Below are 115343 nucleotides of genomic sequence, written 5' to 3' on the forward strand. Positions count from 1 at the left end.
GAACTCGGTGCCGACGACGCCGCCCTCGCTGATGCCGGAGTCGACGCGTACGGACACCCCCTCGGGGGTGCGCAGGGCGAGGATCCGGCCGCCGGTGGGCAGGAAGCCGCGCGCCGGGTCCTCGGCGTACAGGCGGGCCTCGACCGCGTGGCCCTGGAGGCGCACGTCGTCCTGCGTGAGCGGGAGCGGCTGGCCGGCGGCGGCGCGGAGCTGCAGCTCGACCAGGTCGAGCCCGGTCACCATCTCGGTGACGGGGTGTTCGACCTGGAGGCGGGTGTTCATCTCCATGAAGTGGTAGTCGCCGGTGGTGCCGTCGACGATGAACTCGACGGTGCCGGCGCCGGTGTAGGAGACGGCGCGGGCGGCCTCGACGGCGGCGGCGCCCATGCGGGCGCGCAGGCCGGGGCCGACGAAGGGGGACGGCGACTCCTCGATGATCTTCTGGTGGCGCCGTTGCAGGCTGCACTCGCGCTCGCCGAGGTGGACGACGCCGCCGTGGGCGTCGGCGAAGACCTGGATCTCGATGTGGCGCGGGTTGGCCACGTACCGCTCGATGAGCAGCGTGCCGTCGCCGAAGGCGGCGGTGGCCGTGCGGCGGGCCGACTCCAGGGCGTCGGGCAGCTCGGCGGCCGAGCGGACCAGGACCATGCCCTTGCCGCCGCCGCCGGCCGACGGCTTGATGAGCGCCGGGAAGTGCGGCCAGTCCAGGAGGGAGTCGTGCGGCTCCGCGGCGCCGGGGACGACGGGGACTCCGGCGGCCGACACGGTGGCCTTGGCGCGGATCTTGTCGCCCATCGCCTCGATGGCCTCCGGCGGCGGGCCGACGAAGACGATCCCGGCCGAGGCGCACAGGCGGGCGAAGGCGGCGTTCTCGGCGAGGAAGCCGTAGCCGGGGTGGACGGCCTCGGCGCCGGTGGCGCGGGCGACCTCCACGATCGCCTCCATGTCCAGATATTTCGGGACCTGGTGGGCTATGTCGGCGGCGTGGACGTGCGGGGCGTCCCGGTCCGAGGCGGTGTGCACCGCGACGGAGCCGATGCCGAGCTTCCGGAGGGTGCGGATGATCCGTAGCGCGATCTCCCCCCGGTTCGCGACGAGCACGCGAGAGAACAGCGAGTCAGCCATGATCACATCCGGTAGACGCCGTAGCCGATGGGGTCGAGCGGCGCGTTGGCCGCCGCGGAGAGCGCCAGCCCGAGCACGGTGCGGGTGTCGACCGGGTCGATCACCCCGTCGTCCCACAGCCTGGCGGTGGAGTAGTAGGGGTTGCCCTGGTGCTCGTACTGGGCCCGGATCGTGTCGGCGTCGGCGTCGCCCACGGTGGTGAGCACGTTCGCGGCCTGCTCGCCGCCCATGACGGAGATGCGCGCGTTGGGCCACATCCACAGGAACCGGGGCGAGTAGGCGCGCCCGGCCATCGCGTAGTTGCCCGCCCCGAACGACCCGCCGATCACCACGGTGAACTTCGGCACCCGCGCGCACGACACGGCCGTGACCATCTTGGCGCCGTGCTTGGCGATGCCGCCCGCCTCGTACGCCTTGCCGACCATGAAGCCGCTGATGTTCTGCAGGAACACCAGCGGGATGCGCCGCTGGTCGCACAGCTCGATGAAGTGCGCGCCCTTCATCGCCGACTCGCTGAACAGGATGCCGTTGTTGGCGATGATCCCGACCGGGTGCCCGTGCAGATGGGCGAACCCGGTGACGAGCGTGGTGCCGTACTCGGCCTTGAACTCCAGGAAGCGCGACCCGTCGACCAGCCGCGCGATGACCTCGCGCACGTCGTACGGCTGCCGCGTGTCGGCGGGGATCAGCCCGTACAGGTCGCGCGGGTCGTGGCGCGGCGGCTCGGGGGCGACGGTGTCCCAGGGCCGCTCGGCGCGCGGGCCGAGCGTGGCGACGATGTCGCGGACGATGGCCAGCGCGTGCGCGTCGTCCTCGGCGAGGTGGTCGGTGACGCCGCTGACGCGCGCGTGCAGGTCGCCGCCGCCCAGTTCCTCGGCGCTGACCTCCTCGCCGGTGGCGGCCTTCACCAGCGGCGGGCCGCCGAGGAAGATCGTGCCCTGGCCGCGCACGATCACCGCCTCGTCGCTCATCGCCGGCACGTACGCGCCGCCGGCGGTGCAGGAGCCGAGCACGGCGGCGATCTGCGGGATGCCGCGCGCCGACATCGTGGCCTGGTTGTAGAAGATGCGGCCGAAGTGCTCGCGGTCGGGGAACACCTCGTCCTGCTTGGGCAGGAAGGCGCCGCCGGAGTCGACGAGGTAGAGGCACGGCAGCCGGTTGTGCAGCGCCACCTCCTGGGCCCGCAGGTGCTTCTTGACGGTCAGTGGGTAGTAGGTGCCGCCCTTGACCGTGGCGTCGTTGGCCACGATCACGCACTCGCGGCCGGAGACGCGGCCGACGCCGGTGATGATCCCGGCGGCGGGCGCCTGGTCGTCGTAGAGGCCGTTGGCCGCCAGCGGCGACAGCTCCAGGAAGCGCGATCCGGGGTCGAGCAGGCCGTCGACGCGGTCGCGCGGCAGCAGCTTGCCGCGCGAGACGTGACGCTGCCGCGATCGCTCGGGGCCGCCCAGCGCGGCGGCGGCGAGGCGCTCGCGCAGCTCGGCCGCGAGCCGCTCGTTGCGCTCGGCGTTGCTCTTGTACGCCTCGGCCCCCGGGGCGGCGGCCGACTTGAGCACCGGCCAGTCGCTCATGTGTCCCCTCTCGTCATGGCCGCGATGTTAGTCACCATTAACGTAATCGTCTAGCATGTGAGACGTGACGACTGCTCCGACCCCTACCCGCAATCGGGGAAACAGGCGCGCGGAAATCCTCCGGGCCGCCGCAGAGCTGTTCGCGGCACGCGGGTTCCACGGCGTGCCGATCGAGGACATCGGCGCCGCGGTGGGCGTCTCGGGCCCGGCGCTCTACCGGCACTTCGCGGGCAAGGAGGCGCTGCTGGCGGAGATGCTGCTCGACGTCAGCTCCCGGCTGCGCGAGTCGGCGGCGGCCGTTGTCACCTCCTCGACCGGCCCGGCCGAGACGCTCGACGCGCTGCTGCACGTGCAGATCACCTTCGCCATCGAGCAGCCGGCGCTGATCACGGTGCACGACAGGGAGCTGGGCAACGTGCCCGAGCGGGAGCGGCGGCAGATCAGGCGGCTGCAGCGGCTGTACGTGGAGGAGTGGGTGACGGTGCTGGCCGAGCTGCACCCGGCCTGCCCGGCCGCCCGGCTGCGCGCCGCCACGCACGCGGTGTTCGGCCTGCTCAACTCCACGCCGCACAGCGCCGGGGAGCTGCCGGGCGAGGCCATGCGCCCGCTGCTGCACGCCATGGCCGGGGCGGCACTGGAGGCCGCTGTTAACGCTCGTTAACACTCTGGACAAAGGACGAGGCCCGGGACCACAGCGGTCCCGGGCCTCGCGCGTGCCGGTCAGGCGGGCCGGACGGTCAGCGCTTCACGCGGACGTAGTCCGAACCGCTGGTGTCACCGTAGGTGTCGTCGTCGCCCTGGTAGACGAACTTCCAGCGGCCCGACTTCCAGGCCTTGACCTTGGTGTAGATCTTGCCGCTGCTGTTGGACCAGGTGGACTTGACGTAGGAGTACTTCGCGGACCCGGAGGGCTTGAAGTACAGCCGCACCTTGCCCTTGTAGCCGTCCCAGTCGCCCTCGTCGTCGACCTGCAGCTTGGCCCGGAACCTCAGGTGCTTGCCGCGCTTGACCGGCTCCGGGTAGGCGTTGAAGGAGATGACGCGGGTGTCGGCCTTGACCGCCGGCGGCGGGGTGGGCTCGACGACGCGGACCCAGTCGGTGCCGCTGACCGAGCCGTCGACGCCGCGGGCGCCGTCGAACTCGGCGCGCCACCAGCCGGAGTCGTACGCGGTGGCCCGTGCCCAGAAGCGGCCGTCCCTGTCGGTCACGTCGCTGGTGACGCGCCGCCAGTGGCTGGAGCCGTGCTCCTTGAACATGATGGACACGCGCTCGCCCGGCAGGTCGCGCCAGCCCTCCACCTGGAGGGTGCCGGTGAAGCTGAGCCGGTCACCGCGGGTGACGGGCTCGTGGTAGGCGTTGAAGCCGGTGATGCGGCTGTCCCGGTCGCGCCACCGCACGGAGACGCGGTCGGTGTCGCTGACGGAGGACCTGGCCTCGGCGTTGCCGCCGAACTCCGCCCGCCACCAGCCGGTCGCCCCGGCCCGGACGTGGGCGGAGAACCAGCCGCTGCGGCGGGTGGTGGCGGTGGTGACGTGCCGGTAGGCGTCGGTGCCGCGGGCGCGGAAGGTGATGGTGACCTTCTGCCCGCCGTACGCCTTGCCCTCGGCCTCGAGCTTGCCCGAGACCCTGAGCCGGTCACCCTTCTCGACCAGGTCGGGGTCGGCGTCGAACTCCACCACCTTGGTGTCGAGCGCCTTCTTCACCTGGAAGGTGCCCTTGGCGGAGGCGTCGCCGGCGATGGCGAGGAAGTTCCAGACGCCGGCGTTGGCGGCGGTGAACTCCTTGGTGGCCGTCCACCTGGTCTCCTGGCCGTGGGGCGACGGCTTGACCTCGACGGGCGTGAAGACGCCCGCGTCACCGGGGGCCTTGAGCTGGAACTCGGCCTTTCCTGCGCCCTTGGTGGTGAACGTGAACGTCGCCTTGACGGGCTTGTCGAAGATCACCACCGGGGACGGGCTGACGTCGACCCGGGAGATGGTCTCCGCCGTGGTTTCGGCCACCGCCGACGCCGTCGGGGTCAGGGCCAGAGCCCCGGCGCCGACCGCGAGCGCGACGGCGGCCACGCGGGTGCGTTGTAACATTCGGGTTCCTTTCTGGATACCCCAGGGGTTTCAACGCGGCATTGAGGGTGCCACGTGCTTCTACCAGTAGACGAGGATCGGACGCCCCAAGTTCAGAATTCTGACAAGCTGTTATAGAAAGGGGTCAATCGGACCGGTCCAGCACCTGTCCACGCCGACTGGCAGACGGACGCCACGCGGACAGACATAATCGGCTTTGTGGCGCGCGACACTGTTGAGACTCATTTCATCCAGGCGGTTACGGCTCTTGAGGGCGGCGCGGCGCGAGATCCCGCCGACCCCGTCCGCGACGGCACCACGCTCACCGGCGCGGAGTGCCGCAGGCTCTACAAGCGGCAGGTCGACAGCCGACTGCTCGACATCGCGGCCCGCTGGCTGCGCGAGCAGGACGAGGGCTTCTACACGATCGGCTCGGCCGGTCACGAGGGCAACGCGGCCGTCGCCGCGGCCCTGCGGCCCGGCGACCCCGCCCTGCTCCACTACCGCTCCGGCGCCTTCTACCTGACCCGGTCGGAGCAGGCCGGGCGGCTGCCCGAGCAGGGCATCCGCGACGTGCTGCTGGGCCTGACCGCCTCGGCCGACGAGCCGATCGCGGGCGGGCGGCACAAGGTGTTCGGCCACCCCGACCTGGCGGTCATCCCCCAGACGTCCACCATCGCCAGCCACCTGCCCCGGGCCGTCGGCGTGGCGTTCGCCATCGAGCGGGCCCGCGCGCTCGGCGCCCCCTCGGCGTGGCCGGACGACGCGATCACCGTGTGCAGCTTCGGCGACGCCTCGGCCAACCACGCCTCGGCGCTGACGGCGTTCAACACCGCCGCCTACGCCACCTTCCAGGGGCAGCCGCTGCCGATCCTGTTCGTGTGCGAGGACAACGGCATCGGCATCAGCGTCCGCACCCCCAAGGGCTGGGTGGAGGCCGCCGCCCGGCGCCCCGGCATCACGTACTTCGCCGCCGACGGCTGCGACCTCGCGCAGGCGTACGACGTGGCGCGGCAGGCGGCCGAGCACGTGCGCACCCACCGCTCCCCCGCGTTCCTGCACCTGTCCACCGTGCGGCTGATGGGGCACGCGGGCTCCGACGTCGAGCTGGCCTACCGCACGCAGCGGGACATCCGCGCCGACCTGGAACGCGACCCGCTGGTGGCCACGGCCAGGCTGCTCGTCGAGGCCGGCCAGGCCACCCCCGAGGAGCTGCTGTCGCGCTACGAGCTGTCGCGCGAGCACGTGCTGCGGATCGCGCTGGAGACCACCCGCACCCCGCGGCTCGGCTCCGCCCGCGACATCATGGCGCCGATCGCCCCCCGCCAGGCCGACCTGATCGCGAAGATCAGCCCGGTGGCGGCGGAGGCGTCGATCCGGGAGAAGGCGTTCGCCGGGACGCTGCCGGAGTCCGAGGGCGGCGTGACGCTCTGCCAGGCGATCAACCGCACGCTCGCCGACGCGCTGGCCGTCTACCCGGAGATGATGGTCTTCGGCGAGGACGTGGCCAAGAAGGGCGGCGTCTACGGCGTCACCCGGGGGCTGCAGAAGCGCTTCGGCCACACCCGGGTGTTCGACACGCACCTGGACGAGCAGGCCGTGCTCGGGCTGGCGCTCGGCGCCGGGGTGTCGAAGCTGCTGCCGGTGCCGGAGATCCAGTACCTGGCCTACCTGCACAACGCCATCGACCAGATCCGGGGCGAGGCGGCCACGCTGTCGTTCTTCTCCCAGGGCGCCTTCCCGAACCCGCTCGTGGTGCGGGTGGCCGGCTACGCCTACCAGAAGGGGTTCGGCGGCCACTTCCACAACGACAACGCCGTGGGCGCGCTGCGCGACATCCCGGGGCTCGTCATCGCCTCCCCGTCACGGCCCGACGACGCCGCCTCGATGCTGCGCACCTGCCTGGCGGCGGCCCGTACCCAGGGATCGGTCTGCGTCTTCCTGGAGCCGATCGCGCTCTACCACACCAAGGACCTGTTCGACGAGGGCGACGGCGGCTGGCTCGCCCCGTACGCGCCGCCGTCGCGCTGGGCGGAGACGCACGTGCCGATCGGCCGGGCCCGCTCCTACGGCGAGGGGCGCGACCTGACGATCGTCACGTTCGGCAACGGGCTGCGGATGAGCCTGCGGGCGGCGGTGCGGCTCACCCAGGAGGGGTTCAGCTGCCGGGTGCTCGACCTGCGCTGGCTGGCCCCGCTGCCGGTGGAGGACCTGCTGCGGGCGGCGGAGCTGACGGGCAAGGTGCTCATCGCCGACGAGACCCGGCACACCGGCGGCGTGTCGGAGGGCATCGTGGCCGAGCTGCTCGACGCCGGCTTCGAGGGCAAGATCGCCCGCGTGACCTCGTCCGACAGCTTCATCCCGCTCGGCGACGCGGCCCGGCACGTCCTGCTGTCGGAGGAGGAGATCGAACAGGCGGCCCGCAAACTCCTCAGCTGATCATTGCGCCGGCCGCTCTCCTGTGACCTGCGGGTATAGCAGAATGACTCAGCGTGATCGCCCGCTCGCTGTCGCGCGCCCCCGGGTATCGGTGGGTGGTGCTCCTGCTGTGCTGGGCGTCGTTCACCATGACGTCGCTCGACCGGTCCGCGTGGGGGCCGGCGGCGGTGGCGGTGGGCGAGGGGCTGGGGGTGTCGCTGGCCGGGCTGGGCGTCTTCGCGACCGCCTACTACGCCGGTTACGTGATCTCCAACGTGGCGGGCGGGGCGCTGACCGACCGGGTGGGGGCGCGGGCCGTGCTGTCGGGGTCGCTGCTCGTGGCCGGCGGGGGCATGCTGGCGTTCGGGTCGAGCCCGTCGGCGGGCGCGGGGATCGCGCTCCAGGGGCTGATCGGGCTGTTCGCCGGGGCCGACTACTCGGCGGGGCTGAAGCTCGTCGCGACCTGGTTCCCCGGCCGCGAGCGCGGGACGGCCGTGGGCGTGTACCTGACGGCGACCTCGCTCGGCACGGTGATCGCCAACGCGGTGGTGCCGCGCCTGATCGGGGCGTACGACTGGCAGTTCTCCTACCGGCTGTTCGGGATCGTCTCGATGGCGGTGGCGGTGGCGTGCGCGCTGTTCCTGCGCGACGGGGCGGCGGGACAAGCGGGGCGGGCGGTGCGGCCGGACCCTCGGCCGCTGCTGGCCGACCGTGACCTGCTGCTGCTCGGGCTGGCCGGGTTCGGCGCGCTGTGGGGCACGTACGGGTTCGTCACCTGGTCCAACACGCTCATGATCAAGGGCAGCGGGGTCGACCCGGTCACGGCGGGCACCGTGGTCGTGATGTTCGCGGTCGTGGCCGTGGTGTGCAAGCCGCTCGTCGGGCTGGCCACCGACCTCATGGGCAAGGGGCGCAGGCGGCCGGCCATCGGCGTGCTGCTGTACTTCGTGGTCGCGCTGCTGGTGTTCGGGCAGTTGCGCACGCCGGTGGAGTTCCTGGTGGCGGCGCCTTTCCTGGGGCTGGGCGCCTACCTCTACAGCCCGCTCCTGGTGGCGATGGTCCCCGACCTGGCGGGCGTCCGGCTGGCGGGCACGGCGGCCGGGGCCGCGAACGCGCTGTGGCAGCTCGGCAGCGTCACCGTGCCGGTGGTGATCGGCGCGGTGTTCCAGGCCACCGGCTCGTTCGGCGCGGCGTTCGCGGCCCTGGCGGCGGGACCGCTGGCGGGCGCGGTCCTGCTCTGCTTCGTCCGCGACCGCGACCCGGTTCCCTAGCGTCACCCCACCGGCGGCCGCGCGGGCCGCCGGCTCGCCGGGTCAGCCGAGGCGGCGCGCGGTGTTGACCTGCTCGCCGAGGCCGGCGATGCGGGTCACGAGCTTGCTGCCGTCGCCCAGGTAGCGCGGCGGCCTGCGGGCGTGGCCCACGCCGCCGGGCGTGCCGGTCGCGATCACGTCGCCCGGCCGCAGCGTGACGATCCCCGAGATGTACGCGATCAGCTCGGCAGGCGGGAACACCAGGTCGGCGGTGTCGGCCTGCTGCACCACCTCCCCGTCGACCTCGCACTGCATGGCCAGCCCGCCCTCCGCCAGCTCGCCCTCCAGCTCGTCCGGCGTGACCAGGTAGGGGCCGAAGGGCGTGGTGGCCTCGAACGTCTTGCCCTGCAGCCACTGCGCCGTGCGGTTCTGGTAGTCGCGCACGCTCACGTCGTTGAACACCGCGTAGCCGGCGATCGCGGCCCCGGCCTGCTCGGGCGTGGCGTGGCGGACGTCCGCGCCGATGACGACGGCGAGCTCGGCCTCCCAGTCGACCGCGTCGGAGACGGCCGGCAGCTCGATGTCGTCGTACGGGCCGATCAGCGCGTCGGCGAACTTGGCGAACAGCGTCGGATACGCGGGCAGCTCGCGGCCCATCTCCAGGATGTGCGCGCGGTAGTTCAGCCCGACACAGATGATCTTGCCGGGGTGCGGCACGACGGGCGCCAGGTCGGCGGTGGTCAGCGGGTGACGGGCGCCGTCGGCGGCCGACGCCCGCTCGCGCCAGTCGTGGTGCGCGAGCAGCGCGCCGACGTCGGGCGAGCCGACCTCGACGGCGAGATCGCCGTCGATCCGCACGGCTGCGGTACGACGCGGCAGGCGCAGGGTGGCGAGCTTCACGCAGGTTCCCTCCCGATCGTGGGGCAGTCCCTCGAACGGGCCCAACGCTAGGGCCCGGATTCCGGGTCCCGCACTAGCATTCTGGTATGAAGAACAGGCCCGCCTACCCGCTGGGCTCTGTCGACAACGTGCTGCTGATCCTGCACATGCTGCGCGACCAGGGGCGGCTCAAGGTCAGCGACGTGGCCAGGGAGCTGGGCATCGCCCGCTCCACCGCGCACCGCCTGCTGGCCATGCTGGTCTATCGCGACTTCGCCGTCCAGGACGAGCATCACACCTATCTGCCGGGGCCCTTCCTCACCTCCCGGCAGGCGCACCGCGGCGACTCGGCGCTGCGCCAGCTGCGCGCCCTGGTGCGGCCCGCGATGGAGGCGCTGTGCGCGCGGACGCAGGAGACGGTGAACCTCATGGTCAGGATCGGCACGGAGGCGCGTTTCCTCGACAGCGTGGAGTCGTCGCAGATCCTGCACGTGGGCGACAGGAGGGGGACGATCCTGCCCGCCCGGGGCGCGTCCGGCGGCAAGGCCCTGCTGGCCACGCTGCCCCGCGACGACGTCCTCGGCCTCTACCCGGACCTGCCGGGGCCCGAGCGCGCCGCCCTGCTGCGGGAGCTCGACGAGATCAGGGCGCGCGGCTACGCGCTCAACGTCGAGGGCACCGAGCAGGGCGTGTCGGCGATCGGCGCGGTCCTGCGCAACGGCAACGGGACGGCGGTGGCGGCGCTGTCGATCTCGGTGCCGACCACGCGGTTCGCCGCCGACCGGGTGCCGGCGTTCGCGGCCGAGCTGGCGGGCACGGTGGCCGAGGCCCAGCGCGCGCTCACGGCCTTCCCCGACTGATCAGCCGCGACGCCGCCGCGGTGCTCACAGCCAGTCGCGCTTCTTGAAGATCACGTAGAGGGTCACGCAGCTCGCGACCATGAGCGCCATCGCGAACGGGTAGCCGAACGCCCAGTGCGTCTCCGGCATGACGTCGAAGTTCATCCCGTAGACGCCGCCCACCACCGTCGGGGCGAACAGGATGGCCGCCCAGGCGGAGATCTTCTTGACCTCCTCGCCCTGCTGGATGCTGACCTGGGTCATCCTGGCCATCTCCTCGTTCTGCGCCTGGCTCACCAGGGTGGAGTTGACCAGCAGGATGTTCTGGAGCTGCTGCTTGAACGAGCCGAGGCGCTCGTTGACGGTGATGGCGTGGTCGCTCACGTCGCCCAGGTAGCTGCGCAGTTCGTCGTCGAGGCCGTACTTGTCGGCCCCGGCGATGAGGCCGTCGATGATCCGCGACAGCGGCGCGGTGGCCCGCTGGAACTCGATGACCTCGCCGGACAGCTCGTAGACGCGGCGTGAGACGGCCGGGTCGCCGCCGAAGACCTGCGCCTCGATCTCTTCGATGTCGGTCTGCAGCCCGGCCACCACGGGGGCGTAGCCGTCGACGACCGCGTCGAGGATGGCGTACAGCACGGCCTGGGGGCCCTGCCGGAGCAGGTCGGGGTCGGACTCCATGCGCTTGCGCACGGCCTGGAGGTCGGGCGCCTCGGCGTGCCGTACGGTGATCACCACGTTGGAGCCGACGAAGACGTGCAGCTCGCCGAACGCGACCTCCTCGACGTCGTCGAGGTAGCGGGCGGCGCGCAGCACCACGAACAGGGTGTCGCCGTAGCGGTCGGCCTTGGGCCGCTGGGAGCCGACGATGGCGTCCTCCAGCGCCAGCTCGTGCAGCTCGAACTCCTCGGCGAGCTTGACCAGCTCCCACTCCTTGGGGCGGTACAGGCCGATCCAGGCCATGTCGCCGGGGTTCGCCTTGAGGTGGGCGAACGCGTCGGCGAGCGAGGCCGGGCAGGCGACGATCCGCCCGTCGCGGTAGATCGTGTTGTTGATGACCGTGGGCTGGTAGGGCGGCTCCTCCCCGGCTCGCGGGTCCATGGAGTGCTCGGGCGCCTCCTCGCGGCCCCCGCCGCGTCTGAACCCCTTCACCTTCGCCATGCCACCTCCTAGGTCTGCAGGTTGTCGAGCTCCTGCTGGGCCCGGTCCCTGATGGTCTTGCGCCACATCGGGGTCCAGCCGAACAGCAGGCCGTGCGGCCGCCCCAGCGCCATCCTGGACCAGCGCTTGAAGTCGAACTCGTCATGATGCCGGACGATCAGGTCGTCCTCGAACCGGAACAGCGCGTCGATCTCGTTGACCACCAGCCGCCCGGTGCGGTGGAAGGTGTAGCGGGCGGTCCAGTGGGCGCTGCCGGAGAACTCGTCGGCCCGCACGTCACGGTAGGTGGACGCCAAGCCGTCGCGCACGCCGAGCTGCAGGCGCCACATCGCCATCACGCGCTCGCGGCCCTCCACCTCCTGGAAGATCGGGTCACCGAAGCTCACGTCCGGGTGGTAGCACCGCCGCATGGCCGCGTAGTCGGCGCGGCCCAGAGCCTCGTAGAAAGCGCTGATCAGCGCCACGTGCGGATCGTTCACCCTGATATCAGATCATGGCCAGGCCGTTGCTCCAGCACACGGCTCTCAGCCAGTCGTCGCCCAGGTCGAGCCGGTCGAGGGCCTGGAGCTGGTGGGCGTACGGATGGGGGATGGTCGGGAAATCACTGCCGAGGACAATCTTCCCAGCGATTCCGAAATCACGCAGGGCCGGGAGAAGTCTTCGAGGAAACGGCATGCCCGACTCCGCGAAGTCCGTCAGCGCCATCGTGGTGTCCAGCGCCACCCGCTCGTAGCGCCCGGCCAGCTCGAAGAACGCCTCGTAGTCCGGCATGCCGAGGTGCGCGATCACCACCCGCAGCCGGGGATGGCGGCGCAGCACGTCGCCGATCGGCCCCGCGCCGAGGTGGCCGCCGGGCACCGGGACGGCGCTGGCGTGCACGACCACCGGCGCTCCGGCCTCGGCCAGCAGCCCCCAGATCGCCTCCAGCTCGGGGGCGCGCGGGTCGAAGCCGCCGACCTGGAGGTGCACCTTGAAGATCCGCGCCCCCTCCTCCAGCGCGCGCCGCACGTACGCCTCGGCCTCCGGCTCGGGATAGAAGGTCGCGGACGGGACGCAGCCGGGCCACCCGCTCGGCCACCGGCCAGGCGTACGTGATCCGCCAGCCGTCCCCCATCAGCGGGCCGCCGTGGGTGAAGTGGTGCCACACCCGGCGCTCCATCCGCTCGGGCAGGAAGTGCACGTGCAGGTCCACCAGGCCGGGCAGGCCGAGCGCCCGCCACCACCCCGGAACCGCAGAATCATGTTCTGTGAGCACAGTCGTGACCATACATGGATAGGGTTTTTCCTCGATGGACAAGCTCTGGGCTCAGCTGATCCAGGTCCAGGACGCCCCCGATCCGTGGATCGTGGCCGTCTCCGGGCTGGCGGCACTCGCGATCGTCACCTTCACCGCGCCCTGGCGCCTGTCCCGGGGGCTGATCACCATCGCCCACGAGGGCGGGCACGCCGTGATGGCGCTGCTCACCCGGCGCAAGCTGGAGGGCATCCGGCTCCACTCCGACACCTCCGGCGTGACGCTGACCAGGGGGCGGCCCACCGGGCCCGGCATGGTGCTCACCGCGCTGGCCGGCTACCTCGCGCCGTCGCTGCTCGGGCTGACCGCCGCCTGGCTGACCGAGCAGGGCCGCATCACGTTGCTCGTCTGGGGGATGCTCGCGTTCCTGGTGTGCATGCTGCTGCTCGTCCGCAACCTGTACGGGGCGCTCATCCTGCTGGTGACGGGCGGGGCGGTGTTCGCGCTGGTCATGTACGCGCCGGCCGGGGTGCAGCAGGGCGTGGCGCTGGGGGTGTCGTGGTTCCTGCTGTTCGGCGGGGTGCGGCCGATCGTGGAGCTGCAGCGCAAGCGGCGCAGGCGGCAGGCGCGCGACTCCGACGCCGACCAGCTCGCGCGGCTGACGTTCCTGCCCGGCGGGTTCTACGTGTTCTTCTTCCTCCTGGTGGCGGGGGCGTCGGTGGTGGCCGGCGGCTACTTGATGAATCCACTCTGACGTCCCGAAATTTCACACTAAACTCTCCCGTGACAGGGGGGAAGTTGTGCTGCCAGTCGAGGACGCGCCCGGTTACCGGGTACTCGATCAGGCCGGCCAGGGCGGGTTCGCCGTCGTCTACCGCGCCTACCAGGAGCGCCTCGACCGGGTCGTGGCGCTGAAGGTGCTGTCGGTCGACCGCGTCGACCAGCGCACGATGCGCCGCTTCCAGCGCGAGCTCCAGCTCACCGGCCGCCTCACCGGCCATCCCAACGTGGTGACGGTCTTCGACACCGGCGTGACCCGCTCCGGCAAGCCGTACATCGCCATGGACTTCTTCGAGAACGGCTCGCTGCGCGACAAGCTCCGCAACGAGGGCCCGTTCCCGGTGGCCGAGGTGCTGCGCACCGGCGTCAAGCTCGCCGGCGCGCTCGCCGCCGTGCACGAGGCGGGCGTCCTGCACGGCGACATCAAACCGCAGAACATCCTCATCTCCCGCTACGGGGAGCCGGCCGTGGCCGACTTCGGCGTGGCCCGGGTCGTCGACTCGGCGGAGATCTCCGCGACCTCGCAGGCGTTCACGCCGCTGCACGCCGCGCCCGAGGTGCTGACCGGGCAGCCGCACTCGGTGTCCACCGACGTCTACTCGCTCGGCTCGACCCTCTACCACCTGCTGGCCGGGCAGCCCGCCTTCCACAGCCCGACCGACCCGTCGATCGCGCCGCTGATGTACCGGGTGCTGAGCGCGGAGCCGCCGCCGATCGACCGGCCCGACGTGCCGCCCGTGGTGACGCGGACGGTGCTGCGCGCGATGGCCAAGCAGCCGGAGCTGCGTTACGGGTCGGCGCGCGAGTTCGGGCAGCGGCTGCGGCAGGTGCAGGCGGAGCTCGGGCTGCCGGTGACGGACCTCCTCGGCGAGCCCGCCGCCCCCCAGCCCGCCGCCCCTCAGCCTGCGGTCCCTCAGGTCGCCGCCCCTCAGGCCGTCGTCCCGCAGCCCACCGTCCCGCAGCCCGCGTCGTACGGTCCGCCGCCCGGTGCGGGTCCGGGGGCGCCGGGCGCAACCGGGAGCGGGGCCGGGGGCGCGACGGCGTGGCAGCACTCGGCGGCCCCGCGCGTCACCCGTCCCGCCGGGTACGAGCCCCCTCCCCCGCAGCGGACCTCGCGGCTGGGCGTCAAGGTGGCGGTGACCGCGAGCGTCACGGCGGTGGCCGTGGCGGGCACGGTCCTGGCCGTGTGGCTCTCCCTGCAACGCGCCGACCCTCCGGCCACGCTGCCCAAGGCCGGGTCCGGCACGTCAGAGCCCAAGTCACAGTCGCAGGCTCCCACGATCGACCGGCGCAGTGTCGCCGCGCTGGCCCCCCGCCAGGTGAAGGTCACCTCCGACCGGGGCGCGCTGGTCGAGCTGTCGTGGGCGCTGACCGCCAAGGCCCGCCGCTACCCGGTGGTGGTGCAGCGTTCGCCGGTGGAGAAGGGCGGCCAGCCGCTCACCCCGGTGGAGGCGGGCGCCACCTCGGCCCGCATCGGCGGCCTCGACCCGGACCGGGGCTACTGCTTCGTGGTCGGCGTCCCGCTGGACATCGCGGAGAGCAGCACGGTCGCCTGGTCCAAGCCCGCCTGCATCAGGGGCGCCCGCCCGGCGAGCTAACCCGCCGCGCTCAGGAAGCGGCGGACGTCGGCGATCTCCGCATCGAGGGAGCCCGGGTCGAGCGAGCGCGAGTCGACGAGGCCGGCGAACGGGGTGACCGTGACGGCTGCGGCCTTGCGCGTCCAGGTGCCCGCGATCCGGCCGCCGGCGATGACGACGGGGCGCAGGAGGCCGCCGCCGGGGAAGACCGCGCGGGCGTGCTCGGGCGCGAGGATCGGGTCGCGGCTCTTCCAGCCCAGCAGATACTCGTCGAAGGCGGGCGCGAGGCGTACCACCGGCTCTTGCGGGGCGGGGGCGGCGGGCGCGGGGGCGCGCCAGGCGGCGCGGGCGGCGCCGAGGGGCAGGCCCGACCAGGCGGCCAGGTCTTCGGGCCCGGCCGGGTGGTGGGCGCGGCGGTAGCGCAGGCCCAGTTCGGCGAGGGCGCGGTCGCGGTCCGGCTCGGGGGTGACGGGCGCGCCGAGCCAGTCGGCGGCGTGCACGTACGTGGGCTTGCCGCCGCGCGGCGGGCCGAGGACGGCGAGGCCGTGGTGGGCGGCGAGCGCGACCAGGTGGACGATGCCCTGGCCGCTCGCCCGGCCCGCCAGGCGTTCGGCGAGGTCGGCCTTGGTGAGCGGGCCCTGACCGGCGAGCGCGCGGTCGATCAGCGGGAGGAGGTCGTCGCCGGTGACGCCTTCCTGGGCCAGGCGGCGCCGCGCGGCGGTGTCGTTGCGGGTGAGCGCGTGGACCCAGGGCAGGTCGTCGCGGTGGACGAAGTGGAGGGTGCCGCGCGGCCCCCACGTCCTGACGATCTCCCGGGAGTGCCAGGCGGCCTCGACGTCCGCGCGGGTGAGGGTCGCCGAGCGGGCGCGGAAGGCCAGCAGGGCGGAGACGATGTCCTGGGCCTGCACGGCGAGCAGGCGCCGGACGACGTCGCCTGCCCCGAGTCCCGGCGGGCGGTGCAGGAGCTGGGCTTCCACGCTGCGCATGCCGGTCATCGTAGGAGGAGCCGGTCACGGAGGCGGGCGGTGAGGGGGGTGCTGGCGCGTACGGCCAGGCGTACGGCGTCGCTGCGCCGCCAGGCCTCGTCGGCGGCGGCGGACCCGACGTCCTCGGGGGCGTAGCGGGCGAAGTTGGTGATGTCGGCCAGCGGCCGGAGGTCGGGGCTGACGGCGCCGGAGCGGGCCACGACCTCCTCGGCGGTCAGCGTACGCGCGTCGCGCAGCCCCAGGTCGTCGCAGGTCTGCCGCCACGCGCCGAGCACCCGCTGGCCCGGCGCGGGGGCGTTGCGGCGGGCGCGCCTGCGCCACCACGGCCGCGCCGCCGCCACCCCGAGGTACGCCACCAGCAGCGCGGCGAGGACCGCCGGGGCGATCAGCCAGAGCGGGAGGCCGCCTTCGGACGCGTCGCCGGTTCCCGTACGGGTCGGGCGTGACTGCTTGGGCTTGCTGGTGCCGCCCTGGGTGAACTCGCCCGCGAGCTTCTCGCTCTCCTGGATGGCGGACGACACCACGTCGTGGTCGTCCTTGGAGCCGCTCCGGCCGGGTGTGGGGTAGAAGGGCCGCCAGCCGAGCTTGTCGAACTTGATCTCCGCCCACGCCATCACATGTCCCGATTTAACATGATAAACGCCGTCAGGACCGGCCTCGCCGGGACGGAAGCCCACCACCACCCGCGACGGCAGCCCGAGCGTCCTGGCCATGAGCGCGAACGCCGACGCGAACTGCTCCGACGTCCCCCGGTGCGTCGTCTCCAGGAAGAACTCCAGCCCCTTGAGCGAGTGCCCCGGCGGCGCGGTGACGTCGTACCCGGCGTTGGCCCGCAGGTAGCTCTGCAGCCGGTACGCCTGCTTGATCGGCGCGTCCGCGCCCTTGGTCGCCTCCTGCGCCAGCTCCGCGAACAGCTTGCGCTGCGGCCCCGCGGGAAAGGCGGTCAGCGACGCGTCGGCGACGGGCGCGGCGTCGAGCAGGTCCTGCCTGGACGGCTTGGCCACCCGCGAGGTCACCTGGTAGGCGAACCCCTTGCCCGGCTTCACCTCGGCGATCAGCGCGCCGCTGCCGGGGTCGACGGCCAGCCCGCGCACCCCGGTGACCTCGACCGGCCGCTCGGCCGCGGGCAGCCAGGTGCCCGGCAGCCCGCTGAACGTGACGCTCTGCCGTACGGTCTCCGCCGGGCCGTCCCACTCGCCCTCGGGCACCCGGCCGCCGGTCGGCTGGAAGCGGGCGGCGGACGTCCACCGGACGCCGTCGTAGCGGTCGAGCACGGCCAGCCGCCAGTTGAGCGGTTTGTCGGCCTTGACGGTGAACAGGTCGCGGTCGGGCATCTGTAGCCACGCCGACACGCGGTCGAGCGGGCTGACGCTGTCGACGCGGCGGGGCGGCGGCAGCTCGGCGTTCTCGCGCGGGTTGTACGGCTCGGCGGCGATGGGCAGCAGCGGCCCGGCGACCAGGGCGAGCGCGGCCAGCGCGGCCCCGGCGGGCACGCCCGCGAGCAGCCAGAACGCCGGGCGTCCCGCCCTGACCAGCGCGAGGGCGACGACGAGGACGAGGAGGGCACCGGCCACCGGCAGGTTGGAGCCTTCGCCGTCCACGCCCAGCAGCAGCGCGACCCCGTACACGACGAGGGCCGGAAGGGCGGCGGCCAGGCGGGTGCGGGTGCGGTTGAGCACCTCGGCGCCGATGACGGCGGCGGCCCAGACGAGCGTGTGCGCCAGCACGAGCAGGCGCGGCTCCGGCGGGGCGGGCAGCAGCGTGGTGAGCAGCCCCTGCCAGGCGTTGGCCACGTCCGCGAACACCCCGGGGGCCGGGCCGCCGTAGAGCGGGATCGTCCCGGCGAACCACAGCACCACGTCGAGCAGCAGCGCCAGCCAGAGCGGCCGGGCCCGGGTGAGCGCCGCGACCAGCGCGGGAGCGACGGCGGCGGGCACGATCGCGAGGATCAGCCCGGCGCCGGCGAACACCCGGTGGAACCCCCACCCGGCGGTCCCGGCGAGGGCGGCGACGAGCGCGAGACCGGCGAGCCGGTGCCAGGTCGTCGGGGTCATCGCGGTCGCCGGGGTCATCTGGCCCCCCACAGCAGCGGCAGCGCGTCGAGCTCGGCCAGCGGGATCACGGTGACGCCGGGCGCGCTGACGGCTCCCGCGCCCACGTACACGCAGATGACGCGGTCGAAGCGGCGGCGGACGCCGGCGACGCGGCCCGCCTCGGCGGGGTCGGCGGTGACGAGGACGAGCGAGCCGCCGCCGCGCGCCAGCCGCATCGCCTCCGTGACGCCCGTCGTGCCGGGGCCGACCAGGGCGAGCCGGTCGAGCAGCAGCTCGCCGTCGGACTTGGTCTCGGCCACCGGCCCGTCGCCGGTGACGACCCGGACGGGGAACCCCGCCCCGGCCGCCGCGACGGCCGCCGAGGCCGCGGCGTCGACGGCGAGCTCGGTGAGGTCGCGGGTGTCGAGGACGACCGTGGTCGTGGGCAGGCTGGCGTCGATGAGCTGGCGGACCATGAGCGTGCCGGTGCGGGCGCTGGAGCGCCAGTGGACGTGCCGCAGGTCGTCGCCGACGACGTACTCGCGCAGCGTGTGGAAGGTGACGGTGCCGCTGGGCGCGTTGTCGCTGGCCGGGCCCTCCAGGTGGTGCGCCCTGCCGGACGGCGGCACCGTGAGGGCGGCCGTGCGCGGGCGGACCAGGAGCCTCGCGGCCTCGCCGTACTCCCTGACGCGGCACGTGAGCCCCAGCGGGTCGGCCCGCACGAGCGTCAGCGGGCCGATCGGGATGTCGCCGCGCACCTGCGTGGGCAGCGGGTACGAGACGGTCCTGGCGCCGCCCCTGGGCAGCCGGGGCAGGTCCACGGCGTGCTCGGACGCGCCGATCCGGTCGTGGGCGCGCAGCCCGCTCAGGCCCCGCCCGCCGAGGTTGCGCACGTGCAGGACGGCGACGGCGGCCTCGCCGCGCGGGGCCTTCAGCGGCGTCACCTCGCGCCGCACCTCCAGCCTGGGCCTGGGCGCGGTCCAGGCGAGCGCGGCGGCCAGCGCGAGCAGGCCGCCGGTGGCGAGCACGACGGGCTCCGGGTAGCCGAGCGCGAACCCGGCCGCGTACAGCGCGGCCGAGCCGGCGAGCGTCCCCCAGCCGAGCGGCGTCAGCACTAGGCCGCCTGGGGCACGGGCATCCCGGCGAGCAGCTCGCCGAGCACCCCGGCGGCCGTGACCTCGCGCAGCTCGGCCTCGGGCGTGCGGATCAGCCGGTGGGCCAGCACGGGCACGGCCAGCGCCTTGACGTCCTCGGGCACCACGTAGTGGCGTCCGGCGGCGGCGGCCTTGACCCGGGCGGCCCGCAGCAGGGCCAGGCTGCCGCGCGGGCTCGCGCCAAGCCGCAGGTGCGGGCTGGTGCGGGTGGCCGCGCAGAGCGCCACGATGTAGTCGTAGACCGGGTCGGCGACGTGGATGCGGGTCGCGAAGTCGATCATCCCGGCGACGTCGGAGGCGCGGGCGACGACCGGCAGCCGTTCGACCTGCGGGCCGGTGGGCATGCCCTTGAGCACCTGCACCTCCGACGCGTGGTCGGGGTAGCCGACGGAGATCTGCATGAGGAAGCGGTCGAGCTGGGCCTCGGGCAGCGGGTAGGTGCCGTCCATGTCGACCGGGTTCTGCGTGGCGACCACCAGGAACGGCCGGGGCACCGGGTGCGGCTCGGCGTCCACGGTGACGCGGCGCTCCTCCATGACCTCCAGCAGCGCCGCCTGCGTCTTCGGCGAGGCGCGGTTGATCTCGTCGGCGAGCACGATGTTGGCGAACACCGGCCCCTGGTGGAACTCGAACTTCTGGTGCGCCTGGTTGAAGATCGACACGCCGGTGATGTCGCTGGGCAGCAGGTCGGGCGTGAACTGCACGCGCCTCCACTCGGCGTCCACGCTGGCCGCGATCGACCGGGCCAGCGTCGTCTTGCCGGTGCCCGGCACGTCCTCGATGAGCAGGTGCCCCTCGGCGAACAGGCAGATCAGCGCCAGCTCGACGGCCTCGCGCTTGCCTCGGATGACGTGCTCGATGTTGGTCGCGAGCAGCTGGAAGCGCTGCGCGAACTGGCCGGCGAGCTGCGCGGGCTGCTCGTGGCTGTGCTGCTGGTGGCTGTAATGCGTCAACCGAGTCCCCTTCTCAGTCGGTGCACTCGTAGAGCGGGGCCGCCGGGAAGCCGCCGCGCGGCGTCTTCATCAGAGTGTCGCTGATGTAGCCGACGCCGCCGTTCCACTCGATCCTGTTCCAGATGTCGCTGGTCTCCCCGGACTGCTTCTCGCTGACCGACATGCCCTTGACCTGGCAGATCACTGTCAGGCTGAGGTACTTCCCCTTGTCGATCTGGCCGATCTGGCAGTTCCCCGTGGCACACGAATTGATCTTGGTGTTGGTCTCGTCGTTGTAGGCGTTCTGGTAGGCGTGCCTCGGGTAGGCCAGGTCCACCTCGGCGGTGACGGCTTCCTGGCTCTCCCCCGCCGCGTTCTTCGCCTTCAGCGTGAACGTGTGCTTCTGGTTGTTCTTCAGGCCCTCGACCCCGTACGAGGTGCCGCTGATGCCGTCCTTGTCCGCCGCGCCCGACAGCACGTACGTGACGTCCTGGCCGGCGTTCTCCGGGGCGCTCCAGGTCAGGTCGGCGCCCCGGTTCTTGGCCTTGGCCGCGAAGCCCGACGGCGGGCCGGGCGCCACGCACGGCTTGACCCCGGCGCTCGGGTCGGACGCGACCTCGCCGCCGGACCAGTGCGCGACGACGGTGAACGTGTACTCGCCCGCGCAGTCGCCCCCGGTGAACTCGAACCGGAACGGCCCGCCCGCGTCCACCTGCTGCGGCGTGACGCTGCCGTCGCCGCCGTCCACCTTCAGCGTGTAGCGCTCCACCTCGCCGCCCGCGGACGGGCTGAAGCTGATGTCCACCCGGCCCGGCCCGGTCCTGGCGGTCACGGCCCCCGGCTTGCCGGGCGGCGTCGCGGACGGCGTCGGCGTGGGCGTGGGGGTCGGCGTGGGCGTCGCGACCGGCTTCCTGGTCCTCGTACGGGTCGGCTCCGGGTCCGGCTCGGCCTCCACCTCCTCCGTCCGGGTGGGACGCGGATCCGGCTCGGACGTGGCGGGCCGCTCCTGCTCCTGCGTCTGCGTGGGCTCCGGCTTCGGCGTCTTGGGCCTGGGCGTGTTCGTCGGGCCCGGGACGTCGGAGTCGTCCTTGTCGATGTCGTGCTTGCGGCCTTCCGGGTCGATGACGATGGCCTTGTCGCCGTTCTCGTCGTTGGCCCAGAGCAGCCCGTCCTTGACGAACACGTCCACCTCGCCGGGGCCCTGCGCCACCTGGAGGGTGGTGGGCCGGCCGCCGTCTGCGCTGTCCCAGACGATCAGGGCGCCGCTGCTGCGGTCCGGCACGTACACCTTGGAGCCGAGCACCTGCGGCACGCCGAGCGCGGCCGGGTCGGACGCCTCGAACCGGGTGGTGAGCACCGAGTTGGACGCGGTGTCGATCACCACGAGCAGCCCCGAGTCGCCCGCCGTCAGCACCGGCACCAGCGGGCCCTCGGTGCCGGCCGGGGTGAGCACGCCGCCCTCGGCCGCCTGCGCGACCTCCTTCGGCAGCAGGATCTCGCCCACGCCGCCGTCGGCGCCGACGAGCGTGGCCGTGGCGGCGCGCGTGTTGACGATCAGCGGGACCGAGCCCGCGATGGTGACGGCCAGCTCCTCGCCGGGCTCGCCGACCTTCACCGGCGTACGGGCCACGCCACCGGACACCGGCACCACCTCGCCCTTCGCGGTGACGGGCACCCACAGCGTGCCGGCGCCGTCGATGCGGGCCGCGCCCAGCGGGCCGGGCAGCGCGAGCGGCGCGCCCACGGTGTTGAGAGTGAGCGGGTCGATCCGCTGGACCTCGCCCTTCGGGTTCACCGCGTAACCGGTGTCGCCCGACAGCGCGAGCTGCACGCCGGCCGCGCCGAAGTCGCGCGACTGCGTGACGGTGAGCTGGCTGGGCTCGATCCGGCTCACGTAGCCGGTGCGCTCGTCGACCAGCAGCACGTGCGAGCCGTCCTGGACCACTTTGAGCCGCTTGCCCGCCTTGTCGTCGAGATAGCCGTCGACCTCCCCCGAGAGGCCGTTGACGTGCACGATCTTGCCTCGCGCGGCGGTCCACAGCCAGGCTCCGACGTCGGCCAGCTTCGGGTTGGCGCTCGACACGCCCACACCGAAGAACGCCGCCGCCCCAGCCAGGATGACCGCCGCCGCCCCCGCGATCAGAGCCGTCGCCCGATCGCCTCGGAGTACGCGCATGCGATTACTCACTCCGTCGTACTGATTACTGTGCGTTTGCCCCCGTATGTATCAGGGGTCACCCTAGCGTGCCCCGGTAGCACGCGCATGCGGGCAAGGAATGTCGGCGCGAGGCCGTACCTTAGTGCGCGTGCCAGAGCAGCCCCTGACCCTCGACTCCGCGCTCACCGACGAGGCGGTGCTGTCGACCTACCGCCGCATGTTCGCGGCCCTGGCCCGCGACAGCGGGGCCGTGGTCGACGACCCCGCGCTCGTCGACATCGCCGAGACGCTGTTCGCCGCGTTCGCCGAAGCCGGCGAGGAATGGCTCACGCACGACCAGATGCGCTTCGCCTGCCGCGCCCACCCGGCCGACCAGTTCGACAACCGGCTGCGCGTCCTCAAGGGGCTCGGCGCCATCCGCGAGGTCTTCCCCAAGCCCAACCAGCTGCGCTACCGCGCGTCGTTCACCAGCGTCGTCGGGCTCATGTTCATCAGGCGGATGATGGACGACGGCGGCCAGTCGGAGATGCACCGGCTGCTCGCCCTCGAAGACCTCAACGTCGCCGACCCGCGCACCACCATGGAAGAAGCCCGGCAGAGCGCCGTCAACCTCGCCCGCGCCTTCCGCCTGTGGGCGCTGGAGCTGATCACGCTCACCACCGGCACCATCGAGGAGCTGCGCGAGCAGGCCCCCAAGCTGTGGGGCACCGAGGAGATCGCGCACCGCGCCCAGAGCCTCCACGGCACCATCCTCACCCGCTGGCCCGAGCTCGACCGCGTCTGCACCGACCTGCGCGCCGCCATCTACTCCTACAGCGACGCCTCCCGCCGCGCCGCCGGCCGGCTCGCCGACTCCGCCGGCACCACCCGCAACCTCACGCTCCTGCCCACCGAGACGTGGCGCACCTTCGCCCAGACGGCGTCCAGGGAGCGGCTCGCCGCCGTGCTCGACGGCTTCCTCTTCGACGCCCCCACGCCCTGGCACGACCCCGCCGCCATCGCCCGCGCCGTCGACGAGGCCCCGCGCCCCGCCCCCGCCCAGCCCACTCCCCCGCGCTCCACCCTGCCCGACCCCGGCCCCGAAGGCTCGCTCGACTCCTCACCCACGGCCGCCACCGAACGCCTGACCGCCCTGGCCGAGTCCCTGCTCGGCGGCGCCTCCCGGGTCGCGCTGGCCGACGTCATCGACTCCGACTGGCCCTCGGCCCGGCGCCTGCTGGCCGACCTGACGAGCATCGACCTGCGTCCCGAACTGCCCTACCGGCTGGCCTGGTCCGACGGCCTCACCATCGACCCGTCCCGCGAGCCCGCCTGGCTCTCCCACGGCCACCTGGAGCGCACCCCATGACCACCCCGCCCCGGCCCGCCACCGACCACCCACCGTCGGACCCGCCCTCCCCGGCCGCGTACCGCACGCCTTCCATGCCCACCGCCGCCGAGGCCCGCCCTTCCCCAGCGGACGCGCGCCGTACGCCGCCCTCGCCTTCCCCCGAAGAGGCCGGCCCTCCGTCCACCGGCCCGTCCCCGTCGGACTCCCGCCCTCCGTCCACCGGCCCGTCCCGGTCGGACGCGCACCGTACGACGCCCGGATCGTCCTTCCCGGACGGGGTCCGTACGCTGTCCGGGCCCTCCTCCAAGGACGACCGCCGCGCGCCGGCCGGATCGTTCGACCGGGAGGGGCGCCGGGCTGGAGGCACGGCTTTGAACGGAGCGTCGCAGGTGACGGCCGGTGCGGTGGCGCATGCGCGGGCCAGGGTCGAGGGGCCGCTGACGTTGAGGGCCACGGAGGCGGCCCCCGCCGGGATGACCCGGCTGACCAGGCCCGACTCCACCGGCCAGGCGCTCCCCGTATGGCCCGACGGGGTCACGCCGTCGCTGCTGGAGGAGCACCAGGTCCCGCCCATGCCCGTGGAGCGCTCCGGTGAGACCCGCCGCGTCCTCGCCGCCGTGCTCAAGTGCTGCTGGAGCGACCACACGACCGACCCGTGGCCGGGCGACCCGGCGCCGCTGGAGCGCGTGCTCGACACCTACCGCGCGCTGATCGGCCGCACCGACGACCTGATGCGCAACTGGGCGATCGGCGCGCTGCGCCGCCTGCACGACTCGGCCTGGGTGTCGATGTCCGACGGCATCGTCTCCCTGGGGCCGCGCTGCGCCTTGTGGCCGGTGGAGTCCCACGCCGTCCTCCAGGAGCTGGTCCGCCGCATCCCCGAGCCGGAACGCCGGGCCCTCACGGTCGTAGCCGACGCCGACCTCGTCGCCGCCGCCCGCCCCGCGCCGCCGTCGATAGCGGTACCGCTTTCGACGGCCCCACCAGCGCGGACACCGTCTACCCCCACCACGGGCCACGCCGCCCCCGAAACGACCGAGCCCCACGACCCGCCCCCGCCCGGGCGGCCGGACGCCGGGCAGGACGGGCACCGCCCACAGGACGACCAGCCCGTACGGGACACACAACCGCACGACGAGCACCCGGTCCAGGCCGAACGTGACACGCAAGCCCCGCAGGACGAGCAACCCGTGCGGGACCCGGAGTCCGCGCGGGACGCCCAGCTCGTGCCGGATGCCCAGCCCGTACCCGACGCCCAGCCCGTGCCCGACGCCCAGCCCGTGCAGGACGTGCGGCTTAGGGCGGAGGGCTCTCTGGTGGAGGGGGTTGCCGGGGCCGGGGGGCGGGTGGAGGCGGGGGTGGCCGAGTTCGGCGATCTGCTGGACGCCTATGACGAGCGGCGGCGGGCCGAGCTGGTGGCCGCGTTCATGGTGGTGGAGCATGCCGCCGAGCCCGTGCAGGAGGCGAGGTTCGCCGCCCTGCGCGATCCGGCGTTGCGCCACACCCTGGCGGCGATGCTGGCCCGGCGGGGTCGCGTGCTGGTCCAGCATCGTGAGCGCTGGATCTCGGGCTATGACGACGAGATCGCCGCGCTGCACCGTGCCCCCGCCGCGGAGCAGCCCGCCGACGCCGAGCCGTCGGAGCCGGGTGTGGACGGGCGGCGGTCGGATCGGCCCGCGCACGCCGGAGGCGGCAGGAGCGGGGCCCAAGGACCGGGACAGGGGCTCGGGGAGAGTGAGCGGGCGGTGCTGACGCTGGTGCTGGTGCACTCGGTGGCGATCCCGCGCGCCGAGGGCCTGCTGCCGGAGGACTCGTGGCTGTCGCCGCACCCGACGCCGGTGGACGAGCTGCGCCGCCACACCCAGTTGCCGATCGGCGAGCTGGAGTCGGCGTTGCGGACGTTGCGGCACGCCGGGCTGCTGACGCAGGTCAAGGCCGGTGAGGAGGCGGGCGGTTACGTTCCGGGCCCGCAGTTCCACCGGCTCACCCCGGCGGCGCGGCGGCGGCTGCAGGAGGAGCTGATCCTGGCCGCGGGCCCCGACACCCCGCTGGCGGCGGCCGTACGGGCTCGGAGGACGGCCAGGTGACGAGCGGGACGGCCCGCCGGACGGGCGGGGCCGCGGATCAGGACGTGGACCAGGTCGTGGATCAGGCCGCGGGCCTGGTCATGGATCAGGTCGTGGATCAGGACGCGGGCCAGGACGCGGGTCAAGTCGCGGATCAGGACGCATGGAAGGTTTCGGGGAGCTGAAGTGGCGCAGGTGGAGAACGTCGTCGGGGATCGCGTGCTGGTCGCTGTGCAAGCGGTCAACATCTCCCGCCTGTCCACCCATCCGGTGCCGACGGTGCCGGGGACGCTGATCGTGGTGGCGGGGGCGGGCCCGAAGGACTCCAACGGGGCGGGCAAGTCCTCGTTCATCGCCTCGATCACGGCGCTGCTGGGTGACGAGCAGTGGCGGTTCGCGTCGGGGGCGAAGGCGGTGTCGGAGCTGCTGTTCAACGCGGAGCTGGCCAGCGGGGCCGGGGCGCGGCAGTGGGCGAGCGCCGATCACGGCTACATCGTGGGCGTGTTCGGGCCGCCGGGGATGCGGGAGTTCGCGGCTCCGGCCGAGCCGGTGGCGGCGGCGGGGGATGACGGGGAGCTGTTCGAGGTGCCGGACGACTCCAGCGGGCCGGTGACGGTCTGGTTGCGGGTCAACCAGGAGGCTCCCCATTTGGAGATCCGCTGGCGGGCCGGGGTGCATCTGGCCGCGGCGGCGTCGGAGGCGGAGCGGGTGGCGCGGGCCGACGAGCTGTGGGGTTCGCTGCCGCGGTCGGCGGGGCGGCGGGACGTGGTGGCGCGTGACCTGACGAAGGTGCTGTACGGCGACCGGGTGCGATGCGTGTCGTTCCTGTCGACGAGCGTGCGCAGCAAGGTGGCGACGAACCTGCTGTCGCAGCCGCTGAACGAGATCTCGCCGGAGCGGGTGTTCGAGGCGATCGCGGCGCTGACGGGGCTGGACGCCGAGCTGGAGCAGGAGCGGGAGGCGCGGCGCGACGAGCACGCCAAGCGGGTGCGGGCGGTGCTGGCGGGTGAGCGGCTGGCGGAGTTCGAGGCGGAGTCGAAGGCGTTGCTGGCCACGTTCGACCGGCGCGACCAGGCTCGCGTACGGCTGGCCGAGGCGTTGCGGTGCTGGCGGGGTCGTCAGGCGCGCAAGCTGGCCGACGCCGCCGCGAAGGACGAGGCGCTGGCCGGTGAGCTGGCGCGGCATCGGGCGGCCGGTGAGGCGGCGGCGGAGGCGATCGCGCTGGTGAAGGCGGAGATCGCGACGCTGAAGGACGACTCGCTGGACCGGGGAGTGACGGAGGCGCGCAGGGAGCTGGCGGCGTTGCAGGCGCGGGCGGCCAAGCTCGACGCCGACCGGGCCGTGGCGGAGAACTCGGCCGACGAGCTGCGCGGGATGATCCCGGCGCTGGAGGAGGCGCGGCGCTTCGCCGACGGGCGTGACGTGCCGGCGGCGGAGCGGGAGCTGGCGGCGGCGCGGCTGCGGCTGAACGAGGCGCTCAAGGCGCTGGGCGTGGCCGACCAGGAGGTGGCCTCGGCGCGGGCGGCGCTGGACGACGCCGAGGGCGGCCCGGCCGCCGCGCAGCTCGACGCGCTGGCGGCGGCGGGCGTGGGCGCGACGGGCCTGCTGGACGCGCTGGACGTGGCCGAGCAGGCCCGCGGCTCGCTGCGGGTGGACGAGCTGCGCGGCTGGCCGGGCGAGCACGCGGTGGTCGTCGACGCCGCCAAGCTGGGCGAGGCCGCCGAGGCGCTGTCCGGTCTGCCCGGTTCGGTGCTGGTCAGCGCCGCCGGGGTGAGCGTGGTGGGGGCGTTCGACGGGGTGGCGACGGGCCGGGAGGCGCGCATCAAGGCCGCCGGCCAGCGGCTGAACCGGGCGATGGACGTACAGGAGACGGCCGCGCAGGCGGTGCACGACGCGGAGGAGACGGTCGCGCAGGCGCAGCGGCGGCTCGACGGGGCGAAGGCCGGTGTGCAGCTCGGTGAGCTCGAAGGGCGGCTGACGGAGCGGCGGGCCAGGCTGGGCGAACTGACGGCGGCGCTGGAGGAGCTGACGCCGCAGGTCGCCGAGGCCGAACGGCAGGCGTCCTCGCTCGACTTCCGGGCCCGCACCCGCGACATGGAGATCGAGCGGCTGGAGGGCAGGCGGCAGCGGCACGAGGCGGAGCGGGCGCAGGCCCGCGAGCAGGAGGCGCGGGTCGGCGGCGAGCGGGAGGCTCTGCGGCTCGACGCGCTGGCCGCCGAGTGGGGCGGCACTGTCGAGACGGCCGGCGAGTGGGTGCGGGCACTGCCCGAGGAGGAGCGGGGCCGCACCGCCGACGAGTGGTGGCGGGCCGCGGAGCGGCAGTTCGACCAGGCGTTGCGTGACACGTTCCCGGAGGAGGACGCGGAGATCCCGGAGGAGCTGCGGTTCCTGCTGGACGAGCGGGGCGGCAGCACGGCGCGCGAGCAGGCGACGTTCGCGGCGGTGTGCGGGGCTTTGGCGTCCTATCTGCGGGGGCAGGAGGAGTACGAGAAGCACCAGCGGCGGCAGATCGAGGCGCAGATCGTGTCCCGCCAGCGTGACCTGGCGGCGGCCGACAAGGGCGCGGAGGAGGCGGCGCAGTCGACGGCGGTGCACCGGGCGGCGCTGACGGCGGCGATCAAGGCGCGGTTGCAGCGGGTGGCGGAGGAGTTCGAGAAGCTCGACACCTCCTACGGCGGCTACGGCGCGACGCTGGAGTTCCCGGTGCCGCCCGCGCCGGCCGATCCGGAGCAGCGCTGGCAGTGGCGGGTGACGCCGAAGTGGCGGCGCGGCGAGGGGCAGGGCTTCGTCCCGTACAACCGGCGGGCCAACACCGCGCTCATGGACGAGAAGGCGGTCAAGCTGGTGTGCGCGGCGGCGATCGCCTCCTCCGGCGGCGGCCACCTGTGCCTGGTGCTCGACGAGCTGGGCCGCAACCTGGGCAAGGAGCATCGCCGGGAGGCGGTGGCGCTGTTCCGGCGGATCGGCGAGACGTACGGGATCACGGTGATCGGCGCGCTGCAGGACGACATGGAGCCGTACGCGATCGACGCCTGCGGCCAGTACATCAAGCTGCGGCGCTCGTCCGACGCGATGCCGTACAACGAGCCGCCGGTGATCGTCGGCCACGACGAGCACGCCGAGCGGGTGCGGGCGCTGGCCGCCTACGTGGAGCGGCCGGCCCAGCCGGTCGGCGGGCCGGTGTAGCGGCCCGCGACCGGGTCTGCCGGGGTCTACGCGACCGGGTCTGCCGGGGTCTACGCGACCGGGTCTCCCGGGGTCTACAGGGTCTCGTCGCCGGTCTCGGGCAGGGCGATCAGGCAGAGCAGGCTGAGCACGGCCATCGCCGAGACGTACACGCCGACGCCGAACACGCCGACGCCGCTCGCCTGCATGCTGGTCGCCACCAGCGGCGGCACCGCTCCGCCGAGCACGCCGCCCAGGCTGTAGGCGACCGAGGCGCCGCTGTAGCGGAACTCGGTGCGGAACAGCTCCGGCAAATAGGCGCCCATCGGCCCGAACACGAGGCCCATGAGCGCCAGCGCGCCCGCCAGCGCCACGCCGACGAGCGGCACCGACCGGGTCTCCATCAGCGGGAACATCACCAGCCCCCACGCGATCGCCACGGACGTGCCGGTGATGAGCGTGCGGCGGCGGCCGAGCCGGTCCGACACGATCGACGACACCACGGTGCCCGCCGCCATGAACACCACGCCGATCATCGTCAGCGCCAGCATGGTCGTGCGCGGGATCTCCAGCGTGCCGGTGCCGTACGCCAGGCAGTAGGTGGTCGCCGTGTAGAACAGCGTGTACGCGATCACCATCGCGCCGGCGCCGAGCAGGACGCGCCGCCATTGGTGGCGCATGAGGCCGGCGAACGGCACCTTGGCGATCCGCCGCTCGTCCATCGCCGCCTGGAAGACCGGCGTCTCGGAGATCTTCAGCCGCACGTACAGGCCGACGACCACGAGCAGCAGGCTCGCCACGAACGGCACCCGCCACCCCCACGAGCCGAACTGCTCGTCGGTGAGCGTCGCGCCGAGGATCAGGAACAGGCCGTTGGCCGCGATGAACCCGACCGACGGCCCGAGCTGCGGGAACATCGCGTACAGGCCGCGCTTGCCGGGCGGCGCGTGCTCGGTGGCCAGCAGCGCCGCGCCGCCCCACTCGCCGCCGAGCCCGATGCCCTGCGTGAACCGCAGCAGCACCAGCAGCACGGGCGCGGCGACGCCGATGGCCGTGTAGCCGGGCAGCAGCCCGATGACGATCGTGGACAGCCCCATGACCAGCAGCGACACGACCAGCATGGACTTGCGCCCGATCCGGTCGCCCCAGTGCCCGAACAGCGCCGACCCGAGCGGCCGGGAGATGAACGCCACCGCGAACGTCGAGAACGCGGCCAGGCTCCCGGCCAGCGGATCCATCTCGGGGAAGAACGCGGTGTTCAGCACCAGCGCCGCCGCCGTGCCGTAGATGTAGAAGTCGTAGAACTCGATGGCGGTGCCGGCCAGGCTGGCGGCCGCGATCCGGGTCCGGCTGGGGGCCTCACTTCGGGGGGATTGCGTCATGTACGTCTCACTATGTGGTCTTACATCTTGTGAAGTGGTACGTGAACGCTACCACCTGCTGATTCGTGACTATCCCCCCACGACGGACAGCGTCGAACCGGTGCGGGTCTTGGCGACCCTGAGCTGAGCGGGGATGCGGGTGCGCAGCTCGGCCACATGGCTGATGATGCCGACCGCCCGGCCGCCGTCCCGCAGCCCGTCGAGGATGTCGAGCACGCCGTCGAGCGTGTCCTCGTCCAGGGTGCCGAACCCCTCGTCGACGAAGAGCGTGCCGATCTCCGCGCCGCCCGCCTCCGCGGTCACCACGTCCGCGAGCCCCAGGGCCAGCGCCAGCGAGGTGATGAAGCTCTCGCCGCCCGACAGCGTCGCCGGGTCGCGCTCCACCCCGGTCCACCCGTCGTACACCCGCAGCCCCAGCCCGCCGCCCGAGCGCGCCCGCGACCCGGCGGTCTTCGCCAGGTCGTGCCGCAGCAGATAGCGGCCGCCGGACATGTGGTCGAGCCGCTCGTTCGCCGCGTCGGCCACCTGCCGCAGCCGCTCGCCCAGCACGTAGGACGACAGGCTCATGCTCCACTGGTTGTCGCTGGACGTGCCGCTGGCCAGCGACGCCATCCGCTCGGCCAGCCGGTGCCGGTCGGCCGCCGGCCGCCACCGCGCCACGCAGCCCTCCAGCTCGGCCTTCAGCTCCCGCAGCCGGGCGTGCCTGGCCTCGGCGCGGTCGCGGGCCGAGGCCAGCTCCGTGTGGACGCGCTCCGCGTCGTCCCGCGCCGCCGCCAGCCCCGCCAGGTCCGGCGCCGGCCGCGCCGCCGCGGCCACCAGCTCCGGGTCCTCCAGCGTGCTCGTCACCGCGGCGTGCTCCGCGTCGAGCCGGCGCAGCGTCTCGGCCTTCTCCTCGCGCTCGGCGGCGCCGCGCGCCGCCGCCTCCGCGTCCGCCGCGTCCGCGAACCCCGCCTCGCGCGCCGCCTCCTCCGCCGCCTCGGCCGCCCGGGACCGCTCCCCCTCCGCCACGACCGCCGCCCGCGTCGCCTCCCACGCCTCCCGCAGCAGCTCCGCCTCGTCGTTCAGCCTCGTCAGGCGGGCGGTGATCGTCTCGTCGCCGCCGCGCGCCTCGTCCAGCCGCGCCGCCAGCCTGGCCGCGTCGGCGCTCAGCTCCTCCTGTCGCGTCCGGCCGGCCGCCAGCCTCGCGGCCACCCGCCGGGCGTCCTCCTGCAACGCCTCCCGCTCCCGCGCCAGCCCGGCCACCGCCCCGGCCAGCTCCCCCTCCCGAGCAGCCGCCGTCCGCAACCGCCCCAGCTCCGCCCGGGCCCACTCCAACACCCGCACGGCATCGAGCTCGACCCCTTCGAACGCTTCCGCTTCCGAGGAGGGCGCGGGCGAATGGGCCCCTTCGTGCGCCTCCGCGGAGGGGGCGGGCGAATCGACCGCTTCGTACGCCTCCGCCTCCGCGGAGGGGGCGGGCGAATCGGCCCCCTCGACCGCCTCCGCTTCCGAAGAGGGCACGGTGAGCCCGTCATGGGTGACGGTTGCCGCCTCTTCGGTGGGGATGGGCGCGGGGGGTTCGAGGGGCGGGTGGATGGTCGCCAGGCGAGTGCGGAGGCGGGCGCGTTCGGCGTGCAGGTGGGTGGTGTGGGAGCGGTGCGCCGCCAGCGCCTCGCCGATCTCCCGGGCCCGGTCCCTCACCGTGTCGCGTTCGGCCTCGATGCGTTCCAGCTCGGCGGCCAGCGCGGGCTCGCGGTCGGCGATCGCGTGCAGGCGGGCCAGCTCGTCCTCGGCCCGCGCCGCCGCGGTCTCCGCCTCGGCGGCGTCGAGCCCGCCGGTGGCGTCCTCGGCGTCGGCCAGGCGGGACTCCAGCGACGCCAGCGTCCGCTCGGCCGCCTCCCGGTCGGCGAGCGCCGCCTCGTGCTCGCGTTCGGCGGCCAGCTCGTCGTCCGGGGAGGGGGCGGTCTCCGTGGGGGACGCCGGATGCGGGTGGTGGTCGGAGCCGCACACGGCGCACGGCAGCCCGTCGGACAGGTCACGGGCCAGCTCGGCCGCCATGCCCTCGATGCGCGCCTGCCGGATGTCGAGCCATCGTTCGCGCAGCCCCTGGGCCCGGTCGACCAGCGTCTGGTGGTGCGCCGACGCCGACTCCAGCTCCGCCGCGAGTGCGTCACGCCGCCGGGCCGCCGCCAGCGCCGCCCTCGCCGCGTCGAGCGCCGCCGAGGCCGCCGGGATCGCCGCCGCCTCGGCCCGTACGCCGTCGAGCCTCGCGGCGGCCTCGGCGACCCGGGCGGGCAGCTCCGCCTCGGCGGCGGCAACCTCGGCCTCCCGCTCGGCCAGGTCGTCGAGCTCCGCAGCCGCGCGGGCCAGCTTGCCGTCGACCTCGATCAGGTCGGCGGCGGCATCCCGTACGGCCTCCACGGCGGGGATGCGGGCGGCGTCGGCGCGGGCGCGGGCGAGCTGCGTCTCGGCCTCCTGGAGGAGGTGCGGCAGCTCGGCCAGGCGGGCGGTGGTGGCCTCGTCGTCGCGTTCGAGGTTGGCCAGCTCGGTTTCGACCCTGCCCAGGTCACGGCGTACGACCAGCAGGCGGGCCTCTTCGGTGAGCAGCTCCGACAGGCGGGCGCTCTCGGCCCGCCGCTGCCTCTCCAGCCCGGCAAGCCACTCGACCTGCGGCCCGGTGACAGCACGGCTGCCCGCAGCAGGGGTTCCGCTCGGGGGCGGGAGGAGGGGGTGGGCGCGGGTCAGGGCGTCGGCGGCCAGGGTGGCGGCCTTGGTGGCGGCCTCCGCGCGGTGCCGGGCGGCGGTGATCAGGGGGACGACGCGGTCGGCGCGGGCGGCGTCGTCGAGGATCGCCTGGAGCTCGGCGCGTTCTTCGGCGCGTTCGTCCAGGGTGCGGCGCAGGGTGAGGGCTTCGGCGTGGCGGCGTTGCCGGGCGGCGAGGGCGGACGCCTCCTCGAAGCGGGCGCCCGCGGAACGCCATGCCCGTTCGGCCTCGGCATGCCGTTCGGCGGTGGTCAGCACGGCGGCGTGGGCGGTGGCCAGCAGCGCCCCGGCCCACTCGACCGGATCGTCCTCGGGTCCGGGCAGCGCGGTCTCCCGGCCCGCGTCCTCCGGGGACGCGCCGGAGTGGCCGCCGGTGGAGGAAGCGGGCTGGGCCGCATGGTCCTCGGTGGACGGCGAGGCGAGGGTCAGGTCGGTGGCGGCCTCGGCGAGGCGTTGGACGGCGTAGTCGACCTGCCGGCGCAGGTCCTGCTGGTCGCGCCAGGCGCGTTTGCGGTGGTCGGCCAGCCAGCTCTCGGCCTGGGTGAAGGTCTTGACGGTGAAGAGGCGGCCGAGGAGCTTGTGGCGGTCGTCGCCGGAGGCGCGCAGGAAGCGGGCGAAGTCGCCCTGCGGCAGCATGGCCACCTGGCAGAACTGGTCGGCGTTCATGCCGAGCAGCCCGCCGACGAGGTCGCCGGCCTCGTCGGCGCGGGTGGTGAGGCCGTGCCAGGCGGCGCCGGTGCGTTCCTCGACGATGACCTTGGCCTTCTCCTCGGTGTGGCCGGTGCCGCGCAGCTTGGGGCGCTGCCAGGAGGGCGAGCGCCGGATGCGCAGGAGGCGGCCGCGGAGCGTGACCTCCAGGCTGACCGAGGGTCCGGTGCCGGCGGGGGCGTGGTCGCAGCGGAGGCTGCGGGCGCTGTTGCGCTGGCCGGGGACCTGCCCGTACAGGGCGAAGCAGAGCGCGTCGAGGACGGTGGTCTTGCCCGCGCCCGTGGGTCCGTGGATGAGGAAGAGGCCGGACTCCGCGAGGGAGTCGAAGTCGACGGTCTCGGACCCGGGGAAGGAGCCGAACGCCGTCAGCGAGAGCCGGTGCGGCCGCATCTACGCCATCGTCTCCTTTGCCCGGGATGCCTCGATCGCCTGTCTTAGCAGCTGTTCCTCGTCGGGTGCGGCAGGCTCACCGCGTACTTCCCTGACGAAGTCGAGCGCGACCTCCGCCTCGGGCCGGCCGCTGAGGCGCACGGGGGCGGGGGCGGCGCGGTCGCCTTCGGGGTCGAAGGACAGGGCGAGCGTGTGGGGGAAGCGGGCGCGCAGCCGGTCCATGGCGGAGCGGGGGCGTACGGGGTCGGTGAGGACGACCTGGAGCCAGTGGTCCTCGCGGTCGGCGTGACGCGGGGAGGTGAGCAGGTCGTCGAGGCGCCCGCGCAGCACGGCGACGGGCCGGGGCACGGGGGCGGGCACGAAGTCGGCGCCGGTGAAGCCGCCGTCCTCGAACGTGACCAGCCACATGCCCTTGACCTGGCCGGCCTCGGAGAAGGAGTAGGCGATCGGGGAGCCGGAGTAGCGGACCGTCTCCGACATGCGCTGGCGGCCGTGCAGGTGGCCGAGCGCGACATAGCCGACGCCGTCGAACGCGGTGAGCGGCACGTGCGCGACGCCGCCCACGCTGATGTCGCGCTCGCTGTCGCTGGCCTGCCCGCCGGTGACGAAGGCGTGGGCGAGGACGACGGAGTGGCGTCGGCGGGCGGCGTCGGCGCGCACCCGGTCCATGGCGTGGGTGATCGCGGCGGTGTGGCCGCGCGAGGCCAGCTCCCACGGCCCGCGCACCAGCTCGGGCTCCAGGTAGGGGATGCCGTAGAAGGCCACGTCGCCGACGAGGACCGGCTCCCAGGCCCGGTCGGGGTCGGTGCGCAGGTGGACGCCCGAGGCGTCGAACAGCGAGGCGCCGAACCCGAGCCGCCGCGCCGAGTCGTGGTTGCCGCTGATGAGGATCGTCCTGGCCCCGGCATCGCGCAGCCGGCCGAGCGCCTCGTTGCACAGCGACACGGCGTCGACGGGCGGCAGCGCCCGGTCGTAGACGTCGCCCGCGACGGCGACCACGTCGACCTCCTCGGCGCGCACCGTCTCGACCAGGTGGTCGACGAACGCCGCCTGCCCGGACAGCAGGCTCTCGCGGTGGAACGAGCGCCCCAGGTGCCAGTCGGAGGTGTGCAGGATCCGCATTCCCAGGAAGCTAACAGGCCCCACCGACACATGTGGCCACACCGGCTGGGAGTAGGCTGGAAGATCAGCGGGCAAACCAACGCACATGGGGAGGCCGATGCGGACTGGCCGTGGCACTTTGAGCGTTGCCGCCGGTCTGTTACTGGTGGCTCTCGCGTCGGTGGGTTACGTGTTGCCTCCCGCGTTCGACCCGCCGCCGCTCAAGGTCGATGCCGCTTTACAGGCGCTGCCGCCGCAACCCCAGGGGGAGCTGCGCCACGTGAACGCGTCCTCGCTCTACGGCGAGGAGCAGATCGCGGTCCCGGCGGAGGGGCAGACGCTGGAGGGCACCGTACGGGCGCCGCTGACGCCGGGGCGTTATCCGGCGCTGGTGTTCGTGTCGGGGTCGGGCAACGGGTCGCGGACGGAGTTCGAGCCGCAGGCGGAGTTCCTGTCGATGGCGGGCGTGGTGACGCTGGCGTTCGACAAGCGCTCGGTCGGCTACAACTTCCGTGACCGCGACTTCGGGCTGCTGGCCGACGACGTATTGCGCATGGTGGAGTATCTGAAGACCCGCCCCGACGTCGATCCGGCGCGGATCGGCATCTGGGGCGTCAGCGAGGGCGGCTGGGTGGTGCCGATCGCCGCCGCCAAGAGCGACAGCGTCGGGTTCGTGATCCTGGTGTCGTCGCCGAACGTCTCCCCCCTCCGGCAGGTCGCCTGGGCGCTCAACGAGCAGCTGCTGCGGCTGCGCGCGCCGATCGGCGTGCGCGACCTGCTGACCCGGGCGATGGGCGTGGTCGGCTTCGACTTCCTGCGCTACGACGCCCAGCCCGCGCTCAACGGCATCACCCAGCCGGTGCTGGCCTTCTACGGCACCACGGACCCGTCGATCCCGTTCGTGGAGTCCACCAACGCGCTCATGCGGGCCATGAAGGCGGCGGGCAACGAGCAGTACACGATCCGCTTCATGGACCGGGGCGACCACGCCATGCGGATCAACGGCGGCGAGTTCACCGCCGGCTACCTGGAGACGATGGCCAACTGGATCCTCGGCCTGCCGGGCACGGCCGTCCCGGCGGTGCACGTGGCGGGCGCGACGCCGGTGCAGCGGTTCGAGGCGAGCGACGTGCCGGCGGCTCCCTGGTACGCGGGCGGCACCATGCTGGGGCTGACGATCTGCCTGGCGGCCGTCGGGTACGTGGCCGGGCCGGTCGCGGCGATGGTGGTGCGGCTGCGCGGCCGTCACCACACGCCGGAGGTGAACGCCCGGCTGTGGCCGCCGATCCGGCGCAGGCTGGCCAGGATGGTGTGGACCGGGGTCGGGCTGCTGGTGTCGGTGGCGGCGTTCATCATGCTGCTGGTGCTGTTCTCGATCAACCAGGCCGGGGCGTGGCCGGCGGTGCTGGCCGGCTGGCTGGTGGTGCGGGTGCTGGCCGTGCTCATGCTCGTCCAGGAGGTCACGGCCGTGGCGGCGGTGGTGTCGGGGCTGCGCGAGGGCATGCGGCCGAGCCGCTGGCAGCACGTGGCGATCGCGGGCGTGCTGGGCGGCACCGGCCTGCTGCTGGTCGCCGCCGCCTACTACGGCCTGTTCTCGTTCCCTTGGTGAGCGTCGCCCTGGTGATCGTCCCCCTGGTGGACGTAGGCGGTCATCCAGCGGTCGATCTCGGCGAAGACCTGCTTGCGTACGGGCTCGGCCGACAGCACCAGGTCGTGGATGCCGCCGTCGAAGCGGACGCAGGTGACGTGCGGGCCGAGCGCGGTGGACCAGCGGGCGATCTGCCGGGGGTCGAGGACCACGTCGGCCGACTGCGCCTCCGGCACGAAGTCCCGTACGCGCAGTCCTGAGGCGGCGGCCAGGACGAGGACGGGCACGTCGATCCCCAGGCCGGCGTGCAGCCGCCGCTGGGCGCGCCGGATGGCGGCGAGCCAGGTGGCGTGCACGTGGAAGCCGCCGAGCGGTTTGAGGTCCAGGTCGTAGTCCCATTCGCCGTGGTGGTCGCGGTGCAGGGAGTGGCCGTAGACGCTGCTGGAGCCGAGCGGCAGCGGCCGGGTGACGTAGGACAGCGGGGTCTTGAGCAGGTCGGCGGCCAGCCGGACGGGGGCCGGGACGTTGAGGTCGAAGAACGGGCTGTTGAGCACGAGGCCCTGCACGAGGCCGCGGCCCCGGACGCGGTCGGCCCACAGGGGGACGATGAGGCCGCCGGTGGAGTGGGCGTTGATCGTGAGCTCGTCGTGGTCCTGCCGGATGATCCGGACGGCCTCGTCGAGCTCGGGGAAGTATTCGGTGACGCTCCTGATGAGCCCCCTGGTCTGGTGCGGCAGCAGCGACCTGCCGTACTTGCGCAGGTCGAGGGCGTAGAAGTCGACGCCGCGGGTGACGTAGTGGTCGGCCAGGTGGTCCTGGAAGAAGTAGTCGGTGAAGCCGTGCACGTAGAGGACCGCCCTGCGGGAGGACTCGGCGCGCCGGCACAGCAGCGTCGCGACGACCTCGCCCTCGTAGTCGGGCGGCAGCTGCAGGACGGTGGTCTCGTACATGGCAGACAGCCTAGAGATCGCCGGGCCAGGAGGGCAGGCCCGGGGGCAGGTCGCGGCTGACCTTCATGGGGAACTCGGCGGGCCGTTTCTCCAGGAACGCGGTGACGCCCTCGACGGCGTCGGCCGACGGGCCGAGCTCGGCCATCAGGCGGGAGTCGGCGGCGTGCGCCTCCCACGGGGAGGCGGCCGACAGGCCGGACCACATCAGGCGGCGGACGGCGGCGACGGAGACGGCGGAGGTGTGGTCGGCGATCTCGCGGGCGAGGGCGTGGGCGGCGGGCAGCAGGTCGCCGGGGGCGAGGACGCGGGAGACGAGCCGGCCGCGCAGCGCCTCGTCGGCGTCGAAGACGCGGCCGGTGGCGGCCCACTCCATGGCCTGGGCGATGCCGGCGATCCTGGGCAGGAACCAGCTGGAGGCGGCCTCGGGCACGATGCCGCGGCGGGCGAAGACGAAGCCGAACCGCGCGGCCGTGGAGGCGAGGCGCACGTCCATGGGGAGGGTCATCGTGACGCCGACGCCGACGGCGGGGCCGTTGATGGCGGCGATGACGGGCTTGAGCGAGCTCGCGATCCGCAGCGCGACGGTGCCGCCGCCGTCGCGCGGGTGGCCGTCGACGAGCTCCGGCGTGTCCTTGACGCGGCCGAACGTGCCGCCGCCCGAGCCGAGGTCGGCCCCTGCGCAGAAGGCGCGGCCGGCGCCGGTGACGACGACGGCGCGCACCTCGTCGTCGGCGTCGGCGCGGTCGAACGCCTCGATCAACTCACCGCGCATGGTCAAGGTGAAAGCGTTGAGGCGTTCGGGGCGATTCAATGTGACTGTCGCGATCCGGTCCGCCACCTCGTACTCGATCTCAGAGAACGCCATGGACCGAATCTTATTCGGTCGTAGAAGTTCACTCATTCATAAACGCAGATTTCGTATTTTGTCCGTAGGCTGCCGCCTCGATTCGGCCTACGGCGAGGCCGTCGGGGAAGCGGGGATGGTGTGGTCCAGGGAAGGATTCGGGTGGGTGCCGTCAAGGTTCTCGGGTGGCTGGCGCTGGCCGCGCTGGCCCCGGGCGCCGCGCACCTGCGCGCGGGGTGGCGCAGGACGGGCCTGGTGCTGCTCAGCTGCTACGCGGCGCTGCTGCTGGCCCTGCTGTGGGTGGTGCTGACCTCCGGCGGCCTGGCCGGGCTGGCGGGCACGCTCGTCGACGACGCCTCGATCACCGTGGCCGCGGCCGGCTCCGCGGTGCTGGGCGTCGCGTGGTTCGCGATGATGGTGCACTCGTTCGTGGTGCTGCGGCCGGGCACGCTGCGCCAGAGCGAGCAGATCGTCACCGGCACCGTCGCCGGCCTGCTGGCCGTGGCGGTGATCGTGCCGTTCGGCGCGACCGCGCAGTACGCCTGGACCTCCCGCGACCTGATCAACAGCATCTTCAAGAACCCCACCTCCGACCCCCGGGCGCAGGGCGAGCCGGTGCGCCCCGAGGACCCGTGGGCGGGCCGGGAGCGGGTCAACATCCTGCTGCTGGGCGGCGACGCCGACGACCACCGGCCGGGCGTGCGCACCGACAGCATGAACCTGGCCAGCGTCGACGTGGCCACCGGCAACACGGTGCTGATCAGCCTGCCGCGCAACCTGGAGGACGTGCGGTTCAAGCCCGGCACGCCGATGGCCGAGCGCTTCCCCGACGGCTTCCGGCTGCCCGCCGATCCCGGCGGCGGCCGCAGCGACCTGCTCAACAGCGTGTGGGAGTACTCCGACGCGCACCCGGAGATCTTCGGCGGCAGGAAGCACCAGGGCGCGCGGGTGCTGATGGAGACCATCGGCTACACGCTCGGGCTGGAGGTCGACTGGTACGCGCTGGTCAACATGTGGGGGTTCGCCCGGCTGATCGACGCGATCGGCGGCGTCACGCTCACCGTCGAGCAGGACGTGGTGTTCGGCCGCTACAACGAGGGCCTGGTCAAGGCGGGCACACGCAGGCTGAAGGGCGCCGACGCGATGTGGTACGCCCGCTCGCGCACCAACAGCGACGACTACACGCGGATGCGCCGCCAGCGCTGCGTGCTGGGCGCGCTGCTCGACCAGGCCGACCCGGCGACCGTGCTGAGCCGGTTCAACCAGGTCGCGGCGGCGACCAAGGAGCTGATCCAGACCGACATCCCGCGTGACATGCTCACGCACCTGGTGCCGCTGGCGATGAAGGTGCAGCAGGCCGAGGTGACGAGCATCCAGTTCGTGCCGCCGCTGATCCACACCGGCAACCCCGACTGGGACAAAATCCGCGCCCTGACGCGCAAGGAGATCCGCGAGTCGAGCGGCGCCGCCCCGGTCGTGGCCTCGGCGACGCCCTCCCCCACCAGGACGAAGAAGCGCGGCGCCGCCCGGGCTCAGCAGGACGAGGACCCGGCCAGGGCGCTCACGGACGGGTGCGGGAAGGTGTGACGATCCGCCCCACCGGCACGCCGCCGCCGAGCACGTCCACGCTCTCGAACGCGGCGGCGCCCGTCACGTCGCAGCCCATCCGGCGCAGCACGTCCAGGGCGATGACGGTGGTGGCGCGCGGGCTGCCGTCGATGACCTTGACCGCCGCCGCGTGACCGGAGCCGAGCGCCACGACCAGCACGCCCTCCGCGCCGCCCTTGACCAGCGCGCCGGGCAGGGCGCGCATGAGCTCGGTGTTCTGGTGGCCGGTGCCGCCGACGTACTCGGGATGCTCGCGCATCGCGTCGGCGACCTGGCGCGGGGCGCTGCCGGGCGCGGCGCGCACCAGCGCCTGCACGGCGCGGGCGAGCCCGGTCAGCGACAGCCCGAACAGCGGCGCGCCGCAGCCGTCCACGGCGACGTGCGCGGCCTTCTCCCCCGACAGCTCCTCGGTGACCGCGCGGACCGCCTGCTGGAGCGGGTGGCCGGGCGCCAGGTAGGAGGCGGTGTCCCAGCCGTTGGCGACGCAGGCGGCCAGCATGGCGGCGTGCTTGCCGGAGCAGTTCATCCGCTCGCGTGACGGCGTGGCGCCCGCCCGGACGAGCGCGTGCAGCGTGGCCTCGTCCTCGGGCCAGGACGCCGGGCAGGCCAGCGCGCCGAAGCCGAGCCCGTACGCGGCGAGCAGCTCGCCGACGAGCCGGACGTGGAAGTCCTCGCCGGTGTGGCTGCCGGCCGCGATCGCCAGGCTCGGCCCGGCCAGCGCCGCCCCGGCGGTCAGGCAGGCCAGCGCCTGGAACGGCTTGGCGGACGAGCGCGGCAGCACCGGCGCCTCCACCGGGCCGAGCGCCACCTCGGCGCGGCCCGACGGGTCCAGCCCGACGGCGCCGCCGTAGTGGACGCTCTCGGTGAAGCCGGAGCGTACGACCTCGGCGAGGACGGCGAGTTCAGGCACGGGCGAGTCTCCTCTTCGGTACGGCGAGCCGCTGGCGGGCCTCCAGCGTGCGGGCCAGCTTGGACAGCGACAGGTTGACCAGCAGGTAGATGAGGGCGACGACCAGGTACGTCTGGATCAGCAGCCCGTTGTACGCGGCCAGCACCTTGCCGCTGTAGAGCAGCTCGGCGTAGCTGACGACGAAGCCCAGGGAGGTGTCCTTGAGCAGGCCGACCGACTGGCTCACGATGGACGGCAGCACGCGCCGCGCGGCCTGCGGCAGCACGACCAGGCGCATCGTCTGGAAGCGGGTGAGGCCGACGGCCAGGCCCGCCTCGGTCTGGCCGCGTTCGACCGACAGGATGCCGGCGCGGAAGATCTCGGCGAAGGCCGCCGCGTTCGACACCGCCAGCGGCACGACCAGCTTCCAGAACAGCGGCAGGTCCAGCCCGTACCGGGGCAGCGCGAACAGCACCACGTACACCAGCAGCAGCGCCGGGATCGTCCTGACCACCTCGACGTAGGCGGCGGCGGGCAGCCGCACCCAGCGCCGGTGCGACAGCCGGCCGAGCGCGAGCATGATCCCGGCCGCCATGGCGAGCGCGGCGGTGACGACGGCGGCCAGCGCCGTGGACCACAGCCCGTCGAGCAGGTAGCGCCACATGGGCCAGGTCGCGTACGGCTGCCAGCGGGCGGCCTCGAGCTGGCCGTTGGCGGCGAACTGCCGCACGGCCAGGGCGGCGAGCGCGATCGCGGCGAGGGCGCCGAGGACGGTGGCGACGCGGATGCGGCGGCGGGCCCGGGGACCGGGCTCGTCGAAGAGCGCGGTGCTGCTCATCGGAGGATCACCAGCCTGCGTTCGAGCCGCCCGGTGACGAATCCGGCGCAGGCGGCGATCAGCGCGTAGGCGAGCCCCGCGCCGACGAAGATCGGGATGGGCTGGGCCTCGGTCAGGTTGACCCGGTTGGCCGCGGCGGTCAGGTCGACCACGCCCACGGCGGCGGCCAGCGAGGTGTTCATCGCGGTGGCGATGAAGATGTTGCCGATCGGCTGCACGACCGTGCGGAGCGCCTGCGGCAGGATGACGTGCCGCAGCGACTGGGAGAACGTCAGCCCGATCGCCCGCGCCGCCTCGCCCTGCCCCTTGGACACGGCGTTCACGCCGGAGCGCAGCGCCTCGGCGAGGTAGGCGGCCTCGTACACGGCGATGACGACGATGGCCGTGGTCAGCAGGCCGGCCTGGATGCCGATCTCGGGCAGGCCGAACACCGCCAGCACGAGCAGCACCAGCAGCGGCAAGTTCTGGAACGCCTCCACGTACGCGGTGCCGATCGCGCGCAGCACGCGTGCCGGGCTCACCCGCAGCGCGGTGACGAGCACGGCGAGCACCGCCGCGCCCGCGAAGGACGCGGCGGTGAGCTGCAACGTCACGATCAGGCCCCGCCACAGCTCGGGCAGGTGATCGAACAGGACGGACATCAGGACCCCGGCACGGAGCCGATCTGCGGCGGCGCGGGCGCGTCGCCGGTGACGACGGTGCCGATGGAGTTCTTCCAGATCCGCTGCCAGACCCCGGCGTCCTGGCTCTTCTTCAGCCACGCGTTGAGGAACTTCTTGAAGTCCTCGTCCCCGTGCTTGAGCCCGATCCCGTACGGGTCCGCGGTGAACGGCTTGGTGACGATCTCGATCGACGGGTCCTTCTGCGCGTTGGCCACCAGCAGGGTCTCGTCCTGCACGTAGGCGACGCCGCGGTCCTGCTTGAGCGCCTGCATGCACTCGGGGTCGCTGCCGAACGTGATGATCTCGGCCTGCGGGGCCAGCTTCTTGATCGCGGGGATGGCCGGGGTGTTGGCGCCCGCCAGCACCTTCTTGCCGTTCAGGTCCTCCGGCTTGGTGATGCCGGTGGTGCCCTTCTTCACCGCGATGGTCAGGCCCGAGGTGTAGTACGGCCCGGCGAAGGAGACCTGCTCGGCCCGCTCCGGCGTGATCGTGTACGTCTGGAAGACGACGTCCACGGTGCCGTTGGCGAGCAGCGCCTCCCGGGTCTCCGACGCCGAGTTGACGATCTTCACCTTGGGCTCGCCGATGATGTACGTGGCCAGCGCCTTGCCCAGGTCCGCGTCGAAGCCCTCGATCTCGCCGGTGACCGGGTTCTGCTGCGAGAGCAGCGGCGCGTCCAGCGATCCGCCGACGATGAGCTCGCCGCGCTTCTTGATCTTCTCCATCGTGGAGCCGGGCAGGATGTCGGCCGCGGCGGCCACGGGCGCGCCGGCCAGCACGTCGGCCTTCTTCGACGCCCCCGGCACCGCGGGGCTGCTCGCCTCTCCGCAGGCGGCGAGTCCTAACACGGCCACGGCGAGCGCGGCGACCATCCTCTTCATGTCCAACTCACTTCCTATCTTCGTTCGATATCGAAGACAACGCGGACGCTAGTGGTCTTTTTCGGAGCAAGTCAAGCGATTGTCGAACTTATGCGACACGTGATATTCATCTGCTCATGGATCAGCGGCTGCCCGTACACGGGGCGCAGGGCGACCTGCTGAGGCTCGTCGCCTTCGGCGAGGCCGAGTCGCGCGCCGACCTGGCCCGGTTATCAGGGCTGGCCGCCTCCAGCGTGTCGCTGCGGGTGGAGGAGCTGATCGAGGCGGGACTGCTCGCCGAGGAGGGCTCCGGCCCCTCACGCGGCGGGCGGCGGCCCCGGCGGCTGCGCCTGTCCCCCGGCGCGGGCGTGCTCGCCGTCGCCGACCTCGGCGCCCACCACGCCCGGCTCGGCCTGCTCGACCTGAGCGGCGTGCCGTTCGTCGTCGAGGAACGGCCCTGCGAGATCGCCAAGGGCCCCGAGCACACGCTCGGCTGGCTGGCCGACGCCTTCGACGACCTGCTCGCCGCGCACGTGCCCGCCACCGTGCCGCTGCGCGGCGTCGGCACCGGCATCCCCGGCCCCGTCGACCCCGCCACCAGCCGCGTCGTCAACCCCTCCCGCATGCCCGGCTGGAACGACTACCCCGTCGCCGAGAGCCTGGCCGCCCGCTACGACCTGCCGATCCTGGTGGAGAACGACGCCAACCTCATGGCCGTCGGCGAGGCCCGCTCCTGGCCGGGCAGCGAGAACCTGATGGTGCTCAAGGCCGGGACCGGCATCGGCTGCGGCATGATCGTCAACGGCCGCCTGCACCGGGGCCGGGGCGCGGCCGGCGACATCAGCCACGTCCCCGTCCGCTCGGCCGCCACCGTCGTGTGCGCCTGCGGGCACGCCGACTGCCTGGAGGTGCACGCCAGCGGCGCCGCCCTGGCCGGGGCGCTGGCCGCCGCCGGGATCGAGGTGGGGCGCACCGCCGACATCGTGGCGCTGGTCAACGACGCCGTCCCGGAGGCCACCAGCCTGGTGCGCGGCGCCGGGCGGCGCATCGGCGAGGTGCTGACCGCCCTGGTGAACTTCTTCAACCCCGACGTGGTCGCCGTCGGCGGCAGCCTCTCGGCCGCCGAACCGCTGGTCACCTCGATCCGCGCCACGGTCTACGAGCGGTGCCTGCCGCTGGCCACCCGCGACCTGGAGATCGCCCCCGCCCGCGCCGGCCGCGACGCCGCCCTGCTCGGCGCGGGCGCCCTCCTGCTGGACGCCGCCCTGTCAGGCTGACCCCGGCAGCGGTCAGGCGTGGAAGTAGTCCTTGGCCAGGCGGCGCACCCGGGTCTCGTCGACCGCGTGGCCGAGGCCCGGCTGGGTGAACGGGACCGCGATCACGCCGGCGTTGGCGCCGACGATCGGCTCGACGATCTGGTTGTTGCGCGGCGGCTGCGTCACGTCGCACGGCAGCGTGCAGCCGGGCAGGGCGGCGACGGCGACCGTGGCGGCGCGCGACGGACCGGCGCCCTCGCCTCCGGTGCACTGGATGTCCCAGCCGGCCGCCGACGCGCGGTCGTGGGCGCGGCGTGCCTCGCTCAGCGACGGGAACGCCGAGGGCCGCAGCAGCAGCACCTTGGCGGCCCGGACCGTCAGGTAGTCGTCCAGGTCGGCGGTGGTGCGCAGCTCGACCGCCACCGAGGCGGTCACCTGGTCCTGGAGCGCGGCGTGGGCGAAGACGTCGGTGGCCGCGAACGGCCGCTCGATGACCTCGATCCCGTACGAGTCGAGCGCCACGAGCTGGGCGTCGTCGGTGTAGGAGCCGGCGCAGTCGACGGCCAGCGTGAGCGCCGGATAGGCGGCGCGCACGGCGCGCACGGGCTCGACGTCCCAGCCGGGCCGCACGTCGAGCGTGACGTGCCCGTAGCCCGCGCACACCTGCTGGTTGACCCGGGTGACCAGGCTCTCCAGGGAGGCGTCGGGCGTGAGCCGGACCGTGGCCATCAGCGAGGTGCGGGTGCCGCCGATGGCGTCGGCCAGCGGCACGCCCCGCATCCGGGTCCACAGGTCCCAGCAGGCCAGGTCCACGGCCGGATCGTCGCCGGGGACGCTGTCGGGATGCTCCCAGTCGACGCCCACGAGCTCGGCGCCGAGCGTCTCCTCCAGGCGGGACCAGGCTTTCGGGGCGGGACTCACGGCCTCACCCCAGCCGATCATGCCGCCGTGATCCGTGAGCTTCACCAGGAGGCTCTCCGTGCGCCTGCCGAACGGCAGGACCACACGGAACACCTCAAGCTCGCGCACTCGCGGCATGTACCCCCCTTTATGACGCGGTCCCCTCCAGTGTGCCCGCCCCGGCAGGCTGGGCAAAACGCGGGGCCAGGATCGCGGCCAGGAGGGCGAGCGCGACGGTGAAGCCCAGTCCGACAAGGTACGCCTCTCCGGCCGCGGTGAACAGGGCGCCGGTGACCGCGACGGCGACGACGGTGAACACCGACTCGCCGACGCCGAGCGCCGCGCTGTTCTGGCCTTCCTCGCCGGTCCTGGACATCTCCAGCACCATCACGGACACCGTCGGGTGCAGGGCGCCGATGCCGAGCCCGGCGACGGCCATGGCCACGTACGCCAGGGCGATGGGGACCGCGTCCACGAGCACGAACGACACGAGCGTGATGCCGGCGGCCACCATGAGCGCGCCGCCGCGCAGCGCGGTCAGGTTGCTGATCGTGCCGCGGCCCTTGATCCACGAGCCGGTGGACCAGCCGAGCGCGCCGATCGTGAGGACGATCCCGGCGCCGGTGGGCGTCAGGCCGCGCTCGTTGATGAGCATGAGCGGGATCAGCACCTCGGCCGCCATGAGCGCGCCGTAGGCCAGGCCGCGCAGCACGGGCGCGGTCGGCAGCCCGCGGGCGGCCCGCAGCGCCCCGGCCGGGAGCAGCCGGGGCAGGGCGACGGCCAGCAGGACCACACCGGCGGCGAGCAGCGGGACGCCACTGAGCTGGAGCGCGCTGCCGTACTGGATGAGGGCGGCGGCCGCGGCCGTCACCGTCGCCCAGACGAGCTTGCCGCCCAGGCCGGGGGCGGGCCCGGCGGCGCCGTCACCGCCCGCCTGACCGCCCGCCTTGCCGCCCGCGCCGCGCCACAGCAGCAGCGCCGCGGGGATCACGATGAGCGTGACGCCCCAGAAGATCCACCGCCAGTCGGTGTTCTCCACCACGAGCCCGGCGATCGCGGGGCCGACCATCGACGGCACCACCCACGCGGCCGAGAACAGGGCGAACACCTTGGGATGCATCTCCCCGGGATAGACCCGGGCCACCAGCACGTACAACGCGACCTGGATCAGCCCGGCGCCCAGCCCCTGCACGAACCGGCCGGCGACCAGCACCTCCATGGTCGGCGCGAAACCGGCGACGAGCAGCCCGGCCACGAAGCCGACGACGCCGGTCGCGATGGGCTGCATCGGCCCCCGCACGTCACTCCACCGGCCGCCGAGCACGGTGGCGATCACGCTGGCGGCCAGGGTGGCGCTGAAGGCCAGGTTGTACAGGTGCATGCCGCCCAGCTCGCGGGCGACCACGGGCATGGCCGTGGCCACCGCCATCGCCTCGAACGCCACCAGCATCACCAGCGCGACCAGCCCGACGCTGACGGCCCGGTAGCGGGCCGAGACCACGCTCACGGGAGGCGATTCAACGGTAAGAGTCATGATCGGAAGCTATAGCGAACCCCCTGATCAGCACATCGGGCGCAGGGCGTAGGCCGTTCGCCCTAGGGCGGCCCTGCCGTCATCGCCGACCGGCGCGCCGACGCTCGGGCTGCCCCTCAGGGCCCGGCCCCGCCCCCGGGGGCGCTCAGGTTGATCTCGGCCCACCGGCCGAGATCACGCCGCTCGATCGCGGCCGCCATCAGGCCGGGGAAGGCGTCCGGCGTGCAGGCGAACGCGGGCACCCCCATCGCCGCGAGCGCCGCCGCGTTCTCCCGGTCGTAGGAGGGCGCGCCCTCGTCCGACAGCGCCAGCAGCACCACCACCTGGACGCCCGCCCGCGTCATCGCGTTGACGCGGCGCAGCATCTCCTCCCTGACCCCGCCCTCGTACAGGTCGCTGATCAGGATGAACAGCGACTCCGCCGGCCGGGTCAGCAGCCCCTGGCAGTAGGCGACCGCCCGGTTGACGTCGGTGCCGCCGCCCAGCTGGGTCCCGAACAGCAGCTCCACCGGATCGTGCAGCCGGTCGGTCAGATCCGCCACCGCCGTGTCGAACACCACCAGCGACGTCTTCAGCGAACGCATCGAGGCCAGCACCGCCCCGAACACGCTCGCGTACACCACCGACGAGGCCATCGACCCGCTCTGGTCGACGCAGAGCACCACCTCCCGCCCGACCGCCCGCTGCCGGCGCGCGTGCCCGACGAGCCGCTCCGGCACCAGCGTGCCCTTCTCCGGCAGATAGTTGCCGAGATTGGAGTGGATCGTCCGGTTCCAGTTGATGTCGGCCACCCGCTTCGGCCTGCGCGTCCGGGCCGCCCGGTCGAGCGCGCCCGTCACGGCCGCCCTGGTCTTCTGCGCGAGCCGGCGTTCGAGCTCCGCCACCACCGACCGCACCACCGCCCGCGCCGACTCCCGCGCCCGGTCGGGCATCACCCGGTTGAGCGCGATCAGCGTGCCCACCAGATGCACGTCCGGCTCGACCGCCTCCAGCATCTCCGGCTCCAGCAGCAGCCGCGTCAGGTCGAGCCGCTCGATCGCGTCACGCTGCATCACCTGGACGACCGGCGCCGGGAAGTACGTCCTGATGTCGCCCAGCCACCGCGCCACCCTCGGCGCCGACGCCCCCAGCCCGCCGCCGCGCCCCTCCCGCCCTTCGTAGACGGCCGCCAGCGCGCCGTCCATGCCCAGGTCGGCGCCCCCGAGCCGGTGACCGGTCCCGTCGGCCTCCCCGCCGCCCAGCACCAGCCGCCACCTGCGCAGCCGCTCGTCATCCATGCCGCCTCCCGAGAATCGCCAGCACCGTCGTGGCGGCCGCCGCCGCCCGCTCCGCGTCCAGCTCCCGCTCCCCCTCCGGCCCGCCCGGCGCCCCCGCCGACCGCACCCGCTCCCCGATCGCCCGCCTCTCCGGTACGGCGAAGCCGGCGAACGTCCGCCTGAGCAGCGGCAGCACCTCCACGAACTGCTGATCGCCGAGCCCCGACAGCCACGCGTCGACCAGCCCCAGCAGGCGCGGATCGTGCACCAGCAACAGCCCGCCGCCCGCCAGGAACCCCTCGACCCACGCCGCCGCCCGCGCCGGCGGCCCGCCCCGCGACATGGCCCGCGACATCCGGTCACCGGCGTCGCCGAGCTCCCCCGCGTCCAGCAGAATCCTGGTCAACCGGCCCTCCACCAGGCCGTGCAGCTCCGGCCGGTCACAGATGCCGCGCAACGTCGCCAGCCACCGCCCCCGCGGCCCCTCCCCCTGTCCGTCGCCGTCCTCCTCCAGCAGGGCCACGGCGGCGTGAACGGCGTCGACATGCTCCAGCAGGGCAGCGGCGGCCCCGTCGTCCAGCGCGGCCACCGAGACGGGCAGGCCGACGCAGATCCGGTCCAGCATCGAACGCACGATCACCGCCAGCCCCTCCGCCGGCGTCCCCCGCACGTCCCCGTAACGGTGTGCACGCGCCATCGCGGGCAGCGCCGCCATCAGGTGCGTCACGTCGGTGTCGACCGCGGCCCTGGCCGACAACGCCCCCAGCACCTCGGGCAGCGCCTCCGGCAGATCGGCCAGCAGGCACTGCTCGACCAACCCGGTCAACCCCGCCAGCGACAACCCACCCCCAACGCCCCCAGCCCTCCCCCGGGCTGCGGACCCGGGAGCGGGGGCGGGCCCACCGCCCCTCCCCCCGGGCCCGGGGGCAGTCCCGCCGCCGCTCCCCCCGGGCCCGGGGGCGGGCCCTCCTCTTCCCCCAAGCCCAGGAGCGGGAGCGGGGAAAGCCCCGGGAGCTGGAGCGGGCCTGGTTCGCCCGCGCCCGGGGGCTGGGGCGGGGACGGGGGTGGTGGCCTGGTCGCGGGCGTGGCGCGAGGCGGCGGCTGCCACGGTCGTGCCCAGGGCCGCCCGCTCGATGAGCGCCAGGTCGAACTCCGGCCGCCACCGCAACGCCCACGACTCCCGGAACGTCCCCTTCCCCCGCGCCTCCACCGGCTCCCCCCAGCCCACGCCGAGCAGCCGCAGCCGATGCAGCAGGCGGCTGCGCGCCAGGTCGAGCGCCTTGCGCAGGTCGAGGTCGAGCCGCCGGTCCGCCGCCTCCGGCCGCAGCCTCGTCACCCGCTGCTGGTCGCGCAGGTCACGCTGCAGCGGCACCATCGGCGTCCCGTCGGTGACCCGGCCCAGCCGGTCGCCGACGACCATCCGCCGCTGCACCAGCTCCACCGCCAGCTCGTCACCCTCGCACAGCACCGCCCTGACCGCCTCGGTGACCTCGCCGAGCCCGGCCAGCGGCCTGCCGCGCAACGCCGCCAGCCCCTCCGCGAGCCGTACGGCCTCGATCACGTGCGCGGGCGACACCGCCAGCCCCTCCTCGCGCAGCACCGCCGCCGCACCCGCCAGCCACCGCTCCACCGGCCGGTCCGGCACCGTGAACAGATGGTCGTACCAGCCGGGCGAGCTGATCCCCGCCCCGTAGCCGCTCCACCAGGCCAGCCGCCCGTACGTCCACGGCACCCACGTCAGCGCGGCCTTCACCCTCGGCATCCCGCGCAGGACCGCGTCGTCGTCCTTGACCGGCGGCAGCGGCCCGGTCAGCGCGGGCACGTGCCAGGCGCCGCACACGACGGCGATCCGCTCGTGCCCCTCCTTGACGGCCGCGCGCAGCGTCCTGCGCATGTACGCCTCGCGTCTGGCCTCCCGCCCGGCAGGCACGTACCCCTCCCGGACGGCCGCCATGGCCTCGGCGATCACCTCGAACGGCGTGTCGCCCCGGTGCTCGACGACGTCCTCCCACCACCGCTCCGGATCGTCGTACCCGGCGGCCTCCGCGAGCGCGCCGATGGGATCGGTCTCCCGGGGCCGCTCGTCCTCGTCCGCCGCCAGGCTGCAGGCCGCCGGAAGGTCGCAGAAGCGTACGGGGACGCCCGCCTCGGCGGCGTACAGCATGGCCTGCCACTCCGGCGAGAACGACGCGAACGGCCAGAACGCCGCCGCGTCGGGCCTGCCCGGCACGTGCGCCAGCAGCGCGACCGGCGGCTCCAGCTCGGGCGCCAGCCCGACGAGCCCGTCGGCCTCCGGCGGCCCCTCGATCAGAACGACGCCGGGCCGCAGCCGCTCCAGCTCGGCCCGCACCGCCCGCGCCGACCCCGGCCCGTGATGCCGCACCCCGAGAACCGTCACCCCCATCGCTCCCCCACCTCCCCCACACCGAACCGCCCCCGAGACCCAACCCCCCGGCAACTTCTCGCCACACCGTCCCACCGCCGAAGCCCGCAACCCCCTCCCCGAGCACGCCACCCCCGCAAGGCCAGCCACCGTCGGCGAGCGCCCCACCCCCGCAAGGCACCCGACCTCCGGAAAGCCCGCCGTCCCAGGAGGCCGCGACCCCGCCGAAAGCCACGCCACCTGCGCAAGATCAACCACCGTCAGTGAGCGCCCCACCCCCGCAAGACACCCCACCCACGCGAGGCACGCGGCCTCCGGAAGGCCCGCCGCCGCAGGAGAGCGCGGATCTCTCGGAAGGCACGCCGGGCTGGGCAGGCGTGTCGCCCCCAGAGGTTGCGGGTCCCTCGGCGGGCTCCCCGGCCCTCGGGGTCGCGTCCCCCTTGGAAGGTGCGCCGTCTCGTGGAGCCGCGCCGGTCCCAGGTCGGCCAGCCCTCGGGCCACCCGTGGGGCGGGGAACGGGTCTCGGGGAAGGTGTGGAGTCGGCGTCATGACACCTCACGGCAGGCGCGGTAGAAGTCGCGCCAGTCGGAGCGTTCGCGGACCACCGTCTCCAGGTATTCGCGCCACACCACTCGGTCCGACACCGGCTCCTGCACCACGGCGCCGACGAGGCCGGCGGCCACGTCGGCGGGACGCAGGACGCCGTCGCCGAAGTGGGCCGCCAGGGCGATGCCGCTGGTCAGGACGGAGATGGCCTCGGCGGTGGAGAGCGTGCCGCTGGGCGACTTGAGCTTGGTGCGCCCGTCCTCGGTGACCCCGGCGCGCAGCTCGCGGAAGACGGTGACGACGCGGCGGATCTCGGCGGGCCCGGCGCCGGTCTCTGGCAGCTCCAGCGACCGCCCGAGCTGGGCGACGCGGCGGGTGACGATGTCGACCTCCTCCTCGGCGGTGGCGGGGACCGGCAGCACGACGGTGTTGAAGCGGCGGCGCAGCGCGCTGGACAGCTCGTTGACGCCGCGGTCGCGGTCGTTGGCGGTGGCGATCACGTTGAAGCCGCGTTCGGCCTGGACCTCGCGGTTGAGCTCGGGGATCGGCAGCGTCTTCTCCGACAGCACGGTGATCAGCGCGTCCTGCACGTCGGACGGCATGCGGGTGAGCTCCTCGACGCGGGCGAGCCGCCCCTCGGCCATCGCGCGCATCACGGGCGACGGGGTGAGGGCGTCGAGGGACGGGCCTTCGGCCAGCAGCCGGGCGTAGTTCCAGCCGTAGCGGATGGCCTCCTCGGCGGTGCCTGCGGTGCCCTGGACGAGCAGGGTGGAGTCGCCGCTGATGGCGGCGGCCAGGTGCTCCGACAGCCAGGTCTTGGCGGTGCCGGGCACGCCGAGCAGCAGCAGCGCCCGGTCGGTGGCGAGGGTGGCGACGGCGACCTCGACGATCCGCCGGGCGCCCACGTACTTGGGCGTGACGCGGTCGCCGTCACCGAGGATGTACGCGGTGACGGCCCACGGCGACAGCTTCCAGCCGGGCGGACGGGGCCGGTCGTCCTCCTTGGCGAGCAGGGCCAGCTCGTCGGCGTACTGATCTTCGGCGTGCGGGCGCAGGACGGTCATGGGGAGAGCTCCCTCAGCATGTCGGCTCGGAAACGCAGGAGGGCGGCGACCTCCTGGACGGGCGGCACCGGCGAGAACCCTTCGGCCAGGGCGGCGAGCGCGGGGTCGATGCGTTCGCCGGCGAGCCTGACCAGCTCGCCGAGGTTCCACGGCTGGGTGGCGGCCACCCTGACGATCTTGCGGAGGACGGCGGTGGCGAGCCGCTCCCGCCAGCACGGCGCGACGCCGCCCAGCACCATGATCAGCTGGCCGTCGGGGTCATGGTCGTTGACGAACCCGGCCGCCAGCTCCTGCTGCTCGTCCGGCGGCAGCGCCTCGAGCAGGTCGGCGATCGGGTCCCAGGCGAACATCGCCCGCGCCCACTCCGGGTCCCGCTGCAGCACCGCGGCGCGCACCCAGGCGGCCCGCACCTCGTCGTGCCATTCGGGCATGCGCTTGCGCAGCATCCGGTGCGGCGGCAGCTCCCACGTCGACAGCGGCGCCCGGGCGATCACCTGTTGCAGCCACCACGCCCGCTCGCCGATGCCGCGCGGCGGCTTGGCGCGTACGCCGTCGCGCTCCATCGCCTTGTCGCACGCCTCGGGCGCCTCGACGTGGATGACGGCGGGGCCGACGGTCAGGCAGCGGCGGGCCCGTTCGGCCATCCGCCCGGCCAGCCGCGAGCCGGGCAGCCGGGTGAGCAGGTTGGCCGCCTCCTGGCGCACCTCGCGCCTGCGGTCGTCGAGCGCCGCCTCCAGGAACGGCTCGTCGTCCATCGACAGCCCGGTGGCCATCACCGCCATGAACGCCGCCCGGTCGTCCGGCGTCTCGCGCTCCCACGTGCTCTCCAGCAGCCGCCGCGCCTCGCCGGGCTCGGCGGCCCGCAGCCGCCGCAGGTAGGCGAGCCGGTCGGCGGCGCTGCCGAGCTCCCACGTCTCGCCGGTGGGCTCCTCCAGCAGGTACGCCCACCGCTCGGCCCGCTCCGCCAGCCACCTGCCGCGCCGGCCGGCGAGCCTGCCGATGTGCGCGCGGATCGACCGGTCGGACAGGCCGTGCTCCAGCAGCTCGGGCAGCACCGCAGGCGGCACCCGGCGGCCGGTGGCGGCCGCCGCCTCCAGCCATTCGCCCAGCAGCCTGCGCTGCTCACCTCCCATGATCCGCACCAACCGCCCCGCCGCCGACCGCCCGACGACGGCCTGCTCCTCCTCGGGGGCTGGCCGTCCGATAGCGGCCTGCTGCATAGGGACCGGCTGCCCCTTCTCCGGGGCTGGCCGTCCGACGACGCCCTGCTCCTCAGGGACGGGCTGCCCGCCGGCCGCCTCGCCCTCGTCCGCCGCCCGTCCGATGAGGGACTGTCCCTCCTCCTCGGTGACAGGCCGTACAGGGGCGGAGGCGGGGGCGGGCCGTCCGGCAGCGGGGGCTTCGGGAACGGACCGTCCGGGGGTGAGGGTTTCGGGGGTGAGGGTTTCGGGGGTGAGGGTTCCGGAGGTGGGGGCTTCGGAGGTGGGGGCTTCGGGGGTGGGGGCTTCGGGGGTGGGCCGTACGGGGGTGGAGGTTTCCGGGGTGTGAGGTTCGGGGGTGGGGCGGCGGCCGGCGCGGCGGCGGGCTGTCTCGACGGCCGCGTCGGCCAGGAGGTCGCCCTGGTACGGCCGGCGGTCGGTGCCGACGAGGGCGGTGGAGGTCAGGGCGTCCCAGTGCACCCGATCTGCCGGCGAGGTCACAGGATCACCGCCATTCCGTCGTCGTCCCAGGTGGTGAGCAGGTTGAGCCCGTACGGGGTCCATTCGGCGGCCACGGTCACCGGCCGGCCACCGGAGACGGCGAGCAGCCGCCACCAGGCGCGGGTGACCCGCCGCAGCGGGAAGCCGCCCACCGAGGCCGCGCCCGCAGCGGACGTGCCTGCCGAGAACGGGCCTGCCGAGGGCGCGTCCGGCATCACGCCGGCCAGCACCAGGGGCCAGGAGTCGGTCCACGGGTCGGCGGCCAGGGCGGCGGCCACCTCGCCCATCGCCTCGTCCGGCGTCAGCCCGGGCGGCACCCGCTCGGCCGGGGCCGCGGCGTCCGGGTGGTGGGTGGCGACCAGGGCGCGCAAGGGGGCGGCGCCCGGGTAGAAGGCCAGGTCGGCGTCGATCGTGGAACCGGTGACCAGGGAGTCGTCCAGCGGGCGGCCCGGCGGCGCGAACGACAGCACGAGGGCGGCCCTGCCCGTCTCGCGGCCGCGCAGCCAGACGCGGCGTGCGGTGAGCCGGTCCTGCGTCTCGTCGCGCAGGCCGAGCACGTCCCACAGGTCGCGGACGGGCGGCCTGGTCAGGACCGTCTCGCGGGTGACGGGGAAGCCGGTGCGCATCATCACCGTCTCGGCCAGGTCGGGCGGCAGCTCGGCGCGGCGGCGGTAGGCGACGGCCAGCAGGTGGAGCAGGGCGTACTCCTCCAGGAGACGCCCCGGCCAGTCGTCCATGGCCCTGACGCGCGCCAGCCGGGAGACGGCCCCGGCGGCTCCGGGGGCCTGGGCGTCCACAAGCCGCTTAGCCACGCCCTCCCAGTCGTGCTCCCCGGCGCCGGCGAGCCCTTGCCGCACCTGGTCGGCGAGCCACCGCTCCAGCTCGGCCATCCCGGCCGCCACCCGCCCCTGCCGCACGACCCCGGACGCAGTCGCCGCCACAGCCCCAGCGCCAGCTCTGGACGCGGTCCCGGCCCCGGGCGCGATCCCGGGATCGGGCGCAGACCCGGACGCGGGCCCAGGTTCGGGCCCGGACGCGGGTTCGGGCCCGGACGCGGGCGCGGGGTCGGACGCGGGCGCGGACCCGGACGCGGGCGCGGGGTCGGGCGGGGGCGCGGGGTCGGGCGCGGAGTCGGCCGCGGGGTCGGGCGCGAACCCAGGTTTGGGCCCAGACGCAGGCCCGGACGCGGGCGCGGACGTGGACCCGGGCGCGGGCGCAGGATCGGGCGCAGGCCCAGACGCGGGGCCAACTCCAGCCACCGTAACTGACGTGGCCTTGGGGGCGGTGGTCGGGGGGTGCGGTGGGGTGGTGGGGGGTGCGGGGTGGTGGGTTGGTCGGTCGGCTGCCCAGCAGGGGAGGGCGGGGGTCGTGGGGACGTGGCCGGCGGACCAGAGGAGGAGGAGCCCGAGCACGTGCTTGCAGGGGAGCTTGCGGCTGGGGCAGGTGCAGCGGTAGGCGGGCTCGGCGAGGTCGACGCGCGCCTCGTAGGGCGTGGGGCCGCTGCCCTCGCAGGCCCCGAACAGCACGTCGCCCGCCACGCCGCGGGACGTCCACGAGCCGGGTGCCGCGACCTCTTGGGCGGCCTTGCGGGAGGGCGCGTCGGGGGCGAGGGCGAGCACCTGATCACGGCTCCACCGTTCGATCACCTGAAGCACACTAGCCACTCGCACCGACATTTCCGCCCCGGTCGGGGACGTGATCCACTCCGGTGGTGAGGTGGTCCCGGGCGGCCGGCAGAGCGGGGGTACGTAAGATCGGGCGGGTGGAATTGAAGATCTATCCCGATGGCCCGGTCGTCGAGGTCGCCGACGAGGCCGAGGCGCTGGAGAGCGGCCTGGACGGGCAGCTGGTGCTCGACGGTGAGCGGTTCCTGCGGCGTGACGTCACCGGCGCGCCCGTGGGGTTCGTGGCGCGCCCGCCGATCGCCCGGGCGCTCGACCTGCTGCCGCATCCCGAGGGCGGCTGGTTCCGTGAGACGTGGCGGTCGGGGGTGGAGTTCCGGCCGGAGGGCTACGGCGGGACGCGGGCCAGCGCGACCGGCATCTACTTCCTGTTGCAGCCGGGCGAGGAGTCGGTGCCGCACCGGGTGCGCTCGGACGAGGTGTGGCTGTGGCATCGGGGCGGCCCGCTGGAGCTGACGATCGGCGACGCGACCGTGGTGCTGGGCCCGCTGGTGGAGGAGGGGCAGGTGCCGCAGGCGGTCGTGCCGGGCGGGGTGTGGCAGTCGGCGCGTCCTGCCGGGGATCGGGAGGTGCTGGTGAGTTGCGTCGTCTCGCCGGGGTTCGACTTCGCCGACTTCACCGCCTGAGCGGGGCCGCCCCGCCGGGAGCGGGCCCACCATAAACGGAAGCGGGCCGCCGTAGAGGGAAGCAGGCCCGCCACACACGGGAGCTGGCCCGCCGTTGAGGGAAGCGGCCCGGCCCGGACGCCCGTCGCAAATGACCGAAATGCGCGGTTTGTTGAAGTGGGGGCCGGGTCGCGCGTGTGATGGACGGTGTGGTCTCTCTCGGATGAGTCGCTCATGGCCGCCATCGCCGCCGGCGAGGCCGAGGCGACGGTCGCGTTCGTACGGCGCTACCAGGCGAGGGTGTACGGCCTGGCGCTCAGCGTGGTGGGTGACCCGGGGCTGGCCGAGGAGGTGGCGCAGGACGCCTTCGTCCGGGCCTGGCGCCACGCCGCCCGCTACGATCCCGGGCGCGGCAGGGTCGCGAGCTGGCTGCTGACGATCACCCGCAACCTGGCCGTGGACGCGCTGCGGCTGCGCCGTGACCAGCCGGTGGACCCCGCCTGGCTGCCGAGCCCGCGCGACGGCCGGGGCGGCGGCGGGGACGACGGCCGGGAGGCGCTGGGCGAGGTGGAGCGGGTGCGTGACGAGCTGCGGGTGCTGCCCGCCGAGCTGAGCCGGCCGATCCTGCTGTCGGTCTGCTACGGGCTGACGGCCGCTCTGCTTCAGCTATCCGGAGTTCCACCGGTCCGGGGGGCGGATCCCGTTCGGGGTGGCCGCGAACCGGCCGTGCCCGGCCTGGCGGCTGGCCCCGGTCACCATCCGGGCCGTGGTCGGGGAGCTGGACGCGGGCTACACGTTCCGCACCTCGGCCGGGCACCAGCGGGCGCTGCCGAACCGGGGCCCGTGCCTGATGACGCCGCGCGGGCGCGAGCCGCGCCTGCGGGGGGCGGTGCTGGCGTTCCTGCGGGTGCGCGACCTGTGGGAGGACGTGTGGCGCAGCCTGGTGCAGCTCGTGCTCGGCACCTACATGGTGTGGCAGGCCCGCCGCCTGCGCCTGTGCGAGAACCACTTCAACCGGGCCTGAGCCGGGACTTGTCCGGTTTGCCGGCCTCGTTGACCGGCGCCTCGGCCAGCGTGGTGACCGTCCTGGGGACGGCCGCCTCGCCCAGCGCGTCACGTACGAGCGCGGCCAGGTCGTCGCGGGAGACCCGGGCGCGCCCGGCGGGCACGACGTAGGCGTGCACGGCCTCGCCGGTCACCGGGTCGGGCGCGCCGACGACGAACGCCTGCTCGACGGCCGGATGCCCGGCGAGCACGGCCTCCACGGCCCCGGCGTAGCAGACCTCGGCGTTGACGATGATCACGTCCCGGGTGCGGCCGGTCAGGTGCAACATCCCGTCGCCGTCCAGGCGGCCCAGGTCGCGGGTGCGCAGCCAGCCGTCGTCGCGCAGCACCTCGCGGGTGCCTTCGGGGTCGCGCCAGTAGCCGGCCATCCGGTGCGGGCTGCGCACCCACACCTCGCCGACCTCGCCGGCGCCCACGGGGCGCTCGTCGCGGTCGCGCAGGCTGAGCCGGACGCCCGGCAGCGGCCTGCCGACGGACGTCAGCCGCCCGGCGGCCACGTCGGCGGGCGTGAGCATGGTGATCACGCCCGCCTCGGCCTGGCCGTACCCCTGCCAGATCACCGGGCCGAGGCGTGCCGCGGCGGCGGCGAGCAGGCTCGGGCCCGCGGGGGCGCCGCCGAGGACGAGCGCTCGCAGCCCGGGCGGCCCGCCGCCGCCGAGGGCGGAGAGCAGGGCGCCCAGCCGGGGCGGCGGCATCATGGCTGCGGTGACGGCGTGGCGGCCGAGCGCTGTGGCCAGGTCCTCGCCGGGCCCCGGCACGACGACGGTGCCGCCCGCCACCAGGCAGCGGCCCGCGTACGTCATCATCACCGGGCTGGCCAGGGTTCCGTGCACGAGGCAGCGTTCGAAGCGGGTCATCAGCTCGGCCAGGACCGGCGGCCAGTCCTGGTAGGCGAGGCTGTGGGCGCGGTAGGTCTGCGCGCACGCCTTGGGCAGGCCGGTGCTGCCGCTGGTGAAGGTGAGCCTGGCCACGTCGTCCGGCCGGGCCAGCACCTCGGGCGGCGCGGCGGGGCCGGGGCGCAGCAGGTCGGCCGCGCCGGGCAGCGGCCCGAGCGACAGCAGCCGGGCGCCCGCCCCGGCGAGCTCGGGCGTCATCGTCGCGGCGTCGGCGATCAGCGCGTCCGCGGGCTCGCGCAGCACGTGCGCGAGCTGGGCGGCGCTCCAGCCGGGCCGCCACCCGGCAGCCGAGCGCGTGCGCGGCGAGGTGGGCGGCGTACGTCTCGGGCGAGGTGGCGGCGGCGACGGCCACGCCGCTGCCGGGGCCGAGCCCGGCCTCGCGCAGGCGCCGCTCGACGCGGCCGGTGAGGCCGAGCAGCTCGTCCGCGCTGACGGCCCGCGTGCCGTGCTGGAAGGCGGTCCGGCCGGGGTCGGCGGCCAGGGCGTCGAGCACCGGCCGGGGGAACAGGTTCACGACAGTAGTACGGGTGCCGCGCGGTGGAGAGATTCGCGGAACTCGGCGCATGTATCAGCTGATTGCTGGGTACTGCACCAGTTCATTGCACTATGCAATGATGGTCGTAGGTGAAATGGCACACTTTCACCGCTGGAGGGCGGAAACGTGCAGGCGGGCTTCTCCTGGATCATCACCCCGCACAACGGCGCAGCGGTCCTCAGCCTGTCCGGCGAGCTCGACATCGCTGTGGCGGCCGAGCTGCGGCAGTGCATGGCGGAGGCGATCGCGAGCGCGGAGCCGCCCCGGGTGGTGGTCGACCTCAAGGGCGTGAACTTCTGCGACTCCTCGGGGCTGAGCGTCCTGCTGTCCGGGCTGAGCGAGGCCGAGGCGGCGGGCGGCGTGCTCGTGCTGTGCGAGCTGCACCAGCGGCTCAAGCGGGTGCTCAACGTCACCGGGCTGCACCGGCGCTTCCAGACCTACGACACGGTGACCGAGGCGGTGGCGGCGCTGCCCCGCACGGTGGCCTCCTGACGGTCAGGCCCCGGGCCAGCCGAGCGGGTGCGCGGCGTGCTCCGGCGGCGGCTCGCCGCCCGCCTCGGTGAAGGCGGTCATCGCCTCGACCAGCGCGTGACGCTGCGCCGGCGACAGCCGCTCGACGATCGCGCCGATCTCCGCGCGGCGGCGCGCGGAAACCTCCTCGACGATCCGGCGTCCCTCGCCGGTCAGGCGGATCAGGCTCTCCCTGCGGTTGTGCGGGTTGACCTCGCGCACGATCAGCTCCGCCGCCGCCAGCCGGTCGGCCATGCGCAGCGCGGTGGAGGAGTTGACGCCGAGCATCACGGCCAGCGTGACGAGCTTGGTCTCGCCGTGCCCGGCCAGCGCCACGAGCATCCGGAACTGCGGCAGCGTCACCCGGTCGCCGACCGAGCCGAGGGAGCGGGCCGCGATGCCGACGAGCAGCCGCGTCCCGGTCAGGACGGCCGAGACGGCCGCCGAGAGATCGTCGTGGCACTCTGACATACACGACCCGGTTTCCGAGAAAGCCTCACGTCAGTGTACGGAGCCGGTGCGCGCGCCGGAAGGTGTGCCTCCTGCCGCCCGCCCCGAAGCCCGCCGAGGCGGTGACCGGACCCCGGCCCCCGACCGTGAACACCTCGGAGACCTCCTCGCCCGGCAGCAGCGTCACCTCCCGCCGCCCGGCCATCCGCCTGCCCCCGGCCGTCGTCACCGCCAGCGTGACCCGCCGCCACGGCACCTTCGAGCCGTTCACCAGCGCCACCGTGACCTGCTCGCCCGCGCTCCGCACGCGCAGCCCGTACGGGGTGCGCGGGTCGGGGCCGATCGACTGGTCGAGCAGCTCCATCAGCTCGGCCGCCAGCTCCGGCCTGCGTGACGCCAGGTCGCGGGTCTCCCCGAGGTCCGTGGCCAGGTCGTACAGCTCGACGCGCCCTTCGGGGCCCGCGCCCGCGATGCCGGGCTCGAACCTGATGGCCTTCCAGCGGCCCCGGCGGATCGCCTGCGCCTTGCGCGGCCGGTTCCACACCAGGTGGCTGTGGCCCTCGCGGCGGCCGCCGTTGAGCAGCTTCCTGAACGACTTGCCGTCGAGCGCCGCCGGCGCGGGCACCTCGGCCAGGTCCGCCAGCGTCGGCAGCACGTCGTAGAGCGTGACCGGCTCGCGCACCACCCGGCCGCGCATCTTCGGCGACCAGGCGATCAACGGCACCCGGATGCCGCCCTCGTACAGGTCGCGCTTGTCGGCCCGGTAGGGGCCGTTGGAGTCGAACAGCCAGGGCGTCACGCCCTTCTCCCGGTGCGGCCCGTTGTCGCTGGTGAACAGCACCACCGTGTCGTCGGCCACGCCCGCCTCGCGCAGCGCCCGCAGCAGCGTGGCCACGTGCGCGTCCAGCCGCCCGACCTGCGCGGCGTGCCGCCGGTTGGCCCTGGTCCAGGGCTTGTCCTCGTAGCGGCCGGCGTCGCCCGGGACGACGCTGGGGGCGTGCGGCAGGTTCGTGGCGAAGTACAGCAGGAACGGGTCGTCCGACGGCTGCCGGACGAAGTCGACGGCCCGCCGCAGGAGCAGGTCGGGCGCGTACGCCTTGCGGCCGAGCGCCACCCGGCCGCCGTTGTGCCACAGATACTCCGGGTAGTACTGGTGGGCGTGGCGGTGGCCGATGTAGCCGAAGAACTCGCCGAACCCGCGCTCGTTCGGGTGCGACGGCTGACCGGCCCGCTCGGGGCCGAACCCCCACTTGCCGATGCACGCCGTGCGATAGCCCGCGAGCTGGAGTAACTCGCCGAAGGTCAGGTCGGCCTCGCTGAGCGACCGCTGCGGCCCGCCCTCCGGGTTCTCCCGTACGGTGCCGTGCCCCGCGTGCATGCCGGTCAGCAGCGAGCACCGCGACGGGGCGCACAGCGGCGCCCCCGAGTAGGCGGTCTCGAACCGCACCCCCTCGCGCGCCATCCGGTCCAGGTGCGGTGTCGCGATCAGCCGCTGCCCCTGACTGCCGATCTCCCCCCAGCCCAGGTCGTCGGCCAGGATGACGACGAAGTTGGGCCGCCGGGGGAACGCGGCCCGCGCCGGGGCCGCCGAGGCGGAGACGGTCAAGCTGGCCAGGGCACCCGTGAGCAGGGTGCGGCGCGACGGCGCGGCGATCATGCAGGACACCTTCAAGGCAACGAAAGATCGGCAGGAGAACCACCGGAGAACGGCAGGCGAACTCTGCCGGAGCCTTGGTTCGCAAGCGCCGAGCTCAGCAGTAGTCCCACAGCCCGCAGATCTCCCTGAGCTCGGGCGGCAGCTCGTCGTCTGTCGGCAACGGGCGGCCAGCGACGACCGTACCGCTACGGATCTTGTCGCGCCAGTCGCCGACGCCTTTCACGAAACCGCCGTGGTCGCGCTCGCCGTAGTTGAGCATCGACGGCTCCCACTCCACCCCGAGGAAGGCGCACACCCGCCGCAGCTCGGCCTCGGGGTCGGCGACCACGTCCTCGTAGCGGACGGTCAGCCCCTCCAGGTGGGTGCGGGCCTCCTGGAGGTAGGTCATGTAGCTGAGCGTGCGCGGCACCGCCTCCTCCATGGGCCGCTTGACCGGGTCGGCCTCGTGCCAGGACTGCACGATCGACATCGGGTGCCGCAGCAGGAACAGGAACCGCGCGTCCGGCCAGCACGCGGCGATCCGCCGCCAGGCGAACACGTTGGAGGGCGTCTTCTCCACCAGGACCGGCTTGCCGCTGCGGGCCAGCTCGCGGTGGAGCATCCGGTCCCACACGATGTGCTCGATGTCGCTGTGGGTGTGGCCGAGCAGCTCCATCGCCTGCCGGACCGGCTCGGTGGTCAGCCCGACGGTGATCCGCCGGAAGTGCGTCTCGATGGGCGAGTGCACCTGGGAGTGGCTGTTGAGCATGACGCGCATGAGCGTCGAGCCGGACCGCACCGAGGAGAGCAGGAAGACCGGGGCCCGCAGCAGCCGGTCGTGCGCCGGGTCGACCGGCGGGCGCACCTCGTCGCCGGGCAGCCGCTGCAGTTCGAGCGGCGGCTTGGGGACGGGCTTCGGCGCGGGCGCCGGTCTGCCCGCGCGGGCCCGGGTCAGCGTGTAGCCGGTGAGTCCTTCGAGCGTCGCGTTGACCGTGTACTTCCAGCTCATGGCCCGTCAACGTAGACACCACCGGTGAACCCCCGGTTAACCGGCCCTGTGAAATAACCCGGCGGTCCCGGTGGTTACACCACGTGCTCCCGGATCTTTCACAGCGAAAGGCATGTTCTCCATGGCTCTCCCGCTCTCCATACTCGATCTGGCGCACATCGGCGAAGGGGAGACGGCCGCCGACAGCCTGGCCGCCAGCGTCACGATGGCGCAGCGCGCCGAGGAGTGGGGTTACCGGCGGATCTGGTACGCCGAGCACCACAACATGCCCACGATCGCCTCGTCCGCCACGAGCGTGCTGATCGCCCACGTGGCCGCGCACACCCGGACGATCCGCCTCGGCGCGGGCGGCGTCATGCTGCCCAACCACGCCCCGCTGACGATCGCCGAGCAGTACGGCACGCTGGCCACGCTCCACCCGGGCCGCATCGACCTGGGGCTGGGCCGGGCGCCGGGCAGCGACCAGCAGACGATGCGGGCGATGCGCCGCAACCCGGCCGCCGCCGACGAGTTCCCGCAGGACGTGCTGGAGCTGCAGGGCTACCTGACCGGCGAGTCTCGCATCCCCGGCGTGGAGGCGACGCCGGGCAAGGGCACCGACGTGCCGCTGTACATCCTCGGCTCGTCCCTGTTCGGCGCCCAGCTCGCCGCCATGCTCGGGCTGCCGTACGCGTTCGCCTCGCACTTCGCGCCGGCCGCGCTGGAGGAGGCGGTCGAGCTCTACCGGCGTGACTTCCGGCCGTCGGCCCAGCTCGCGGAGCCGTACGTGATCGCGGGGGTGAACGTGATCGCCGCCGACACGGCCGAGGAGGCGCAGGCGCAGTTCCTGTCGGCCAAGCGCAAGCGGGTGAGCCTGCTGCTCGGCCGGGGCCGCGCGTTCACGCCGGAGGAGGCCGACGCGGTCCTCGAATCCCCCGCCGGGCAGCAGATCCTGCAGATGACGCGCTACTCGGCCGTCGGCACGCCGGGAGACGTCGCCGCCGAGCTCGACAGGTTCGCCGAGCACGCCCGCGCCGACGAGCTGATCGTGGTGTCGGCGGCGCCGGAGCGGGCGGCCTGGCTGCGCTCGCTGGAGCTGCTGGCCCAGGTGAGCGGCCTGGTCACGGCCTGATCGACAGGGCGTGGCCGAAGACGCCGCGCGGGTCCCAGCGCGCCTTGACCCGCTGCAGGCGCGCGTAGTTGTCCCCGTAGTAGAGCGCCGGCCAGGGCACCCCGGAGGTGTTCCAGGCCGGGTCGGCGTGGTCGGTGTCGGGGTAGTTGATGTAGGCGCCGCCGAGGTTGCCGCCCGGCACCGGCACGCCCCCGGTCGCGGCGAACGTCCTGCGGTGCAGGTCGCGCACCCACGCCAGCTCGGCCGTGCCATCGCCGGTCGGGTCCCAGGTGGCCAGGTGGAGCACCTTGAGGATCGACCGGCGCTCGACGGTGGCGGTCGCCTCCGGCGCGACCGTGTTGACGCGGCCCCCGTACGACAGCAGCCACAGCACGCCGGTCCGCGCCGGGCCGCCCGCCGTCAGGCTGTCGTAGGCGATGCCCGCCTGCTCGTCGGTGAAGCGGCTGCGCAGGTAGGCGGACTTGCCCTTGTAGTGGCCCGCCTCGGTCGCCTCGCCGAGCGAGAGCGACCGCACGGCCTGGAACCACGGCTGGCGCAGGAACGGCGGCACCGTCGCCGGCGGCGTGACGCCCTCGCCGACGGCGGCGAGGAAGCCGGCCAGCAGCTTCTCCGCTCCGGGCACGCCCGCGTCGATCTGCGCCGGCAGGATCATGTCGCCCGGCGCGTCGTCGCCCTGGCGGCCGGGGATCAGCAGCGACCCCCACAGCGAGGCGTACGGGGTGCCGGGCTCGCTGTTGCGCTCGTGCCACTCGCCGTGGTTGCGCAGCAGCCGCTGGAACGACTCGCGCGTCATGTCCTTCCACGACCAGATCGCGACGCCCGACACGACGGAGGCGGGCGGCCTGGGCAGCAGGGTGCCGGGGTCGTCGCCGCGCGCCCTCGGGTCGCGCATCCAGTAGCGGGTGACGACGCCGAAGTTGCCGCCGCCGCCTCCGGTGTGGGCCCACCACAGGTCGTGGTTGGGATCGCGCGGGTCGCGGGTGGCCACGACGGCGCGGGCACGGCCGTGCCGGTCGACGACCACGACCTCGACGGCGTGCAGGTGGTCGACGGTCAGGCCGTCGCGCCGTGACAGCGGCCCGTAGCCGCCGCCCGCGATGTGCCCCCCGGCGGCCACGCCCCCGCACTGGCCGCCGGGGATCGTGACGCCCCAGCCGAGGTAGAGCCGCCGGTAGGCCTGCATGAGCGTGGCCCCCGCCTCGATCGCGAACGCGCGGCGCTCCTCGTCGAAGTAGACCTCCGACATCTCGCACAGGTCGAGCACCACCTCGGCGCCGTCGCCGACGAAGTTCTCGTAGCAGTGGCCGCCGCTGCGCACGGTCAGCCGCCGGTTCTCGCGCACCGCCCGGCCGACGGCCTGGACCACCTGCTCAGTGGTACCGGCCAGGTAGAAGTAGTCGGGCTCGGCGCGGAAGCGCTGGTTGGTGCGCCGGACCGCCAGGTCCTCGTAGCGGGGGTCGGACGGGCGCACCACGACCGGCCCGAGCGGCGGGGCGCCGGACCCGGCGGGCTCGCCGGGTAACCCGCCGCCCGCGGCGAGCCCGCCGCCGAGCGCCGCCGTGCCGCCGATGAAGCCCCTGCGCGTGACCTCGCTCATGATCGTCCTCTCGTCGGATGGCCTGCGCGTTGCTCTGCGGCTCCGACGCTACGGGCGGGGGCGGGAGGCGGACAGGAGGCCAGCTGCACAGCCGGGGTGGAGGAAGATGCACCGCCGGCATCCCCTTGCCCCCACCTTTTCGGTCGCGTACAGTGTGCGGGTCCTGCCGCCGACATCCGAGGTGATCTGTTGAAGCTCTGAGGCCGAGACGCCGCGCCCACGTCCGTGGTGTGCGCCCGCCCGACCTCAGGTGATCCTTCGACGCCTCTGTTCCGCGTTTCCGGGCGGCCTTTCCGCGGTGTCTCCACGTGTCCCGAAATTTCCTGACACGGTGAGGAGCCACCCCTTATGTCATTTTCCATCGTCTGTGACGGCCTCTCCTACGAGCACGCCGACGGCACCCCCGTCCTCGACGGCCTCGACGTCGCCTTCGGCGCCGGGCGCACCGGGCTCATGGGCGTGAACGGCGCCGGCAAGTCCACGCTGCTCAAGCTGATCGCCGGCGAGCTGCGGCCGACGGCCGGCTCGGTCAGCGTCGCCGGCGACGTCGGCTACCTGCCGCAGGACCTGCCCCTGGCCACCGGCGCCACCGTCGCCGGGCTGCTCGGCATCGAACGGCAGCGGGCCGCGCTGCACGCCATCGAGGGCGGCGACGCCTCCCCCGAGCACTTCACGGCCATCGGCGACGACTGGGACGTCGAGGAGCGGGCGCACGCCGAGCTGGACCGGCTCGGCCTCGGCCACCTCGGCCTGGACCGGTCCGCCGGCACCCTGTCCGGCGGCGAGGTCGTGATGACCGGCCTGGCGGCGCTGCTCATGCGCAGGCCCGGCGTGCTGCTGCTCGACGAGCCCACCAACAACCTCGACCTGGACGCCCGCCGCCGCCTGTACGCGGCCGTGCGCTCCTGGACGGGGGTGCTGGTGGTGGTCAGCCACGACCGCGTCCTGCTCGACCTGGTGGACCAGATCGCCGACCTGCGCGACGGGGCGGTGCGCGTGTTCGGCGGCAACCTGACGGCCTACGAGCAGGCGCTCGCGGCCGAGCGGGAGGCGGCCGAGCGCATGGTCCGGGCCGCCGAGGGCGACCTCAGGAAGCAGAAGCAGGAGATGGCCGACGCCCTGGTCAAGCTGAGCCGCCGGACCCGTTACGGCGACAAGATGTACGCGACCAAGCGCGAGCCGAAGATCATCATGAACGCGCGCAAACGGCAGGCCCAGGTGGCGGCGGGCAAGCACCGCACCATGCACGCCGAGAAGCTGGAGCAGGCCCGCGACCGCCTCACCGAGGCCGAGCAGGCCGTCCGCGAGGACGCCGAGATCCGCGTGTCGCTGCCGCGCACCGAGGTCCCGGCCGGGCGCACGGTCCTGACGCTGACGGGCGTGCCGGGGCTGAGCGAGCTGCGCGGCGGCCCCGACGCCGGCGGCGAGCCCGTGACGGAGCTGGTGCTGCGCGGCCCCGAGCGGGTCGCGCTGACCGGCCCCAACGGGTCGGGCAAGACGACGCTGCTGCGCGCGATCGTCTCAGGCGCTCCCGGAGCCTGCCCCGGGGTGCCCGTGCGCTACCTGCCGCAGCGGCTCGACCTGCTGGACGGCTCGCTCAGCGTGCTCGACAACGTCCGGCGGTTCGCCCCGGCCGTCCCCGTGGGCGAGCTGCGGGCGCGGCTGGCCCGCTTCCTGTTCCGGGGGGCGCGGGCCGAGCAGCCTGCCGCGACGCTGTCGGGCGGCGAGCGGTTCCGCGCCGTCCTGGCCGCCCTGCTCTCCGCCGAGCCGCCGCCCCAGCTGCTGCTCCTGGACGAGCCGACGAACAACCTGGACATGGCCAGCGTCCGCCGGCTGTCCGAGGCGCTGTCGGCCTACCGGGGCGCGCTGCTCGTGGTCAGCCACGACCTGCCGTTCCTGGAGACGCTCGGCATCACCCGCTGGCTGGCCAAGCATCCGGAGGGATGATTGTGTGTCCGGAGAACCTGTGAGGAGGGCACCTGTGAGCCGCAAGATTTCCTCCGTCGTCGGAGGCAAGGACGCCGCCGCGATCGAGACGTACGCATCGACGAACCCCGCCCGCACCGCCGAGGTCGTCGCCGAGGTGGGGCTGGCCGACGCCGAGACCTTCGCCGTCGCCGCGGCGACGGCGAAGGAGGCGCAGCGGGAGTGGGCCAGGGTGCCCGCTCCCGTGCGGGGACGGGTGATCGCCTCCATCGGGCGGCTCGTCGAGGCCAACACCGAGACGCTGGCCAGGATCGTCACCCAGGAGATCGGCAAGCCCTACGGTGAGGCGCTGGGGGAGGTGCGGGAGATCGTCGACACGTGCGACTTCTTCCTCGGCGAGGGCCGCAGGCTCTACGGGCAGACGGTGCCGTCGGAGATGCCCGACAAGAACCTGTTCACCTTCCGCAACCCGGTCGGCGTCGCGGCGGTGATCACCGCGGGCAACTTCCCGGTGGCCGTCCCGTCCTGGTACCTGGTGCCGGCGCTGCTGTGCGGCAACGCGGTCGTGTGGAAGCCCGCCGAGTACGCCGCCGCCTCCGCGCACGCCCTCTACCGGCTGTTCGCGGCGGCGGGGCTGCCCGACGGCGTGCTGAACATCGTCTTCGCCGACGGCGGGCAGACGTTCGCCGGGCTGGAGCGCGCCCTGGACGCCGGGAACGTCGACAAGGTCGGCTTCACCGGCTCCAGCGAGGTCGGCCGGAAGATCGGCGAGCTGGCCGGTCGCCACCTGCAGTCGGCCTGCCTGGAGCTCGGCGGCAAGAACCCGATGGTCATCATGCCGGACGCCGACCTGGACCTGGCGGTGGAGGGCGCGCTGTTCTCCGGTTTCGGCACCGCCGGGCAGCGCTGCACCAGCCTGGGCACGGTCATCGTGCACGAGTCGATCCACCGCGAGTTCACCGACCGCTTCGCCCGCGCCGTACGGGAGGCCAGGATCGGCGACCCCGAGCAGGACGTGCTGGCCGGGCCGCTGCTGGACCGCAAGTTCGCCGACCGCTACGAGGAATACCTGACCTGGATCCAGCCCCACCACCGGGTCGTCACCGGCGCGACCGGCCGCATCACCGCCGAGAGCCCGCACGGCGGCTTCACCGGCGAGGGCGGCCTCTACTACCACCCGGTCGTCGTCGACGGCGTGCGGCCGGACGACCGGCTGTTCCTGGAGGAGACGTTCGGGCCGATCGTCGGCGTCACCTCGTTCGCCACGCTGGAGGAGGCCGTCGAGCTCGCCAACCGGCCCGGCTACGGGCTGTCCAGCTCCATCTACACCACCGACGCCAAGCACGCCTTCCGCTTCCGCGAGGGCGTCTCGGCGGGCATGGTCAGCGTCAACAACTCCACCTCGGGGGCCGAGGCGCACCTGCCGTTCGGCGGCAACGGCAAGTCGGGCAACGGCAGCCGGCAGTCGGGGATGTGGGTGCTCGACCAGTTCACCCGCTGGCAGGCGATGAACTGGGACCACTCCGGGCGGCTGCAGAAGGCCCAGATGGACGTCGCCGACATCACGCCGGACCGCGACTTCCGGCTCTGAGCGCACGGCGGCGGGACGCGGCGTCCGCGTCCCGCCGTCCGCCGGTCAGACCTGGCCGGCCTTCTCCAGCGCGGCGCAGCAGGTGTTCACGAGCAGGCGGGTGACCACGTACGGGTCGACGTTGGCGTTGGGGCGCCGGTCCTCGATGTAGCCCTTCTTGTCCACCTCGACCTGCCACGGGATGCGCACGGACGCGCCGCGGTCGGAGACGCCGTAGGTGTAGCGGTTCCACGGGGCGGTCTCGTGCGCGCCGGTCAGGCGGCTCTCGATGTCGGCGCCGTACTGGGAGACGTGCTCCATCGGCTTGTCGCCCTCGCCGAGCGCCTCGCAGGCGGTGATGATGGCGTCGTAGCCCTCGCGCATGGCCTTGGTGGAGAAGTTCGTGTGCGCGCCGGCGCCGTTCCAGTCGCCGCGGGCGGGCTTGGCGTCGAGCGTCGCCTCCACGCCGAACTCCTCGGCGGTGCGGTAGAGCAGCCAGCGGGCGATCCACAGGTGGTCGGCGACCTCGAGGGGGCCCGCCGGGCCTACCTGGAACTCCCACTGGCCGGGCATGACCTCGGCGTTGATGCCGGAGATGGCCAGGCCGGCGGCCAGGCAGCGGTCCAGGTGCAGCTCGACGATCTCGCGGCCGAACACGGCCTCGGCGCCCACGCCGCAGTAGTAGTGGCCCTGCGGGGCGGGGAAGCCGCCCTCGGGGAAGCCGAGCGGGCGGCTGCCCTTGAAGAACGTGTACTCCTGCTCGATGCCGAACCATGACTCCTGAGCCGCGTAACGCTCGGCGATCGGGCGCAGCAGCGCACGGGTGTTGCTCTTGTGCGAGGTGCCGTCGGTCTCCTCCACCTCGCACAGGACCAGCACGCTGTCGCCGCCGCGGATCGGGTCCGGGCAGGTGAACACGGGGCGGAGCACGCGGTCCGACGAGTGGCCCTCGGCCTGGTTGGTGCTGGAACCGTCGAAGCCCCACAGCGGCGGCTCGGCCCCGTCGGCGAGGATCCTGGTCTTGGAGCGCATCAGCGCCGTGGGCTCGGTGCCGTCGATCCAGATGTACTCAGCCTTGTAGCTCACGGCGGTCCTTTCACGGTTTCTCTCAGCCACGCCGAGTCTTAAGGACAGCCGTTTCCACGTTTTTGCCCGAATGTGAACGGCGTGTTAAGCCGGTGCCGGATCAGGCGCCCTCCCGCCTGGCCTGTCCGTCGTAGCCGAGCAGGCGCATGGCGGTGTCCGGGTCGAGCGCCGCGGCCAGGAGCTGGGCGCGGGCGTGCGCCTGGTCGCGTTCGCGTTCGGCCTTGGCCTGGGCGGCGCGCAGGCCCCTGACCGCGACGGCGGCCAGTCCGGCGCCCACGACGGCGGCGACCACGACGAGGAACAGCACCGCGAGCAGGCCCGGCGAGACGATCCCGCCGCCGGGCTCCGCCCCGGCCGCGCCGGCGAGCGCGCCGCTCACGGCCAGCCCGCAGACGACGGCCACCGTCACCAGCGCGAGCAGGCTCCCCCCGGCCAGCCACCAGCGCCGCCCCGCACCGGACGCGGGGGCGGGAGCGGAGAAGGGCGCGGCGCCACGCGCGGGGACGGGCTCGTACGCCGGCGCCGGCTCGGCGGCCCACGGCACGAACTCCGGCCGGAACCCCTGCGCCCCGGGCACGGCCACCACCCCGGGCCCGTCGTCCGGCGGGACCGCCGCCGGAGGAACCGCCGCCGGGGGGACGATCGTGCGGGGCTCGATCACCTCCTCGGGAGGGGCGCTCGCGCCGGGCAGGCCGCGCCCGATGCGGCCGTGCTCGCGGTGGGCGCGGACCGCCTCCCGGTGGTAGTCCTCCAGTTCCCGGTAGAAGTCGTCCGAGGCGTACACGGCGCCGTCGACCAGCGGCCCCGCGGCCCGTTCGATGACCGCGACCACGTCGTCCCCGTTGAGCGTGCGGTGCGCCTCCAGGGCGTGCGCCAGCGACAGCACGTCCCTGCGGTGCTCCTCCAGCAGCCGCTCGGTCTTCTCCAGCAGCCGCACCAGGTGGTCCTCGATCCGCTCCCCCAGCACGTCCGGCGCCGGCCCGGGCCGCGCCCGGGCGGAGCGGCGCGGCGCGCGGCGGTGGGCCTTGCCGCCCGTGATTTCCAGCTCCCGCAGCGCGGGCAGCGAGGTGACGCCGGAGCCCATCCCCCAGTGCGACTCCATGAGCGCCGCCAGGAAGGTCGCCGCGTGCAGGTCGCCGGCGACGCCGGAGGAGCTGTCCTCGCCGAAGAACATCCGCTCCCCGGCCAGCGAGGCGAGCGCGACCATGATGTCCGCCTCGTACTCCGACTTCCACCGGGTGAACTGGTCGCCCGGCTCGATGGAGGCCACCAGCCCGAGATGGTCGGCGCCCTTCTCGATGGTGGCGACGTCGATCTCCAGGTGGAAGCGGGCCACGTACGCGACGACCGCGTGGCAGGCCTCGTGCACGGCCACGGCGTGCCGCTCCCGGCCGGCGTACTCGGCGCCGCCGGGCGGGCCGAGCTGCTTGAGCCGCTTGGCGTGCAGCACGTCCGCCCAGGTGATGACGTCGCGCCCGGCGCGGACGGCAGCGATGAGCGACTCGTTGACCAGGTCCTTGATGGTGGCGCCGGTCGCGTACGGGGTGAGGGTGGCGAGCCTGTCGATCTGCTCGGCGGTGAGCCGGTGCGCGACCTTGCCGAAGTAGCCCTGGTAGGTGGCCACCCGTCCGGCCCTGGTCGGGTGGCCGACCTTGTAGACGCGGTCGATGCGGCCGGGCCGCAGCAGCGCCTCGTCGACGGCGTCGGGGCGGCTGGTGGCCATCATGACGAGGACGCGGTAGCCGGGCGGCGGCTTGGGCCGCATGCCGAGCGCCCGCCGGACCAGCCGGTTGAACAGGCCGCGCGGCTTCTTCAGCCCGGACAGCTCGGCGAGCAGGGCCTGGAGGGTGCCGGGGTCGCCGTGGGCCGTACGGCCCGCGGCGAGCAGCCCGTCGCCGGGGTCGCGGAAGGCCAGGGCCATCCGGCTCTCCTCCGACAGGTACGTCATGCCGTGGCAGGGAGCCGGGCCGCCCGCGCCCTGGTGGGCGGGCCTGCCGCGCCTGCCGAGCGCGTCGGCCTCGTCGAAGTGGACGACCACCCCGCCGTGGCGGAGCGCGAGCCTGCGCAGCCTCCGGAAGAGCGCCTTCATCTTGAGGACGCCGACGCCCGGGAGCAGGTTCGCGAACGCGCCCGGCTCGACGAGCACGTACGGCTTGCCGGTCTCCCCCGCGACGGCCTCGGCCAGCAGCGTCTTGCCGGTGCCCGGCGGCCCCCACAGCAGCAGGCCGCCGGGCACGTAGCCGCCGCGCTCCTCGATCTCGCCGGGCCGCTCCAGGAAGACGACGGCCTCGCGGACCCGCTCGACGACGTGGTCCTGCCCCCACACGTCGGCCAGGCGCGTCTCGACGTCGCCCGGGAAGTACGTCTCCACGCCGCCCCTGGACAGCAGCCAGAGCGCGCCCGCGACCGGCACGACGACCGCGCAGGCCGCCAGGACGGCCCGCAGCACCGACGGCAGCGCCGCGAGGACCAGCGCCGCCGCCTGGAACACCGCCAGGAACGGGCTGCTGCCGAGCACCGCGCCCAGCACCAGCGCCGCCAGCGCGACCCAGAACGCCGCCTTCAGCAGCCGGGCGAACCGGAACCGGGCCCAGTCGTCGAAGCGCCGGTGCGACCACCGCTCGAACCCGCCGGACACCCGCCCGGCCCAGAACCGGTGGTAGCCCGGCGACACCTCGCTGACCAGGAAGTGCGCCTGCCGGACCGCCTCAGCGCCGAGCAGCCAGAAGATCCACTGATGCTGCCGCGCGATCACCAGCATGGCCTCGCCGTACGGGACGATGCCCGGGAAGTCGGCCATCACCTTCCACGTCAGGACGGCGTACGCGACCGCGAGGCCGAGCAGGAGCCTGCTGCGGTCCCACAGGCGCATCCTCGGCCGCGTGGCGGTGGCGGGCACGGCGGGCCCGCTGCCGGGCGCGCGCAGCCCTGCCTGGCGTGTGCTCTTCACGGGGTGCTCCCTCATCCGGGCAGCCGCAGCAGCTTGAACGAACGCGCGATCTCGTCGAACTCCGCCCGGCGGGCCACGTGGCAGTCCGGCCGGCAGGCGATGAGCATGACCGAGACGGTGGAGCCGGAGCCGTCGAGGATGGCGGTCTGGTCGAAGGTCTGGTGCTCGGCGCCGATCCTGTAGCTGTAGCGGACCCGTACGCCCCGGGCGCCGTCGTCCAGCCGGACGGGCTCGTCGCTGAGCCGCTCGAACCCGCTGAACAGCGGCGGCCGCCCCGACTCCAGCACCCGGCCCAGGTAGGCGGTGCGCGACTCCTCGGTCACCGGCAGGACGAAGTCGCGCAGCCGGTCGAGCGACACCACGTCGCGCTGCGGCCCGGTCAGCCGGTGCACGGCCGCGTACACGAACGGCTCCCTCGAGCCGAACAGGTGGTCCACGTCCGGCTCCCGCGCCTGGTCGAAGGCCGCCGACCAGACCCGCCGCCTGCGCTCCAGCGCCGCCTGCGAGCCCGGCCTGTCGCCGCTGAACACGAGCTCCAGCGGGTAGGCGTCGATCCTGGCGAACGAGGCGGGCACCTTGAAGTAGGTGGTGCCGTCCCTGTCGCGCACGTAGGTGAACTCCGGCTGCCCGCACGCAACCGGCAACAGGATCGCGGCCGTCAGCGCGACCCACGCCCGTGTCTTCCTCACCGGATCTTCACTGGGGTCCTACCTCCAATGACGAGGCACCGTCGTTGTTGTGCCCGTTTTCGGATCCGGTGAGCCCGATGCACGATGAGAAATCTTGACCAAATCTTGGCCGTACACCGGCCTTACTTGTTACAGATCAACAGGAATCCGCGGCTTTGGCGCGCCTGCATTGGTGCGCGGCGAGAAGTAGCCGAAGATGGAGGTTCCCCTCACGCACGACCGGAGCCAGCCATGACAGAACCGGCCGTCGACTCCTACGGCATGGCCGCCGAGCGCGCCTTCGCCGAGGTGTGGTCGCGCGACGCGCTCTCCGACCGGGAGCGCCGCCTCGTCCTGCTCGGGCTCCTCGTCGGGCAGGGCCTCGACGACCAGGTGGCCGAACAGCTCGACGCCGCCCTGCGCACCGGCGACCTGAACGAGAGCGAACTGCGCGAGGTCGTCGTCCTGCTCACCCACTACGCCGGCTGGTCACGCGGCGCCCGGCTCAACGGCCAGGTCGAGGACCTGATCGACCGGGTCAGGCGGGATCGATCCGATAGACCGGGCCCTGGAGGCTGAGCGCGTACAGCTCGCCGTCGTGGCCCTGGCCGAACGACGACAGCTGATCCACCCGCCCGATCTCCTCGCCCTCGCCCGGCCTGTCCGCCGGGGTCGCCCTGATCCAGCCCGCGCAGAAGTCGCCGTACAGGAACCGGCCGCGCAACCAGTCGATCTTCGAGCCCCGGTAGACGTAGCCGGCGATGACCGAACAGGCGCCGCCCTCGCCCAGCGGGTAGACGATCACCGGGTCGACCAGGTCCTTCGCCTGCCCGCCCGCGCCGAACCCGGCCTTGCCCTCGCGCAGGTTCCAGCCGTAGTTCTCGCCGCCGCCCGAGCCGGCCGGCTGGCGGTCGACCTCCTCCCAGGCGTTCTGGCCCACGTCGCCGATCCACAGATCGCCGCTCTCCCGGTCGAACCCGAACCGCCACGGATTACGCAGCCCGTACGCCCAGATCTCCGGCCGCGCCCCCTCCCGGTCCGCGAACGGGTTGCCTTCGGGGATCTTGTACGGGTTGCCGCGCGGGTCGATGCGCAGGATCTTGCCGAGCAGGGTGCCGAGATCCTGGCCGTTGCCCTCCGGGTCGCCGCCGCTGCCGCCGTCGCCCAGCGCGACGTAGAGGTGGCCGTCGGGGCCGAAGGCGAGCTGGCCGCCGTTGTGATTGGCGTACGGCTGCTTCTGCGTCAGCACGTCGCGCCGGGCCGTGGCCTTGGCGCCGTCGTAGGCCCACTCGGTCACGTGCGTGGTGCCGTCGGCGTCGGTCCAGTCGAGGTAGAGCCAGCGGCCCGACGGATGGAACGCCACGCCCAGCAGGCCCTGCTCGTTGCCGTCGCTCACCTCGCCCGACAGGTCCACGACCGTCGCGCCGTCGGTGGTGCGGAGCTTCCCGCCCTGCTCGGCCACGTACAGCCGGTCGTCCCCCTCGCGCACGGCGAACGCCACGGGCCGCTCCAGCTCGGCGACCCGCGTCAGCCGCACCTTCCCCGCCGCCGCCTCGCCGCCGGTGCCGGACGGCCCGGCCTCCGCCGTCGTCGTCACGGCCCTCTCGGGCGCCCGCTCCGGCACGCCCGCCGAACAAGCCACCAGAACGACGCCCAGTAAGGCGACCGGCACAGCCCGCACAAGACCCACCCCGCCATCCTGCCACGCCCACCCCCACCCCACCCCACCCCCAGGGAACAGGCGGCCCCTTCTCGGGACGAACCCCCTGCACACGGGTGCGAGGGCGGGGGCGCACCCGCCCTCTTCGGAGAGCACCGCATGACGCGGGCGGCGGCCCCCTCCCGAAGAGGGCGCTCGCCCCTCCTGGAAGGGTCGCACGGACGGCGGTCTGCTCTCCGAGGGGGCGTCGCGGTGTGGGCGGCGGGCCCTCTCCCGAAGCGGGCGCCCGCCCCAGCACGCGGCGGGCCTTTCCGGTGGGGTCGGGGGTTCGCGGAGGGGGGTGGGGTGGGGGCGTTAGGGTTCTGGCATGCCTACCGCACTGATCACGGGCGCCACCGCCGGCATCGGCGCCGCTTTCGCACGGCGGCTGGCCGCCGACGGTTTCTCGCTGGTCCTGGTGGCCCGCGACGAGGGCCGGCTGGCCGAGGAGGCGGGGCGGCTGCGCCTGCGCTATGGCGTCCCGGTGGAGGTGCTGCCCGCCGACCTGGCGACCGAGGAGGGCCTGGCGCGTGCCGAGGCCCGCTGCCGGGAGGGCGTCGACCTGCTGGTGAACAACGCCGGGTTCGGCCACAAGGGCGCTTTCCTGCAGACGCCGGTGGAGGACGAGCTGGTGATGCTCAAGGTCCACTGTGAGGCGGTGCTGCGGCTGACGCTGGCGGCGCTGCCGGGGATGCGGGAGCGCGACCGGGGCGGCGTGATCAACGTGGCGTCGGTGGCGGCGTTCTTCACCCGGGGCACCTACAGCGCGAGCAAGGCGTGGGTGGTCAACTTCAGCGAGTCGGTGGCGGCCGAGGCGGGCAGCGCGCGGGTCAGGGTGATGGCGTTGTGCCCGGGGTTCGTGCGGACGGAGTTCCACCAGCGGGCCTCGATGGACATGTCGGGAATGCCCGACATCCTGTGGCTGAAGGCCGACGACGTGGCCCGTACGGCGATGCGCGACCTGGCGCTGGGCAAGCGGGTCTCGGTGCCGTCGCTGCGCTACAAGGTCATCCTCAACGCCGGCCGACTCGTCCCCCACGGCATCGCGGCCCGGATCTCCGCCCGCATCGGCCGCTGACCGCGCGGCACGACACCGCACGACGTTCCAGGCACGACACACCGCGACGCAGCAGCCCGTACCCGGAAAAGAGGGTGGGCCCTCGCCGCGGGAGGGGGTCGCGGTGAGGGCCCGGGACGGCCGCGAGCGGGCTCGCGGCCGGGAATCGGCGGTCGGTGACTAGCGGCCGACGTTGGCCGGGTGGCCGATCGCCAGGCCGGAGTTGGTGTCGAAGAAGTGCAGGTTGTGCGTGTCGAGGACCAGGTCGATGTTCTGGCCGGGGCGCGCGTGGCTGCGGGCGTTGACGCGGGCGGTCCACAGCGACTTGTCGCCGGCCAGCGGCAGCGTGGCCTCTTCCTCGTCGCCCTTGTCGGCGGCGGCGACGGTGTCCTTGTGCTCGACGGGCGGGGCGTCGATGAGGAACAGGACGTTGATCTCGGAGCCGAGCTCCTCGGTGACCTCCGCCTTGACGGGCAGCGTGGCCCAGCCGTTGGCGTGGTTGCCGGCGGAGGCGGCGTCCTCGAAGTCCGACGGGCGGATGCCGAGGATGATCTTCTTGCCGATGTACTGGTCGAGGCCCGGCTTCTCGGTGAAGGTGGAGTCGGGGATCGGCAGCTTGATGCCGGCGAAGGTGACGGCGGCGCCGCCGTCGCGGACCAGCTCGGCGGTGACGAAGTTCATCGACGGCGAGCCCATGAACCCGGCGACGAACAGGTTGACCGGCTTGTCGAACAGGTTCTGCGGCGTGTCGACCTGCTGGAGGAGGCCGTCGCGGAGCACGCAGACGCGGTCGCCGAGGGTCATGGCCTCGACCTGGTCGTGCGTGACGTAGACGGTGGTGACGCCGAGGCGCTCGTGCATCTGGTTGAGCGAGGCGCGCATGGAGACGCGGAGCTTGGCGTCCAGGTTGGACAGCGGCTCGTCCATGAGGAAGGCCTGCGGCTCGCGGACGATGGCGCGGCCCATGGCGACACGCTGGCGCTGACCGCCGGACAGGGCGGCCGGCTTGCGCTTGAGGTAGGTCTCCAGGCCCAGCATCTTGGCGGCGTCGTTGACGCGCTGCTGGATCTCGGCCTTGGGCATCTTGCGGAGCTTGAGGCCGAAGGCGAGGTTCTCCTCGACCGTCATGTGGGGGTAGAGCGCGTAGTTCTGGAACACCATCGCGATGTCGCGGTCCTTCGGCGGCAGGTGGTTGACCACCTTGTCGCCGATGGCGATCTCGCCGCCGCTGATGTCCTCGAGGCCGGCGATCATCCGGAGCGCGGTCGACTTGCCGCAACCGGAGGGGCCGACCAGCACCATGAACTCGCCATCCTTGATCTCAAGGTTGAGCCCGTTCACGGCCTTCACGCCACCGGCGTAGATCTTGTCGACGTTGGTCAGAACGATGGATGCCATGACTGTCCTTCGCGCTCCAGGGCTTGACCCCGATGTTGTGCGGAGTTTCCACTTTCGTGGATACGTTTTCAAGCATCTCACCCGAAACGGACATCGGTGTCAAGGGTTTGGGCGTGACCAGCCCTGCTGTTCCTTGGGGACTTCCCGGATTCCGGAAAGCATGATGGAATCGTTTCCATGGAAAAGCGGGCGACCATCAAGGACGTGGCCGAGGCGGCCGGCGTGGGCGTGGCCACCGTGTCGAGGGTGCTGTCCGGCGGCTCGGCCAGCCCGCGCACCCGTGAGCGGGTGCTCGCCGTCGCCGCCCAGCTCGACTACCGGCCCAGCGCGCTGGGGCGCAACCTGCGCCAGCGCCGCACCGGCGGCATGGGGCTGCTCGTGCCCGACCTCACCGACCCGTTCTTCGGCCGGCTCGCCGAGGGCGTGCTCGCCTGCGGCCGCTCGGCGGGCGAGCCGGTCGTGCTCGCCTCCACCGCCGACGACCCCGAGCAGGAGGCCGAGATGATCGGCATGCTGCTGGAGCAGGGTGTCGACCGGGTGATCGCGGTGCCGTCGGGCGGCGCCGACACCTGGCGGCCGGCGATCCGCGCGGGCATGGCGGTCGTCTTCGCCGACCGGCTGCCGGCCGACGCCGCCGAGCAGGCCGGCTCCTCCGCCGTCAGCGACCTCATGCTCCTGGACGGCGTGCCCGCCCCGGCCGCGCCGCCCGCCCGCCCCGTCGACGTGCCCGCCGTCCTGGCCGACGACCGGTCCGGCATCCGTACGGCGGTCCGCTACCTGCGCGGGCTGGGCCACCGGCGCATCGCCTTCCTCGGCGGCCCCGGCCACGACCGGCGGGTGGCCGCCTTCCGTGAGGCGGTCGGCGACCCGGTGGACGAGGAGCTGGTCGTCTTCGCCACGGGCAGCCGCGACGCCGCCTACGCCGCCGCCTCCGGGCTGTTCCAGAGCCGCCCCGACCTGTCGGCGGTGGTCGCGGCGGGCAACGTGCTGGGCGAGGCGGCCGTGCTGGCCGCCCGCGAGCTCGACCTGCGGGTGCCCCGCGACGTGTCGCTGGTCATGTACGACGACGTGCCGTGGGCCGAGCTGTGCTCGCCGCCGCTGACCGTGATCGCCCAGCCCGGCCGCGACATCGGCTATCGCGCCGCCGAGCTGGTCCTGCGCACCGGCGCCGCCCGGCGTCCGCGCACGGTCGTGCTGCCGACCGAGCTCATCGTCCGGGGCAGCTGCGGTCCGCACCGCTGAGGCCGGCTTCCCGCGGCCCTACAGCACCTTCTCGATGGCCGCGGCGATCGCCGGGTCGTCCGGCGCGGTGCCGGGACGGAACCGCGCCGCCACCGTGCCGTCGCGGGCCACGAGGAACTTCTCGAAGTTCCACTGCACGTCGCCGGCCTCGCCGTCGGCGTCCGGGACGCCCGTCAGGCTCTCGTACAGCGGGTGCCTGCCGGGGCCGTTGACCTCGGCCTTCTCCAGCAGCGGGAAGTCGACGCCGTAGGTGGCCGAGCAGAACTCCTGGATCTCCTCGGCGCTGCCCGGCTCCTGCCCCATGAACTGGTTGCACGGCACGCCGACCACGCTGAATCCGCGCGGCCCGTACTGCTTGTGCAGCTCGACGAGGCCGGCGTACTGCGGGGTCAGCCCGCAGCGGGAGGCCACGTTCACGATGAGGAGGGCGGCGTCGCCCGCCAGGTCCGCGAGGGTGGTGGGCACGTCCGCCAGGGTGCGGACCGGAATTTCTCGAACACTCATGCGCCCGACCCTACTCGCACTCCCACCTTCGAGAGCGGTTCAAACCCCAGGTGCGCGCCCGTTTCGCGGCAAGGGCGGGCCATCCGCGCCCCGGGCCGCGCCAACCCGGCCCAACGGGAGCGCCGATTGTCGGCCACCGTCCGGCAAACACCTGTCCGGGGCGTGTCCCAGGTCCCGGAGCCCGGTCGGGCCGCGTACTACAACCGGCTAAGAGGACATGTCGTGGCGCCCTCCGGGCCGTCCAGCGTGATCGGACGGAACCAAGGATCCCGGAGGGCCGCGCGGACCCTCCGCGTGCGAGCCACGGACGCGGACCGGCAGGGGCGCCGGGGAAGCGAGAGCGCCCGTCCGCACGCGACCCGACCGCGAGGACTGAATTGGACAGCAAGCGCACGCTACAGATCACTCTCGCCGCCGTCGCCGGCCTCACCGCGTTCAGCGGTACGCCGACGGTCGCCTGGGCCGAGACCGGGGACGCCCCGGTCGTCAGGACCGGGGTCTGGCGGACCTCCGCCGAGCCGAAGGTCGTCGCCGGGAACGCGAAGAGCAGGAGCAAGGGTTTCGCCCTGAACCAGGTGGTGCAGCGGTCGTGGCCGCTGCGCGAGTTCCACTGCCTGGACAACCTGTGGACCAGGGAGAGCAACTGGAACCACCGCGCATACAACAGATCGTCAGGCGCCTACGGCATCCCGCAGGCGCTCCCCGGAGGAAAGATGCGGGGAGCGGGCAGGGACTGGCGTCACAATCCGGAGACGCAGATCCGGTGGGGCCTGGCCTACATCAAGGGGAGGTACGGCAAGCCGTGCGGCGCCTGGGGGCACTTCCGGTCGCACAACTGGTATTGACGTCAGGTGTCGACGTCGGCTTTCCCGAGGGCATCCGCGGCCGTGCGGGTGCCCTCCCGCCGTGCCGGGTGCACGGCGATCGCCCGGATCATCAGCTCGACGCCGAACTCGAAGTCGCCCTCGTGGTCGCAGCCGCCCAGCAGCGCCGACAGCGCGTGGACCTCGGGGAACAGCGCCGAGTCGACCACGCCGGGATCGGCCGCGTCCGCACGTGGCGGCGCGAACGCGGGCGTCACCCCGACCTCCCGCAGCAGCGACCCGACGACGAACGCGATGAACACCCGCAGCACCCGCACCGCGTCGGCCCCGTCGAACCCCGCGCTGCGCAGCGTCGCCAGCGCCCGCTCCACCGGCAGCATCCCGGCCGGCGAGTGGACCTGCCGGCTGACGACGAGCATCGTGCAGCGGGGATAGTGGTGGGCGATCTGCCGGAAGGCGCGGGCCTGCACGCGAACCCGGTCGGTCCAGTCGGCGCCCGGGTCGTCGGTGAACTCGATCTCGCTGAGCACGGCCTCGGCCACGCCGCTGAGCAGCGCGTCCTTGTTGGGCACGTGGTTGTAGAGGGACATCACGCCGACGCCCAGCTCGGCCGCGATGCGCCGCATGGAGACCGCGTCGGCGCCCTCCCGCTCGATCAGCTCGATGGCCGCGGCCACGATGCGCGCCCTCGACAGAGGCTCGGTGCTCATAGCTCATTCTATTGACGTACGTACACCGTACGTGCAAGCTCCGATTACGGACGTACGGTGTACGTGACCCCCCGGAGGTCCCCATGTCGACCCACGATCTCTACACCATCCCCGCCGGGCTCTCCACGTGGAACGTGGACATGGCCGGAACCAGCAAGTTCACCTGGGAGTACGACGACGGCCGGGACAGGATGCTGGCCCTCTACCAGAAGGGCAAGGACAAGCAGTGGGACTCCGTCAAGCGCATCGACTGGGGCCTGGAGGTGGACCCGTACGACGTGCTCGGCATCCCCGACCACACCATCGCCATCCACGGCACCCCGCTGTGGGACCGGATGGACGAACGCCAGCGGCAGGAGGTCAGGCTGCACGGCGCCGCCTGGCAGTTCTCCCAGTTCCTGCACGGTGAGCAGGGCGCGATGATCTGCTCGGCGCGGATCGTCGAATCGGTGCCCGACCTCGACTCCAAGTTCTACGCCGCCACCCAGACGATGGACGAGGCCCGCCACGCCGAGACCTACGCCCGCTTCCTCCAGGAGAAGGTCGGCCTCGCCTACCCGATCAACGAACACCTCAAGGCGCTGCTCGACAGCACGCTGACCGACTCCCGCTGGGACATGCCGTACCTGGGCATGCAGGTGCTCATCGAGGGCCTGGCGCTGGCGGCGTTCGGCGTCATGCGCGACATCACCACCAAGCCGCTGCCCAAGCAGATCTTCGCCTACGTCATGCAGGACGAGGCCCGGCACGTCGCCTTCGGCCGGATGGCGCTGCGCGACTACTACCGCCAGCTCTCGGAAGCGGAGCTGCGCGAGCGCGAGGACTTCGTCATCGAGGGCTGCTACCTCATGCGCGACCGGCTGCGCGGCCGCGAGACCTGGGAGAACCTCGGCCTGACGAAGGCCGAGGTGGGCGAGGCCATGCGGGCGGTCGACGAGTCGGAGTACCTGCGGCTGTTCCGCTCACTGCTGTTCAGCCGCATCGTGCCGTGCGTCAAGGACATCGGCCTGTGGAGCCCCCGGCTGCAGCAGGCGTACGCGGACATGGGCGTGCTGGAGATGGCCGGCCAGTCGCTGGAGGCGCTGATGCGGCAGGACGAGGAGATCGCCGAGAAGCTGGACGCGGCCCGCTTCGCCGAGGAGGAGGCCGAACGCCACGCCGAGGTCGCCGACACCATCACCCTCGGCGCCCTCGACGCTCACGACTGAGCGACATGGTCGCGCAGCCGCGGATGAGCGAAGGCATACGCCTTCGGGCCGACCTCCCGGAGCAGTCCGGCCTCGACCGCGGCGCGCAGCAGGCCCGGCACCTCCATGCCGCGCACGCCGCAGCGGCGCAGGACGCTCCGGAGGTCGGCGTCCTCGCTGTTGAAGGTCGCCAGCGAACGCGCCACGAGCCATTGGGCGAGCCCCCGGAGCGCCGCCGTCGCCTGATCCCCGTCGAAGCCCCCGATCCGCCCCAGGGCGCGGTCCCCGTACCAGGCGAGGAAGTCGCCCGGCTCGGCCGGCAGGTCCCGCGCCCACTCCGGCGCGGCCAGGAGCACCGAGAGCAGGTACGGCGAGGCGGCGAGGTCCGTCCAGTCCCGCCGGCCGCGCGACCCGGGCAGCACGCCCTCCAGCAGCCGCGCGGCCTCGCCGGGGGCCACTCCGAGCACCTCCAGGGTCTGGAAGCCGGCGGGAGGCGCGGACACGCACCCGGTCACGATCAGGCCGGCGCCGGTCTCGTCCGCCCAGCCGGTCACCCACGGCAGGAAGCCGGGCTCGGCGCTCTCGTCCAGGCCGTCGACCACCAGGGACAGCGAACCGCCGAGCGTCACCATCGAGTACGCGTCGGCGATGGCCACCTGGTACCGCTCGACCAGGGCGCGGGTCAGGGCCTGCTCGAACCCGCGGAACTCGGTCCTGAGCGCCTCGGCGGGCAGGAACACCGGGACCGGCGCGTCACGACCTTCGGCCTTCTCGATGAGACGCCGGGTCAGCCGTGCGGCCAGCACCGTCTTGCCCGCCCCCGGCTCCCCCGTGAGCAGCATCCGGCGCGTGCCCCGGTCCAGGATCTCCGGCAGCCCCAGGGGGCGCGGCTGTTCGCCGGGGAAGGCGACGACCGGGTCCAGCAGGCCGCTCTCGGCGCCGGCGACCAGACTCACCGTCTGGAGCACGTCGTCGCTGAGGACCGTCAGCGCGCTCCTGATCGCGCGGCGGCTCAGCCGGTCCTGTCCCGGGAGGCGGTCCTGCGGCGGCTCCACCACCGAGGACTCCGGCACCGGCGACTCCCTGACCAGGTCGATGTGGGTCGCGACGTCACCGGGCACGCCGCACGGCGTCAGCCGCAGGGCGCGCACGACCTTCTGGACGACCTCGCTCCAGCCCGGCGGCTCGCCCGCCGCCGTCTCCAGATCCTCGCTGACACGCTGCAACAGCGTGGGGTCGTCCATGAGCCTGCGGTAGAAGTCCGGGTCGCCGTCCCTGACGAGCAGGACGGCGGCGAGGATCACCACGTCGTAGCCGGCCGGCTTCCTGGCGGTGGCCACGCGGTGCTGGAGGAGCAGCACGTTCACGAACCGCTTGATCGCTCGCGGGTTGGGCGGCAGCGCGCTCACCAGCAGGCCGGCCGCGGGCTTGATGGCGTCGCTCAGCAGGCCGTCCAGGTAGTTCTCGAAGGCGGCCCGGTCCAGCCGGGGCATCTCGAACGACACCTGGACGATCTTGTGCAGGTAGTCGCCCGCCGGGTCGGCGTACTTCTCCCGCACCGCGGCGACCAGCGGCGCCTTGGCCACGCCGAGCACGAAGACGCAGTTGGGGCGGTTGAAGTGCAGTTTCAGCGCGTCGAGCATGGTCATGATCTGGTCGGGGTGACAGCGGTCGAGGTCGTCGACGAACACCACGAGCCGGCTCTTGTCATGGGCCACCAGTGCCGCGTCGATGATCGAGCCCAGGTGGTCGTCGAGCCGCACCCGCTGGGAGCGGATGCGGAAGTTCTCCTCGTCGTAGGCCTCCAGGGTCTTGCGCACGTTCTCGACGTCGATCTTGACCGTCGCGGACAGCACCAGGGAGCCGAGCACCTCGGAGACCGTCCGCAGCGTCCGCCGCACGTTCGCCCGCTCCGTCAGGCCCAGGTCGTTGACGATGACGTGGAGCAGGGGCAGCACCGGGTTCTCGTCGTACTGGTGCCGCCACGGGTCGAACCACACGTGCGCGCACTCGCGGTCCTCCTTGAGGAGGTCGCGCACCTGTCTGAGCATCGAGGTCTTGCCGGAGCCCCACTCGCCGAACACGCCGATGACCTGCGGCGGCTTCGCGTGGCGGATCAGGTCGGCGAGTTGCACCGCGTACTCGGCCCGGTTCAGCCCGTCCTGGTCGGCGGGCTCGTCACTGTGGGTGAACCCGGGCGCCTGGGACGCGGGCCTCGGCGTGGCGGTGACGTCGCCCGCCTCAGTGCCCGCCTCAGGCTGCGGCTCCGTGCCCGCCGGACGTCGCCTGCGGCGGACCAGGATGACGGCGCCGACGAGCAGCAGGACGGCCACCGCCCCGGCGATCAGCCAGGCCCGGTACCGCTCCCAGAACGGCGGCGCCGGGGTCACGGTCACCCGCCGCCGGTCGATGCCCGCCGCGGAGATCAGCACCAGTTCCCCGGTGCCCGCGCGCCGGCGGGCCTGCGGTATCAGGTGGAAGCTCCCCGTGCCGCCCGCCCCCAGCCTGAGGCGCCCGCTCCCCTCGACCGCCAGGCCGGCGGCGACCGGACCGGTGATGCGGAGCTGTATCTCCCCGGCCGCCCCCGTGTTGGCCACGTCGATCCGCCATCTGGAGGTCGCGGTCACCCGCTCCAGCGCGATGGTGAGCGGTCCGCGCTCCAGGAACTGCGGCCCGGCGAGCGCACCGGCTGGTGATGGAACGAGTACGAGGAGTAAGGCTGCTACGGCACACGCGAAGCGTCGACCCGCCATGCCTTGATTTCATCTCAAAGGACGGGATAACGCATCCCCTGTGATCAACCGGTTATCACTCGCCCTGCCACGAGGGGCAAGGCTTCTCTTGAACGTGGGCACCGCCGTGAACAGCCCGGCGAGGACGAGCATGCCGCCGGCGAGGATCACCAGGACGATGGACGGCTCGACGCGCACGATGAGGAGGCTGCCCAGGACCGGCCCGAGCGCGACGGAGCTGTAGCTGCCGAGCCGCAGCACTGCGGTCACCCGGGCCGGCTGCTGACTCAGCGCGGTCCGTACGGTGACGTTGCTGAGCCCTCCGGCCAGCCCGATGATGAGCAGTGCCCCTGCGAAGGACAGGAAGCTCTGCTGGAGCGCGATGGTGAGCACGACCCCCGCCGCGCACGCCCACACGTGCACCAGCATCGTGGACCGGCCCTCCCGCAGCAGCCCGATCCAGCCGAACAACCGCGACATGGCTCCTTGGCCCGTCCAATCGCCGATGCGCCGCGAGATGTCGTGCCGCACCGGCGCCATGAACGCCCCGATGATGCCGCCGACGCCGGAGAAGGCGAGGATCATGCCGACGAGCAGCGGAGGCAGTTGCTCTCTCGACGCGGTGGTCAGGAACACCACGATCAGGCACTGGACCATCAGGTTGGTGCAGGCCGTCACGATGGTGGCCGACCTGAGGAAGCGGTTGCGCCAGAGCTCGGCCATCCCGGCGCCCAGGCGCACGGGGGACTTCTCCTGCTCACGCTCGGGTTCGCGATCACGGGGCAACGCGAAGAGCATGCCCGCGGCGACGGCGAACATGACGGCGTTCGCGGCGAAGGACACCAGTGCCCCGATGCCGTACAGCAGCCCGCCGAGCGGCCGCCCCACCAGCACGACGCCCTGCACCACGGTCTCGTGCATGGCCAGCGCGGTGCCCACCCGGTCCGTGCTCACCGTGGTGGGGATCAGCGCGGTCTCGGCTACGGTCGAGATCACGCACAGCACGCCCTCGGCCACGGCGACGACCACGAGATGCCACAGTTCGAGCACACCGGAGGCCATGGCGACGAACAGGCAGCCGATGAGGAGGGCGCGGGCCGTCTCGCTCCACGCCAGCACCGTGCGGGCGCCCAGCCGGTCGACGAGAGCGCCGGCCGGGATGTAGCAGAGCAGCCCGGGCACCGTCGAGGCGAACATGACCCAGCCGATCCACGACGGGGACGCGGTCAACGTGAAAGCCAGCAACGGATAGGTCACGCCGAGTGTGCGTGTGCTCAATGTGGAAACCGTCGATGCCCACCAGGACCGCCGAAAGGCAGGGGAGTCGGTATAAATCGCAATAAACCGACTAATCTGGTGTGCGCCTTTCACCACGGCTCCCGATGCCCAGCGGTGTCAGTGCGCACGGGTGAGAGCCCAGGCACGGTCGAAGACTAGAGCATTCACCGGCGACTCGGCGGCAGATCGCGTAAGGGCATCACCATAAGCACGTCATGAGAATTTCGCCTACATGAGGCGTTCGGCCGTGGCGGTGAGATGCGGCGGTAACCGCCTGCGATTCGCGCCCTGCCATGCCCGCCTTGCCAGCTTCGCCGCCTCGGAAAGGTTCTCGTCGGCTGCCATCACCTGGGCGGCGCGCAGCAGCGTCGGGCCGTCGCTCTCCACCCCCAGGGGCTCCACCAGGCTGACCGCCTGCTTCACGTGGCCGGTCTGCGCCAGGGCGAGCGCGTAGGCGGCCTGGGTGGACGGCTGCTCGTGCGGCATCACCCGGTTGAGGTCGCGCAGCGCCTTGCCGGGCTCGGCGAGGTCGGAGAGGATCTCGCCCCGGGCGCGCAGGGCCTCCTGGGTGGCTCCCTGCGAGGCGAGTGCCCCGTCGAGGACGTCGACGGCGCCTCGCGGGTTGCCCAGATGCCACAGCGCCCAGGCCAGCTCCGTCTGGATGAGGGGGTTCGGGCTCCGTCTGACCGCCGCGCGCAGTTCGCCGACCGCCTCGCGGAAGGCGCCTCCGGCGATGAGGATCCGGCCGACGGTGGTGAGGAGCGTGGCGACGATCTGGTCACTGCCCCGCACGGTGGTGTGCAGCTGGGCGGCGGCCCGGTAGCGCCGGACGGCGTCGTCGAGGTCGCCCCGCTCGTGGGCGAGGTCCGCCAGCAGCGACTCCGCCCTGGCCCGCAGGCGCACGTCCCCGGCGTCCGCGCGCAGGGCGTCGCCGGCGAGCGCGACGGCCAGGTCGAACCAGCCGCGGCGGACGGCGTCCTCGGCGGCGAGCAGGAGGCCGCCCGGTGTGCGTCCACGCCCGCCGCGGGGGCGGAACCGGTGGTTCAGGACGGGACCGGCGAGCCGCTCGGGGATCTCGTGGCGGCGTCGCTCGCCGGGGCGCAGCACATGGCGGGCCGTCAGCGCCCAGGCGACCCGGGACGGCAGCTCCACGGGCCCGGCGTCGCCCGGCTCGGCGATGCGCCGCACCAGGGCGAACAGGTGCTCCGCCTTCCCGTCGTAGTGGTCGGCGGCCACGTCCTCGATCTGGCGGTGGACGAAGTCGGCGAGCACGGCGTCCACGTCGACCAGCTCGGCCTCGGTGATGAGCGGCAGGCCCCGCACGGCCTCCCAGAGGGAGGAGCACACCAGCTGAAGGTGAACCGGCTCCACCGGACCCCGCCACGGCTTGGCCTGCAGGGCGCCGACCAGCCTGACCGCCGCCCCGGGCGCGAAGGGCACCCCGGCCTCGGCCGCGGGCTCCCGGCACGCCTTCAGAGCCGCCCCCGCCTCCAGCGGCCTCAGGGCGTACAGGCTCGTGCCGGTGAGGTGCTCGCGCAGCCCCGCGTGCTTGCGGACGCCGTCGAGATGGTCGTCGTCGACGACGACGAGCAGCCGCAGCCGCTTGTCGTCAGCCAGCGCGTCGGCCAGCTGGTCGAGGACCCGGGTGCGCGCCGCCGGGCCCCGGTGGTGGGCGGTGAAGACGTCGTCGGCGGGATCGAGCGCGGCCAGCACCGGCCTGCCGCCGGGGCTCCAGCGCTGCCGCAGGCAGGCGGAGACGGTGAGGCCGGAGACCGCGATGGGAGCCTCGTTCGGGGTCCAGGACGACAACAGCGAGAAGACGAACGGATCGCATTCGGCGGGGATGAGCGCGGCGGGCACCGAGGCAGGGCGCAGGACGCTTCCCACGGGCAGCACGTCCAGCCGCGAATGCGCCAGACGCGGCAGAACTCCGGCGGCGACCAGAGACGATTTACCGGTGCCCGGCGCGCCATGAAGAATCGTCAGGCGATTGTTCTCCCAGCATTCGGCCAGATGCTCCGCCTCGCGATCCCGTCCGTGGAATCGAGCGGCATCTTCCCGGCGAAACGGGTGCGCGCCGACATACGGCTTCGGGTCGCTGCCGTTGGAAGTCATCACCACACCCCGCCACCCGCGTGCTTGGGTTTTCGAATCGCTCTCCGCCCCACATACGGTTGAAGAGCTTTCACTTTACTTGCACGTCAATACGCGTACCCCAACCGTACTCGCTCGGCTTCACTCCCGCAGCAGCACACGGGACGAAGGATTGACGGATTCGCTGCCGATCAGTGGCGAGGGGCGGGCCCCGCGCACCTGATCAGAGCGCCGACGAGAATCCCGCCACGGTCACCGCACCGTCTTCCGCGCACCTTTGCCAGGCACGGGCCAGGGCGGGGATCTCCAGCATCTTGAGATCTTCCAAATCGATTCCGCCGACATCGATGAGACCGGTAGCGTGCTCGTCACCCATGCGTGTCCTCCCTGTCACCCCATTACGGTCACCCGTAAACAGGTGAACTGTCACCCGAGCCGTCGATTACTCCTCTATTTGCGATTCTGTGGCTACCGGCCGCCAGAATCAATCGTAGGATCTGAACTAAAGCGGCCGGCAGGGCGGAGGGCAACATGAACGAGCAGGTCGTCATGCAGGAACCAAGCCGGATGCCCGCGATCTGGGGGAAGATCCCCGGCCGAAACAAGAATTTCACCGGGCGCGAAAATCTTCTCGGCCAGTTAAGGGAGAGCATCACGACCTCCACCAAGGCCGCCGTGGTGCCGCTGCCGCAGGCTTTGCAGGGATTGGGCGGCGTGGGCAAGACCCAGCTCGCCATCGAGTACGCCTGGCGCTACCGGGGCCACTACGACCTGGTGTGGTGGGTGCCGGCCGACCAGCCGATGCTCGTGCCGAGCACCCTGGCCGCGCTGACCGAGGACCTCAAGCTCCGCCCCGCCAGCAGCATCGGCATCGACGAGGCCGCGGCCGCGGTGCGTGACGCGCTCCAGCGCGGCGACCCCATCGAGAACTGGCTGCTGATCTTCGACAACGCGGACGAGCCCGAGGAGATCAGGGACCTCATCCCGGAGGGCGGGCCGGGACACGTCCTGATCACCTCCCGCAACAGCCGCTGGAGCGGCGTGGCGCAGACGGTGCCGGTCGACGTGTTCTCCAAGACCGAGAGCGTCGACTTCCTGCGCAAGCGCCTGCAGCGCAACGTGGAGCAGAAGGAGGCCGAGCACCTGGCCAACGAGCTGGGCGACCTCCCCCTGGCGCTGGAGCAGGCCGCGGCCCTGCAGGTCATGACCGGCATGTCGACCGACGAGTACATCGAGCAGCTCTCCATTCGCACCCGCGCGCTGCTGGGCATGAACAAGTCCACCGAATACCCGCACTCCATGACGGCCGCCTGGCAGTTGTCCGTGCACGAGATCGAGGGCCGGATGCCCGAGGCCGCCGAGGTGCTGCGCTGCCTGGCCTTCTTCGGTCCCGACCCCATCCCCCGGGAGATCTTCCGGCGGGGCAACAAGAGCGGCGCGACCCGCATGGGCCCGATCCTGGCCGACCCTCTCATGCTCAGCCAGGCGATCGGGGAGCTCAACCGGTTCGCCCTGGTGAAGATCGAGCAGGAGGCGGGCACCGTCCAGGTGCACCGGCTGGTCCAGGCGCTGCTGCGCGACTCGCTGTCGAGCGAGGAGCGCGAGGCGATCAGGCACGAGGTGCACCAGGTGCTGGCGAGCGGCGCGCCCAGCGACCCGGAGGACACCTCCCAGTGGAAGAGCTTCTACGACCTCGTCCCGCACGTGCGCCCGTCGGGCATGACCAAGTGCGGCGAGGCGGAGGTCCAGAACTTCGCGATCAACATCGTCCGCTACCTCTACCGGGTGGCGAGCTACACCCAGGCTCAGGCCCTGGCCAACGAGTTCCTCGCCAACTGGCCCGAGGAGTCCGAATCCACCCGCGGCAACAAGCTGCGCCTGCGCCGGCACCTGGGCAACATCCTGTGGCAGATCGGCGCCTACACCGAGTCGCGTGAGCACAACGAGGAAACGCTCGAGCTCATGCAGGCGGAGTTCGGCAGGGACGACGAGGAGACCCTCGGCGTCGCCCTCACCTACGGCGCCAACCTGCGCTCCCAGGGCAAGTTCCGCGAGGCCTACGAGCAGGACAAGGCCTCGCTCGAGGCCTACGAGCGGAAGTTCGGCCCCACCCACCCGTCGACCCTGCGCGTGATCAACAACCTCGCGCTCGACCACGCCCTGCTCAGCGAGTACGAAAGCGCCCGGCGCCTGCAGCAGCTAGCCTACCTGGAGCTGAGCAGCGCGCGCTCGGGGGTGAGCAAGTGGGACGTCCAGATCACCTGGAACGGGCTGGCCCGCGTGGTGCGGCTGTGCGGCGACCACTCCCAGGCGTGCGACTTCGGTGAGGAGGCGTACGCCCACGGCTGCCGCGAGCTGCAGGTGGAGCACCAGCTGACGCTGATGACCGCGCGCGACCTGTCCATCGCCAGGCGCCGGATCGGCGACGTCGAGCGGGCTCTGGAGCTGATCGAGGAGACCCACACGCGGCTCGGCAAGATCTTCGGCAACGACCATCCCGAGACCATGGCCGCGATGATCGCACTCAGCAACACGCTGCGCCAGGCCGAGCGCCACGAGGAGGCGATGTCCCTGGCGAGGGCGGCGCTCCCCCGCTACGAGCAGGTCTTCGGCAAGCTGCACCCGTTCACCTACGGCTGCCAGATCAACCTGGCGCTGCTCCACCGGCTGCGCGGCGACGCGCTCCGGGCGAGGGAGCTGGACGAGGCGGCGCTGGCGGGCCTGGTCGAGACGGTCGGCTCCGACCACGCCTACACCTTCGCCAGCGCCATCAACCTGGCCAGCGACCTCGCGGCCCTGGGCGAGCCCGCCGCCGCCCGCAGACGGGGCGAGGACACCCTGGCCAAGGTGCGCGACTTCTACGGGACCAACCACCCGCTCGCCCTGTCGGCCGCCGTCAACCTGGCCATCGACATGCGTGCCTCAGGTGACGCGGCGCAGGCCAAGAACCTGTACGACTCGGTCATCACGCACTACGCCAAGTTCCCCAAGGACCACCCGGAGCGGATCCACGCGGAGGCGGGCAACCGGTTCAACTGGGACTTCGACCCGCTCACGCTGTAGAGGCGTTGCGGGCCGCCCACGCCTGCCTCAGCTCCGCCTCCTCCCGCCGGGCGGCCTCCAGCGCGGCGGGAGGCACGGCCTCGTCCAGCCAGGCCGACAGGGTGGCGCGCATGGCGGTGACGAACTCCACGCCGGGCGGCGTGAGGCGTCCGCTGTCGAGCAGGGTGCCGGTGACCTCGTGGGCCGCCTCACGCCAGTGGGCGAACTCGATGTGCGGCCGCAGGTCGCTCTCGTGGTGCCGCTGACGCCGCCAGAAGCCCGAGACGCCCAGGTAGGCGTAGGCGCCCTGGATCAGCCCCGCCAGCGGCCGCGGATCGGGCCGCCAGGGGGCGTAGTGCAGGCTGTCGTCCGGCTCCAGCAGCTCGACGACGTCCATGATCGCGCCGAGCTTGCCGTGCTGGACCTCGTGGGCGAACGTGGAGGCCAGCCAGCGACCGTCCGGCGGTGTGGACAGGGCGACGGCGCCGAACCGGCCGGGCGCCGAGGCGCTGTTCATGCCCCGGGCGGGTCCCTTGATCGGGGTGAGCACGGTGATGGCGGCGGCGGTCTCGCCGGCGATCGTCCAGTGGTGGGCCGCGAGCGTCCGCCACGCCGACGCCAGGCATGACTCCCACGCGCGCAGCTCGGCCTCGGACAGCCGACGGTCGATCATGGTCTCGGCGCGCCAGCGGTACGGGTCGAGGTCGTCCACCAGGAGCTCGATGCCGCCGCCTCCGATGCGGCGCAGCGGAACCCAGCCGTCCCTCTCCCCCGCCGTCACCCGCACCCGGCGCTCGCCCGCCTCCACCGTGCCGTCGGCGTGCACCCGCACGTCGACCAGCTCACCCGGCGGCCCGTCCGGCGCCCCCAGGTCGATCCGGCCCAGCGAGGGCAGCATCACGCCTCCCTGCCGTACGGGCGCCTGCGCCCAGCACGCCACGCGTGCGCGGACGGCGGCCGCCGCCGCCACGGCGCCGAGCTGGGCCGGCTCCCCGGCTCCGCGCTTGAGCTCGTTGACGGTGCTCGCCGCCCAGGCTCCCACCGCCGGATGGGCCAGCGTCGCCGCGACGGCGCGGGGGCTCGCCCGCTCGACGTCCGCGAGCACGTCGTAGGCGTGCTCGACGGCCTTGGCGTGCCGATGGCCCGCGGACTGCCGGACCACCCCGAGGACGAGCAGCCGTTGCTTGCTGCGCTCCGCCGCGACGAGGTGGCGCACCGCTTCGGCGCCGCCGCCGCCCGCCGCCAGCCGGGACATCACGTCATCGGGGATCCGGTACGGCCTGGGGTCCATCGAGTTCCTTTCAGCGGTGGGAACGCCGGAGGTCGCTGACCAGGCGGGTGTGGATGTGCTCGATCAGCCGGTAGAGGTCGGAGCAGTAGACCGAGGGGTTGAGGAAGCCGGTGCCGGGGCGGTAGCGGTGCGGGTAGAGGCCGGCTCCGCACACCCGGCCGAACCGGCAGCTCTTGCACGTGTCGCTCAGCCCGTCCCAGCCGAGCTGCCTGGCCACCATGCCGGGGTGGGCGAGCGCCGCGTCGAAGGGGTGGTCGACGATGTTGAGGCCCGTGGCGGGCGCGCCGTGGGCGACCACCTTGAGGGAGTCGGTCTGCTCGATCGTCCCGTCGGTCTCGATCACGACAAGGCTCGACGGGGTCAGGCCGACGGCCTCGCTGGCGGACGCGCCGCCCAGCAGCAGATGGATGATCTCCTCGAAGAGCCTGACGACCGTCTCGCCGCTGGAGCCGTACCAGCGGTCGAAGACGGCGATCAGCCAGTCGCCGTACGGGGTCTTCTCGGGGTCGCGGGTGCGGCCGGGAGGCGGCGAGTCCCAGGTGCCGTGCGGGATGAGGAAGTCGACCGCCGGCGGCTGGAAGGAGATGAGCGCCTCGTAGGTCTCGATGGGGTCGTTGGCCAGGTCCACAGTGCACAGCAGACCGCTGTAGAGGTCCTTGAAGGGCGGGCTGGTCAGCAGGGCGAGCGCGCCGGCGACCGGGGCGAAGCTGCCCCGGCCGTCGACGAAGCGGCGGTTGCGGTCGTTGCCTTCGGCGCTCCCGTCGAGGCTCACGCCGATCTTGACGTCGAGGTCGCGGAAGGTGCGCAGCGCGTCCTCGTCCAGGAGCACGCCGTTGGTCTGCACCGCCGCCTCGACGCGCAGGTCGCGGCCGGCGTCGGCGCGGATGGTCTCCACGACCTTGCGCAGGTAGGCGTGGCCGGCGAGCAGGGGCTCGCCGCCGTGCAGGATCAGCCGTAGGGAGGTCAGCCCGTGGGCCGAGGCGTGTTCGGCGATCCGCTCGGCGGCGACCGTGACGAGCTCCGGGGCCATGATTTTGGGCCGCGAACGCCAGCTCTGGTCAGCGAGTGTGTAGATGTAGCAGTAATCGCATGCGAGATTGCAGCGACTGTGCACTTTGAGGAGGAATTGCCGGAAGGGATGTGGGCGCCATCCGTTGCGCAGCATTTCTGCCACGTCGAGGGTGGCGGGCCACTCTCGCGCTGGGTCTTCCCCCTGGTATGTCAACCTGGCACACCCCGCCACCCGCCGGAAATATCGGAGTGATTCACGATGCTAGCCGAGACCAGTTGAAATGGGGAGGACCCCGATAAATACCAGGACATAATCGCTATTTTTCGCCGTATTAGTCAAGGAATCCGGTCAAGTCAGGCCGTGGAAGCGGCGGTGGAGGGTGCGGATCTGGGGGGCCAGGTCCGGGGCCGGGCCGTCCACCACCGCGTCCGGGACGACCTCCCGGATGCCGAGCGGCCGGACCGGCGGCCCGGCGACGCCCATCTCGGCGAGCCACTGCCCGAGCTGCTCCGACGAGGACGCGTACACGATCCGGCCCAGGCCCACCCAGCCGTGCGCGGCCGCGCACATCGGGCAGTGCTCGCCGGAGGTGTAGACGGTGGCGGCGGCGCGTTCGGCGGGGGTGAGGTGGGCGGCCGCCCAGCGGGCGATCTCGAACTCGGGGTGGCGGGTGTGGTCGCCGGTGGCCACAACGTGGTTGTGGTCCTCCAGCAGGACGGCGCCGTCGGCCGAGACGAGCAGGGAGCCGAACGGCTCGTCGCCGGCGGCCAGCGCCTCGGCGGCGAGTTCGGCGCATCGGCGCAGGTGACGAAGGTCTGTCTCGTTCATGGGACCACCCTGCCACGCCACCCTGCCATGCCCGCCACGACCTCCTCACCGCCCGAAAATGGGTTGATCGGCCGTACTAGCCTTGGAGGAATGCCTCCAGATACGAGCTCCCCTGGCCGTCCCCTGCTCGAATCCATCTCCCTCTGGCGGATGAGGCACTATCTCCGCCCCTATGTCGGCAAGCTGATCTTCATCTGGCTGACCGCGATCGCCGGCATCGGCGTCAGCATCACGCTGCCCCTCGTCGGCGAGCGGGTCGTCGACGGACCCGTGCGCACCGGTGACTCCGGCGCGCTGCTCACGCTCGGGCTGATCGCGCTCGGGCTCGGCGTCGTCGAAGCGCTTCTCACATTCCTGCGCCGGTGGACGCAGACCGGGCCGGTGCTCGGCCTGGAGACGCGCATCCGCGACGACGTGTACGCGCACCTGCAGCGGCTGCCGATGAGCTTCCACGGCGAGTGGCAGTCGGGTCAGCTGCTGTCACGGGTGACCACGGACCTGTCGACGATCCGCCGCTTCCTCGGCTTCGGCATGCTGTTCCTGGTCATGAACATCCTGCAGCTCGTGACCGTGACCGTGCTGCTGCTCAACCTCTACTGGCCGCTGGGGCTGCTCGTGGCCGGCTCGGCGGTGCCGATCGTGCTGCTGTCGCTGCGGTTCGAGAAGCGCTACATCAAGATCTCCCGGCAGGTGCAGGACGAGCAGGGCGATCTGGCCACGTTCGTCGAGGAGGCGGCGATCGGCGTCCGGACGATCAAGGCGTTCGGCCGCCGCCACCACGTGTACGAGACGTTCGACGAGTCCGCGCGCAAGCTGCACGCCACCTCGATGGGCAAGGTGCGGCTGTCGGCGCGGTTCTTCACGTTCCTGGAGATGATCCCGAACTTCACGCTGGCGCTGGTCCTGCTGCTGGGCGCGCTGGCGGTCGGGCAGGGCGCGCTGACGCTGGGCGCGCTGCTCGCGTTCACCACGCTGGTGCTGCAGCTCGTGTGGCCGATCGCGAGCCTCGGCTTCATCCTGGCGATGGCGCAGGAGTCGATGACCGCCGCCGACCGCGTGCTGGAGGTCATGGACACCGTCCCGGACATCGTGGGCGGGCAGGCGGCGATCGAGCGGCCGCGCGGCCACCTGCGGCTGGAGGGCGTGGAGTTCCGCTTCCCCGGCGCCGACCGGCCGGTGCTGCGGGACGTCTGGCTGGACGTGCGGCCCGGCGAGACCGTCGCGATCGTGGGCGCGACCGGGTCGGGCAAGACGACGCTGACGGCGCTCGTGCCGCGGCTGCTCGACGTCACGGCCGGGCGGGTCACCATCGACGGCCGCGACGTGCGCGAGCTGGCGCTGCCCGAGCTGCGCTCGATCGTCGCCACGGCGTTCGAGGAGCCGACGCTGTTCTCGATGAGCGTGCGCGAGAACCTGACGCTCGGCCGCCACGACGCCACCGAGGAGGAGCTCGCCGCCGCGATCCGCACCGCGCAGGCGATGTTCGTGTACGACCTGCCGTGGGGCCTCGACACGCGGATCGGCGAGCAGGGCCTGTCGCTGTCCGGCGGGCAGCGCCAGCGGCTGGCCCTGGCGCGGGCCGTGCTGAGCAGGCCGCGCATCCTGGTGCTGGACGACACTCTGTCCGCGCTCGACGTGGAGACCGAGGCGCTGGTGGAGGAGGCGCTGCGGGAGGTGCTGCGCGAGGCGACCGGCATCGTGGTCGCGCACCGGGCCTCCACGGTGCTGCTGGCCGACAAGGTCGCGCTGCTGTCCGGCGGCACGATCACGCACGTGGGCCGTCACCAGGACCTGCTCGACGAGGTCCCGGCCTACCGCGAGCTGCTGGCCCAGGACGCCGACCTCGACCCGTCCGAAGGAGCGCTGCGATGACCGCGACGACGACCTGGCGCGGGGTCGCCTCGGAGGACCAGGACGAGCTGACGGACAAGGTCAGCGGGCTGCTGCGGGCACGCTCCCGCAAGCTCCTCGGTGACCTGCTGAAACCCCACCACAAGGCGATCGCGCTGCTCACCGCGGTGATCGTCGTCTCGAACGCGGCGGGGCTGGCGATCCCGTACCTGGTGAAGGTCGGCATCGACGCGGGCATCCCGCCGATGCTGCGCGGCACCGGACCGGGCACGCTGCTGACCGTCGTCGGCGTGATCCTGGCGGCGGCGGCCACGCAGGCGGTGACCCGGCAGTGGTTCCTCAAGCTGTCGGGCCGCATCGGCCAGGACATCCTGCTGGAGCTGCGCCGCCGGGTGTTCGACCACTTCCAGCGGCTGTCGCTGAGCTTCCACGAGAAGTACACCTCGGGGCGGGTCATCTCCCGGCTCACCTCCGACATCGAGGCCATCGCCGAGCTGCTGCAGTCGGGCTTCGACGGGCTGGTGACGGCGGTGCTGACGATGTTCGGCACGGCGGCGCTGCTGCTGGTCCTGGACGTGCACCTCGGGCTGGTGGCGCTGGTGCCGCTGCCGCTGCTGCTGCTGTTCACGCGCTGGTTCCGGCGGCAGTCGGCGCTCGTCTACCGGCGCACCCGCGAGACGGTGGCGCTGGTCATCGTGCACTTCGTGGAGTCGATGACCGGCATCCGCGCCGTGCAGGCGTTCCGCCGCGAGCCGCGCAACCAGGAGATCTTCCAGCAGCTCAACGACGACTACCGGCAGGCCAACGTCCGGGCCATGAAGCTCATCGCGATCTTCATGCCGGGGATCAAGCTGATCGGCAACGTGACCGTGGCGGTGGTGCTGTTCTACGGCGGCTACCTGGCCTTCCACGGCGAGGTGACGGTCGGCGTGCTCACCGCGTTCCTGCTCTACCTGCGCGGCTTCTACGAGCCGATGCAGGAGATCAGCCAGTTCTACAACACGCTGCAGTCGGCGAGCGCGGCGCTGGAGAAGCTGTCCGGCGTGCTGGAGGAGGAGCCCGCGGTGCCCGAGCCGCGCGAGCCGCACGCGCTGGCCGAGGCGCGGGGCGCGGTGCGGTTCGAGGGGGTCCGGTTCGCGTACGTGGAGGAGATGCCGATCCTGCCGGGGCTCGACCTGACGATCCCCGCCGGGCAGAGCGTGGCGCTGGTCGGCTCGACCGGGGCCGGCAAGACCACGCTGGCCAAGCTGATCTCCCGCTTCTACGACCCGACGGCGGGGCGGGTGCTGCTCGACGGCGTCGACCTGCGCACGCTGGACGAGGCCACGCTGCGCAGGGCCGTGGTCATGGTGACGCAGGAGAACTTCCTGTTCAGCGGCACGGTGATGGAGAACATCAGGTTCGGCAGGCCGGACGCGTCCGATCGCGAGGCGCGCGAGGCCGCCATGGCCATCGGGGCGCACGAGTTCATCTCGGCGCTGCCCGACGGGTACGAGACCGAGGTCGGCAAGCGCGGCGGGCGCATGTCGGCCGGGCAGCGGCAGCTCGTCGCGTTCGCGCGGGCGTTCCTGGCCGATCCGGCCGTGCTGATCCTGGACGAGGCGACGTCCAGCCTGGACGTGCCGAGCGAGCGGCTCGTCCAGCGGGCGCTGCGCACGATCCTGGCCGACCGCACGGCGCTGATCATCGCGCACCGGCTGTCGACGGTGGAGATCGCCGACCGGGTCCTGGTCATGGAGCGGGGCGAGATCGTCGAGGACGGCGCGCCCGGCCAGCTCGTGGCCGCCTCCGGCCGGTTCGCGAGCCTGCACCGCGCCTGGCTCGACAGCCTCAGCTGAGCACCGCCCGGCCTCTCCGTCCCGTTGGGCCGCCACTCCGTTCCGCCGGGCCGCCTCTCCGTTGAGGCGGCCCGCCCCTCCCGGCAGGCGTACGCCGGCCGGGAGGGCACCGGCCGGCCGGCGTACGCCGCCAGTTGGTCGGCACGGCCGCTAGTTGGTGTGCGCGACCGCGAGAACCACCCGGTAGAGCTCGTACCCGGCGATCAGCAGCACCGGCACGCCGAGCCCGAGGAGCAGCCGCCGGGGCCGCATCGCGGGCGCGGACGTGACCGCGGGCAGCGGCTCGACGGGCGCGGGCGCCGGAACCGGCGCCGGTTCGGGCGCCGAGACCAGCTCGGGGTGCCGGCTGAGGTAGCCCGGCGGGAACGAGGTCACGTGGAACGCTCCACAGCCTGGACAGCACGCCCCGGCCCAGGGAGGCTGCACGGGGACGCCGTTGCTCAGCCACACCTCGACGGTGTGAGCTTGCCCGTCGTCGAGCCGCCTGACCGTGTAGCGCGCTTCCCATACGTGCCAGCACCGCAGGCACTCGTAGGGCCACAGCTGATGAGTGTCGAAACCATCGTGCACCAGGACCACCCCCCCCGGTAACGGACCGCCATCCGCACCGAGTGTCCGCCCGGCTCACACCACCGGCAAGATGGGCCTTGTGACACCTTCCGTTAGGGAAAGCTCACCCTCTGTCGTGTTACGGAGTCAATAGAACCGTTTGGGCACCGGGCTCAGCAGCGGGGTGGGGTCGGGCGGCGCGGGTTCGCCGGACTCGACCAGCTCCGGATGGTGGGCGAGGTAGCCGTCGGGGAACATGACAGCCCCCTGGCAGCCACAGCGCGGGCAGACGACGCCGCTCGGCGCGGGCGGCGGCACCGCCACTCCCCCGCGCATCCACACCTCGCTCTCGGCTCCGTGCCGCCCCGGCACGTGCCGGACGAGGTAGTCCTCTTCCCAGACATGCCAGCAGCTCCGGCACTCGAAGGGCACGGTCCTGCGCTCTTCGTCCATGGAGGTCACCTCCTCACTTCGAGTGTCCGCCTGCTGACGGAGTACCCGCAAGCGGGGTCAGCGAACGGCGATGACGAAGGTCAGGGCGCCGGCGACGACGGCGAGGGTGCCGAGCCAGGCGAGCAGCGCGTCGGCGCCGTTGTCGAGCGGGCGGCCGCCGTGCAGCGCCTGCTGGACGCGGCGGAAGCGGACGCGGGTCCTGATGAGCAGGACGGCCCCGCACAGCGCGGCGAGCGCGAAGGCGGCCAGGGCGGGCAGGGGCAGCCCGGCGCGGGCGGCCAGCCCGGTGGCGCCCAGGCCGCCGGTGGCCAGCGTCACGGCGGTGCGCACCCAGGCCAGGCGCGTCCGCTCGCTCTGCAGCCCTCGGTCCCAGATCTCCTCCGACATCTCACCTCACCTCCCTGCCCGCGACGCCTGACGGGACGGCATGCGCGATTTGGCCCTCACGCGGCGAGCAGGATGAGGACGAGGGCGAGCACGGCCACGGCGGCGACGCCGTAGCCGAAGACCGCGGCCAGCGCGGGCGGCGGGAGCGGCGCCTCGGCGCGCAGGGCGCGCTGGATGTTGCGCCAGCGCGGGTAGGCCAGGCCCGCGGCCAGCGCCGACAGGGTGACGAGCACGACCGCGAGCACCGTGCGCAGCCAGGGGACGAACACGTCGGCGGGCACCGCCGCGATGGCCACGCCGCCCGCGCTCAGCGCCAGGGCGGTGCTCAGCCAGGTGAGGAACGTGCGTTCGTTGGCGAGGGTGAAACGCGGGTCGGGCTCCATGAGAAAAACGGTAGTTCGTACCTATTCTCCCTAGAGAAACCGGGATTCAGCCTCCGGTGCAGGCCGTGGCGACCTTCTCCAGATAGGCGGCCGTGTCGGTGCCGACCTTCTGGACGGCGTCGACCGCGTCGTTGGCGTTCTGGACGTTGATGCCGGACAGCGTGCCGGCCAGCTTGTCGGTGGCTTCCTTGAGCGTGGTGTTGGCCGCGCCGTCGGCGACCTCGCCCAGCTTGGTGGCAGTGCTGTCGAGGGCCTTCTCCAGGGCCTGCGGGTCGTTGGCCAGGGAGGTGAGCTGCGCGGTCAGCTCTCCGACGATCTTGGGAGCTTCGAGACAGGCCTGGGCCCGGTCGATCGTGTCGTTCACCTCACCGCATCCGGCGGCGAACACGAACGCGGAGAAGGCGAGCAGGGGCACGAAGCGGCTGCGTGGGCGAGACATATCTCGACTCTACCCAACAGGCCGCCGGTTGGGGCGGCACGGCGCCCGGCATCCGGCGGCCGTCCGGCCCGAAATAGGATCGGTTCATGGCTATGTGTGAGCATCTTTCCCAGGCTGACGACCCGCAGGCGCGCACTCCTGAGGGCTGCGAGGAGTGCCTGGCCTCCGGTGGCCGCTGGGTGCACCTGCGGCGCTGCCTGGAGTGCGGCCACGTGGGCTGCTGCGACTCCTCGCCCGGCAAGCACGCGACCGCGCACTTCCACGGCACCGGCCACCCGGTGGTGCAGTCGTTCGAGCCGAACGAGAAGTGGCGGTGGTGCTTCGTCGACAGCTCGATGGGCTAACGCTCCAGGATGGCCTCCTCGAAGTCGAGCTGGGCCATCACCTCGCGCAGCACCTCGTCGTCCAGCCGCCGCTCGTCGCGCAGCCGGACGAACACCTGCCGCTCGACCTGGAGCATGTCGCGGCGCAGCCGCCTGTAGAGGGCGCTGGGCGTCTCGGCGCCGCCGTGGCCGGTGCCGCCGCCCAGGCGCTCCCAGGCCGACAGGGAGCGCCGCCAGGACTTCTCCCTGAGCTGGTCGATGACCTGCCGCTGGATCTCGTCCGGCTCGCCCTCGGCGGCGACCAGGCGGTCCAGCTCGGCCAGGCCGGCCTCCAGCGCCGCCTGCTGGGCCGACGCCTCGGCGAGGCGGTCCTCGTACAGCTCCTGCTCGCTCGACACGCGCAGCCGCCTGATCAGGGCCGGGAACGTCAGGCCCTGGACGAGCAGGGTGCTGATCACGGTGGTGAAGGTGAGGAAGAGCAGGATCTCGCGGTCCGGGATGTCGGGGATGAGCAGCGCGGCGGCCAGCGAGACCACGCCCCGCATGCCCGCCCAGCCGACGATCGTGAGCTGCTGCGGCGAGGGCGCCTCGTACCCTCGCCTGAACAGGCGCGGCAGGTGGGCGGCGGCGAACACCCAGGCGAACCGCACCGCGACCGTCACCAGGAACACCACGAGCGCGTAGAGCGCGACCTCCCACGGGCTGTAGCCGACGATGCCCTCGACCACGGTGACGAGCTGCAGCCCGATCAGCGCGAAGACGATCGTCTCCAGGAAGAAGTCGCTGACCTTCCACACCGAGTCCGACACCAGCCGGGTGCCGAACCCGCGCAGGTGCATCTGGTTGCCCAGGTGGAGCCCCACGATCACGACGGCGATCACCCCGGAGGCGTGCACGCTCTCGGCCGCCAGGTAGGCGGCGAACGGAATGAGCAGCATCAGCGTGTTCTCGACCAGCGAGTCGCGGGTGTGGCGGAACAGCCAGGCGAACGCGTACGCCAGCGCCAGCCCGATCAGCACGCCCCCGGCGGCGGCCACGAGGAACTGCCAGCCGCCCTCCAGCAGGTCGATGCTGCCGCCGACGGCCGCCGCGATCGCCACCCGGTAGGCGGTCAGCGCGGTGGCGTCGTTGAACAGGCTCTCGCCGATGAGGATGGTCAGCGTCCGGCGCGGCAGCCCGAGCCGCCTGCCGACGGCCACGGCCGCGACCGCGTCGGGCGGCGCGATGACGGCGCCGAGCGCGAACGCCGCCGCCAGCGGCACGGCGGGCAGCATGAGGTGCACGACCAGGCCCACCACGACCGTGGTGAACAGCACGAGGCCGACCGACAGCAGCGCCACCGGGCCCCGGGCGTCACGCAGCCGCAGGTAGGAGCTGTCGAACGCGGCCGAGTAGAGCAGCGGCGGCAGGAACACGTAGAGCACCAGCTCCGGGTCCAGCCGCACCGCCGGGACCAGCGGCGAGACGAGCAGCCCGGCCGCGACCAGCAGTAGCGGCGCGGGCCAGCCCTTGCGCCGGGCCACGGCCGCGAGCGCGACGGCGCCTCCGGCCAGCAGCAGCAGTTGCAGGCCAGTCGACGGGTTCACCGGCGGCTCCTCCACATATGGCGCCCAATTTGTCGGGCCAAGTGTAGGAAACGCCGCTAGTGAGTGGCGATCACCATTCGCGGCGTTCGCCGCGATCGTCGTACGGCTGCTGCTCGGGGCGCAGCCGCTCGCCGGTGGAGAACATCGGGTCGCCGACGTACGGGCGGGTCATGTCGGAGTCCTGCGGGTGGTACGGCTCGGCCTGCTTGCCGAGGGCGAGCAGCGGGTCGACCGGGTTGGGCGGCGTGCGCCCGTCGGCCCGGTCCTGCCCGTAACCGCCGCCCTGCCCGTAGCCGGGGTCCTGCCCGTAACCGCCGCTCTGCCCGTAGCCCGGGTCCTGGCCGTAGGACGGCTCCTGGCCGTACGCGCGGTCCTGGAAGGGGTCCTGGCGGCGGCCCGCGCCCGGGATGCCGTGCATCGGGGTGCCGAGCCCGGCGGCGGCCTGTACGGGCGGCTGGGGGCGGCTGGGGGCCTGCCGGCCCGCGTAGGGGTCGGCCTGGTGCTGCGGGTACGGGTCGGGCTGCCGGTAGGTCTCACCCGAGTGGTACGGCTCGTTCTGGTAGGACCCGGCCTGGTAGGAGTCGCTCTGGTACGGAGTACTGGCCTGGGACGGGAAGCCGAGCGGGTCGGTCGACAGGGGCGACGGGCGGTCGCCGGGCAGCTGGTAGACGGGCCCGGTGGAGGCGGTAGGCGACTCCTCGGCGTACTGGGGGCCGGTGAAGGGCTGCTGGTCCTGCGTGAAGTGGGGGCCGGACAGCGGGTCGTGGTAGCCGCTGTCGGTGTACTGCGGGCCGGTGAACGGCTCGGCGGGGGCCGGGCCGGTCAGCGGGTCGCTGTACTGCGGGCCGGAGAAGGGCTGGCGCTGCTGCTCGCGGGTGTCGCCGTAGGAGGCGACGAGCTTGTCCTGGTGGGCCGGGTTGCCCCGGGCCACGAGCACGTCGTTGGGCGACAGCGAGGCGGCCGGCCGGTCGTCGGGGGCCGGCTGGTGCTGGCCGGTCTGCGGCGGCCGGTGGTAGGTCCCGGTGCCGGGGATCACCTCGGTCCCGGGGTCCTGGGCGGGCACGGCGGGCTGCTCACCGGTGGCCTCGGCGAAGCCGTCGTCGAGGGTGTCGAGCAGCCGGCCGACGTCGTCCATCGGCATGCGGAAGCTCGCCGTGCACATCTCCCCCCGCCACAGGCTGAGCACCAGCGTGCCCTCGTGCCAGGTGACACGGAGGCACCGCTCCTGGCCTCGGGCATCGAAGAACACTTCGCCGAACGACGGCAACGGGACAACTTCCGACATGGCAGACATCCTGCACATCCAGCCCTAATACGTCCACTCAACCCCGGAGAAGCCTACAAAACCATCTCCACCGACACCCCCGCAGGTCACTCCACGACCAGTTGGAGCACCGACGGCCAGTGTGCCACGGGCGACGGCGGACGGGCCCGCGAACGCCGGGATGCGTATGGCCGATCACACCGCGTTCGGCGCGGCGACCTCGGAATGCGGGTAGCGTTTACTGCCGTGCCGGACTCCCATCTCCCGTCAGCGGACTCACTGCTCAGCATCGCGGTCGACGCTCTCGGAGGGAGCGAACGCCACGGCCAGATCAGCATGGTCAAGGCCGTGCAACAGGCCATCGACGCCGAGGAGCACCTGGCCGTCCAGGCGGGCACCGGCACCGGCAAGTCCCTGGCCTACCTGGTGCCCTCGATCCGGCACGCCATGGACACCGACACCCCCGTGGTCGTCTCCACGGCCACGATCGCGCTGCAGCGCCAGCTCGTCGACCGCGACCTGCCCCGGCTGGCCGAGGCGCTGGCCAAGGAGCTGCCGCACGAGCCGACGTTCGCCATCCTCAAGGGCCGCCGCAACTACCTGTGCCGCTACAAGGCCACCGCCGGCTGGCCCGAGGACGACGAGCAGGACCAGCTGTTCGACCCGCGCGAGGTCAGCGCGACCGGCCGCATGGTCCAGCGCATCCAGGAGTGGGCCGACGAGACCGAGACCGGCGACCGCGACGAGCTGGTGCCCGGCGTGAGCGAGCAGGCCTGGCGGCAGTTCTCCGTCAGCGCCCAGGAGTGCCTGGGCGCCACCCGCTGCCCCAGCGGCGCCGAGTGCTTCGCCGAGCTGGCCAGGGCGCGGGCCGGCGAGGTCGACGTCGTCGTCACCAACCACGCGCTGCTGGCCATCGACGCCATGGGCGACCTGCCGGTGCTGCCCGAGCACGACCTCGTCGTCGTCGACGAGGCCCACGAGCTGGTCGACCGGGTCACCTCGGTGGTGACGAGCGAGCTGTCGGAGAGCTCGGTGTCGCTGGCCGTGCGCCGGGTGGGCCGCCTCATCGAGCAGCCCATCGCCGACCAGCTCCTGGAGGCCGGCGAAGACCTCAAGGCGCTGCTGGCCGCCGCCCCGCCCGGCCGCGTGGACGAGCTGCCCGAGGTGCTCGGCCTGACGCTCGCGCTGGTGCGCGACAGCGCCGCCCGCTGCCTGACCGCGCTCGGCCCGCGCGGCGGCGACAAGGACGACCCCGACCGCGCCGGGCAGCGCAAGGCCGCCTTCACCGCGCTCGACGAGGTCCACGACACGGCCGTGCGCATGCTGGAGGCCTACGGCCACGCCTCCGAGGCCGACCGGGCCGAGGTCGTGTGGCTGGAGGCCGGCACCGACCGCCGCCCGCCGATGCTGCGCGTCGCCCCGCTCAACGTGGGCGGCATGCTGCGCGACAAGCTGTTCGGCGACCGCACCGTGGTGCTCACCTCCGCCACGCTGGCGCTCGGCGGCACGTTCGACGGCATGGCCCGGCAGTGGGGGCTGGGCGACAAGGGCTGGCAGGGCATGGACGTCGGCTCGCCGTTCGACCACCCGCGCGCCGGCATCCTCTACGTCGCCAAGCACCTGCCCCAGCCCGGCCGCGACGGCCTCCCCCAGGCCTACCTCGACGAGATCACCGAGCTGATCGAGGCCGCGGGCGGGCGCACGCTCGGCCTGTTCTCCTCCATGCGGGCCGCCAAGGCCGCCACCGAGGCGCTGCGCGAGCGCCTGGACGTGCCGCTGCTGTGCCAGGGCGACGACTCGACCATGCTGCTGGTCAAGCAGTTCGCCGAGGACGAGAGGACCTGCCTGTTCGGCACGCTGTCGCTCTGGCAGGGCGTCGACGTGCCCGGCCCGTCGCTGCGGCTGGTCATCATCGACCGCGTCCCGTTCCCGCGCCCCGACGACCCGCTCACCTCGGCCCGGCAGCGCCACGTGGCCGCCCGCGGCGGCAACGGCTTCATGACCGTGGCCGCCACCCACGCCGCGCTCCTGCTCGCCCAGGGCACCGGCCGCCTGCTGCGCTCCCAGGACGACAAGGGCGTCATCGCCGTCCTCGACCCCCGGCTGGCCACCGCCCGCTACAGCGGCTTCCTGCTGGGCTCGCTCCCGCCGTTCTGGCGCACGACCGACCCCGCCGTCCCGCGCGCGGCCCTCAAGCGGCTCGCCGCCGAATGACACGATCCCGTACGGATGCCGTACGGGATCGTCAGGTGAGCGGGCGGGCGGTCAGGACCAGACCGACAGCTCCGGCCGCTTGGGCGCGAGCCCGTCGCCCGAGGAGACGCCGCGCAGGCGGCGCGACACCCACGGCACCAGGTGCTCGCGCATCCACTGGGCGTCCTCCTTGCGGCGGGCGCGCGGATCCACGGCCCGCTCCGGCCACGACTTGTGCCAGTCGTCGAACGGGACGCCGAGGATGTCGAGCACGCGGGCGGCCACCAGCCGGTGACCGTCGGCGTTCATGTGGAGGCGGTCCTCGCTCCACGCCCGCCAGTCGCGCAGGCCCTGCATCGACCACTGGTCCACCAGGTGGCAGCCGTAGAGGTCGGCGATCGAGCGCACGTGCAGGTAGAAGACAGCGAAGCGGCCGCGCAGCCGCCGCATCAGCGGCATGTCACGCGGGTCGACACCGGTGAACAGCAGCACGTCGGCGCCGCAGGATCGCAGCTCGCGCACCGCTCCCGCCAGCCGCTTGGCCATCACGTCGGGGTCGCTGCCCGGCCGCAGCAGGTCGTTGCCGCCGGCGCAGAGGCTGACCAGGTCAGGAGCCATCTGCACGGCCGCGGGGACCTGCTCGGTGACGATCTGGTCGAGCAGCCTGCCGCGCACCGCCAGGTTGGCGTAGCGGAACGACGGATCGTCCTGTGCGAGCCGTTCTGCGACCCGGTCGGCCCAGCCTCGGTAGTGGCCGTTGGTGCCGGGGTCGTTCAAGCCCTCGGTGAAACTGTCACCGAGCGCCACGAAGGAGCCGTAATGCCTCATGACCTGCTGTTCATCTCCGCTTTTTCGTCGTGCCGCGGCGTGGGCCACGACTGTAGTGGCCCACACACGTTAATGCCCGGTGACACGCGCGACGGCACAGTAGGCGGCTTCCAAAAGCTCCTCGGGCGGGTCCACCAGCCGGCCGGGCCGGGCCAGGCCGTCGAGCACGACGAAGCGCTGCTTGGCGCCGCGGTTCTTCTTGTCGAGGCGCATGTGGTCGCGCAGCCTCGGCCAGGCGTCGGCCGGGTAGGCGGTGGGCAGGCCGACCGACGTCAGGATGGCGCGGGTGCGCTCGACCATGTCGGGCCCGACGCGGCCGTCGAGCCGGGACAGCTCGGCGGCGAACACCATGCCGATGGCGACCGCCTCGCCGTGGCGCATCCGGTAGCTCTCCGCGCGCTCGATCGCGTGGGCGAGCGTGTGGCCGTAGTTGAGGATCTCGCGCAGCCCGGCCTCGCGCAGATCCGCGCCGACCACGTCGGCCTTGACCTGGATCTTGCGCTCGATCAGCTCGCGGGTGTGGCGGCCCTCGGGCCTGGTGGCGGCGTCGGGGTCGTCCTCGACGAGCTCGAGAATCCGCGGGTCGGCGATGAAGCCGCCCTTGATGATCTCGGCGAGGCCGGCCACGTAGTCGGCGCGCGGCATGCTGGGCAGCGTCGCCAGGTCGCACAGCACGCCCGCCGGAGGCAGGAAGGTGCCGACCAGGTTCTTGCCCTCGGGGGTGTCGATGCCGTTCTTGCCGCCGACGGCCGCGTCGACCATCGCCAGCAGCGTGGTGGGGACGAGCACGACCTGCACGCCGCGCAGCCACGTCCCGGCCACGAACCCGGCCAGGTCGGTGGTCGCGCCGCCGCCCACGCCGACGACCGCGTCGGAACGGGTGACGCCGTGGCGGCCGAGCGCCGACCAGAGCTGGGCGGCCACCTCGACGCTCTTGGCCTGCTCGCCGTCGGGCACCGGCAGCGCGACCACGTCGAACCCGGCGTCGGACAGCGCCGCGCACACCGGCCGCGAGATCTCCGGCAGGCTCTCCGGGTGGATCACCGCCACCGTGCGCACCCCGGGCCTGAACAGCCCCGGCAGCTCGCCGAGCACGCCCGTGCCGACGACGACCTCGTACGGGCTGTCGCCGCGCACGGCGATCCGCGTCACGCTCATGCCCCCAGGCCCTTCAGGATCTCGTCGGCCAGCTCGTCGGGCTCACGCCCGCCGGTGTCGACGGTCAGCACGGCCAGCCGCTCGTAGACGGGCCGGCGCTCCTCCATCAGCCGCTTGAGCTGGCTGCGCGGGTTGAGCACGAGCAGCGGCCTGGCCGAGGCGAGGCCGACCCGCTGCACCGCGTCGGCCAGGCCGACCTGAAGGTAGACGACCGGGTGACCGGCGAGCAGGGCCTGCGTCTCCTCGTGCAGCACGGCGCCGCCACCGAGCGACAGGACGCCGTCGTGCTCGGCCAGCGCCCGCCGCACCGCCTCGTGCTCCAGCTCGCGGAAGCGCTCTTCGCCGTCGTCGATGAAGATCTCGCTGACGGGCTTGCCCGCGACGGCCTCGACGTCGGCGTCGGTGTCGCGGAAGGCGACGCCGAGCCGCTCGGCGAGGAGGCGGCCGAGAGTGGTCTTGCCCGACCCGGGCGGGCCGATCAGCACGGCCTTGGTCATTTGATCACCATGGATGAGAGGTAGCCGGACAGGTTGCGGGCGACTTCCTCCACGGAGTCGCCGCCGAACTTCTCCAACGCGGCGTCGGCCAGCACCAGCGCCACCATCGCCTCGGCGACGATGCCCGCCGCCGGGACCGCGCACACGTCGGAGCGCTCGTGGTGGGCCTTGGCGGCCTCGCCCGTCTTGACGTCGATCGTGGCCAGCGCCCTGGGCACGGTCGAGATGGGCTTCATCGCGGCGCTGACGCGCAGGATCTCGCCGTTGGTCATGCCGCCCTCGACGCCGCCCGCCCGGTTGGTGACGCGCCGCACGCCGTCGCCCGTGCTGTAGGCGATCTCGTCGTGGGCCCGCGAGCCGGGCCTGCGGGCGGTCTCGAAGCCGTCGCCGACGGCCACGCCCTTGATCGCCTGGATGCCCATGAGGGCGCCGGCCAGCCGCGAGTCGAGGCGCCGGTCCCAGTGCGTGTAGCTGCCCAGGCCGGGCGGCAGGCCGTAGGCCAGCACCTCGACGACGCCGCCCAGCGTGTCGCCGTCCTTGTGCGCCCGGTCGATCACCTCGACCATGGCGGCGCTGCCCGCCGGGTCGGCGCAGCGGACCGGGTCGGCATCGACGCGGGCCAGGTCATGGGGGCCGGGCAGCTCGTCGGCCGGCGTGACGGCGTCGCCGATCGAGGTGACGTGGCTGACGATGTCGACGCCGAGCGCCTGCTTGAGGAAGCGCCTGGCCACCTCGCCGAGCGCGACGCGGGCCGCCGTCTCGCGGGCGCTGGCCCGGTCGAGCACCTGGCGGGCGTCGTCGAACCCGTACTTCTGCATGCCGGCCAGGTCGGCGTGGCCCGGCCGGGGCCGCGAGCGCGGCGCGTTGCGCGCCAGGCCCTCCAGCTCCGCCGGGTCGACCGGGTCGGCCGACATGACCTTCTCCCATTTGGGCCACTCGGTGTTGCCGATGCGGACGGCGACGGGGCTGCCCATGGTGCGGCCGTGCCGCACCCCGCCCACGATCGTCACCTCGTCCTGCTCGAACTTCATGCGAGCGCCGCGCCCGTAGCCGAGGCGGCGCCGGCGCAGCGCCTCGTCGATGGCGGCCGTGGTCACCTCGACCCCGGCGGGCAGGCCTTCCAGAATGGCAACGAGCTCGGGGCCGTGAGACTCTCCGGCAGTCAACCAGCGCAACATGCCTCCAAGTCTTCCATGCGCGGCCCAGTGGGATGTCCGGCGTTCATCCACCGAGACAGAGCCCGGCCAGGGCGCCGAGCAGCATGAACGGCCCGAACGGGAACTGGGTCGCGCGTGTCGCGCGCCGGGTGGCCAGCAGGACGACCGCGTACAGGGCGCCCAGGAACTGCCCGCCCAGCGCCGCGACGGCCCACGCCTGCCAGCCGAGCGCCCCGCACGCCAGGCCGATCAGCCCGGCCAGCTTGACGTCGCCCAGCCCCAGGTCGGCCGGCCTGACGAACCAGAGCACGCCGTACGCGGCGGCCAGCGCGAGGCCGCCGAGCAGCGCCCTGGGCAGCTCACCGGTGGGCAGCAGCGCCAGCGCCAGGATCGGGTACGACGGCAGCGTGATCACGTCCGGCAGGCGGCTGGTGCGCCAGTCGACGAAGGCCAGCGCCGTCCCCGCCACCGCCGCGTACACGTACGGCAGGCCGGCCCGCCAGGCGACGAGCACGGTCACGACGGCGGTGACCACCTCGGGCAGCGGCGGCCAGGCCGGGACCGGGACGGTGCGCACGAGGGCGCGCAGCGCGGCGCGGGCCTCGGCCCGATGGTCGGCGGGGTCGGGGGCGAAGGCGCCGGCCAGGGTCCTGACGTAGCGACCGGCGACGAGGCCGAGCACCCCCAGCAGTGCGAGCACGGCCCGACACTATTGCGGGCGCGGGCCCGGCCGTCGGACGATTTCCAGATGGGCGGGGACCAATTCACCAGGACCGCCGTCGTCCTCTCGACCTTCGTGCTGGCGCCCGTCCTGCTGGAGCAGTTCGTACGGGCTCAGTTCGTGCGGCGGCGGAACCAGCGGCGTCGGGCGACCGGCTCGACGCGGGCGACGGTCACGCCGGGGAGCTGGTCTAGCGTGCCGGACTCGACGGCGGCCAGCGCCCGCAGCACGTCACCCTCGATCACGAACGGCACCGGGCCCGCCACGTCCACGACCACCGCGGCCGCCTCCTCCCCCACGGCCGCCCGGCACACCTGCAGCGTGCTCGCCTGGATAGGCCGGGCGTCGGGACGCCACCTGATCAGCGCCTCCGTGCCGGTGAACGCCAGCACCGCCTGCCTGCCGTCCTTACCGACGAGCTTGGGCAGGGCCATCTCGCTCTCCTTCTCCTGCCGCAGGCCGTGCTCGCCCACCTCGGACTCGGTGAGCAGGGCCACGACGGGCACCAGGAGGCGGGCGCCGGTGAGCGCGTTGAGCACCCGGTCGGGGCCCGCCGCACCCCGCTGGTAGTCGTCCAGCGCGGCGGCCACGGCGGGCGCGACGCCGCCGTCGTCGTCGGGGTCGAGGGGTTGCGGAATGCTCGGCACAGCGTCCGAGACTACCCGCGCCCCCTCCCGCCCCGCCCACCAGGCTCACGCCGCCGATCCCGTACGACGACCCCATGACGTGCGGCCGTGAGACGGGGCAGGGAGTGACGGGTCAGGGACGGGACGGGGCGAGGAGTGACGGGTCAGGGAGGGACGGGAGGGTCAGGGGCGGGGTGGGACGTTCACGGGGGGCAGGGCGGCCGTCGACTCCTCCTCGCCGGTGCCCGTCGCCCGGAGCAGGTCGACCACGATCGAGCGGAGCTGGGCCACGATCACGTCGGCGGAGAAGCCCAGGCGTTCGGGGCGCTGGCGGGTGGCGACGGCCAGCAGCGCCTGCCTGGCCAGCACGGGCTCGCGGCCCGCGCCCAGCTCCAGTTGCAGCAGCAGCGCCGCCTCCGACACCTCACGGAGCGAGTCGGCCAGCGCGGGCGGGGGCGGCGGGTACTCGCCGAGCGCGGCCAGGGTGCGGCGGGCCAGCACGCGGGCGTTCCTGAGCGCGTGGTCGACGGGCTCGGCGGCCGTCTCGTACCGGGCGAGCCTGGCGCGGCGGTGCCAGTGCATCGGGGAGATCATGATGATCTCCTTGCTGGTCTGCAGCGCCTGCTCGAACTCCTCCACCGCCGCCTGGGTGCCGCGCGCCTCCTCCAGCGCCTCGGCGGCCAGGTCGGCGTCGCGCTTCTCGATCGCCACCGCCGCCTGCTCCAGCGCCGTGGACAGCGCGTCGAGCACCCCGGAGGCGTGTTTGGCCGCGATCGTCAGCGGGCTGGCGGGCATGAGCGCCACGGCGGCCAGGCCGACGACGCCGCCGGTGAGCGCGTCGAGCATGCGGTCGAAGCCGCCCATGTCGTCGCCGGGCACCACCGCCGCGACCAGCACGGCCGAGGATGCGGCCTGCGCGGCGAACAGCGCGCCGCTGTCGAGCAGCACGGCGGTCGCCATGGCCAGCGCCACCACGAGGGCGATCTGCCAGGGGCCGGAGCCGATCCAGGCCACGAGCAGGTCGCCGACGCCGACGCCGAGGCTGACGCCCACGACGAGTTCGGCCACCCGGCGCAGCCGCTGGCCGAGGCCGATGCCGACGCTGATGAGCACCGCGATCGGGGCGAAGAAGGGACGCGTGTGCCCGAGGAACTGCGTGGCGATCATCCACGCCACGGCCGAGCCTACGGCGGACTGCGCGATCGAGGGAGCCGTCAGCCCGAACGTCCGCAGCCGCTCCCGCATGTGATCGCCGAGCTTCGTACCCACCCTTCCCACCCTGACGGATCTTTATGACATTACGGTCACACAGTCCAAGGCGGGCGATAACGGCCAGTATTCCCGCGTCGCGTTGGCCTGGGGCGCTTGGCGGGCCCCCTATTGTCGTCATCGTGGAACCAAGGAGCCGGGAGGGCACCCGGCGGCGCATCCTCGACGCGGCCCGCCGGCTGTTCGCCGAGCACGGCTACGACGAGGTGACCATGCGCATGCTCGCCGCCGAGGCGAACGCCAACGTCGCGCTCATCAACCGATATTTCGGGTCGAAGCGGGAGCTGTTCGCCGAGGTGCTGGCCCAGCAGGGGCGCTTCCCCGGCGTGCTCGACGAAGGCGACGACCTGGCCGTGCGGCTCGCCGAGTACGTCGCCGACCGGCTCGGCTCCGAGGCCGACAGCCCGGTGCTCGCCACGCTCACCCGGTCCGGGTCCAGTCCCGAGATCCGCAGCATCACCAAGGACCGGGTCCGCACCGCCATCCTGGAGCCGCTCGTCGACCGCCTGCCGGGCGAGGACGCCGAGCTGCGCGCCACGATCGCCACGGCGATCGTCATGGGCAGCGGCCAGTTCCGCCAGCTCTTCGGCCCGGCCACGACGACGCCCCGCGACAAGGTCGTCCAACGGCTCACCGCCGTCTTCCGCGCCTGCCTCACCTGACCCCGTCCGGCCTCCACGGCACCGCCCCTCCGCAACACGCCGGGCTGACCCCGAAAGGGGAGCGCCTGCCGGGGGCCGCCGTCCGGGGCACTGCCCGAGCGCCACGTCCGCGACCCCGGAGCCGCCGCAGCACGCCCGTGGAGCCGCCGCACCAGCCCAAAGGCACCCCCGAGAGGGGGGTGTAGTGCTCCCCAGGGTGAGCGGCGGGCGTTCGGTGGGCTGGTGGTGCGTACGGGCCCGGGGTCGGGGTGGGCTGGAGGGCGGGATCCCTCGACGGGGTGGGGCGCTTGCAGGGGACGGAGTCAGGCAGAGAGGAAGGTGTCCAGGGCCGTTTTGAAGGCCTTGGGGTTGGTGACGTGGACGAGGTGGCCGGCTTCGATGGTGACGAGGGCGGCGCCGGGGATGCGGGCGGCGAGGCGGTCGGCGCGGAAGGGGCTGGCGGCGCCGCCGGAGATGACGAGCGTCGGGGCGGTGATCCGGGCGAGCCCGGCGAGCCAGGCCGGGTCGGGGTCGAGGAACTGCCGTTCGGTGTCGTGCATCATGCGCCAGTCGAAGCCGGTGGAGTCGTCCTCCACGAGCGGCGCGCGGCCGTGCATGGGCTCGGGGGCGGCGGAGTCCTCGATGACGAGGCGGGTGACGCGGCCGGGGTGGTTCATGGCCAGGTGGTAGGCGACCATGCCGCCGAGGGAGTGGCCGACGACGACGGCGCGGTCGATGCCGAGGGCTTCGAGCAGGCCGGCGACGTCCTCGGCCATGTCGGGGATGGCGTACGTGCCGGGCCGGTCGCTGGCGCCGTGGCCGCGCAGGTCGGGTACGAGCACGTGGTGGCGCCGGGCGAGGTGCTGGGTGATGCCGTTCCAGTCGTTGTGGTCGGCGGTCCGCCCGTGCAGGAGCACGAGCGCCGGCGCGGCCGGGTCGCCTTCTTCGCGGTACGTCAGCTTGATCCCGTTGGCGACGGTTTCACGAATCACACCTGGACCCTACTGGCACACATTGCCGGTGTGGCCGTGCGGCGGCGTCACTAGCGTCAGGCTGGGTATGCCGATCGACGTGGCGGGAAGGGGCGGGCGGATGCCGGATCCGATCGAAGTGCGCAAGGTGCCGATCGAGAGCGTGACCGACGCGTCGGGGCTGGCGCGGCTCATCGACGACGGGGTGATCGAGGCGCACCGGGTGCTGGCCGTGGTGGGCAAGACCGAGGGCAACGGCGGCGTGAACGACTACACGCGCATCCTGGCCGACCGCGCCTTCCGTGAGGTGCTGGCGTCGCGGGGGCATCCGGCGCCGGAGAGCGTGCCGCTGGTGTGGTCGGGCGGCACCGACGGGGTGCTGAGCCCGCACGCCACGATCTTCGCGACGCTCGACCCGGCGCGGGCGGTGCCGTCGGACGAGCCGCGCGTGTCGGTCGGGGTGGCGATGAGCGAGGTGATCCTGCCGGAGGACATCGGCAGGCCCGCCATGGTGGAGAAGGTGGCCGCGGGGGTGCGTGAGGCGATGAAGCTCGCCGGCATCGACGATCCGCGTGACGTCCACTACGTGCAGACGAAGACGCCGCTGCTGACGCTGGCGACGATCACCGAGGCGCGGGAGCGTGGCCAGGACACCGCGATCGAGGAGACGGGCCCGTCGATGGACCTGTCCAACTCGACCACGGCGCTGGGGGTGGCGGTGGCGCTCGGGGAGATCGCGATGCCGTCGGCGGAGCAGATCCACAAGGACCTGTCGCTCTACTCGTCGGTGGCGTCGTGCTCGTCGGGGGTGGAGCTGGACCGGGCGCAGATCGTGCTGGTGGGCAACGTGCGCGGCATCGGCGGTCGCTATCGGGCGGGGCACGCGGTGATGCGCGACGCGCTGGACGCCGACGGCATCTGGGCGGCGATCCGCGACGCCGGCCTGGCGCTGCCGGACCGGCCGCACCACTCCGACCTGGGCGGGCGGCTGGTGAACGTGTTCATGAAGTGCGAGGCCGACCCGTCGGGGCGGGTGCGGGGGCGGCGCAACATCATGCTGGACGACTCCGACGTGCACTGGCACCGCCAGATCAAGGCCGCGGTGGGCGGGGTGGCCGCGGCCGTCACGGGCGATCCGGCGGTGTTCGTGTCGGTGGCGGCCGTGCACCAGGGCCCGTCGGGCGGCGGGCCGGTGGCGGCGATCGTTGACCTGGCGGCGGACGGCCAGGGCTGACGGGGTCGACGAGGGCTGAGGAGACCGGCCGGGCCGGCCCGGCTCAGGCCGACAGGCGCTTGAGCCGGGTCACGGCCTCGTCGATGACCTCGTCCTTCTTGCAGAAGGCGAACCTGACGAAGTGCCGGCCGCGCTCGGGGTGCTCGTAGAAGACCTGCGTGGGGATGGCGACCACGCCGGCGAGCTCGGGCAGCCGCTGGGTGAAGGCGAGCCCGTCGGTGAAGCCGAGCGGCCGGATGTCGGTCTGCACGAAGTACGTCCCGGCCGGCCCGAACACCTCGAACCCGGCCGCCGCCAGGCCCTCCATCAGCCGGTCGCGCTTGTCCTGGAGGGAGTCGCGCAGCGCGGCCACCCAGGCGCCCTCGTGCCGCAGCCCGTAGGCGACGGCGACCTGCCAGGGCGCGCCCGCGGTGAAGGTGAGGAACTGCTTGACCGACTGCACGGCGGTCACGAGCGGCGCGGGCGCGCACACCCAGCCGGTCTTCCAGCCGGTGACGGAGAACGTCTTGCCCGCCGAGGAGATCATCACGGTGCGCTCGCGCATGCCGGGCAGCGTGGCCAGGGGCACGTGCTCGACGCCGTCGAACGTGAGGTGCTCGTACACCTCGTCGGTGATGGCGATCAGGTCGTGCTCGCGGCACAGATCGGCGATGACGGTCAGCTCGTCGCGGGTGAGCACGGTGCCGGTGGGGTTGTGCGGGGAGTTGACGAGGATCGCCCGGGTGCGGGAGGTGACGGCGGCGCGCAGTTCGGCGGGGTCGAACGTGAAGCGGCCGGCCACGGGCCGCAGCGTGACGCCGACGAGGCGGGCCTGGGCGAGCGCGATCGAGGCCGCGTAGGAGTCGTAGTACGGCTCGAACGC

Annotated in this window: 92 protein-coding genes and 4 pseudogenes (2 of these 96 running past the window's edge); 31 read left to right on the forward strand and 65 right to left on the reverse strand. The window is 73.2% G+C overall.

Features of this window, described 5'->3' with window-relative positions; genetic code table 11:
- Positions 1-1125 carry the 5' portion of an acetyl/propionyl/methylcrotonyl-CoA carboxylase subunit alpha gene (locus ACWDXC_RS09510; protein WP_449979997.1) on the reverse strand. The gene continues 834 nt to the left of window position 1, outside the view, so only the first 1125 of its 1959 coding nucleotides appear in the window; it begins with the start codon at positions 1123-1125; its stop codon lies off the left edge, out of view.
- Positions 1126-1127: 2 nt separating this feature from the next.
- On the reverse strand, positions 1128-2696 hold the full coding sequence (locus ACWDXC_RS09515; protein WP_449979999.1) for a carboxyl transferase domain-containing protein: 1569 nt from the start codon (positions 2694-2696) through the stop codon (positions 1128-1130).
- A gap of 64 nt (positions 2697-2760) precedes the next feature.
- Here ACWDXC_RS09515 and ACWDXC_RS09520 point away from each other — a divergent pair, with 64 nt between their 5' ends.
- Positions 2761-3357, forward strand: coding sequence for an SACE_7040 family transcriptional regulator (locus tag ACWDXC_RS09520; protein ID WP_219511721.1), 597 nt, complete (start codon positions 2761-2763; stop codon positions 3355-3357).
- A 76-nt stretch (positions 3358-3433) separates the two neighbouring features.
- Here ACWDXC_RS09520 and ACWDXC_RS09525 read toward each other — a convergent pair whose 3' ends face one another.
- On the reverse strand, positions 3434-4777 hold the full coding sequence (locus ACWDXC_RS09525) for a hypothetical protein (RefSeq protein ID WP_449980002.1): 1344 nt from the start codon (positions 4775-4777) through the stop codon (positions 3434-3436).
- A 198-nt stretch (positions 4778-4975) separates the two neighbouring features.
- Here ACWDXC_RS09525 and ACWDXC_RS09530 point away from each other — a divergent pair, with 198 nt between their 5' ends.
- Together ACWDXC_RS09530 and ACWDXC_RS09535 are read left to right on the forward strand one after the other, a co-directional pair.
- Positions 4976-7195, forward strand: coding sequence for a thiamine pyrophosphate-dependent enzyme (locus ACWDXC_RS09530; protein WP_364168844.1), 2220 nt, complete (start codon positions 4976-4978; stop codon positions 7193-7195).
- Positions 7196-7248: 53 nt separating this feature from the next.
- A complete protein-coding gene (locus ACWDXC_RS09535) occupies positions 7249-8445 on the forward strand; it encodes an MFS transporter (protein WP_449980006.1) in 1197 nt (398 codons plus the stop codon).
- Positions 8446-8487: 42 nt separating this feature from the next.
- Here ACWDXC_RS09535 and ACWDXC_RS09540 read toward each other — a convergent pair whose 3' ends face one another.
- Positions 8488-9324 carry a fumarylacetoacetate hydrolase family protein gene (locus tag ACWDXC_RS09540; protein WP_449980008.1) on the reverse strand — a complete coding sequence of 279 codons (837 nt, stop codon included), beginning with the start codon at positions 9322-9324 and terminating at the stop codon, positions 8488-8490.
- 86 nt (positions 9325-9410) lie between these two features.
- Between ACWDXC_RS09540 and ACWDXC_RS09545 the strand changes: the two genes are divergently transcribed.
- Positions 9411-10163, forward strand: coding sequence for an IclR family transcriptional regulator (locus tag ACWDXC_RS09545; RefSeq protein WP_449980011.1), 753 nt, complete (start codon positions 9411-9413; stop codon positions 10161-10163).
- 24 nt (positions 10164-10187) lie between these two features.
- On the opposite strand, the gene ACWDXC_RS09550 is transcribed toward ACWDXC_RS09545, so the two are convergent.
- The 3 genes and pseudogenes from ACWDXC_RS09550 to ACWDXC_RS09560 form a co-directional block, all read right to left on the reverse strand.
- Positions 10188-11303 (reverse strand): magnesium and cobalt transport protein CorA, encoded by a 1116-nt coding sequence (locus tag ACWDXC_RS09550; protein WP_449980013.1) that lies wholly within the window; start codon positions 11301-11303, stop codon positions 10188-10190.
- Positions 11304-11311: 8 nt separating this feature from the next.
- Positions 11312-11782, reverse strand: coding sequence for a nuclear transport factor 2 family protein (locus ACWDXC_RS09555; RefSeq protein WP_308126079.1), 471 nt, complete (start codon positions 11780-11782; stop codon positions 11312-11314).
- A gap of 7 nt (positions 11783-11789) precedes the next feature.
- Positions 11790-12317: pseudogene (locus tag ACWDXC_RS09560) on the reverse strand (amidohydrolase family protein); the annotation flags it as partial.
- A gap of 275 nt (positions 12318-12592) precedes the next feature.
- On the opposite strand from ACWDXC_RS09560, the gene ACWDXC_RS09565 reads away from it, so the two are divergent.
- Both ACWDXC_RS09565 and ACWDXC_RS09570 read left to right on the forward strand, forming a co-directional pair.
- Positions 12593-13291, forward strand: a complete 699-nt coding sequence (locus ACWDXC_RS09565; protein WP_364168853.1) for a M50 family metallopeptidase — start codon at positions 12593-12595, stop codon at positions 13289-13291.
- A gap of 46 nt (positions 13292-13337) precedes the next feature.
- Positions 13338-14915, forward strand: coding sequence for a serine/threonine-protein kinase (locus ACWDXC_RS09570; protein WP_449980015.1), 1578 nt, complete (start codon positions 13338-13340; stop codon positions 14913-14915).
- Here ACWDXC_RS09570 and ACWDXC_RS09575 read toward each other — a convergent pair.
- Genes ACWDXC_RS09575 through ACWDXC_RS09595 form a run of 5 tightly spaced genes read right to left on the reverse strand, consistent with a single transcriptional unit; the run spans position 14912 to position 22175 of the window.
- Complete coding sequence (locus tag ACWDXC_RS09575; RefSeq protein ID WP_449980017.1) at positions 14912-15880, reverse strand: winged helix DNA-binding domain-containing protein; 969 nt, start codon at positions 15878-15880, stop codon at positions 14912-14914. The genes ACWDXC_RS09570 and ACWDXC_RS09575 overlap by 4 nt on opposite strands.
- Before the next feature lie 5 nt (positions 15881-15885).
- Entirely contained in the window at positions 15886-17952 is a 2067-nt protein-coding gene (locus ACWDXC_RS09580) for a DUF3488 and transglutaminase-like domain-containing protein (RefSeq protein WP_449980020.1), read from the reverse strand.
- Complete coding sequence (locus ACWDXC_RS09585) at positions 17949-19028, reverse strand: DUF58 domain-containing protein (protein ID WP_449980022.1); 1080 nt, start codon at positions 19026-19028, stop codon at positions 17949-17951. The genes ACWDXC_RS09580 and ACWDXC_RS09585 overlap by 4 nt, the downstream gene beginning before the upstream one ends.
- A complete protein-coding gene (locus ACWDXC_RS09590) occupies positions 19028-20020 on the reverse strand; it encodes an AAA family ATPase (RefSeq protein ID WP_449980025.1) in 993 nt (330 codons plus the stop codon). The genes ACWDXC_RS09585 and ACWDXC_RS09590 overlap by 1 nt, the downstream gene beginning before the upstream one ends.
- Before the next feature lie 13 nt (positions 20021-20033).
- Positions 20034-22175: a hypothetical protein gene (locus ACWDXC_RS09595; protein ID WP_449980027.1), complete on the reverse strand. Its 2142-nt coding sequence runs from the start codon at positions 22173-22175 to the stop codon at positions 20034-20036.
- 130 nt (positions 22176-22305) lie between these two features.
- On the opposite strand from ACWDXC_RS09595, the gene ACWDXC_RS09600 reads away from it, so the two are divergent.
- The 3 genes from ACWDXC_RS09600 (at position 22306) to ACWDXC_RS09610 (ending at position 28739) form a co-directional block, all read left to right on the forward strand.
- Positions 22306-23505, forward strand: a complete 1200-nt coding sequence (locus tag ACWDXC_RS09600; protein ID WP_449980030.1) for a hypothetical protein — start codon at positions 22306-22308, stop codon at positions 23503-23505.
- A gap of 371 nt (positions 23506-23876) precedes the next feature.
- Positions 23877-25574: a hypothetical protein gene (locus tag ACWDXC_RS09605; protein ID WP_449980032.1), complete on the forward strand. Its 1698-nt coding sequence runs from the start codon at positions 23877-23879 to the stop codon at positions 25572-25574.
- Positions 25575-25739: 165 nt separating this feature from the next.
- Entirely contained in the window at positions 25740-28739 is a 3000-nt protein-coding gene (locus ACWDXC_RS09610; protein ID WP_449980034.1) for a chromosome partitioning protein ParA, read from the forward strand.
- 74 nt (positions 28740-28813) lie between these two features.
- On the opposite strand, the gene ACWDXC_RS09615 is transcribed toward ACWDXC_RS09610, so the two are convergent.
- From ACWDXC_RS09615 to ACWDXC_RS09625, 3 genes are all read right to left on the reverse strand, one after another.
- Entirely contained in the window at positions 28814-30100 is a 1287-nt protein-coding gene (locus ACWDXC_RS09615; RefSeq protein WP_219519581.1) for an MFS transporter, read from the reverse strand.
- Between the two features lie 69 nt (positions 30101-30169).
- The gene (locus ACWDXC_RS09620) at positions 30170-33940 is read right to left on the reverse strand and encodes an AAA family ATPase (protein ID WP_449980036.1); all 3771 of its coding nucleotides are present in this window, start codon (positions 33938-33940) and stop codon (positions 30170-30172) included.
- On the reverse strand, positions 33941-35062 hold the full coding sequence (locus ACWDXC_RS09625) for an exonuclease SbcCD subunit D (protein ID WP_449980039.1): 1122 nt from the start codon (positions 35060-35062) through the stop codon (positions 33941-33943).
- A gap of 145 nt (positions 35063-35207) precedes the next feature.
- On the opposite strand from ACWDXC_RS09625, the gene ACWDXC_RS09630 reads away from it, so the two are divergent.
- Entirely contained in the window at positions 35208-36650 is a 1443-nt protein-coding gene (locus ACWDXC_RS09630) for an alpha/beta hydrolase family protein (RefSeq protein WP_449980041.1), read from the forward strand.
- Here the strand turns inward: ACWDXC_RS09630 and ACWDXC_RS09635 are convergent.
- Positions 36623-37579 (reverse strand): alpha/beta hydrolase, encoded by a 957-nt coding sequence (locus tag ACWDXC_RS09635; RefSeq protein WP_449980044.1) that lies wholly within the window; start codon positions 37577-37579, stop codon positions 36623-36625. The genes ACWDXC_RS09630 and ACWDXC_RS09635 overlap by 28 nt on opposite strands.
- A 10-nt stretch (positions 37580-37589) precedes the next feature.
- Entirely contained in the window at positions 37590-38444 is an 855-nt protein-coding gene (locus ACWDXC_RS09640; protein ID WP_449980046.1) for a crotonase/enoyl-CoA hydratase family protein, read from the reverse strand.
- Positions 38445-38585: 141 nt separating this feature from the next.
- Between ACWDXC_RS09640 and ACWDXC_RS09645 the strand changes: the two genes are divergently transcribed.
- Positions 38586-40010: an LCP family protein gene (locus ACWDXC_RS09645; RefSeq protein WP_449980049.1), complete on the forward strand. Its 1425-nt coding sequence runs from the start codon at positions 38586-38588 to the stop codon at positions 40008-40010.
- Here the strand turns inward: ACWDXC_RS09645 and ACWDXC_RS09650 are convergent.
- The 4 genes from ACWDXC_RS09650 to ACWDXC_RS09665 are packed head-to-tail and all read right to left on the reverse strand — an operon-like array spanning position 39985 to position 43301.
- Positions 39985-40941, reverse strand: a complete 957-nt coding sequence (locus ACWDXC_RS09650) for an asparaginase (RefSeq protein WP_449980052.1) — start codon at positions 40939-40941, stop codon at positions 39985-39987. The genes ACWDXC_RS09645 and ACWDXC_RS09650 overlap by 26 nt on opposite strands.
- The gene (locus tag ACWDXC_RS09655) at positions 40934-41758 is read right to left on the reverse strand and encodes an amino acid ABC transporter permease (protein ID WP_219517358.1); all 825 of its coding nucleotides are present in this window, start codon (positions 41756-41758) and stop codon (positions 40934-40936) included. Before ACWDXC_RS09655 ends, ACWDXC_RS09650 begins: the two co-directional genes overlap by 8 nt.
- Complete coding sequence (locus ACWDXC_RS09660) at positions 41755-42399, reverse strand: amino acid ABC transporter permease (protein WP_449980054.1); 645 nt, start codon at positions 42397-42399, stop codon at positions 41755-41757. The genes ACWDXC_RS09655 and ACWDXC_RS09660 overlap by 4 nt, the downstream gene beginning before the upstream one ends.
- A complete protein-coding gene (locus tag ACWDXC_RS09665) occupies positions 42399-43301 on the reverse strand; it encodes a glutamate ABC transporter substrate-binding protein (RefSeq protein ID WP_449980056.1) in 903 nt (300 codons plus the stop codon). Before ACWDXC_RS09665 ends, ACWDXC_RS09660 begins: the two co-directional genes overlap by 1 nt.
- Before the next feature lie 116 nt (positions 43302-43417).
- Here ACWDXC_RS09665 and ACWDXC_RS09670 point away from each other — a divergent pair, with 116 nt between their 5' ends.
- Positions 43418-44557, forward strand: a complete 1140-nt coding sequence (locus tag ACWDXC_RS09670; RefSeq protein WP_449980058.1) for an ROK family transcriptional regulator — start codon at positions 43418-43420, stop codon at positions 44555-44557.
- Positions 44558-44569: 12 nt separating this feature from the next.
- Here ACWDXC_RS09670 and ACWDXC_RS09675 read toward each other — a convergent pair whose 3' ends face one another.
- The 8 genes and pseudogenes from ACWDXC_RS09675 to ACWDXC_RS09710 all read right to left on the reverse strand — a co-directional run.
- Positions 44570-45574, reverse strand: a complete 1005-nt coding sequence (locus ACWDXC_RS09675) for an enolase C-terminal domain-like protein (protein WP_219517349.1) — start codon at positions 45572-45574, stop codon at positions 44570-44572.
- Positions 45575-45584: 10 nt separating this feature from the next.
- Positions 45585-46943 (reverse strand): MFS transporter, encoded by a 1359-nt coding sequence (locus tag ACWDXC_RS09680; protein WP_449980062.1) that lies wholly within the window; start codon positions 46941-46943, stop codon positions 45585-45587.
- Positions 46944-47086: 143 nt separating this feature from the next.
- Positions 47087-48247 carry a VWA domain-containing protein gene (locus ACWDXC_RS09685; protein WP_449980065.1) on the reverse strand — a complete coding sequence of 387 codons (1161 nt, stop codon included), beginning with the start codon at positions 48245-48247 and terminating at the stop codon, positions 47087-47089.
- A complete protein-coding gene (locus ACWDXC_RS09690; RefSeq protein ID WP_449980067.1) occupies positions 48240-50630 on the reverse strand; it encodes a DUF5682 family protein in 2391 nt (796 codons plus the stop codon). Before ACWDXC_RS09690 ends, ACWDXC_RS09685 begins: the two co-directional genes overlap by 8 nt.
- A gap of 524 nt (positions 50631-51154) precedes the next feature.
- Entirely contained in the window at positions 51155-52219 is a 1065-nt protein-coding gene (locus ACWDXC_RS09695) for an ATP-binding protein (protein ID WP_219517345.1), read from the reverse strand.
- Positions 52216-53919, reverse strand: coding sequence for a DUF5691 domain-containing protein (locus ACWDXC_RS09700; protein WP_449980070.1), 1704 nt, complete (start codon positions 53917-53919; stop codon positions 52216-52218). The genes ACWDXC_RS09695 and ACWDXC_RS09700 overlap by 4 nt, the downstream gene beginning before the upstream one ends.
- Positions 53916-54860, reverse strand: coding sequence for an SWIM zinc finger family protein (locus ACWDXC_RS09705; protein ID WP_449981003.1), 945 nt, complete (start codon positions 54858-54860; stop codon positions 53916-53918). The genes ACWDXC_RS09700 and ACWDXC_RS09705 overlap by 4 nt, the downstream gene beginning before the upstream one ends.
- Before the next feature lie 465 nt (positions 54861-55325).
- Positions 55326-55595: pseudogene (locus tag ACWDXC_RS09710) on the reverse strand (SWIM zinc finger family protein); the annotation flags it as partial.
- 86 nt (positions 55596-55681) lie between these two features.
- Between ACWDXC_RS09710 and ACWDXC_RS09715 the strand changes: the two are divergent.
- The 3 genes and pseudogenes from ACWDXC_RS09715 to ACWDXC_RS09725 all read left to right on the forward strand — a co-directional run bounded on the left by ACWDXC_RS09715 (position 55682) and on the right by ACWDXC_RS09725 (position 57230).
- The gene (locus ACWDXC_RS09715) at positions 55682-56227 is read left to right on the forward strand and encodes a cupin domain-containing protein (RefSeq protein ID WP_449980072.1); all 546 of its coding nucleotides are present in this window, start codon (positions 55682-55684) and stop codon (positions 56225-56227) included.
- 213 nt (positions 56228-56440) lie between these two features.
- Positions 56441-56674, forward strand: a pseudogene (locus ACWDXC_RS09720) (sigma factor); the annotation flags it as partial.
- Positions 56675-56915: 241 nt separating this feature from the next.
- On the forward strand, positions 56916-57230 hold the full coding sequence (locus ACWDXC_RS09725; RefSeq protein WP_449981030.1) for a hypothetical protein: 315 nt from the start codon (positions 56916-56918) through the stop codon (positions 57228-57230).
- Here the strand turns inward: ACWDXC_RS09725 and ACWDXC_RS09730 are convergent.
- Together ACWDXC_RS09730 and ACWDXC_RS09735 are read right to left on the reverse strand one after the other, a co-directional pair.
- Positions 57217-57639 carry an AMP-binding enzyme gene (locus ACWDXC_RS09730; RefSeq protein ID WP_449981005.1) on the reverse strand — a complete coding sequence of 141 codons (423 nt, stop codon included), beginning with the start codon at positions 57637-57639 and terminating at the stop codon, positions 57217-57219. The two genes, ACWDXC_RS09725 and ACWDXC_RS09730, sit on opposite strands and share 14 nt — an antisense overlap.
- Positions 57637-58428: pseudogene (locus ACWDXC_RS09735) on the reverse strand (AMP-binding protein); the annotation flags it as partial. The gene ACWDXC_RS09730 and the pseudogene ACWDXC_RS09735, both read right to left, overlap by 3 nt.
- 400 nt (positions 58429-58828) lie before the next feature.
- Here ACWDXC_RS09735 and ACWDXC_RS09740 point away from each other — a divergent pair.
- On the forward strand, positions 58829-59194 hold the full coding sequence (locus ACWDXC_RS09740) for an STAS domain-containing protein (RefSeq protein ID WP_219511320.1): 366 nt from the start codon (positions 58829-58831) through the stop codon (positions 59192-59194).
- 3 nt (positions 59195-59197) lie between these two features.
- Here the strand turns inward: ACWDXC_RS09740 and ACWDXC_RS09745 are convergent, their stop codons facing one another.
- The 3 genes from ACWDXC_RS09745 to ACWDXC_RS09755 all read right to left on the reverse strand — a co-directional run bounded on the left by ACWDXC_RS09745 (position 59198) and on the right by ACWDXC_RS09755 (position 62307).
- Entirely contained in the window at positions 59198-59683 is a 486-nt protein-coding gene (locus tag ACWDXC_RS09745) for a MarR family winged helix-turn-helix transcriptional regulator (protein ID WP_449980075.1), read from the reverse strand.
- 25 nt (positions 59684-59708) lie between these two features.
- The gene (locus ACWDXC_RS09750) at positions 59709-61319 is read right to left on the reverse strand and encodes an arylsulfatase (RefSeq protein ID WP_449980078.1); all 1611 of its coding nucleotides are present in this window, start codon (positions 61317-61319) and stop codon (positions 59709-59711) included.
- Between the two features lie 94 nt (positions 61320-61413).
- A complete protein-coding gene (locus ACWDXC_RS09755) occupies positions 61414-62307 on the reverse strand; it encodes a sulfotransferase family protein (RefSeq protein ID WP_449980080.1) in 894 nt (297 codons plus the stop codon).
- Between the two features lie 121 nt (positions 62308-62428).
- Here ACWDXC_RS09755 and ACWDXC_RS09760 point away from each other — a divergent pair, with 121 nt between their 5' ends.
- Positions 62429-63418, forward strand: a complete 990-nt coding sequence (locus tag ACWDXC_RS09760; RefSeq protein WP_364168913.1) for an LLM class flavin-dependent oxidoreductase — start codon at positions 62429-62431, stop codon at positions 63416-63418.
- Here ACWDXC_RS09760 and ACWDXC_RS09765 read toward each other — a convergent pair.
- A complete protein-coding gene (locus tag ACWDXC_RS09765) occupies positions 63408-65015 on the reverse strand; it encodes an FAD-binding protein (protein ID WP_449980083.1) in 1608 nt (535 codons plus the stop codon). The genes ACWDXC_RS09760 and ACWDXC_RS09765 overlap by 11 nt on opposite strands.
- A gap of 348 nt (positions 65016-65363) precedes the next feature.
- Between ACWDXC_RS09765 and ACWDXC_RS09770 the strand changes: the two genes are divergently transcribed.
- Both ACWDXC_RS09770 and ACWDXC_RS09775 read left to right on the forward strand, forming a co-directional pair.
- On the forward strand, positions 65364-66962 hold the full coding sequence (locus ACWDXC_RS09770; protein ID WP_449980085.1) for an ABC-F family ATP-binding cassette domain-containing protein: 1599 nt from the start codon (positions 65364-65366) through the stop codon (positions 66960-66962).
- A 34-nt stretch (positions 66963-66996) separates the two neighbouring features.
- On the forward strand, positions 66997-68532 hold the full coding sequence (locus ACWDXC_RS09775; protein WP_364168919.1) for an aldehyde dehydrogenase family protein: 1536 nt from the start codon (positions 66997-66999) through the stop codon (positions 68530-68532).
- A 45-nt stretch (positions 68533-68577) separates the two neighbouring features.
- Here the strand turns inward: ACWDXC_RS09775 and glnII are convergent, their stop codons facing one another.
- The 3 genes from glnII to ACWDXC_RS09790 form a co-directional block, all read right to left on the reverse strand.
- Positions 68578-69597, reverse strand: a complete 1020-nt coding sequence (gene glnII, locus ACWDXC_RS09780) for a glutamine synthetase (RefSeq protein ID WP_219511337.1) — start codon at positions 69595-69597, stop codon at positions 68578-68580.
- A gap of 100 nt (positions 69598-69697) precedes the next feature.
- Positions 69698-72547 carry an AAA family ATPase gene (locus tag ACWDXC_RS09785; protein WP_449980089.1) on the reverse strand — a complete coding sequence of 950 codons (2850 nt, stop codon included), beginning with the start codon at positions 72545-72547 and terminating at the stop codon, positions 69698-69700.
- Between the two features lie 11 nt (positions 72548-72558).
- Positions 72559-73236 (reverse strand): hypothetical protein, encoded by a 678-nt coding sequence (locus ACWDXC_RS09790; RefSeq protein ID WP_449980092.1) that lies wholly within the window; start codon positions 73234-73236, stop codon positions 72559-72561.
- Between the two features lie 231 nt (positions 73237-73467).
- Here ACWDXC_RS09790 and ACWDXC_RS09795 point away from each other — a divergent pair, with 231 nt between their 5' ends.
- Positions 73468-73794 (forward strand): carboxymuconolactone decarboxylase family protein, encoded by a 327-nt coding sequence (locus tag ACWDXC_RS09795; protein WP_219511344.1) that lies wholly within the window; start codon positions 73468-73470, stop codon positions 73792-73794.
- Here the strand turns inward: ACWDXC_RS09795 and ACWDXC_RS09800 are convergent.
- Complete coding sequence (locus tag ACWDXC_RS09800; RefSeq protein ID WP_449980095.1) at positions 73754-74812, reverse strand: PQQ-dependent sugar dehydrogenase; 1059 nt, start codon at positions 74810-74812, stop codon at positions 73754-73756. The two genes, ACWDXC_RS09795 and ACWDXC_RS09800, sit on opposite strands and share 41 nt — an antisense overlap.
- Positions 74813-75242: 430 nt before the next feature.
- On the opposite strand from ACWDXC_RS09800, the gene ACWDXC_RS09805 reads away from it, so the two are divergent.
- On the forward strand, positions 75243-75992 hold the full coding sequence (locus ACWDXC_RS09805) for an SDR family NAD(P)-dependent oxidoreductase (RefSeq protein ID WP_357589413.1): 750 nt from the start codon (positions 75243-75245) through the stop codon (positions 75990-75992).
- A 159-nt stretch (positions 75993-76151) separates the two neighbouring features.
- Here ACWDXC_RS09805 and ACWDXC_RS09810 read toward each other — a convergent pair whose 3' ends face one another.
- Positions 76152-77369, reverse strand: a complete 1218-nt coding sequence (locus ACWDXC_RS09810) for an ABC transporter ATP-binding protein (protein WP_219511350.1) — start codon at positions 77367-77369, stop codon at positions 76152-76154.
- 177 nt (positions 77370-77546) lie between these two features.
- On the opposite strand from ACWDXC_RS09810, the gene ACWDXC_RS09815 reads away from it, so the two are divergent.
- On the forward strand, positions 77547-78611 hold the full coding sequence (locus tag ACWDXC_RS09815; protein WP_449980099.1) for a LacI family DNA-binding transcriptional regulator: 1065 nt from the start codon (positions 77547-77549) through the stop codon (positions 78609-78611).
- Positions 78612-78629: 18 nt separating this feature from the next.
- On the opposite strand, the gene ACWDXC_RS09820 is transcribed toward ACWDXC_RS09815, so the two are convergent.
- Positions 78630-79115 carry a glutathione peroxidase gene (locus tag ACWDXC_RS09820; RefSeq protein ID WP_219511354.1) on the reverse strand — a complete coding sequence of 162 codons (486 nt, stop codon included), beginning with the start codon at positions 79113-79115 and terminating at the stop codon, positions 78630-78632.
- Between the two features lie 377 nt (positions 79116-79492).
- On the opposite strand from ACWDXC_RS09820, the gene ACWDXC_RS09825 reads away from it, so the two are divergent.
- Positions 79493-79960 carry an aggregation-promoting factor C-terminal-like domain-containing protein gene (locus tag ACWDXC_RS09825; protein WP_219511356.1) on the forward strand — a complete coding sequence of 156 codons (468 nt, stop codon included), beginning with the start codon at positions 79493-79495 and terminating at the stop codon, positions 79958-79960.
- A gap of 2 nt (positions 79961-79962) precedes the next feature.
- On the opposite strand, the gene ACWDXC_RS09830 is transcribed toward ACWDXC_RS09825, so the two are convergent.
- Positions 79963-80649 carry a TetR/AcrR family transcriptional regulator gene (locus ACWDXC_RS09830; RefSeq protein WP_449980103.1) on the reverse strand — a complete coding sequence of 229 codons (687 nt, stop codon included), beginning with the start codon at positions 80647-80649 and terminating at the stop codon, positions 79963-79965.
- A gap of 83 nt (positions 80650-80732) precedes the next feature.
- Between ACWDXC_RS09830 and ACWDXC_RS09835 the strand changes: the two genes are divergently transcribed.
- Positions 80733-81857 (forward strand): ferritin-like domain-containing protein, encoded by a 1125-nt coding sequence (locus ACWDXC_RS09835; RefSeq protein ID WP_449980105.1) that lies wholly within the window; start codon positions 80733-80735, stop codon positions 81855-81857.
- Here ACWDXC_RS09835 and ACWDXC_RS09840 read toward each other — a convergent pair.
- From ACWDXC_RS09840 to ACWDXC_RS09855, 4 genes are all read right to left on the reverse strand, one after another.
- A complete protein-coding gene (locus ACWDXC_RS09840; RefSeq protein ID WP_449980108.1) occupies positions 81848-84589 on the reverse strand; it encodes a P-loop NTPase fold protein in 2742 nt (913 codons plus the stop codon). The genes ACWDXC_RS09835 and ACWDXC_RS09840 overlap by 10 nt on opposite strands.
- Positions 84590-84598: 9 nt before the next feature.
- Entirely contained in the window at positions 84599-85942 is a 1344-nt protein-coding gene (locus ACWDXC_RS09845) for an MFS transporter (protein ID WP_449980110.1), read from the reverse strand.
- A gap of 132 nt (positions 85943-86074) precedes the next feature.
- Positions 86075-87961: an nSTAND1 domain-containing NTPase gene (locus tag ACWDXC_RS09850; RefSeq protein WP_449980112.1), complete on the reverse strand. Its 1887-nt coding sequence runs from the start codon at positions 87959-87961 to the stop codon at positions 86075-86077.
- Between the two features lie 202 nt (positions 87962-88163).
- Positions 88164-88316 (reverse strand): hypothetical protein, encoded by a 153-nt coding sequence (locus ACWDXC_RS09855; RefSeq protein WP_449980115.1) that lies wholly within the window; start codon positions 88314-88316, stop codon positions 88164-88166.
- Between the two features lie 155 nt (positions 88317-88471).
- Here ACWDXC_RS09855 and fxsT point away from each other — a divergent pair, with 155 nt between their 5' ends.
- Entirely contained in the window at positions 88472-91003 is a 2532-nt protein-coding gene (gene fxsT / locus ACWDXC_RS09860; protein WP_449980118.1) for an FxSxx-COOH system tetratricopeptide repeat protein, read from the forward strand.
- On the opposite strand, the gene ACWDXC_RS09865 is transcribed toward fxsT, so the two are convergent.
- The 3 genes from ACWDXC_RS09865 to ACWDXC_RS09875 all read right to left on the reverse strand — a co-directional run bounded on the left by ACWDXC_RS09865 (position 90993) and on the right by ACWDXC_RS09875 (position 94113).
- Positions 90993-92273: an HEXXH motif domain-containing protein gene (locus tag ACWDXC_RS09865; protein WP_449980120.1), complete on the reverse strand. Its 1281-nt coding sequence runs from the start codon at positions 92271-92273 to the stop codon at positions 90993-90995. The genes fxsT and ACWDXC_RS09865 overlap by 11 nt on opposite strands.
- A gap of 10 nt (positions 92274-92283) precedes the next feature.
- Positions 92284-93438: an FxsB family cyclophane-forming radical SAM/SPASM peptide maturase gene (locus ACWDXC_RS09870; protein ID WP_449980123.1), complete on the reverse strand. Its 1155-nt coding sequence runs from the start codon at positions 93436-93438 to the stop codon at positions 92284-92286.
- Between the two features lie 195 nt (positions 93439-93633).
- Positions 93634-94113: a nucleoside deaminase gene (locus ACWDXC_RS09875; RefSeq protein WP_357589427.1), complete on the reverse strand. Its 480-nt coding sequence runs from the start codon at positions 94111-94113 to the stop codon at positions 93634-93636.
- Between the two features lie 150 nt (positions 94114-94263).
- On the opposite strand from ACWDXC_RS09875, the gene ACWDXC_RS09880 reads away from it, so the two are divergent.
- Both ACWDXC_RS09880 and ACWDXC_RS09885 read left to right on the forward strand, forming a co-directional pair.
- A complete protein-coding gene (locus ACWDXC_RS09880; RefSeq protein ID WP_449980127.1) occupies positions 94264-95985 on the forward strand; it encodes an ABC transporter ATP-binding protein in 1722 nt (573 codons plus the stop codon).
- The gene (locus tag ACWDXC_RS09885) at positions 95982-97802 is read left to right on the forward strand and encodes an ABC transporter ATP-binding protein (RefSeq protein WP_219511381.1); all 1821 of its coding nucleotides are present in this window, start codon (positions 95982-95984) and stop codon (positions 97800-97802) included. Before ACWDXC_RS09880 ends, ACWDXC_RS09885 begins: the two co-directional genes overlap by 4 nt.
- A 150-nt stretch (positions 97803-97952) precedes the next feature.
- Here ACWDXC_RS09885 and ACWDXC_RS09890 read toward each other — a convergent pair whose 3' ends face one another.
- The 5 genes from ACWDXC_RS09890 to ACWDXC_RS09910 form a co-directional block, all read right to left on the reverse strand.
- Positions 97953-98372 carry a hypothetical protein gene (locus ACWDXC_RS09890; RefSeq protein WP_449980129.1) on the reverse strand — a complete coding sequence of 140 codons (420 nt, stop codon included), beginning with the start codon at positions 98370-98372 and terminating at the stop codon, positions 97953-97955.
- A 126-nt stretch (positions 98373-98498) separates the two neighbouring features.
- Positions 98499-98804, reverse strand: a complete 306-nt coding sequence (locus ACWDXC_RS09895; RefSeq protein WP_219506606.1) for a hypothetical protein — start codon at positions 98802-98804, stop codon at positions 98499-98501.
- 57 nt (positions 98805-98861) lie between these two features.
- The gene (locus tag ACWDXC_RS09900) at positions 98862-99191 is read right to left on the reverse strand and encodes a DUF202 domain-containing protein (RefSeq protein ID WP_449980131.1); all 330 of its coding nucleotides are present in this window, start codon (positions 99189-99191) and stop codon (positions 98862-98864) included.
- Between the two features lie 56 nt (positions 99192-99247).
- Complete coding sequence (locus ACWDXC_RS09905; protein WP_219506609.1) at positions 99248-99574, reverse strand: YidH family protein; 327 nt, start codon at positions 99572-99574, stop codon at positions 99248-99250.
- A gap of 46 nt (positions 99575-99620) precedes the next feature.
- Entirely contained in the window at positions 99621-100013 is a 393-nt protein-coding gene (locus ACWDXC_RS09910; RefSeq protein ID WP_449980133.1) for a hypothetical protein, read from the reverse strand.
- A gap of 86 nt (positions 100014-100099) precedes the next feature.
- Between ACWDXC_RS09910 and ACWDXC_RS09915 the strand changes: the two genes are divergently transcribed.
- Complete coding sequence (locus ACWDXC_RS09915) at positions 100100-100357, forward strand: ubiquitin carboxyl-terminal hydrolase 14 (RefSeq protein WP_219506612.1); 258 nt, start codon at positions 100100-100102, stop codon at positions 100355-100357.
- Here the strand turns inward: ACWDXC_RS09915 and ACWDXC_RS09920 are convergent.
- Entirely contained in the window at positions 100354-101922 is a 1569-nt protein-coding gene (locus tag ACWDXC_RS09920) for a Na+/H+ antiporter (protein ID WP_449980137.1), read from the reverse strand. The genes ACWDXC_RS09915 and ACWDXC_RS09920 overlap by 4 nt on opposite strands.
- Before the next feature lie 70 nt (positions 101923-101992).
- Complete coding sequence (locus ACWDXC_RS09925) at positions 101993-103207, reverse strand: hypothetical protein (RefSeq protein WP_449980140.1); 1215 nt, start codon at positions 103205-103207, stop codon at positions 101993-101995.
- 204 nt (positions 103208-103411) lie between these two features.
- Here ACWDXC_RS09925 and ACWDXC_RS09930 point away from each other — a divergent pair, with 204 nt between their 5' ends.
- On the forward strand, positions 103412-105400 hold the full coding sequence (locus tag ACWDXC_RS09930; protein WP_375072194.1) for an ATP-dependent DNA helicase: 1989 nt from the start codon (positions 103412-103414) through the stop codon (positions 105398-105400).
- A gap of 51 nt (positions 105401-105451) precedes the next feature.
- On the opposite strand, the gene ACWDXC_RS09935 is transcribed toward ACWDXC_RS09930, so the two are convergent.
- The 7 genes from ACWDXC_RS09935 to ACWDXC_RS09965 all read right to left on the reverse strand — a co-directional run bounded on the left by ACWDXC_RS09935 (position 105452) and on the right by ACWDXC_RS09965 (position 111635).
- Entirely contained in the window at positions 105452-106207 is a 756-nt protein-coding gene (locus ACWDXC_RS09935; RefSeq protein WP_219506616.1) for an SGNH/GDSL hydrolase family protein, read from the reverse strand.
- Positions 106208-106276: 69 nt separating this feature from the next.
- Positions 106277-107365 (reverse strand): 3-dehydroquinate synthase, encoded by a 1089-nt coding sequence (gene aroB / locus ACWDXC_RS09940; protein WP_449980144.1) that lies wholly within the window; start codon positions 107363-107365, stop codon positions 106277-106279.
- Positions 107362-107862: a shikimate kinase gene (locus ACWDXC_RS09945; RefSeq protein ID WP_219506618.1), complete on the reverse strand. Its 501-nt coding sequence runs from the start codon at positions 107860-107862 to the stop codon at positions 107362-107364. Before ACWDXC_RS09945 ends, aroB begins: the two co-directional genes overlap by 4 nt.
- Complete coding sequence (aroC, locus tag ACWDXC_RS09950) at positions 107859-109040, reverse strand: chorismate synthase (protein WP_449980146.1); 1182 nt, start codon at positions 109038-109040, stop codon at positions 107859-107861. The genes ACWDXC_RS09945 and aroC overlap by 4 nt, the downstream gene beginning before the upstream one ends.
- A 43-nt stretch (positions 109041-109083) precedes the next feature.
- On the reverse strand, positions 109084-109719 hold the full coding sequence (locus ACWDXC_RS09955) for a prepilin peptidase (protein ID WP_449980148.1): 636 nt from the start codon (positions 109717-109719) through the stop codon (positions 109084-109086).
- A gap of 134 nt (positions 109720-109853) precedes the next feature.
- Positions 109854-110387 (reverse strand): SseB family protein, encoded by a 534-nt coding sequence (locus ACWDXC_RS09960; protein ID WP_449980151.1) that lies wholly within the window; start codon positions 110385-110387, stop codon positions 109854-109856.
- A 162-nt stretch (positions 110388-110549) separates the two neighbouring features.
- The gene (locus ACWDXC_RS09965) at positions 110550-111635 is read right to left on the reverse strand and encodes an FUSC family protein (RefSeq protein ID WP_219506626.1); all 1086 of its coding nucleotides are present in this window, start codon (positions 111633-111635) and stop codon (positions 110550-110552) included.
- 122 nt (positions 111636-111757) lie between these two features.
- Between ACWDXC_RS09965 and ACWDXC_RS09970 the strand changes: the two genes are divergently transcribed.
- Entirely contained in the window at positions 111758-112297 is a 540-nt protein-coding gene (locus tag ACWDXC_RS09970; RefSeq protein WP_219506628.1) for a TetR/AcrR family transcriptional regulator, read from the forward strand.
- A 302-nt stretch (positions 112298-112599) separates the two neighbouring features.
- On the opposite strand, the gene ACWDXC_RS09975 is transcribed toward ACWDXC_RS09970, so the two are convergent.
- Positions 112600-113268 carry an alpha/beta fold hydrolase gene (locus tag ACWDXC_RS09975; protein WP_449980154.1) on the reverse strand — a complete coding sequence of 223 codons (669 nt, stop codon included), beginning with the start codon at positions 113266-113268 and terminating at the stop codon, positions 112600-112602.
- Between the two features lie 100 nt (positions 113269-113368).
- Between ACWDXC_RS09975 and bar the strand changes: the two genes are divergently transcribed.
- Positions 113369-114481, forward strand: a complete 1113-nt coding sequence (bar, locus tag ACWDXC_RS09980) for a barbiturase (protein ID WP_449980157.1) — start codon at positions 113369-113371, stop codon at positions 114479-114481.
- Between the two features lie 43 nt (positions 114482-114524).
- On the opposite strand, the gene ACWDXC_RS09985 is transcribed toward bar, so the two are convergent.
- A protein-coding gene (locus ACWDXC_RS09985; protein WP_449980160.1) for a pyridoxal phosphate-dependent aminotransferase crosses the window boundary here: on the reverse strand, positions 114525-115343 show its 3' portion. Its footprint extends 348 nt past the window's final position; the window shows 819 of its 1167 coding nt (coding positions 349-1167); its start codon lies off the right edge, out of view; the stop codon is at positions 114525-114527.

The sequence above is a fragment of the Nonomuraea sp. NPDC003214 genome (assembly GCF_053590035.1).

What these genes read in the sequence shown, in the direction of transcription:
- ACWDXC_RS09880 (WP_449980127.1), top strand. Translation starts at nt 94,264, where the DNA reads ATGAGGCACTATCTCCGCCCCTATGTCGGCAAGCTGATCTTCATCTGG.
- ACWDXC_RS09765 (WP_449980083.1), bottom strand. Translation starts at nt 65,015, where the DNA reads ATGAGCGAGGTCACGCGCAGGGGCTTCATCGGCGGCACGGCGGCGCTC.
- ACWDXC_RS09760 (WP_364168913.1), top strand. Translation starts at nt 62,429, where the DNA reads ATGGCTCTCCCGCTCTCCATACTCGATCTGGCGCACATCGGCGAAGGG.
- ACWDXC_RS09840 (WP_449980108.1), bottom strand. Translation starts at nt 84,589, where the DNA reads ATGGCGGGTCGACGCTTCGCGTGTGCCGTAGCAGCCTTACTCCTCGTA.
- ACWDXC_RS09770 (WP_449980085.1), top strand. Translation starts at nt 65,364, where the DNA reads ATGTCATTTTCCATCGTCTGTGACGGCCTCTCCTACGAGCACGCCGAC.
- aroB (WP_449980144.1), bottom strand. Translation starts at nt 107,365, where the DNA reads ATGAGCGTGACGCGGATCGCCGTGCGCGGCGACAGCCCGTACGAGGTC.
- ACWDXC_RS09895 (WP_219506606.1), bottom strand. Translation starts at nt 98,804, where the DNA reads ATGGACGAAGAGCGCAGGACCGTGCCCTTCGAGTGCCGGAGCTGCTGG.
- ACWDXC_RS09625 (WP_449980039.1), bottom strand. Translation starts at nt 35,062, where the DNA reads ATGCGGATCCTGCACACCTCCGACTGGCACCTGGGGCGCTCGTTCCAC.
- ACWDXC_RS09745 (WP_449980075.1), bottom strand. Translation starts at nt 59,683, where the DNA reads ATGTCAGAGTGCCACGACGATCTCTCGGCGGCCGTCTCGGCCGTCCTG.
- ACWDXC_RS09750 (WP_449980078.1), bottom strand. Translation starts at nt 61,319, where the DNA reads ATGATCGCCGCGCCGTCGCGCCGCACCCTGCTCACGGGTGCCCTGGCC.
- ACWDXC_RS09515 (WP_449979999.1), bottom strand. Translation starts at nt 2,696, where the DNA reads ATGAGCGACTGGCCGGTGCTCAAGTCGGCCGCCGCCCCGGGGGCCGAG.
- ACWDXC_RS09640 (WP_449980046.1), bottom strand. Translation starts at nt 38,444, where the DNA reads ATGGCGTTCTCTGAGATCGAGTACGAGGTGGCGGACCGGATCGCGACA.
- ACWDXC_RS09660 (WP_449980054.1), bottom strand. Translation starts at nt 42,399, where the DNA reads ATGTCCGTCCTGTTCGATCACCTGCCCGAGCTGTGGCGGGGCCTGATC.
- ACWDXC_RS09690 (WP_449980067.1), bottom strand. Translation starts at nt 50,630, where the DNA reads ATGGGGGTGACGGTTCTCGGGGTGCGGCATCACGGGCCGGGGTCGGCG.
- ACWDXC_RS09900 (WP_449980131.1), bottom strand. Translation starts at nt 99,191, where the DNA reads ATGTCGGAGGAGATCTGGGACCGAGGGCTGCAGAGCGAGCGGACGCGC.
- ACWDXC_RS09810 (WP_219511350.1), bottom strand. Translation starts at nt 77,369, where the DNA reads ATGGCATCCATCGTTCTGACCAACGTCGACAAGATCTACGCCGGTGGC.
- ACWDXC_RS09935 (WP_219506616.1), bottom strand. Translation starts at nt 106,207, where the DNA reads ATGAGGCATTACGGCTCCTTCGTGGCGCTCGGTGACAGTTTCACCGAG.
- ACWDXC_RS09685 (WP_449980065.1), bottom strand. Translation starts at nt 48,247, where the DNA reads ATGGATGACGAGCGGCTGCGCAGGTGGCGGCTGGTGCTGGGCGGCGGG.
- ACWDXC_RS09595 (WP_449980027.1), bottom strand. Translation starts at nt 22,175, where the DNA reads ATGCGCGTACTCCGAGGCGATCGGGCGACGGCTCTGATCGCGGGGGCG.
- ACWDXC_RS09730 (WP_449981005.1), bottom strand. Translation starts at nt 57,639, where the DNA reads ATGGCCGGCTACTGGCGCGACCCCGAAGGCACCCGCGAGGTGCTGCGC.
- ACWDXC_RS09805 (WP_357589413.1), top strand. Translation starts at nt 75,243, where the DNA reads ATGCCTACCGCACTGATCACGGGCGCCACCGCCGGCATCGGCGCCGCT.
- ACWDXC_RS09835 (WP_449980105.1), top strand. Translation starts at nt 80,733, where the DNA reads ATGTCGACCCACGATCTCTACACCATCCCCGCCGGGCTCTCCACGTGG.
- ACWDXC_RS09545 (WP_449980011.1), top strand. Translation starts at nt 9,411, where the DNA reads ATGAAGAACAGGCCCGCCTACCCGCTGGGCTCTGTCGACAACGTGCTG.
- ACWDXC_RS09695 (WP_219517345.1), bottom strand. Translation starts at nt 52,219, where the DNA reads ATGACCGTCCTGCGCCCGCACGCCGAAGATCAGTACGCCGACGAGCTG.
- ACWDXC_RS09855 (WP_449980115.1), bottom strand. Translation starts at nt 88,316, where the DNA reads ATGGGTGACGAGCACGCTACCGGTCTCATCGATGTCGGCGGAATCGAT.
- ACWDXC_RS09915 (WP_219506612.1), top strand. Translation starts at nt 100,100, where the DNA reads ATGGCTATGTGTGAGCATCTTTCCCAGGCTGACGACCCGCAGGCGCGC.
- ACWDXC_RS09910 (WP_449980133.1), bottom strand. Translation starts at nt 100,013, where the DNA reads ATGTCTCGCCCACGCAGCCGCTTCGTGCCCCTGCTCGCCTTCTCCGCG.
- ACWDXC_RS09655 (WP_219517358.1), bottom strand. Translation starts at nt 41,758, where the DNA reads ATGAGCAGCACCGCGCTCTTCGACGAGCCCGGTCCCCGGGCCCGCCGC.
- ACWDXC_RS09580 (WP_449980020.1), bottom strand. Translation starts at nt 17,952, where the DNA reads ATGACCCCGGCGACCGCGATGACCCCGACGACCTGGCACCGGCTCGCC.
- fxsT (WP_449980118.1), top strand. Translation starts at nt 88,472, where the DNA reads ATGAACGAGCAGGTCGTCATGCAGGAACCAAGCCGGATGCCCGCGATC.
- ACWDXC_RS09885 (WP_219511381.1), top strand. Translation starts at nt 95,982, where the DNA reads ATGACCGCGACGACGACCTGGCGCGGGGTCGCCTCGGAGGACCAGGAC.
- ACWDXC_RS09755 (WP_449980080.1), bottom strand. Translation starts at nt 62,307, where the DNA reads ATGAGCTGGAAGTACACGGTCAACGCGACGCTCGAAGGACTCACCGGC.
- ACWDXC_RS09905 (WP_219506609.1), bottom strand. Translation starts at nt 99,574, where the DNA reads ATGGAGCCCGACCCGCGTTTCACCCTCGCCAACGAACGCACGTTCCTC.
- ACWDXC_RS09945 (WP_219506618.1), bottom strand. Translation starts at nt 107,862, where the DNA reads ATGACCAAGGCCGTGCTGATCGGCCCGCCCGGGTCGGGCAAGACCACT.
- ACWDXC_RS09675 (WP_219517349.1), bottom strand. Translation starts at nt 45,574, where the DNA reads ATGCCGCGAGTGCGCGAGCTTGAGGTGTTCCGTGTGGTCCTGCCGTTC.
- ACWDXC_RS09565 (WP_364168853.1), top strand. Translation starts at nt 12,593, where the DNA reads ATGGACAAGCTCTGGGCTCAGCTGATCCAGGTCCAGGACGCCCCCGAT.
- ACWDXC_RS09615 (WP_219519581.1), bottom strand. Translation starts at nt 30,100, where the DNA reads ATGACGCAATCCCCCCGAAGTGAGGCCCCCAGCCGGACCCGGATCGCG.
- ACWDXC_RS09870 (WP_449980123.1), bottom strand. Translation starts at nt 93,438, where the DNA reads ATGCTGCGCAACGGATGGCGCCCACATCCCTTCCGGCAATTCCTCCTC.
- ACWDXC_RS09550 (WP_449980013.1), bottom strand. Translation starts at nt 11,303, where the DNA reads ATGGCGAAGGTGAAGGGGTTCAGACGCGGCGGGGGCCGCGAGGAGGCG.
- ACWDXC_RS09815 (WP_449980099.1), top strand. Translation starts at nt 77,547, where the DNA reads ATGGAAAAGCGGGCGACCATCAAGGACGTGGCCGAGGCGGCCGGCGTG.
- ACWDXC_RS09930 (WP_375072194.1), top strand. Translation starts at nt 103,412, where the DNA reads ATGCGGGTAGCGTTTACTGCCGTGCCGGACTCCCATCTCCCGTCAGCG.
- ACWDXC_RS09820 (WP_219511354.1), bottom strand. Translation starts at nt 79,115, where the DNA reads ATGAGTGTTCGAGAAATTCCGGTCCGCACCCTGGCGGACGTGCCCACC.
- ACWDXC_RS09925 (WP_449980140.1), bottom strand. Translation starts at nt 103,207, where the DNA reads ATGTCGGAAGTTGTCCCGTTGCCGTCGTTCGGCGAAGTGTTCTTCGAT.
- ACWDXC_RS09620 (WP_449980036.1), bottom strand. Translation starts at nt 33,940, where the DNA reads ATGCGGCCGCACCGGCTCTCGCTGACGGCGTTCGGCTCCTTCCCCGGG.
- ACWDXC_RS09850 (WP_449980112.1), bottom strand. Translation starts at nt 87,961, where the DNA reads ATGACTTCCAACGGCAGCGACCCGAAGCCGTATGTCGGCGCGCACCCG.
- ACWDXC_RS09635 (WP_449980044.1), bottom strand. Translation starts at nt 37,579, where the DNA reads ATGTACGAGACCACCGTCCTGCAGCTGCCGCCCGACTACGAGGGCGAG.
- ACWDXC_RS09875 (WP_357589427.1), bottom strand. Translation starts at nt 94,113, where the DNA reads ATGAACGAGACAGACCTTCGTCACCTGCGCCGATGCGCCGAACTCGCC.
- ACWDXC_RS09830 (WP_449980103.1), bottom strand. Translation starts at nt 80,649, where the DNA reads ATGAGCACCGAGCCTCTGTCGAGGGCGCGCATCGTGGCCGCGGCCATC.
- ACWDXC_RS09865 (WP_449980120.1), bottom strand. Translation starts at nt 92,273, where the DNA reads ATGGACCCCAGGCCGTACCGGATCCCCGATGACGTGATGTCCCGGCTG.
- aroC (WP_449980146.1), bottom strand. Translation starts at nt 109,040, where the DNA reads ATGTTGCGCTGGTTGACTGCCGGAGAGTCTCACGGCCCCGAGCTCGTT.
- ACWDXC_RS09575 (WP_449980017.1), bottom strand. Translation starts at nt 15,880, where the DNA reads ATGCGCAGCGTGGAAGCCCAGCTCCTGCACCGCCCGCCGGGACTCGGG.
- ACWDXC_RS09795 (WP_219511344.1), top strand. Translation starts at nt 73,468, where the DNA reads ATGACAGAACCGGCCGTCGACTCCTACGGCATGGCCGCCGAGCGCGCC.
- ACWDXC_RS09670 (WP_449980058.1), top strand. Translation starts at nt 43,418, where the DNA reads ATGGATCAGCGGCTGCCCGTACACGGGGCGCAGGGCGACCTGCTGAGG.
- bar (WP_449980157.1), top strand. Translation starts at nt 113,369, where the DNA reads ATGCCGGATCCGATCGAAGTGCGCAAGGTGCCGATCGAGAGCGTGACC.
- ACWDXC_RS09665 (WP_449980056.1), bottom strand. Translation starts at nt 43,301, where the DNA reads ATGAAGAGGATGGTCGCCGCGCTCGCCGTGGCCGTGTTAGGACTCGCC.
- ACWDXC_RS09525 (WP_449980002.1), bottom strand. Translation starts at nt 4,777, where the DNA reads ATGTTACAACGCACCCGCGTGGCCGCCGTCGCGCTCGCGGTCGGCGCC.